Source organism: Caballeronia sp. TF1N1 (assembly GCF_022878925.1).
In the GTDB taxonomy this organism is placed as follows: Bacteria; Pseudomonadota; Gammaproteobacteria; order Burkholderiales; family Burkholderiaceae; genus Caballeronia.
The window spans coordinates 171,673-287,015 of the sequence record NZ_CP084628.1; the positions used below are offsets into that span (position 1 = coordinate 171,673).

The following is a 115,343-nucleotide window of genomic DNA, read 5'->3' on the forward strand; positions in this document are numbered from 1 at the left end:
GGTGACTGAGGCCGAGGATCTCTTCGAGCGTGTCGCCGGTCAGCACCACCGCCACACCGTCCGCCGTCAGTTCGCGGATCAGCTGATAAACCTCTTCCTTCGCGCCGACATCGAGACCGCGTGTCGGATGATCGAGCACGAGGATTCGGCTGCCTGCGAAGCGCCATTTCGCGAGCACCACTTTCTGCTGATTGCCGCCAGAGAGATTGCGGCACGACGCATCGGCGCCGGGCGTCTTGATGTGCAGACGTTCGATCCATTCGTTGGCAAACGCACGCTCGCGCGCCTTCTTCACGATGCCGCCACGGCTCACCGCATTGAGACGCGGCAAGGTCAGGTTCTGCGCGACGCTCATTTGCGTGACGAGACCTTCGACCTTGCGCTCGCGCGGCACGTAGCCAATGCCCAATGCAACGGCATGATTCGCATGCGGCTTCAGATGCGTGCTGCCCACCAGCACTTCGCCGCGATCGAGCTTTTCGAGTCCCGCGATGACGCGGCACAGTTCCTCGCGCCCCGAGCCGACCACGCCCGCGACTCCGAAGACTTCGCCGCAGCGGACATCGAAGGACACGTCATCGAGCACATGTCCGAGCGACGCGTGACGCACCGAAAGCGCTACATCGTCGCGGCAAGGCTTCTGCAGATTCTCGCGGTAATACTCGCCATGCAGCGTACGGCCCACCATCAGTTCATGCAGCTTCGTCACCGACGCCGTTCCCGACGCCATCTCGGACACGACCTTGCCGTCTTTCATGACATACACGCGATCGGAAAGTGACAACAGCTCGTCGAGCCTATGCGAGACGAACACGAACGAGGCGCGCGACTTCAGTTCGCGCACGAGGCCGAAGAGAATCTCGATCTCGCCTGCTTCGAGCACGGAGGTCGGCTCATCGAGCAAGATGATCGGCGTGCCGCCCGTGCGACTCGCCAGCGACAAGGCGCGCGCGAGTTCCACCATCTGCCGCTGACCGAAGGACATGTCTTCGCAGAGCGTCAATGGATCGATATTCAGACGCACGGTCGCCAGTTCCTTCTGCGCCGCGCGCTTGAGCTTCGACCAGTTGATGCGGCCGAAGGTCACGAACTGTTCTTCGCGCCCGAGAAACAGGTTCTCCGCGACCGTCAGGTTCGGCAGGATCGACTGCTCCTGATACACCATGGCGATGCCCTTGGAGGTCGCATCGCGCGGATTGCGAATCACGAGCGGCTTGCCGTTCAGCGTGATCTCGCCCGCATCCTGACGATACGCGCCGGTCAGGAGCTTCATCAACGTGGACTTGCCCGCGCCGTTCTCGCCGATAAGACCGACGATCTCGTTGGGCCGCACGTCGATGGACACATCGTCGAGCGCAAGTACGCCCGGAAAGCGCTTGGTGACATTCTTGAGTGACAGCATGTTCATCTCCTCACGCTCATTTGACGATGCGCCGGCGCGAACGATTCAGCGCGAGCGTTACCGCCGCGATGATCAGCACGCCTTGAATGCCCTGCTGCACGTAAGGCGGAACGCCGAGCAGCACCATGCCATTGCCGAGCACGATGACGATGAGCGTGCCGACGAGCGTGTTCATCGGGCTGCCGTTGCCGCCCGCGAGCGACGTGCCGCCGACCACGATTGCGGTGATCGCCACGAACAACTGACCATCGGCGATACGCGCGTGGCCCTGACCGTATTGCGCGACGGCCAGAATGCCCGCGACGCCATAGAACGCACCGGCCAGCGCGAAGACCGCAATGCGCACGCGCGATACCCGCACGCCGCTCAGACGCGCGAGGTCCTCGCCTCCGCCGATGGCAAGCGTATGCCGGCCGAGCAGCGTGTGCTTGTAGACGAACCACGCGATTCCCAGCACCAGCACCGCGATCCACACCGACAAAGGCAAGCCGAAATAACGCGTGATGGAGATGGCGCGCAACATCGGGTCGCTCACGCGGATGGTGTTTCCCGACAGCCACGCAGTGCCGATCCCGTCGCCACGAAGCCGACGGCAAGCGTCGTAATGAACGAAGGGATGCGCAGGAACACGTGCAGCACGCCATTGACGAGGCCGAGCAGCGCGCCCGCCGCGATCGCCACGGCGAGCACCCACAGCCCGTAGTGGTTATCGTTGTACGAGTTCTCGACCAGCATCGACACGGCAATCGCCGCGACCGCGACGATGCCTTCCGCCGACAGGTCGATGCTGCCGAGCTGAATCACGAACGCGGCGCCCAAGGCGATGGTCAACGGAATCGCCGCGCCCACCGCGATTCGCGACAGGTTCATCGGATCGAAGAAATCGTGGTTCAGCGCGCCGATGCAAAGACCGAGCGCCACCAGCACCAGAACGGGTGCGAATCTTCGCAGCAAAGCCTGCTTCGATACCAATGGAGTCCCGGTTGTTGTTATGCGGACGGCCTGCCGGGTGGGCGCCACGGTCAACTTGTTCATCGATAAATCACCGGACCCGACACGCGGGCATAGAGGTTGTTCCAGTCACCGCCAGGCGCGGCCGCCCGCTTGATGACGTCCTGGACGTTCGCCTTCGTCACGAACGTGGCCTTGCAATACGATTCTCGCCGGTCCTTCGGCAAGGCGGCCACATCGATCTTCTTGTCCTTCGCCTGCAAGCCCATCGACAAGCCGATGCCGCCAAGCCAATACGGGTCCCAGTCCACCGACGCGATCAGTTCGCCCGCCTTGATCGCGGCGAGTCCGGGCGGCGTGCCGTCCATGCCCGTCACCGGCATCTGGCCCGCGAGCCCTTCGGCGCGCAACGCTTCGATGGCGCCGAGCGCCATGTCGTCGTTCGCGGCCCATACGCCCTTGATCTTCGAGTTGAAGCGCGTCATCCACGCCTGCATGATCGGAAACGCCTTTTGCGAATTCCAGTCGGCCACCTGGAAGTCGAGCAACTGGATGTCGGGGAACTTCTTTAGCGCGGCTTCGAGACCGGCCTTGCGCTCGATCGCCGGGACATTGCTGAAGATGCCGCCGAGCGCGACGACGCCGCCCTTGCCGCCCATCGCCTTGAAAAGTTGCGTCGCCGCTTCCTCGCCGTACGCGACGCCATCGTAAGAAAGATGCGCCACGTAGTTCGGGTTGTTGTCCCACGGATGCAAGTCCTTCGGCTTGTTCCAGATCGTCGTCACGAACGCGCCCGCCTTCGAGCAGGCTTCGACGATCACGCGGGCATCGGCGGAGTCGTTGGGATCGACGTTGAGGACGAGGTTGCCGTTGGTACGTTGCAGGAGCGCGCGAATGTCGGCAATGCCTTTCTCGGAGCTGCCTTCGGTCGTCAGCGGTACATAAGGCAGGCCGGCGCTCGCGGCAAAGCCCTGCGCGCCCTTGTTGAATGCCGCGTGATAGGGATTGGTGAGCGAGCGGAACGAACAGGCGAGCGTCGTCTTGTCCGCGCCGAGCGACAGGCTCGACAAGCCGCCGCCCGCCACCGCGAATGCGGCTCCGGCGCCCAGCCTCATGAAGTCCCGGCGCGAGAAAGCCGTGCGTTGATGTTGTTCAGACATGATGTCTCCCACGAATGGAATAAATATACGGATAGTTATTTATGGCTCGAAGAATCCGATGCTGCCGAACCCTTCAGGCGCCTACGCCACGCTCACGGTGACGTCGTGCAGCGAGCGGCCCGCGTGCGCCGCCAGTTGGCCCGTCGCGGGCGCCTTCGCCGCAACGAGTCCGCGAATCAGGTCCGAGGCTTTCTCCGCGATCATCAGCGTCGGCGCGTTCGTGTTCGAACTGACGATACGCGGCATCACCGATGAATCCGCCACGCGCAGCCCTTCGATGCCATGCACGCGCAACTGCGGATCGACCACGGACATTTCGTCGATACCCATCTTGCAGGTGCCGACCGGGTGATAGCCCGTGCGTCCGTATTGCTTCGCGTATGCCTCGTATTGGGCCTGCGTGCGTACCGAGCCGCCCGGAAAGTGCTCGCTCTTGATGTACTTGGCGAGCGCGTTCTGACTCATGATTTCGCGGCTCTGACGAATGCCCTCCACGGCCACCTTGAGATCGTGGGGATCGCGAATGTAGGCAGGATCGATGACCGGTGCATCGGCGGGATCGGCGCTGTGAAGCGTGACGTTTCCACGGCTTCTCGGACGCAGGAAATACGAGTTCAGCGTGCAGCCCGAACCGGACGGCACCGGCGGCACGCCCGCTTCCACGCCCGCGCCCGGCAGAAAATGGAACTGCAGGTCGGGCGTCGGCACGTCGCTGGCCGAATACCAGAAGGCGCCGCCTTCCGCGATATTCGATGTCACCGGTCCCTTGTTGAAGATTTTGTATTCGAGACCGGCGAGCAGCATCATGTGCTTCTTCGCATACTTGTCGAGACTGTACGGACCGTTCAGCTCATAGACGATGTCGATGTCGAAGTGATCCTGCAGATTGGCGCCGACGCCGTCGAGTGCATGCAGCGGCTCGATGCCGACGCGTTCGAGATCCGCCGCGCGGCCGATGCCCGAGAGCATCAGTATCTTGGGCGAACCGATTGCACCCGCCGTCACGATCACCTCGCGCTCGGCGCGCGCCACGATCACATTCGAGCGCGCGTTCTGATCGGCATATTCGACGCCCACCGCGCGACCGTTTTCGATCACGATGCGCGACACGAGACAGTTCGTCTTCACGGTGAGGTTGCCGCGCGAGCGCGCCTGTTGCAGATAGCCGACCGCCGCGCTGCAACGCCTGCCGCCGCGCTGCGTGACCTGATACACGCCGACGCCTTCCTGCTGCGCGCCGTTGAAGTCGCTGTTATACGGCAGGCCCGCTTCCTGACCCGCCAGCACGAAGGCCTTGGTCAGTTCGTTGACGCTGATGAGATCGGACACGCCGAGCGGCCCGCCCACGCCGTGATACTCGTTGCACAAGCGCTCGTTGTCTTCCATGCGCCGAAGGTAAGGCAGGACGCCATCGCGAAAACCCCAGCCCGTGCAGCCTTCGCGTTCCCATGCGTCGTAGTCGGCGGGTTGGCCGCGCGTGTAGACCATCGCGTTGATGGAACCGCCGCCGCCGAGCACGCGGCCTTGCGCGAACGGAATTTGCCGCCGTTGCGTTTCCGCCGCCGCGACCGTGCGATAGCCCCAGGTCAGCGGGCCGCTCGTCATCTTGAAGAAGCCGACCGGCATATGGATGTACGGGTCGGTATCGGCGGGACCGGCTTCGAGCAGCAGCACACGGCTGCTTGCGTCTTCGCTCAGACGCGCCGCGAGCGCGCAACCCGCCGCGCCTCCGCCAACGATCACAAAGTCATACATTGCTGTCTCCGATTCTTTGTTCGCCACGAGTCGCGCGTGGCCGTCCGCGCGGCTCTCGAAGGCCGCTCTCGTGAACCACTCGCGCTATGCGATCCAGCGCGGCCGATTGCCAAGCTGCACATGCACGGACTTGATCTCCGTGTATTCCTCGACGCCGTAGCGTCCCGTCTCGCGGCCGATACCCGACTGCTTGAATCCGCCGATGGGCATTTCCGGTCCGCCGGTGATCGTGCAATTGACCCAGATGCGTCCGGCTTGCACATCGCGCAGACTCTTGAACGCGCCTTGCAGGTCGCGCGTCCAGATGCTCGCCGCGAGACCGTACGGCACGCCGTTCGCGAGTTGGATAGCCTCCTCGAAACCGTCGAACGGCGTCACTGAAAGAACCGGCCCGAAGATTTCGTCCTGCGCGAGCGAACTGCCCGGCTGTACGTTGCGAAACACCGTCGGCTGGATGAAGAAACGCTCGCCATCGCTGCTGGCGTTACCGCCGCAAACGAGTTGCGCGCCGTCGTGCGTGCCTGCATCGATAAAACCGCGAATCTTGTCGAACTGACGCGCCTCGACGATTGCACCGACATGATTCGACGCATCGAGCGGATCGCCCATGCGCACCTTGGCAAGCACCGCGCCGATACGGTCGACGAGCTCCGCTTCGACCGAGCGATGCACCACGAGCCGGCTGCCCGACACGCAGCACTGTCCTGCGTTGAACGCGATGCCGAAGGCGATGGCGTCGGCGGCGTCGTCGAGATCGGCATCGGCGAACACGATCTGCGGATTCTTGCCGCCGAGCTCAAGCCCTACCTTCTTCATGTTGCCGCCCGCCGCCGCGAGCACCGAACGGCCCACTTGCGTCGAACCGGTGAACGAGATCATGTCGACGTCCATGTGTTCGGCAAGCGCCTGCCCGACCACCGGACCGAGACCGGTCACGACGTTGACCACGCCGTCGGGCAGACCCGCTTCGGTGAGCAACGCGGCGAGCTTGAGCGTCGTGGTCGATGTCAGTTCGGACGGCTTGACGACCACCGTGCATCCCGCAGCCAGCGCGAAGGGCAGACGCTCCGAAAGAATGAAGAACGGAAAATTCCACGGCGTGACGATGCCGACGACTCCCACCGGCTGACGCATGACCAGCCCGAACATGTCGGCCCCGAGCGTGTCGTGCGAGTCGCCATGGACCACGCGTGCAAGGCCCGCCGCATATTCCCAGATGCCCGCGGCCGCCGTGATTTCGCCGCGCGACTGGCCGACAGGCTTGCCGCTTTCGAGCGTTTCGAGATACGCCAGCGTCTCGACGTTGTCGCGAATCAGGCGCGCGGCTTTCAAGAGGACCGTTGCGCGTTGCTCGCCGGATAAGCGCGACCAGCGGCCATCGTCGAAAGCGCGTCGAGCAGCGGCGACGGCTGTATCGAGATCGCTGGATGACGCACGCAGCGTCGCGGTGACGCCCACGCCGTGCCCCGGACTCTTGCGCGTCACCCATTCGGCGGATGAGCCCGCATGACTTTTTCCGTCGATGAACATCGGCGTGCGCAGCGGCTCGTCGGGAAGATGCAGCGAGGCTGCGAGTTCGCTCAAATCACTCATATCCGTCTCCATTCAACATTTCCGCGGTGCGCCCGGCATTCGCTGCAAGCGTGAGAACAAGGTCACTGCCTCACGTCAACGGAACCCATTCTGCACCATCCGGTTACTTCCGTACAAGCCGATTTTTGGTTTATAGTCGCTGACATACCGAGTGCCTTCAGGCATCCCGACCGCTCATTCTTCGACCACGCACATGACCCTCACCCCCGCTACGCCGAGAAGCGCATCCAAGTCCGCCGAAGCCGTCGTCACCCGTCAACCCAGACAGCGGGACCCCGAAGTAACGAAGGCCCGGATTCTCGATGCCGCGAAGAAAGAGTTCGCCAAGCTCGGCATGGCGGGCGCACGAGTGGAAGCCATCGCCACGCGCGCCAAGGCCAACAAGCGGATGATCTATCACTACTTCGGCAGCAAGGAGGAGTTGTTCGTCGCGGTGCTCGAAGACGTGTATGCCGACATCCGCTCCGCCGAACTCAAGCTCGACCTCGACCATCTCTCGCCCGAGGAAGCCATCGTCGCGCTCACCACGCATACCTGGAACTACTACCTGAAGAACCCCGAGTTCATGACGCTCGTGAACAGCGAGAACCTGCATCGCGCGCGGCACGTCAAGAAGTCGCAGCGCTTCAAGGAATTGCACCAGGGCTTCATTTCGATGCTGCAACGTATCCTCGATCGCGGCGTCGAAGCGGGCGTGTTTCGTAGTGGCGTCGATGCGCGGCAACTGCATATCACCATGGCTGCCATCGGCTATTACTACCTCACGAATCGCTTCACGAGCGGCGTGATCTTCGACATCGACTTCATGGACAAGGCGGCACTCAAGAGCCGTCTCGACTTCAATATCGACACCATCCTTAGGCTCGTGCGGCCCTGAAAACGGCACGGCGAGCATCTTGGGCAGCGGCGTTGCCATGTCACGCCACCTTCTCTTGCGCCGCCGACATACGCGCGAGCAACGCTGCATCGAGGAGCGGACGAAACGCCATGCGCGCCAGCACGTCGCGCTCTATATCCACGCCGTCCGCAACCTCGATCAGCCGCACGCCTTCGGCTTCCAGCCGGAACACCGCCCGCTCGGTCACGTAAAGCACTTCCTGCGCGCTACGCAATGCCTGCTCGCCGCTGAACGTGATGTGCTGCACGCGTTCGACGAGCTTCGGCACGCTGCCCGGCGACACGATCTTCAAGCGCGTTCCCGCCTGCTCGACATCCAGCCCTTTCGCCTCGAAACTCCCGCAAAACACGATCTTGCGTGCGCCTTGCGTGATGTCGATGAAGCCACCCGGTCCGACGACCGTCGACCCGAGCTTCGACACGTTGATGTTGCCTGCGCCATCCATTTCGCCCATGCCGAGAAAGGAGACATCGACGCCGCCGCCGCTGTAGAAATCGAATTGATCGACACTCGACAGAATGGCGTGCGCATTGCGCGCGGTGCCGAACATGGGGCCGTCGAGCATCGCGCCGTTGTGAATGCCCTGCTCGACCGATCCCCAGAACGTGCCGAGACGCCCTTGCTCCGCGAGCAGCGCGGGAATGCCGCCCGGAATGCCGAAGCCGAAGTTGGCCGATTGTCCTTCGTGCAGTTCGAGCGCCGCGCGTGCCGCGATGATGCGGCGAATGCCCGTCGGCACTTCGTAGAAGCCTTCGCCGATGGTACACAGCGCTTCACCGCTCAAGGCCGCGTCGTAGTCCGACACCACGCATTGCACTTGCTCCGGTGTCTCCACGAGCGTGTCGACGAGAATGCCCGGAATGCGCACGAGCCGCGCCGGCACGTAGCCTTCCGGGGCGCGCTCCTTCACCTGCACGATCACGCGGCCGTCGCTGTTATGCGCGGCGAGCGCGGCGGCGTAGACATCGAGGTCGGCCGGTTCGCGGCGCAGCGTGACATTGCCGCTCTCATCCGCCGATGAACCGCGCACGATGGCGAAATCCACCTTGAACGGCTTGTAGCGCAGGTATTCGCGGCCATCGAGTTCGATCAGCTCGACGAGGTCTTCGCTTGCGCGCTCGTTGATCTTCCCGCCATCGATACGCGGATCGACGAAGGTGCGCAGTCCCACATGCGTGACGAGTCCGGGCCGCCCCGCGCCAATCTCGCGCAGCAACGTGCTGATGGCGCCGGCGGGAAAGCTGTAGGCCTCGAAGGCGTTGTCGCGAGCGAGCTTCTGCATGGCGGGCGCCCAGCTCCAATGTCCGCCGATCACGCGTTTGACCATGCCCTCATGCGCAAATCGGCCGAGGCCGCTGCCCTTTGCGTCACCGATGCCGAGCGCGTGGACGATGGTCAGATCGCGCGGATGTCCCGTCTCGAGAAAGCGCTTTTCGAGTTGGGCAAGCACGGCGTCGGCTTCGAGCAGCCCGCCGCCGGAACCCGCGAGTGCGATGGTCGCGCCATCGAAAATCTGCCCGACCGCAGCGGCAGCATCCGTCCACTTGTTCACTGAAAGCTCCTTTGGGAAGCAGCCGCAAAAGCCATTGACAGCGGCCATTCGTTGGTCTTAAATAACCCACCAGATGGTTACTTGCTGCGAATGTTGGCACACGAAACCTCTGAATTCAAGCGGTATTTCGACTGGCTGCGGGTAAACCTTCAACGCAAGTCCTGCCGCAAATATCTGATCTGACGATAGGCATGGAGACAACATGAGACTCTCGGAAACGCACGAGCAAATTCGCGACACGACGCGGCGGTTTGCGCAGGAAGTCATCCGGCCGCTGGCCGAGGAACTGGATCGCGAAGAGCGTTTTCCAGCGGAGATCTACAAGCAGATGGGCGAACTGGGACTCTTCGGCATCACCGTGCCGGAGCAGTTCGGCGGCGCGGGAATGGATGTCACGGCTTACGCGCTCGTGATGGAAGAGTTGTCGCGCGGCTATGCGTCGGTGGCGGATCAATGCGGCCTGCTCGAACTCGTCGGCACGTTGTTGAGCGCGCATGGCAGCGACGCGCAACGTGCGAAGTACCTGGAGTCTTTGCTGCGCGCCGAGTTGCGTCCGGCCTACTGCATTACCGAATCCGACGCGGGAACGGACGTTTCCGGCATCCGCACCACGGCCACGCGCACCGCCGACGGCTGGGAACTCAGCGGCGCGAAACTGTGGATTCATAACGCGCCCGTCGCCGACCTCGCCTTCGTGCTCGCGCGTACCGACCCGGCTGCGGGCAAGCGCGGCATGAGCATCTTTATCGTCGATTGCCACTTGGCGGGCGTATCGAAGGGGCCGAAGGAACACAAGATGGGACAGCGCGCATCGCAGGTGGGCGAGCTGCATTTCGACCGCGTGAAGCTTGCCGAAGACGCGCTCCTCGGACAAGAAGGACGCGGCTTTCACATGATGATGAGCGCACTCGACAAGGGCCGCGTGGGCATCGCCGCGCTCGCGGTCGGCATTGCGCAGGCGGGTCTCGAAGCGGCGCTCGAATACGCGCAGACGCGCAAGCAGTTCGGCACGCATATCGCCGAATTCCAGGGCATTCAGTGGATGCTCGCCGACATGGCGAAGGACATTCAGGCCGCGCGCCTGCTCGTGCACGATGCCGCCGCGCGTCTCGAATCCGGCGAGCGCGCGAGCATCGCCTGCTCGATGGCCAAGTGCTTCGCGGGCGACACGGCCGTCAAGCACAGCGCCAACGCCGTGCAGATATTCGGCGGCAGCGGCTACATTCGCGGCTACGAAGTGGAGCGGCTTTATCGCGACGCGAAGATCACGCAGATCTACGAAGGCACGAACCAGATTCAGCGCACGATCATTGCGCGCGATCTGATTGCGAACGGAGCATCGTTATGAGCGCGCGTCCTGTTGCGCTCGTCACGGGCAGCCGGCGCGGCATCGGCCATGCGATTGCCGTCGAACTGGGCCGCGCGGGCTTCGATATCGCGCTGACCGACGCCGTGGCTTCCGACGAACTCGATCGAGCCGTCGCCGATGTCGAAGAGACCGGCGCGCGTGCCATTGCCGTCGTATCCGATCTAGCGGATATCGCCTCGCATCACGCCACGCTGAACGATATCGAAACGCGGCTCGACGCTCCTATAGATTGCCTCGTGAACAACGCGGGCGTGTCGGTCATGTCGCGCGGCGATCTGCTCGATGTAACGCCCGAGAGCTTCGACCGGTGCATGGCCATCAACACACGCGGCACGTTCTTTCTCACGCAGGCTTTTGCGCGGCACTTTCTGTCTCGCATACGCAAGAGCATGGCGGCGCATCCGAGCGTCATCACGATCACCTCGTCGAATGCGGTCGCGGCGTCGCCCTTGCGCGGCGAATATTGCGTGTCGAAGGCGGGATCGTCTATGGCCACGACGTTGTTTTCGCTGCGCCTGGCCGAACACGGAATCGCCGTCTACGAAGTGCAGCCCGGCCTGATCGAGACCGAGATGACAGCGCCTTCCCGCGCGCGCTACGACGCGCAAATGGAGCAAGGGCTCACCGCCATCAAACGCTGGGGCACGCCGCGGGAAGTGGCGACGGCCGTGCGCTCGCTCGCGACCGGCGGCTTGCCATACAGCGTCGGACAGGCCATCCGTGTCGATGGCGGCTTACTCGTCAACAAATACTGAACCGCATATGAACTCAACGCTCAAGCTGCCGACCTCGCTCGGCACGATAGAAAGCTACCGTCTGCAAGGCACACCGCTCGATGTGCGTACGCCCGCGCGGCCGTTCAATCGCATCGCGTATTCGGCGGCGCATGTCGTGGCCGATCCGCTGCGCGCGGGCGAACTGAACGCGCCACCCGCCATCGACTGGAAACGCACGCTCGACTATCGGCGCTATCTCATCAAGCAAGGTCTAGGCATTGCCGAAGCAATGGACACCGCGCAACGCGGCATGGGTCTGACGTGGAACAGCGCCCTCGAACTCATCACGCGTACCGTGGAAAGCACGCGCGATATTCCCGGCGCGTCGATCGCATCGGGCTGCGGCACCGATCACGTCTCGCCCGGTTCGATCACCAACTGCGATCAGGTCATTCGCGCCTACGCCGAGCAACTCGAAGCCGTGCAGCGCGTCGGCGGACGCGTCATCCTCATGGCAAGCCGCGCGCTCGCGCGAGTCGCGCGCTCGACCGACGACTATCGGCGCGTCTATCGCGAAGTGCTCGCCATGTGTAACGAGCCGGTGATTCTGCACTGGCTCGGCGAGATGTTCGATCCGGAACTCGCCGGCTACTGGGGCGAATCGTCGTATGAGCGCGCGGCGCAAGTGTGCCTCGATGTGATCGGCGACAGCGTCGATCATGTCGATGGCATCAAAATTTCCCTGCTCGACGACGCCAAGGAAATTTCCTTCCGGCGTCAGTTGCCGCCCAAGGTGAAGATGTACACCGGCGACGACTTCAATTATCCAAGTCTGATTGCGGGCGATGAACGAGGCTTCTCGCATGCGCTGCTCGGCATCTTCGATGCGATTGCCCCAGCCGCTTCGCAGGCGCTCGCCGCGCTCGCCAACGACGACCTCCATACATTCCACACGCTGCTCGAGCCGACCGTGCCGCTGTCACGCCATATCTTTCGTGCGCCGACGCAGTATTACAAGACGGGCGTCGTATTCCTCGCGTATCTGAACGGCTTTCAGGACCACTTCTTCATGCTTGGCGGCCACCACGGCATGCGTCCGCCCGCCTATCTCGCCGAGGTCTTTCGTCTCGCCGATCAGGCCGGCCTGCTGCGCAATCCCGACGACGCCATCGGCCGAGTGCGGAAAGTCATGGCAGCGCTCGGTTGCGCCGAGTAATCGCGGCGGATCGCCTTCGACATCACACGGGGATCAACATGAGAAACCTGCAGGGAAGACTCGATCTGTGCTCGATCAACACGGCGACGCTTGGCCATCGCGAGGCGTTGAGCGTCACGATCGACCGCATCGCCGCAGCCGGATTTGGCGGCATCGCGCCGTGGCGTCACGAGGTGGAGAACGCGAACGTCGCCGACATCGCGCGGCAGATCAGGGCGCTCGGGTTGAGCGTCACGGGCTATTGCCGTTCGACATATCTGCCGGCGGCGAGTCGCGCGCAATTCAAGGCGAATATCGAAGCGAACAAGGCAGCCCTGCGCGATGCCGCGACACTCGGCGCACGCTGCTTCGTGATGGTCGTCGGTGGTTTGCCCGAGGGCAGTCGCGATCTGAATGGCGCACGCGCACAGGTGATCGAAGGCATCGCCGAATTGCTGCATACGGCGCGCGAGTGCGGCGTGCCGCTCGCGCTCGAACCGCTTCATCCGATGTACGCGGCGGATCGCGCCGTGCTCAACACGCTCGCGCAGGCGCTCGATATCTGCGCGCAGGTCGATCCCGGACATGGCGGCTTTCTCGGCGTTGCCGTCGATGTCTATCATTGTTGGTGGGACCCGGCGCTTCAGGCATCGATCGGGCGGGCGGGACAAGACGATCGCCTGCTCGCGTTTCATGTATGCGACTGGTTGCGCGAGACACGCGATCTGTTGCTCGATCGCGGCATGATGGGCGAAGGCAGCATCGACCTGGCGGCCGTGCGCAGCAACGTCGAGCAAGCCGGATATGACGGACTCGTCGAAGTCGAGATTTTCTCGAAAGAAAACTGGTGGCGGCGCGATCCGGACGAAGTGCTGCGCATCTGCGCGGATCGCTTGCAAACAGTGTGCTGACTGCAAGGGACAATCATCATGCAAGAGACAGTTCGTTGGGGCGTGCTCGGCGCCGCGAAAATCGCCGACAAGTTCGTGGTGCCCGCCATTCAGCGGTCGTCCAATGGCCGCGTGGTGTGCGTGGCGGCACGCGATCGCGAGCGCGCGGCCGCTTTCGCTGCACGACACGACATCGCACACGCATATGCAAGTTACGACGAAGTTCTCGCCAGCGATCAGGTCGATGCCATCTACATTCCGCTGCCAACGGCGAGTCACTTCGAGTGGTGCAAAAAAGCGCTTCTCGCCGGCAAGCATGTGCTGTGCGAAAAGCCCATCGCCATGACGGCTTCGCAAGTTCGGGAGTTGATCGCGCTGCGCGATTCGACGGGTCTCGTCTGTGGCGAGGCGTTCATGGTGGCGCACCATCCGCAATGGGCGTTCGTGCAGGAGTGCATCGCGCGCGGGACACTTGGCGAACTGCGGCTCGTGGAAGGCTCCTTCACGTATTTCAACGACGATCCCGATGCACTCAAAAACGATCTCGCATTGGGCGGCGGCGGTGTGCGTGATATCGGCGTCTATCCGGTCGTCACCACGCGCATGGCGACTGGTCTCGAGCCGCTTGCAATCGGCGCGGACATCACCATCGATCCGCGTTACGGCACTGACAAACTCGCGGTCTGCGACCTCACGTTTGCTGGCTTCGATCTACACTTTTACTGCGGCACTCAACTCGCGCGCCGCCAACATATGATCTTTCATGGATCGAAAGGCTGGCTCTCGCTCGATGCGCCGTTCAACCCTGGCGTGTACGGCGACGCGAAGGTTCATATCCGTCTGGATGGAACGGGCAAAGCGGAGACTATCGAGTTCGGCGATGTCGATCAGTATCAGTCGATGGTCGAAAACTTCGGCGCGGCGGTGCTTCGGCCGGGCGAACCGCTTGCATTCACGCTCGAAAATTCTCTCGGCAACCAGCTTGTGATCGACGAGGTGCTGTCTCATGCCAACCGGTAGCACGACCATGACCAAGAAAGCGACGTCGATGATCGACGTTCAGCAACTTCGCGAGACGCGCGCGCTGGCCGCCGCCTGCGCCAATGCGGACGACGCTTCCCTGTGGCGCTGGTTTTCGGCGCTGATGGACAGCGGAAAGATTCGCTGGTGCCTTGCCTCGGAGGGCTGGCTCGTGAGTGTGAACCATCGGCACGTGGCGACGGCTGCATCGTTCGATGAAGCCATCCGCATTGCCAAGGATGGCTCCAGCTTTTCTCTCATGTGATGATGTCGCCGACATCTACTTTCGACCGGAGCCGCGACATGACGACAAACAGGGCCTTTCATTGCGACAAACTCGTGCGGTTTCAGCACTGCGATCCTGCCGGCATCGTGTTCTATCCGCAATACTTCGTCCTGTTCCATGAGGTGCTCGAGGACTGGTTCAATGACGGACTGGGCGTGGATTACGCACATTTCATCGGCACACAAAGACTCGGCATTCCCACGGTGCATATTCAGGCGGATTTCGTCGCGCCGAGCAAGCATGGACAGACGCTTCGTTGCTCCCTGAAGGTCCGCGATCTGGGCAGAAGTTCGATCAAACTCAGTCTTGAAGCTGCTCTCGAAGATGAGTTGCGCGCGAAAATCGAGCAGACCGTCGTGCTGTTTTCGTTCGACGATCAGACTTCGGTCGCGCTGCCGGAAGACTTGAGGCAGCGCATGATGCAGTTCGCGGCGCAGGATTGACCTTGAAAATCCACGCCGCGCGCATTGCCAAAGGCTTGATGGGCCAGAGCGTTACCTGAAGACAGCGACCGCATCTCACCAGCAAAGATAACCGCCGTCCGCCACGACGATGGACCCAGTCATCAAACTCGCGGCGTCGCTGGCAAGGAACAGAATGACGGACGCGATTTCGTCCACGCGTCCGAGGCGGCCCATCGGTGTGCCGCCTACCCAATACTGTCGCAAGTTCGGGTCCATCGATACCTTCCTGACGAGATCGGTATCGATATACGTCGGCGCAACCGCGTTGACCCGCACACCGCGCGATGCCCATTCCACCGCGAGCGAGCGCGTCAGATGATGCACCGCCGCCTTTGACGCGTTGTAGTTCGCCTGCTCCTGCGGTCGCGTCGCGATGAACCCCGCCATCGAACCGACGTTCACGATTGCCCCGCTGCCGCGTTCGAGCATCGATCTACCGAACGCGCGGCAACAGCGAAACAAGCCATTCAGATTCACGTCGAGGACCTTGTTCCACACCTCATCCGACATCGTCTCCGCCGGCTCGTTTGAGATGGCGATGCCCGCGTTGTTGACGAGAATGTCGATCGCGCCGATACGCGCGGCAATGTCATCGTGAATGCGCTGCGGCGCGGCCGGATCGGTCACGTCGAAGGGCACGCCGTGAGCCGCGAAGCCCTTCGTGTTCAAAGCATCGACGGCGGCAGCGAGCGCGGCGGGATCGAGATCGGTGAGCACGACTTCGGCGCCTGCTTCGGCCAGCGCTTCGGCTGTCGCCTGGCCGATGCCGCGCGCCGCGCCCGTTACGACCGCGCGCTTGCCATCGAGTCTGAATTTGTCGAGATACATGGAATCTGCCTTGAGAAACGAGTCAACTCAGCACGATCCCGCCGCACACGTTGAGCGATTGTCCGGTCACGAAAGCGGAGGCATCGGAGGCGAAGAAGCACACCGGCCCGGCCACGTCTTCGGGTTGTCCGAGCCGCGCGAGCGCGGTCTTGTCGACCCACTGCTTCGCGATTGCAGGGTCCTCGAGATTCGTGCGCCCCATGTCCGTCACGATAATGCCCGGACACACCGCGTTGGCCGTGATGCCGAACGGGCCGATCTCCTGCGCGAGCACGCGCGTGAAGCCCATGACCGCCGCCTTCGATGCCGAGTAATGCGCTTGCAGCGGCGCGCCATGCTTGCCGCCAATCGACGCGATATTCACGATGCGTCCGTACCCGCGCGCCTTCATGTGCGGCAACAAGGCTTGCGTCACGAGGAACGTGCCTTTCGCGTTGACATCGAGCACCGCATCCCATTCGTGCTCGGCGAGTTCATCCACCGACCGTGCGATCAGAATGCCCGCGTTATTGACGACGGCGTCGACCTGACCCGCCTGAGCGATGGCCGCCGCGATCATGTCCGTTACCTGCTGCTTGTCGCTGACATCGGCATAGAGCGCGAACGCGCGCCGCGACTTGCCGCGAATCTCTTTTGCCACGCCTTCGAGCGCATCGCGCTGCCGTTCGATATCGTTGACGACGACATCGAAGCCATCGTCGGCTAGTCCCAACGCGAGCGCCCGGCCAATGCCCCTGCTCGCGCCCGTCACCAGCGCCACCCGTCCATTCGATGCTTTGCTCATGATGATGTCCGACTCCTTGTTTCGTGATGTATTCGTGCACGTGAGGCGATTAGCGGAAGAAGCGAATCTCGCCGCGTAAGACCGCCAGCCCGACAGCCGCGATCATCACGATGCCGCGCACGATGTTCTGCAAATAGAACGGCGCGCCGATCAGATTCAGGCCGTTATCCAGCATGCCGATGATGACGACGCCGACCAGCGTGCCCTGAATGGTCGCGCGTCCCGGCTTGAATGCGGTCATGCCGAGGAACACGGCGGTGAGGCTGTCCATGAGGTAAGCATCGCCCGCACCGGATTGACCCGTGCCGAGTCGCGCGGTCAGCATCACGCCGCCGAGCGCCGCGCCCGCCGCCGACAGCACGAGCGCCGTGACACGCGCGCGGTTCACCTTGATGCCCGACAGACGCGCCGCCTGAATGTTCGCGCCCGTCGCGATGACGCTGCGCCCGAGCCGCGTTCGATTGAGCAGCACGTAAAAGACGAACACGGTAACGAGCGCAATGACGATAGGCATCGGGATCACGCCGAACACCGTGCCCTTGGCAATGGCGTAGAAGCTGTCGGGCATCTGCGCGTAGATTGAATCGCCGCCCGTGTACGCGTAATTGACACCGAGCGCGATGGGTCCCATCGCGAGCGTCGCGATCAGCGAGGGAATGCGCAGCATGGTCACGAGCAGGCCGTTGACGAGCCCGATCACGACGCCCGAAACGATTGCCACTGCAATGGCAAGCGGCACTGGCAAGTGCGCCAGCACGAGCATGCCGGCGACGAGTACGCCCGCGAGACTCGCTGCCTGACCGATAGACAAGTCGAATTCGCCGCTCGCCACTGCCACGGTCAGCCCCGACGAGATGACCATCAGCACGGAGATCTGCACGAGCACATTGCTGATGTTGTCGATCGACACGAAGCGGTCGGTGCCGAGCGCGAACGCGATGAAAATGATCACCGCCGCCGCGACCGTGCCCCAGCGGCTCGCGAGATGACTGAAGTCGAAGCTGCGTGGCGCGTGAGCGGCGGGGTCTTCGGATCTTTTGGCGGCCAAGGTCTGTCCTTTCATTTCAGTTCACCTCGAGCAAGAGTCTTGCTTCGGAAAATTCGGTGCGGTCGAGACATTCGCCCACCACGCCATCGGCGATGCAGTAAATGCGGTCGCATAGCTTGAGCATTTCCTCGAACTCGGCGCTCGCAATCAGCACGCTCGCGCCCGCCTTGACCAGTTCGTGAATCAGCGCATAGATTTCCGCCTTGCTGCCGACATCCACGCCTTCGGTCGGATTGTCGAGCAGCAGCAGCGGATGCTTCGCCGCGTGACTTCGGCCCATGCGAATCAGCCAGCGGCCGAACGCGACCTTCTGCTGATTGCCGCCGGATAGCTGAAGCACGTCCTGCCCGATGCCGCTGCACTTGATACCCAGTTGCTTCACGGTGTCGTGCGCGAGCCCGCGCATGAGCGTGTGCTGCATGAAGCCGCCGCGGCTCGTTTGTTCGAGCGTGCCGGTCATCAGATTCTCTTCGACGGTCAATCCCGGAAAGAGCGCCTTGCGCAAGCGCTCATCGGCGACCAGGTACACGCCACGGCCGATCGCATCGGCGACATCGCGCGGCAATCCGCGTTTGCCATTGACGATGCATTCGCCCGTGACCTTCGCGCTCATCGATCCCGCGAGCGCTTCCAGCACGCCGGTCTGCCCGCCGCCCATCACGCCAGCAATGCCGACGATCTCGCCCGCATGCACGACGAGATCGGGCACGTCGAGATTGCCGATGCGCGCGTCTTGAATGCGCGTCGTGACAGTGTCGCGAGACGCGGAAGACGACCAGTTCTGATCCTCGATCCTGCGTCCGACCATCAGATGCACCACTTCCTGCAGCGTCGTTTCGGCGACGAGGCCATCGTGCACTTTTGCGCCGTCCTTGAGCACGGCCACGCGATCGCACTGCTCGAAAATCTCGTTCAGGTGATGCGAGATGAAAAGAATCGACAAGCCGTGCGACTTGAGATCGCGCAGAAAGCTGAAGAGCTTTCGGCTTTCGTTGAGCGTGAGCGAGGCGGTCGGTTCATCGAGAATCAGAATGGCGGGCTCGCTCACCAGCGCCTTCAGGATGTCGAGAATCTTGTTCTCGCCGAGCGTGAGATCGCCGCATTCCCGGTCGAGATCGATATCGATGCCAAAGCGCTGCGCGAAGCGGCTCGCTTCGACTCGCAAGGCGCGCGAGCGGATCAGGCCGCCGCTCAACGGTTCGCGTCCGAGCATGATGTTCTCGGCGGCGGTCAGCGTCGAGATGACCGCGATCTGCTGATGCGCCACCGCGATGCCCGAGGCGAGCGCGTCGCCGACGCTCTTCATCGAGACCGGCTTGCCGTCGATACACAGCGTGCCTGCATCGGCTTGCTGCGCGCCGCAAATGATCTTGACCAGCGTGGATTTGCCCGCGCCGTTCGCGCCAACGAGCGCGAGCATTTCGCCGCCCCACAAGTCGAGATCGACGCCGCGCAGCGCCGGATTGCCGTGGAAGCTCTTTTCCACACCACGAGCGCTCAGGCGAGGGGTTCCCTTCGCCAGATTGTCATTCATGTGTCTGTCTCCTGACACGGCGGGCCGGCGTGGATACGCGCGGCCGGCCCGCCGCCCATCACATGCCGGCCACGGCGCGATCGCGATAGATGTAGTACAGATCTTTCGCGTTATAGGTCGGCTCGTTCGGCCCGGGGATATTCACGCCGCGCACCAAGAGAGGCGCGGGGAATTCAACGGTTGGAACCGGCACGAGCTTCTTCGCGTCGCCACCCTTCGCCACGATCTCGTTGATGAGCCAGCCGGTGTAGGCGCCCCAGACTTCGAAGGCCTGCGCCGTCGTGCAGATCAACGGATAGTTCGGCTTGCGCATGCGGTCGAGTGCCGTCGGATGCCCGTCGTGGCCGATCACCATGATCTTGTCCTGCATGCCGCGCGACATGACGACTTCTGCCGCCGCCATGGCCGGTTCGTCCCACGGGCACCAGATCACATCGAGATCCTTGCCGTAGGTCGTGAGCCAGTCGTTGACGGTGTTCTGCGTCGCCTCGTAGAAACCGGAATACTGGATCACGCGTTCGTTCTTGAGCGAAATCCATTCGTTTTCCGTGAGGGCCGTCTTCATCACCTTGCCGCGCTTGCGCGTGCCGTGGTGAAAGTTCGCGATGATCGCGCACATGTTGGCCTTGGTCTTGCCCTGGGCCAATAACGTATCGATCATGAACTGCGAGGTCTGCGCGCTCATTGCGTAGTTGTTGCTGGTGATGTCCGCAATAGCGGGCGCCTGCCATCCCGAGTCCAGACTGAAGAACGGAATCTTCGATGCCGTGAGGTGATCGAGCGCGCTCTTCGCCGCGGTCAACGTGCCGTACAGCACGAGAATGGCATCGGACTTCGCGGTGATCGCATCCTCGATCTGGCTCACGAGCTGACCCGGATCGCCCTTTGCATCGGTCTGCTTGATCTGCCAGGTCTTGTCGAGACCCGACTTCTTGAGCCACTGCTGCAGGCCGTTCCACGAGCGCTGGTCGGATTGCGCGGACATCTGCTGCGCCACCACCGCGATCTTCAGCGGCTTGCCGCCTTGCGGCGACGATGCCGGCGTTTGCGCGTGGGCGCTTGTCGCCCCGAACAGCATCTGGGCGAACTGCGTACCGCCGACGGCGGCCGCCATGCCGAGCAGACGGCGGCGCGAGAACTCCGGTTCCTGGCTGTTGCTGTCTTCCATGTTTGTCTCCTGTTCTATTCGACTGCGTGTTATATGAAGAGCGCCGCCACCTTCTGCGGTTGATCCCAATGCGGCATGTGACCCGCCTGGGGGATGAAGTGCACGGGAATGTCCGGCCCTGCGCGGCTCGCGTGCTGCCATGGGATGATCTGATCGTCGAGCCCCCAGATCACGCGGGAAGGCGCGTCGAGCGCGGACAGTTCGGAGCGGATATCGATCTGCTGACGCCCGCTGCTGACGAGATTGCCCGCGAGCGCCGCCAGCGCGCCGCGCTTGCTGATGGCGCCCGCCATCTGATCGAGTTGTTGCGCGGACAGAAGCGGCGGATTGAGCGCCGAGCGGCGCAGCAGATGCATTAGCCCGCCACCTTTTTGCACGTGCGCCATGCCGTCGATGAAGTCGTCGTCGATCTCCGTGCCGAATCCGGCGGGCGCGATCAAGGTCAGGCGCCGCACTTTCGACTTGAGCGCCGTTGCGACTTTCGTGGCGACCGCCGCACCCAGCGAATGCCCGGCGAGTTCGATGCCGCCGAGCCCTAGATCCTCGATCAGCGCGACGATCGCGGCAGCCATGCCATCCACGTCGGCGCTGTCGAAATCGGTGGCGCCGTGAGAAGGCAAGTCCGGTGCGATGACGTGCTTGCCACGCCGCTGCAACTGGCTTGCGAGCGCGGACCATACTTGCGCGTCGCCGGAGAAACCGTGCAGCAGCACGAGCGGGGCGCCGCTCGCGTTCGGCGCGCGCCATTCGCGATACGCCACGCGACCGCGCGGCAGATTGCGATAGAGCACGCCTTCTGCCGAGACTTCGCGCGCCTGATTTGCATCGCCGACGTTACCCGTGCCGTTCACGCGCGCTTCGACATCGTGGCGTTCTATGCGCCCGCGTCGTCCCGTTCCGGCGATGTCGTCGAGCGCAATACCGCCTTGCCGCGCCACGCGTCGTGCGGCAGGCGTGGCGCGCAAGCCGGTCGTGACGTCCTGGCGGGTGCTCGCTGCCTGCGAACGCATTTCAGGCGCAGGGGCAGCGGCAACGGCAGGCGCGGCGGCGGCGGCCTCCTCGGGCACGGCGCTGCTCTCTTCGCCGATCACGTCGTATTCGCCGAGCATGCCGCCGACATCGACGTCCTCGCCCACTTCGGCGACGATCTTGCGCAACACGCCATCGGCGAGCGCGGGCATCTCCACGACCGTCTTGTCCGTTTCGATTTCGACGAGCGTCTCGCCGCGCGTGAAAGACTCGCCCGGCTTCTTGAACCACTCGACCACGCGCCCCTGCTCCATCGTTTCGCCCAGGCGCGGCAGCAACAGGGACTTGCTCATGCCGGCACCATGTTCGAGATCATGTCGACGATGAGTTGCGCCGTCGGAATACTCGCGCTTTCGAGCGCGGGCGACACCGAGATCGGCACGTCTTCGCCCGCGAGCCTGAGCACCGGATCCTCGAGGAAGTCGAAGCACTCCTCCGAGATGCGCGCCGCGATCTCGGAGGCGACGCCGCACGTCGAAGCCGACTCGGTGACGACGACCGCGCGCCCCGTGCGATTCACCGACGCCACCACGGTTTCCATATCGAGCGGATTGAGCGTGCGCAAGTCGATCACTTCGACATCGACGCCATTGCGCGCCAGCGCCTCGGCGGCTTCGAGCGCGACATACACCATGCGCGAATAGGTGACGAGCGTGACGTCCTTGCCGCTGCGCCGCACCGCTGCCTTGCCCCACGGCGCGATGGGCGTGGTCAAGTCCGCGTCTTCCTTGCGTGCATAGAGCGCCTTGTGCTCGATGAACACTACTGGGTCCGGCAAAGTCAGGCTGTGACGCAGCAGATGGTAGGCATCGGAAGCCGTGGCGGGCATGGCAAGGCGCAAGCCGGGCGTGTGCATGGCGAGCGCTTCGAGACTCTGCGAATGCTGCGCGCCCGCCGACCGGCCCGTGCCGCCTTGCGTGCGCAAGACCATCGGCACGCCGATCTGTCCGCCGAACATATAGCGGATTTTCGCGGCCTGATTGCCGACCTGATCCATCGTCATGCCGAGAAAGTCCACGTACATCAATTCCGCGACCGGTCGCAGGCCGGTCATCGCCGCGCCGACCGCCGCGCCGACGATGGCGGGCTCGCTGATCGGCGTATCGATCAAACGCGCGGCGCCGAATTCCTTGATGAGGTCTTTCGTGACGCCATACGCGCCGCCGTACACGCCGACTTCCTCGCCGATCACGACGACGGTGTCATCGGCCTGCATGGCGTCGCGCAACGCCTGGCGCAGCGCGTCGCGGTAAGTGATTCTGGTCAGACTGGACATATCAGCTCCTTGCCAGCACGCGTTCCAGACGCGAGCGAACGGATTCCGGTTGCGGCTCGCCGACGCCGTAGACATCCTCGAACATGGTGTCGAGCGCAGGCGCGGCGGAGTTCGCGGTGAAGTCGATCGCGTCGCTCATCTCGCGGCTGATCTCGGCATCGAGTGCGTCGATCTCGGCGGCGGTCACCGCGTGGCGCTCGATCAGCGTGCCGCGCGCACGGACGATCGGATCGCGCTTGCGTCCCACTTCTTCTTCATCGGGCGTGCGGTACGGACTCTTGTCCATGCGGCCATGACCGAAGAAGCGGAAGCACGAGATCGCCATGAAGCCGGGCTTGCCAGCGCGCGCGCCCGAGACCAGGTCTTCCGCCACGTCGAGCACGGCTTCGACATCCTCGCCATCCACCATGCCCGTGCGCAGGCCGAACGCCTCGGCGCGCTTGTCGAAGGCGGTGGAGCGTGTCGCCTTGTCGATCCGCGTGCCCATGCCATATTGATTGTTGATGCACACGAAAAGCACCGGCAGGTCCCACAGCGCCGCCATGTTCATGCTTTCGTAGAGGATGCCTTGCTGCATGGCGCCATCGCCGAAGAACGCCACCGATATCGCATCTTTCTTCAGGAGCTTGTAGCTCAGGCCCGCGCCGACCACATGCGAGATGCCGCCGCCGACGATCGCATTCGCGCCGAGGTGACCCAACGCCATGTCGGCGATATGCATCGAGCCGCCCTTTCCACGGCAGTACCCGGAAGCCTTGCCGCCGATTTCCGCCATCATCCGGTTGGGCTCGGCGCCGCGCGCGAGAAAGATGCCGTGGCCGCGATGGTGCGTCGTGAAGCTGTCCTGCGGCTGCAACGCGCCGACGACACCCGCCGCCGCGCCCTCTTCGCCGATGGACAGATGCAGCATCGACCCCGCCGACAGCTCGCGCGCATACAGCTCGGCGACATGTTCCTCGAAGGTTCTGATGCGGCGCATCGTGCGATAAAGGTCTAGCAATGGAGGCTTGGATTGCGAAAGCATGGTTTCGACTCTGATGGAGGGTTCTCGATGAATGCGCGGACCGGTATCTCGGCGTGCGGGCTTCGACCGGCCTCGCTTACGCGGAAGGTCGCTCGCTAAAGCCGCGCAGGGCCGGATAAAGCTTCTGATACCGTTCGTAAATCTCGTCGTAGCGGGCGGCTTCGGCTGCTCTCGGTTCTATGCGGCGGCCCGGTTTCACCATGGCCGAAATACCTTCGTCGATGGAGCCGAAATGGCCGACGCCCGTCGCGGCAAGAATGGCCGCGCCGAGCGACGGCGCTTCGCTCGCCTTGGGCACGCTCACCGGCAAGCCCGCGATATCGGCATGGAGTTGCAGCCACAGGTCGGACGCGACCACGCCACCGCCGATGGTGATTTCACTCGCGGGAAAGCCCGCCTGCGCCATGCGCTCGAAGATCAGGCGCGAGCCGAAGCAGATGCCTTCGATGGTCGCGCGAAACAGATGCGGCATGCCGTGCGCGAGCGTCAGTCCGACGAAGGCGCCGCGCGAGAGCGCATCGACATGAGGTGTGCGGTTGCCCTGAAAATGATCTAGCGCGAGCAGACCGTCGCAGCCCGGCGCGATCTCGCGGGCTTCGTCGTTGAGCGCCTTGAGATCGAGATTGCCGCCCGCGAGCCGCCGCAACCAGTTGACGATGGAGCCCGTCGATGTCTGTCCGCCTTCGATGATGTGCCGGCCAGGATAGACGGCATCGGCATACGTGCCCCACAGGCCCTTGGCGGCGGCCGAGCGGTCGGAGACGCCGAACATCAGATGCGACGACCCGGTGATGAGCGCCACTTGTCCCGGCTTCGCAACACCGATTCCGATCATGCCGATGAGCGCATCCGCGCCGCCTTGCACGACCTTGACGCTCTGCGGCAACTGCAAATGTTCGGCGGCACGCGCGCTCAACGTGCCGACCACTTCGCCTGGCGCGATAACGGCGTCGGGCCACTTGTCGAGCAGCGAATCGAGCTTCAGCGCCGCGAGCAGACTCTTCGCGTAACCTCCGCGCTCGGTCGAGTAATGCCAGCGAATCGACGCGTTATCGAGGCTCGCGCAACGCCGGCCCGTGAGCCGCAAGTTCATGAAGTCCTGATACTCGCAGATGGTCGCCGCACGCTCGTAGATCTCGGGCTCGTGACGCGCGATCCACAATGCTTTCGGGATCATCCATTCCGCCGATACCGGACCTTCGCCCGCGCCGTTGACGACGAGCGCCGGATCGCCGGTGGCGAGCACGTCGGCGGCTTCGGCTTCGGCGCGTACATCCATCCAGATGATGGCCGGACGTAGCGCCGCGCCTTGCGCGTCGAGCGCGACGACGCTGCAACTCGTGGTGGCAAGCGCCACGGCATCGATGTCGGCGGGCGCGATACCCGCTTCCTTCACGGCCTGCCGAACCGCCGTGCCCATGGCATTCCACCAGTCTTCCGGATTCTGCTCGGCGCGCGCGCCCGCCGAAAACTGCGTGGCGTACGGCTGCGCGGCCGATCCAAGACAGGAGCCGGTCAAATCGAACACGCGTGCACGAATGCTTTCCGTTCCACCATCGACGCCGATTACGTGGCTCATGCTGTCTCCGTGTCTCCAGCCATCGTCTTGCACATTTGTCGTCATGCGCGACATTTGTGATGAGTTTGATTTTCGGGGTGGGCTTTGTCAAGATGGTGTGCATAAACAGAGGGGAAACACCTAAATGCTGGAGCTGAACCTTGCGCACGAGTCCGACGACGCGCTGATCGTCCGCGCTGCGTGGCTGTATTACGTCGGTGGTTTGAATCAGGAGCAGACGGCCTCGCGGCTCGGTCTGCATCGCAGCCGCGTCAATCGCCTGCTGTCCGAGGCGCGCGATCGCGGGCTCATCAACGTGACGATCAACCACGAATCCGCGCGCGATATCGAAGTCGAACAGGCCATTGCGCGTTGCTTCGGCCTCGACTTCTGCATCGCCACGCCAACCTTGGGATTCGCCGACGGGCCCGCCGATCCCAAAGCGGATCGCATTCGCGCGGCCATCAGCCGGCGCGCGGTCGGCGCGGCGGGCGCGAGCTTTCTGAAGGGCAAGCTGCTGGACGGGCCCATTACCGTGGGCGTGAGCTGGGGACGCACGATAGAACAAGTGGCGACGCAGCTTGCGGGCGTGCGCAATCCGCAGGCGCGATTCGTCTCGCTGCTCGGGTCGCTCAAGCGGAACTCGACATCGAACCCGTTCGAAGTCGTGCAGTTCTTCGCGGCGCGGACCGGCGGCGAGGTGCACTTTTTGCCCGTTCCGTTCATCGCCAATTCGGTGGCGGACCGGAAGGTCTTTTTCGAGCAGCGCATCGTGCAGGACGCAATGCATCTCGCGCAGAACGCCGATCTTTATCTCATCAGCGTGGGCGAACTCGAGGAAACGTCGGTGCTGCGGACACAGGACATCATGACGGCGGACGAGCTGCGCAATATCCAGGAAAGCGGCGCCGTCTGCGATTCGCTCGGCAAGCTGTTCGATATCGACGGCCGCGAGATCAAGCATCCGCTCAGCGAACGGACGGTCGCCATCGCCACGGACGAATTACGCGGTCGCAATGTCGTGCTTCTGACGGGCGGTCTGGAAAAAGTACGCGCGACGATTGCGTTGCTGCGCAGTGGCATCGTCAAGGGGCTCGTTATCGACGGCGACACGGCGCTCGCGCTGGCGAAGTCGATGCAGTTGACTGACGGATTGGCATGACGCGTGAATTGGGCGCTCGGGGAAGGCAGAACAATCCGTCCAAGCCGGGCGCCCAGCAAACAAAGCGGTTGCGCTCCTATAATCGCGACTTCCCAATCCGCGAATTCCTACCATGAGATTGCTTGGACGCGCATCGCTTGCTGCTGTCGTGTTTGCCATGTTTGCCGTGTTGCCGGCGTTTGCGCAGCAGGTTCCACCTCACGATGAATTCTTCTGGCTCGGCGAGATCAACAAGGCGACCGTCGTCATCAACACGAGCGAAGGCTTGCTCGACAAATCGATGGCGCCGCGCCTGGCCGCTGGCGTCGCCAAGGTGATCGCCGACGCCGACCAGCCTGGCGCGAAGCGACCGCGAACCGTCATTACCTTCGAGCCGCTTCTGATCAAGGCAGCGGGCGAAGACATCACGCTACTGCACGCCGGACGCTCCAGTCAGGACATGCACGCGACTTACCGTTCCGCGATCCTGCGCGACGACCTGCTCAATCTCGCCGATCAGCTCAACACCACGACCGCCACCATCGTGCGCCTCGCCGACAAATACAAGAGCGTGGTCGTGCCGAACTACACGAACGGCGTGGCCGCGCAGCCCAACAGCTATGGCCATTACTTGCTAGGCTTTGCCGCCGGCCTCGACCGCGACGCGCAGCGAATTCGCGAGACATACAAGCGCGTGGACCGTTCGTCGATGGGAACGACAGTGCTGAACGGTACGAGTTGGCCGCTGGATCGCGAGCGCATGGCGCAGTATCTCGGCTTCAATGCGCTCGTCGACAACGCGTACGACGCGTCGCAGATTTCTTCCGTCGATGAACCCGTGGAGGCTGGTGCGGTCGTCACGAGCGTGGCGCTGCATACCGGCGCCTTCATTCAGGACGTGATGACGCAATACGCCGAATCGCGCCCTTGGATTCTCTTGCAGGAAGGCGGCGCCAATACGTACGTATCGAGCGCCATGCCGCAAAAGCGTAACCCGGGGCTTTTGATTCGCACGCGCTCGGACGCATCGACGGCGATCTCGCAGGCGGAAGGCGTCGTGATGCAAGCGCATAACCTGCCGCCGGGCATGAGCGATCCGAAGGACGTGAAGGCCAACAACGAGATGGTCGAAAGCGGCATTGCAGCGCTCAAGGGCTTCGACGAGGTGCTGAACTCGCTCGTCATCGACCCGAACCGCGCACTTGAAGAGCTCAATAGCGACTGGACGGCATCGCAGGAAGTGGCCGATGTCCTCATGCGCAAGTACAAACTGCCGTTCCGGGTCGGCCATCATTTTGCGTCGAACGTGGTGGAATATGCGCGGCAGAAGGACATCAAGCCGCTCGACTTTCCGTACGCCGATGCGCAGCGCATCTACAGGCAAACGGTCGAAGGCACGCCCTACGCCGGCGATTTTCCGATGAGCGAAGCCGAGTTTCGCTCGACGCTGGACCCGGTGGCGATCGTGAACGATCGCGCGACCGTGGGCGGCCCGCAGCCTTCGGAAATGACGCGCATGCTGAAAGATGCGAATGCGCGTATCGCCGAGCAGGACAAGTGGATCAAGAGCAATCGCGCGCATATCGCGAGTTCGCTGGCGCGGCTCGACAATGACTTCGGCAAGATGATTGGGCATTGAAGCTGCGCACATGCTCGAGCGTATCGCGCTGATGAGGCTTGTCGATTTGCCGGTGACAATCCTTCTTTTCGGGGCGCTCTGCTACGGCTTCGCCAATCCGAACATCTGATGAATGCGGTAAATGCGCTTGAACCCGCGTTTGCCCAATACGCGCGAAAACGATAGTCCGCCAATATTTCGTCATTACGACAGCGCGCTCGACCGCGAGCCGAATCGGCGATATCGCAACATCTTCATCATGTGTTCAAGCGGCTATTTTGCATTTGACGATTCGGTCGCTAACCTCTCGACAGAGTCCCCGTCAACTCGTCCGGAGTTCAGGCATGAAAAAATCGCGAATCGCATGGATGCTGCCATTGCTGTTGATCAGCGCTGGCGCGCGGGCACAGAGCTCAGTCACGCTGTACGGCTTGATCGATGCAGGCCTGATGTACACGAATAACGTCGCCAAAGGGGGCTCGCAAGGCTCGCTTTGGCAGGCCACGAGCGGCAATATCAACGGCAGCCGCTGGGGACTGCGTGGCTCGGAAGATCTCGGCGGCGGATTGAAGGCCATCTTCGTGCTCGAGAACGGCTTCAACCTGCAGACCGGCCGCCTGGGCCAGAACGGACGCGAGTTCGGCCGTCAGGCATATGTGGGCCTTGCATCGAGCGACTATGGCGCGCTGACGCTGGGACGCCAGTACGATTCGCTCGTCGATTTCGTCGCGCCGCTGTCCGCAACCGCAGGCTCGTTCGGCGACACGGGCTTCGCGCATCCGTTCGATAACGACAACCTCAATCACTCGGTCCGCATGAGCAACGCGGTCAAGTACATGAGCAGTTCGTACGCCGGACTCAAATTCGGCGCACTGTACGCGTTCTCCAACAGCACCGACTTTTCGATGAACCGCGCCTACAGCGCGGGCGGCAGTTACAGCTACGGACCGTTCAACGTCGCGGTCGGCTATCTGCAGATCAATGGCTCGAACGGCGCGAACACGGCCGGAGCCATCGATGTCGCCGAATCGACCGCCAATGGCACCGGCGGCTTCGTGGTCGGTGCATCGCGCGAATGGGTGCTCGGCGCCGGCGCGAACTATGCGTACGGTCCGGCGCTCATAGGCTTCGTGTTCACGCGCAGCGTCTATCAAGGCACGACATCGTTCAACTCGGTGAACGGCGCGATGAGCTTCTATAATTACGAAGTGAACGCGAAGTATGCGCTGACGCCCGCGATCAGTCTTGGTATAGCCGATACTTATACCGACGGCCACGCCGCCAACAGCCGCACTTTCGGCGACGATCCGAAATACAACCAGGTCAATCTGCAAGCCATCTATTCGTTCTCCAAGCGCACGGACGTGTACGCCGAAGCGATGTATCAGCACGCAATCGGCGCGCAATACGTGGCCTTCATCAATACCTCGGGCGGCGCTTCGTCCACGGCCAACCAGGTGGTCGGAACGGTTGGGCTGCGGCATCGGTTCTGATTGGTTCGAGCGCTCGTCGGGATGCAGCCACGATAGCTGGCTGCATCTTTACCGAGCGTCGCTTTGCTTGGCCGTCACGGTCCGCGCGCATAACGGCACGAGACACAGCAAAACGACGACGACCCAGAAGGCGCCGGGAAGGCCCACTTGTCCCGCTATGAAGCCGATTCCCGCAGGCCCTGACAGAATCCCGGCGTAACCCACTATCGTCACCGCGGCTACCGCAAGCGCGGGTGGCATGAGCCGCTGCGTTCCGCTTCGACGATAAAGAATCGGGACCGTGTTCGATGCTCCAAGCCCCACCAGCACGAAGCCGCCCAGCGCAACGAAGGCGATGGGAACCGTGAGCAGAAGCACGAACCCGACGATGGTCAGCACGCCGCCCCAGAACATGACCGCGCGCTCGCCGAGCCGCTTGATGACGGCATCGCCGCATAAACGCCCGCCTGTCATTGCAATCGAAAAGAGGACGTATCCGAGCCCCGCTTCGTTCTTGCCGACGAGACCCGTGTCCGAGACGAGCAGCGCGCTCCAGTCGAGCACCGCGCCCTCGGCGAGGAACGTGATGGCAGCGAGAATGGCGAGCAACAGCACGATGCCGCGCGGCACGGCAAAGATAGGCCCGCCTTCGCTCTTTGCATAAGGCAGAAGTCTGGGCGTTGCGAGGACCAACGTTCCGAGCACGAGTGCCGAGCAAAGGAGGGTGCCCGCCAGCGTGCCGACATGCATCGACAGCAGGAACGTCATGAGACTCGATCCGGCGAACCCACCTACGCTGAACAGGGCATGGAACCCCGACATGAGCGGCCGTCCCGCGTCACGTTCGACTTCGACGGCATGAACGTTCATTGCCACTTCGAGCGAGCCTAGCGATGCACCGAACAAAAACAGCGCTATGCCTAATTCAGCCGGCGTATTGACGACCGTGAGAAACGGCAAGGTCAGGACGAGACCCACGCCTCCCGCCACGATCACCGGCTTGCTGCCGTAGCGCGCGGTGAGCATGCCCGCGAGAAGCATCGCCAGGACCGAGCCTAAGCCGATGCACAAAAGCAGCAGGCCGAGTGTGGTGTCGTCGACACCGAGCCTGCTCTTCGTGAACGGCACGAGAGGCGCCCACGACGCAATGCTGAAGCCGGCCACGAGAAACGCAAGACGTGTGGCAAGACGCGTTCCAGAGCGATTGGACGATACTCCCAGATTGGCCTCGCTCATGATTTTTCCACCGCAGTCATCACCGTTGGGCCGGACTTCGACAGCGCCGCGAGCACATCACCCGGTGCATCTTCCTCAATGATAAGGAAGTCGATTTCCTTCATGTTCGCCACGCTATAAGGCGCGCGCGCATGAAGTTTCGCGGTCGTGGCGAGCACGACCTTCTGCGCGCTTGCAGCGACGACCGCGCGTTTGAACGCAGCGTCGCTCAAGCCGAATGCGCCGATGCCGCGTGACGTCGATACCGCGCACGCGCCGATGAAGCACAGATCGAAGCTCATGCGCCTGACGAACTCCACCGAAGTGGGATCGACGCTGCCGCCTACGTGTTGATCGACCAAGCCGCCGGTCATGACGAGTTGCAGGTCCGTTCGTCGCAACATCGCAGCAGCGATATCGACGGAGTTCGTGACCACCGTGAGCTCGAAATCCGCAGGCAGGATGTTCGCGAGCGCGAGGTTGGTGCTGCCGCTGTCGAGGAACAGGAACTGGCCCCGCTGAATGAGGGACGCGGCCGTTTGCGCGAGGATGCGCTTGCGGTCGGCGTCCATGTCGATGCGCGCCGCCATGGGAAACGCAGCCGGCAAAACCGGCAGCGCGCCGCCGTATACGCGACGGCATTTGCCTTCGGACGCCAGCGCCCGAAGATCGCGGCGGATGGCGTCTTCCGATACGGCGAATTCGACGGCGAGATTAGCGGCGACGAGCGACTGGCCAGAAGACAGACGGCTGGCCAGTTCGTCGCGACGGGCGAGTGGGAGATCGGGGTTCATGCGTGCAGCATACCGTGCACGAACAAGAATGTAAACGTGCATGAACGTGCATTCCCCAACTCTTTATCTCGTAGCAAGCACCTCCGCGGCGACCTCTCGATGCGGCCGCGCGCAAAGTATCAGCACGCCGCCGAGCGCCCCGAAACACGCCAGGACCGAGAACGGATACTGAAAGTCACTGCCCTTCCCCGCGAGCATTCCGACGAGCGTGGGCCCGACGAAACCCCCGACGAGATTGCCGAACGCACCGATGACGGCAGTCGCGACGATCGCATCGGCGGCCGACAAAAGCTCGGTCACGTACGTGAAGATGAGCGGAAGGAACATTTCGAGGAAGAAGCCCATGGCGGTGAACAACGACATTCGCAACACGAGCGATGTCGCCGGCACGTTGGCCGCCGCGAGCAACAACACACTCGCAAGGATGATCGGCACGCCCGCATGCAGCCGCCGCTCCTGACGTGCATCCGAACTGCGCGTCGCCACTAGAATGCCGACGATGCACGCCGCCCATGGGCACGCCGAAAGCAAGCCGACTTCCACCGACCCCAGGTTCGGCGCCGCCGCGGCAATCGAACTCGGCAGCCACAGCATGAAGCCATAGACCACGAGGTTGATCATCGCGAAGCCGAATCCGAGGAACCACGTCGCCTTCAGCCCCAGGACACGACGGATGCCCGATTGCGATGAGACATCCACGAATTCGGCCTGCTCGTCGGCGAGCACGCGCGAGAGTCCGGCCTTCTGCTCGTTCGTGAGCCACTTGGCGGCCGTGATGTTCTTCGGAATGCTCGACCACCAGACCACTGCCCAAATCCACGCGGGCAAGCCTTCGATGATCATCATCGCGCGCCAGTCGTGATGCGCGAGCAGAAAGCCCGAGATCGGTCCGGCAAGCAGCGCGCCGAGCGGCGAACTGACAGTCCAGAAGCCGAAAGCCTTGCCCCGTTCGCGGCGCGTGAACCACGACGCCGTGAGACTCGAAGCGGATGCCCACACCGGCCCTTCCGCCACACCGAGCACGAGCCGCACCGCCATCAACTCGTTCATCGTGCGCACGAGCCCGGTGGCCATCGCCGCCGCGCCCCAGCAGATGAGACACACGAGCACGACCTTGCGTGCGCCGAAGCGCGACACGAGCCATCCGCCCGCCAGAAAAGTGATGACGTAGCCCCAGAAAAAGATGCCGCCGACAAGGCCGGCGTGGGTCGCATCCATGCCGAGATCGCGCCGGATCAACGGCAGCGCGAGGCCGATGTTGGTCCGGTCGAAATACGAAATGGTGTACATGAGAAAGATCACGAGCGTGATCCTGATCCAGCGAGCTGAACCCGATGACTCGGCTCTCTCGAGGGCTGCATCCTTCATCGCTTGTCTCCTTCGTCTCGTGTCTTCGAGACTTCTTCGGCTGCTTGTGATTGGGGCGGGCTTGTCTGCTGTCCTCGATGCGTTCGGGCATGACGCACTTCATCGCTTTCCTTTGTTCAAACTTTTGCTTATACCGGCGTTGCTTCCTCTCTTTCGAGCCGTGTCCACATGTCGGCGACCAGGCCCTTGAGCAACTGCGCTTCTTCCCAACGATCCGATAACTCGTAGCCATTTCTATCGGTCATCGCGTATTCCTTCGGGCCGAGTTCGCAGAGAAACGTGAGCACGGCATCGCTTTCCGCACGCTTTCGCCAGCTGCGAAAACCGTATTCCCACCAGCCGAGGAATAGATCGAGCCATTCCTTGTGATGCGCAAAGCTAATCTGCACCTGTATCTGCTCGCGGCTTGCCACGCGTCCATGGAAGCCCCAGCAGTTGTCCAGAATGCGATGCATGAGCCGATGGTTGTCATCCGATACCGGCCACGCGAACTCGCGTCCCACGAGGTAATGCGAGATGTCGCCGGTCAGACGCAGGTCAGGAAAGCAATCGAGCAGACGCAGCGTGAATAGCAAATCCGTCGTCATGCGGTCGCGATGCGTTTCGATATGAACCGCGATGCCCGCATCGTGCGCAAGCCGGCGCCATCCTTCGATAAGCGGAATGCACTCCTCGATCGAGTACGGCCGCACGTCCGGCTGAAGATTGATGTGATCGGCACCGAGCGCCTGCACGTGCTCGATGATCGGCTTCAGGTCATCCACGGTTTGCGGATAACACTGCGCCTGCCACGTCATGCCGTATTCCTTCAGCGTGTGCGTGACGCGGCTCGCATACGCGTAGTCGAAGAAGCGCACGCCCACGCCGTCGAAGCCGGCATCGCGGATCATGCGCAACTGCTCGTCGAGCGGCCACTCATGTCCGTCCGGGCGGCGTCGTTCCATGGCCCATAGCGACTGATACACCTTGAGTTGCTGCATGCGGTTTCCTTTCCGACGCCGCGCTACATCGCCTCTGCTGTCGTGGCGAAGAAGCGATTCTTGAGCGATGTCTGGTTCTCGTAGATCGAGCCTTGCTTCGGCGCGGGCGGCAGCGGCAGGATGACCGGAACGTTCTCCATGCGCGGCACGATAGTCGGCTCGCCCGCGATGATCCGCTCGTTGAACTCCGCGAGACTCTTGTCCTGCGTGGGACCGCCGATAAGCGGCCAGGCATCGACGGCGGCAATCTCATACAGCAACAAGCGGCGCGGCCGGTTCGACGTGTTTTCCGCGGAACCGTGAATTGCGCGCGCATGATGAATCGAGAACGATCCCGCCTTGCCCGTGCACGGCACTGCCTTGCTGAAGTCGACGTTGGACGTCGTCGGGTCCATCGCGCCGCAAAAATAGCCGTCCGTGTGATGACTATGAATCTCGCTCTTGTGGCTATCCGGAATGATCAGCAGCGGGCCGTTTTCCAGTTCGCAATCGTCGAGCATCACGCCGACAGCGAGCACGTCCTGATTCGTGTGCGGGTAAAACGCCCAGTCCTGATGCCATTCAACCGGGTCGCCGACATGCGCTTCCTTCAGGTTCAGCTTGGTGTTGCGCACGCGCAGATTTGGCCCCAGAAGACTCGTCAGCGCGGCAATCAGCTTGGGATGCTTGAGCGCTTCCATGAACACCGGATCGACCTTGATCGGGTCCTTGATGCGCCGCACGCGCGGCTTTTGCGCGGTATGCGAGGGCGCGAGATCGAATACATCGTTCGATGCCGTGAGCACGCGAGACTGCTCGACGAGTTCATCCGTGACGCGCCGCATGCGCGCCACGAGGTCATCGCTGAAAACGTCGGTGACGACTACGTATCCTTCCTTGGCGTATTGCTCTACTTGCTCGTTCGTAAGCACTTTCATCTCCTGAAAGAACGGACCTGCCTTTTGGGAGCGCTCCCATTTGCTAGCGGCGACGCGGCGCCTTGGCAAAGTCATTGCACTGCATCATGCTCGGTTCGCAACCTGCTATGTGCGCGCTCCCATTCAAGGTAAAGTGGAATTGTCGGAGTGTCAAGCAGCGGTCTTCCCTGATCGACCCTTCGCGCACGAAACACAGATCACCAACGAAACGAAACGAAGCACCATGAAAACAAGCGCCACCGCGTCCGAACCCACCTTGCCCCGGCCCACCATGGAAGACGTCGCTCGCGAGGCGAAGGTCGGGCGCATGACCGTTTCGCGCGCGTTGAATCAGCCCGAGCTCGTATCGCCCGAATCGTTGGCGGCGGTGCAGGCCGCCATCGAAAGACTCGGTTACGTGCAGAACCTGAATGCAGGAAGCCTGGCGTCGAACCGGTCGAAGATCATCGGCGCGGTCATTCCGACTATCGAGAACGCGTTCTTTTCGGACACCATCAGCGGGCTGTCGCAAGCGCTGGCCGACAAGGGCTATCAGTTGCTGCTCGGTCAATGCCGTTACGACGCAGCCGAGGAAGTGCGGCTCATCGATGCCTTCGTCGGGCGACGCGTCGACGGCATCATGCTTATACGCACATCGACGCCGGCGGAAGTGGACAAGCGCATTCGCCGTTGCGGCGTTCCGGTGATCGAGGCATGGGACACGTCCAACGATCAGATCGACATGCGTATCGGTTTCTCGCATCGCGATGCCGGTGCTGCGGTGGCGCGCTATCTCGCAAGCAAGGGACGACGCAATCTCGGTTTTCTCGGCAGCATGGATGTCCGTTCGACCGGCCGCTTGCAGGGCTTTCGGGCGGGCGCGAAGCAGTCGGGGCTTCACAAGATCGAGGCCATCACGCTCGACCGGCCAATGGGCATCAACGACGCGCCCGAGATCTTCGACAGGCTGCTCGAACGCCGCCCGGACCTAGACGCCGTGTTCTGTTCCAGCGACATGCTCGCCGCGGGCGTGCTGTTCGAGTGTCAGCGGCGCGGCATACGCGTGCCGGAAGACGTCGCCATCATGGGCTTCGTGGACTTGCCCATCGCGGCGGCGACGCATCCGGGCATCACGACGATCCGCGTTCCATCGCTTGAAATCGGCAAGCTGGCGGGCGACATGCTGCTCGATTATCTCGAAGGCAAGCGCCCCGCGAATCCGCGTATCGACCTGGGCTTTACCATTGTCGAGCGAGGCAGCGCATGAAGCGGGACATGACGGGCATGCAGCACTATCGCACTGTCTGATCGACGTCGGCTTCGAGCTTGCCGATGCGCGCCATATCCGCATCCGACTTCATCGACGGCGGACCCGCAAAGGTCTTGCGCACCCCGAAGCCGTACCAGATGACGAGCAACGCGATCACGAATCCAACAAGCACGTACAGCACTTTTTCGTTCGGCGGCTGAATGCCGACATACGCGAGCACGCACGCGCCGACCGTCGCCAGCAACGCGAGCGGCTTGGACCAGAGGCCGAGCTGGAACGGTCCCTTCTCGGTCCAGCCATGGCCTTCGGCGAACATGCCGAGCGCAATCGGCATCGCGTAGGAAATGTACAGGAAGACCGCGCTGCCGGCGCTGAGCACGGAGAAGGCATCGCCATACAGCGTGATGAGAATGGCGAGTATGGCGCAAGTCCAGATCGCCGCGCCCGGCGTGCGATGCTTCGGGCTCACGTGACGCAAAAACTTCGAGCCGGGCAGCCCGCCATCGCGCGCGAACGCGTACATCATGCGCGAGGTGGACATGATGGCCGCAAGCCCGCAGACATAGTTGATGAAGAACATCGCGAGTTCGAGACACACGCGCAACGTCGTCGGAATCGGCGCGAGAATGGCTTCGAAGAAACCGGTGCCCTGTTTCATGCCCGCCGTGAGATCCGGCATGACGAGCACGAAGGTGCAGACCATGACGTAGCCAAAGACCGCCGACCAGAACACCGAGCCGATGATCCCTTTCGGCACGTTGCGCGCGGCATCGTGCGTTTCCTCGGACGTGTGCGCGGAAGCGTCGAAGCCGGTGATGGTGTACGTCACGAGCAGCAAGCCCGCGAGAAACGCGAGCGGCGTCGATTGCTTCGGCCACGCGCCGCCATCGACGCCCGTGAAGTTGGTGAACGTGACGAGCCGATGCAGATCGAGCGGCACGGACGAGTAATAGAGCAGCGCCACGACCAGAACGATGGTGACGACGAAGATGAGATAGCCCGAGAGATCGGTGATCTTGCTGGCGATCTTGATCCCGCGTGCATTGAGCAGCGCCTGCGACAACGTGATGATCGCGAGGAACGCGGTCTGGTGCCACCACGTCAGGCTTTCGGGCGCAACGCCGAACATCGGCGCGATCAGCGTCTTGAAGAACGGATCGTAGGTGCCGAAGTTGATCGCGCTGATGACGAAGATCAGACCAATCAGGTTGAGCCATGCCGTGAGCCATCCCAACTGCTTGCCGCCGAGGATCGAGCCCCAGTGATACAGCCCGCCCGCTGTGGGAAACGCGGACGCGATCTGCGCCATCGACACCGCGACGATCAACGCGAACAACGCGCCAAGCGGCCACCCGAGCCCGACGGACGCGCCGCCCGTCGCCGAAAGCGCCAGCTGGAAAGCGGTGATGCCGCCCGACAGGATGCAGATGATCGAGAACGAGACCGCGAAGTTCGAGAAGCCGTTCATGCGCCGGGACAACTCCTGCGCATAACCCATCTTGTGCAACAGGCTCACGTCGCTGTCGCTGCTTGCTTCAGACTGGTGCTTTGCGTTCATATTCACTCCGTCACGAATGCCTGCCGGGAAGGAACCAGAATTCGACGTCCGTATTGCCTGTCACGCTGACGCGCGACGCGCAACAGGCACGGTAAGTAGCCAAATTTCGAAGCGCTACCGGATTCTTTACACGGCGGAGAAGCCGTTATCCACGAAGAGATGCGTTCCGTTGACGAAGCTCGCTTCGTCGGATGCCAGAAACAGCGCCGCAGCAGCGACTTCGGACGGCTCGCAAAGCCTGCCCTGCTGAAGCGCGATGGCGGCCTCAGTGGCATCGACACCCATTGCCTGCAGGTCGCGAAGCTCGCGCATGCCGTGCGGCGTGCGAATGAATCCAGGCGCCACGGCGTTGCAGCGAATGCCCCGATCGCGGTATTCGACGGCTATCGCGCGGGCGAACATGTGGCATGCGCCCTTGGTCGCGTCGTAGAGCACTTCGCCGGGCGTGGCGTAGACCGCCGAGATCGACGAGGTGCACACAATGCTGCCCTTGCCCTTTTCGAGCATCTGCGGCAGGACAGCCTGCGTCATGAGGAACATGCTTTTGACGTTCACGCCCATCAGCCAGTCCCATTCCGATTCCTCTATTTCGAGGAACGGTTTGACGATCAGCGTGCCGGCGTGATTGAAGAGGATGTCCGCGTTGCCATATTGCTCTTTCGCGGCTGCGACGGCTTTCTGGACATCGGCTTGACAGGAGACGTCCGCACCCAGACCTAGCGCTTCGAATCCCGCTTCGTTGAGCCGGGAAGCGAGCGCAATGGCGGCATCCACGTCCCGGTCGATGATGGCGACCTTCGCGCCCTGTTGCGCGAACAGTTCCGATGCCGCCGCGCCGCATCCACCCGCGCCGCCGCTGATGATCGCCACCTTGCCGGCGAGGCGGCCGTCGTTTCTGGAAACCATATCGTTGTCCTCGGTAACGTTGAGCTGCGTCCGACAGAGGGGTCGCTCCGTGCATCGACGTTACTGCGCCAAAATGCGATCTACTACTAGATTTTCGGCGCAGCGGACTTCGGGCGAGGCCGCGCAACGGGGAACGACAACGCCGGAACCGGCCTGCGCCCGGCGTTTCATCGATGTCCCTAGGTAAGCATCGGCGTCAGGTCGGGATCGCCCTTCTTCATCGCTCGCCGATACGCCGGGCGTTCGCCGATTCGTTGCAGATATGTCCGTATGTTGGGATACGGTGAAAGGTCCAGCGGCTGAAAAATACGCATGGTGGTCAACGAAAATACGCTCATGATGTCGGCGGCCGTGAAGTCGCTACCCGCGAGATAGTCCGCCTGTCCCAGCCGATCTTCGATGAGCGCCAGCACTTTATCGAGCCGTCCCTGCACGGCGGTTTGCACCGGATGATCCGGCGGCAAACCGGCGCGGCCGATCATCATCGAGCGTCCCATGACCGGCTGCAGGTTGCCGTTCGCGAAGTGAAACCAGTAGAGATAGGACGCGAAGTCGGGATGATCCGGCGCGTGCTGCAATCTGCCGTCGTCATGGCGCGCGAGAATGAACTCGACGATAGCCGCGGACTCGGCGAGCAACATGCCATCGACTTCGATGAGCGGCGCCGCGCCCAGCGGATGCAACGCGACGAGTTCGGGCGGTGACAGCATGGTGCGTGCATCGCGCGTGTACTTGACGAGCTCGTATGGAACATCGAGCTCCTCGCACAGCCAGACGATACGCTCGGATTGCGAGTGCCCGAGGTGATGGATTTTCAGCATGAGTGAGTTTCCTTGAGTACGAGTGAAGTCGAAGCGCGATGAACCTGGCGTGCAGCGCAAGCAGCGAGCCTGGCGCCCGCCGTCCGAAAGGCATCAAGCCTACCGAATTTCGAACGACTTTCTTGAACCTTCATATTTCTGCCAAAAATTACCTTTACATTTCCGTCAGAAATTAGGCGCCTGCTTACGAACATGGAATGTCCGGCCGGAAAATTCCATCCAGTTTCTCACTCGTTCTTTTTCTGATGACGACAACCATGCCCCACCTGACTGCGCTCGGCAGACCGTCGCTGGCAAGCGCGCTGATTTGCATCGCGCTTACGCTCGCCGCTTGCGGAGGAGACGACAAGTCGGCAACGCCCGCCTCGACCAACGCGTCGTCCTGCAAGATCAGCCACTGCGCGCCGGCTCCCTGAGTCGCATTCCCACATCAAAAACTCATCAATGGCATGACATTCAGTCCATCTAAACGAAGTTTCATCAAGACGTCGCTTGGCACCGCCGCTTCCGCCGCCGTGCTTTCGACGTTCCCGCCTGCTATTCGGCGCGCGCTCGCCATCGACGCGAACAATGTCACCGGCACGATCAGGGACGTTCAGCACGTCGTGTTGCTGATGCTGGAAAACCGCTCGTTCGACAGCTATTTCGGCACTTTCAAGGGCGTGCGCGGTTATGGCGACCGCTTTGCCATTCCCTCGCCGAACGGCGCAAACGTCTTCTATCAGAACTACACGAGTTCCGGCTCGACGAGCACGCTGATTCCCTATCATCTCGACGAGTCGAAAGGCAACGCACTGCGCGCGGGCAGCACACCGCATACGTGGTCCGACTCGCAGGCCGCATGGGACAACGGCCGCATGGCCGCATGGCCGACCGCGAAGAAGCCCTTGTCGATGGGCTATTACGAAACGGTCGAAGTGCCCTTTCATCGCGCGCTCGCGGACGCCTTCACGCTGTGCGATTCGTATCACTGCGGCATGCACACCGGCACGATTGCAAACCGTCTCTTCTACTGGACCGGCACGAACGGTCCCAACGGTTTGAGTCCGTCGACCAACGCGCCGGTCAAGGTGGCCGCATTGAACAACGAGTTCAATGGCGGCAATGACATTGGCTCGTCGTCAACCGGCTGGACCTGGACGACCTATGCGGACCGTCTGCAAAACGCGGGCGTGAGCTGGAAGGTGTATCAAAGCCTCATCGACAATTTCGGCTGCAACGAGATGATGAGCTTTCGCCACTGGCGCACCGCAATCGAGCAGATGCCCGCCGCACGGCGACCGGTGTACGTGGCGAACACGGACATCACGCAACCCGTGACGGCGGCGGGCGCGTTCTACGATTCATCGATCGACGACGCCCTGAGTCCGCTCGCGAAAGGCTTCGGAAACACCATGCCACAGGGCTTTCTCGAAACGTTTCGCGACGACATCCAGAAGGGCACGCTGCCTGCCGTATCGTGGATCATCCCGCCGTCCGTATATAGCGAGCATCCCGGTCCGTCGAGTCCCACGCAAGGCGGCTGGTACGTGCAGGAAGTGCTCGATGCGCTGACCGCGAACCCGGATGTGTGGAGCAAGACCGTGCTGCTCGTCAATTACGACGAGAACGATGGCTTCTTCGATCACCTTCCGCCGCCGAGCGCGCCGTCGCACGCAAGCGATGGCACGCTTGCGGGTGCGAGCACCTTGTCCGACACCGACATGGCGGTGGAATATCACAACTTCGCGCCGGCAACGAGCAATCAGCCGAAGACCGACGGACGACCTTACGGCCCCGGCCCGCGCGTGCCGATGTGGGTGATTTCGCCGTGGAGCCGTGGCGGCTTTGTGAACTCGCAGGTCTTCGATCACACCTCGACGCTCATGTTCCTCGAAAAGCGCTTCGGCGTGACCGAACCGCAGATCAGCAGCTATCGGCGTGCGATTTGCGGCGACCTAACCTCGTGCTTCAACTTCGTCAATCCGAACGATGCCGCGCTGCCGACGCTCTCCGGGCGCACGACGAAGGACTCGGCCGATGCGCTCGCCAAGTCGCAGGCGGCGGCATCCGCGATCCAGGCGCAGTCCGTGACGGCGAGTTCGCCGTTGCCCGCGCAGGCTACCGGTACACGTCCGTCGCGCGCCTTGCCTTACGAGCTGCACACGACCGCGCATGTGAACGCCAACGCAAGCACGGTCGCGCTCGAATTCGCGAATGGCAGCACGAACAACGCGGGCGCGGTGTTTCATGTGTACGACAGAAACCATCTCGAACTCGTGCCGCGCCGCTTCGTCGTGGAGGCCGGCAAGTCGCTGACGGGAACGTGGACCGTGCCTGCCAGCGATGCGGGGCGATACGATCTGTGGGTGCTTGGACCCAATGGTTACCACCGCGAGTTTGCGGGCAATCTGAAGGAAGTGAGCGCATCCGCGAATGCCGAGATTCAGGTTTGCTATCAGCCGTGCGATACGTCGCTCGTCAGCGTGAAGCTCTACAACCGCGGCAATCAGTCGTGCACGTTCACGACGGCAGCGCTGGCCTATCTCACGAATGGTCCGTGGGTCACGACGGTGGCTGCGAATTCGGTGGTCGAAGTGACCTGGCCAATTGCCGATAGCGGCAACTGGTACGACTTCATGGTCACGTGCAGCGGTCTGAACGCGTTCAAGCGACGCTTCGCGGGACGTGTGGAGAATGGCAAGGACCTCGTTTCCGATCCGGCCATGGGGATGGCTTCTTAACGTGCATGAGCGGGTCCGTGTCGTCTCGACGATGACGCGGACCGCTTACGCTCTTTATGCCGATACCGGAAAAGCCGGCCCGCGCCGCAAGCGAATGGGCCCTTGACCCATTGCATCGGGGTCCAGCGTAACGCCCCCTTGTGTGATCAGCACTTTGCCTTCACGCGCCATTTGCGCGGCTACGTCCCTGACCGAAGGCATCAGCGCGCGCCATCCATCTTCGTCGCTCACTAGATTGCGTGCCACATCCGATGGACAAATGGAAGAAGTCGCCGCACGTCCGCCAAGCAAATCCAGCGCGCAATTTTCGATGTCCCGCGTAGATACGCTCATCACGCAACCGGGCGCGCAGGCGCCGGCTTGCCCGCTTCCGCCGCGATCCGGCATAGCTCATCGAACGCAGGTCCACGCGACGGAATCTCGACATGGAACACTTCGGCCATCACGCGTGTCCAGCCGTAGATGAAGTAAGTCCACCCGTCTTCTATCTGCAATTGCTTTTGAAGCGCCTGCGCACGCGCCTGTTCGAGAAAGACCAGATCGCCGCGGTAATTCAGCTCCCAAACCACGGCGCGTTCCGGGAACACGGCTGCGTCGCTGAGCGGCGAACCTGGCGCGTCCTTGCCAAGTCCCGTCGCATTGATCACCAACGCGCCCGGCGACATTCGCGCGAGCACCGCGTCATTGTCCTTTGCGTCCTGCACGAGCACGTACTCGCATGCAACGCCAGCGCCGACCTCTCGATGAATCCGCTCGATCTCCTCGAGCCGCGCCGCGGAACGGTCCGATACGATCACCTTCGACGGCCGATTCGCGCCACGGCCTGGTTGCATCAGATGCCATGTCATCGCAATGGTCGAGCCGCCCGCGCCCATCGAGAACGCTTCCGCGCCCGTCGTTGCGAAATGCTGTTGGGGCAGGAAGCCATCGAGCGCGAAGCCGGAAGTGATCGGGTCCTTGGCGTGACAGACGAACTTGCCATTGCGCTTGGAGAGGCAACTCGTTTCGCTCATCATGAGCGCGTGAGGATCGATCTCATCGAAGAGATCGCGGCATGCAGCGTACAAGTCGATCTTGTGCGTGGTGACGAGCGCGCCAACCGACAAGGGATCGTCACGCAAGAACTCGACGGCTTCGCGATACGCATTCGCCGACGAATGCGGCTCGAAATCGATACCCTTCATCTCGACATTGCCGAGCCCGAGATGTCTTGCCCATGCGGGAAACACGCGCATGATCGAACTTTGCGCGGTCGTCACGCCGATGAAGTAAAACGTCGGCCGTTGCGCGGCTTGGTAACTCATCGCGCCGCTCCTTCGGCACGCGTGCCGCGCGCGATCAGCGCTTCCACGTCGGCTTGCGAACGCTCGCGATACGCAGGATTCGCTTCGCTGCGCCAGCCGCCCTGACCGTCATCGACGATACGCAAGCGCATGCCGCCCGCTTGTTCGATGATCGCGTAGTCCTGCCCCGAATCCGCCGGATAGCAGAACAGCATCACGAAGTCTTCCGCGCCCGTGTTGACGGAACGATGAATCCAGCGCGGCGGCACGTAGCACACGGTATGCGCGTGTATTTCGACGATGCGTGTCTCTCCGTCCGGCGACTCCATCGACATGAGCCCGTCGCCCTTCAGACCAAAATACAACTCCGGCCGGTCGATGTTCGCGTGAATATGCCCGCGCGTCATGAAGTATTCGCGGCCGACCTTCCCTGGCGACATGCGCGTGACGCCGGTGATGAGGTCGCCCGGCTGATCGCTTGGGCGATGATCGGTCACGTCGTACACGACATCCTTGCCGCGAGCGGAAGCCAGCGCGTCGAAGGCGGCTGCATCGGCGTACAAGCCGGCGAGATCGTCGAGGCGCTTCTGGTAGCGCGTGCCCGTGCCTTCCATCAGCCCGGTATTCAGGTTCACATCGAATGAGCGCGGTTCAGGCCATTGCATGAGCCATCTCCAAGGAAGGTTGGAAAAGCGGAAGGGTCAATGCTAACTTAAGTGGCGTCATGCGTGACCGTGACGCATGACGCCGTCACGCAATCGACTTCGGCAAGCGCGGATTGCGCTGCAACGAAGGCGAGCGCTCGGTGATACGCGGCCCGGCGTGCGCCTCGGCAACATCACCGGCTGCGAATTGTCTTCGATAAGCGACGGGCGTGAGGTCCTTCATCGCCTTGAATTGCCGGTTGAAGTTGGCGACATTCGGAAACCCGGAGCGCGCCGCGACGACGGACACCGGCGCGGACGTATGCGCGAGCATGCGGCAGGCATGTCCGATTCTGACCCGCGCGATGTATCGTCCGACGCTCTCGCCCATGTGCTGCTCGAAGTAGCGCGCAAGCGAACGTTCCGACACGTTGGCCGCCTCGCAAAGCTCGGAAAGACGCAGCGGTTCGGCAAAGCGCGAGTCGATCATCGAGAGTACGCGGTTGATGCGTTCCGGTTCGTGACCCGAAGGACCGTCCGTACGCTCACTGAACGCAGCAGGCGATGCAAGCGGTCGACCAGGCGCTTCCGCCAGCGAACAAAGCACGTTCAGCGCGGCGGCCAGGCGTTCGCGAGGCGCGTTGCAAAGCAGCTTGTCGAGTTGCGTGCGCATCGCGGCGCCGACTTCCTCACCGAACGCCAGTCCGCACGCTGCTCGGCGCAAGAGGTCGCGCAAGGGTGTGTATTCGGGGCAGACATCCGCGAGCCGCCGCGCCCATTCGCCACTGAACCAGATCACGATGGCGACCTGAGGCACGCTCGAATCGATCGAACGGTTCGACGCCCACGTATGCGGGAGATTCGGTGGCACGAGCACCAGATCCGCGTCGGAATAACCCTCGATCGAATCGCCGATATAACGCTTGCCGTGGCTGTTGAGCGTGAGCGTCAACTCGTATTCGGGATGATGGTGCCATTCGAAAGGAATGCGCGGCAGACGCCGGTGGTAAACCCTCACCGAACATTCATCACCGAATTCGACGTGTTCGTATGCGGGTTTCATGGCAGAAGACGCGAAGAAGTTGTCCGGATGGTATCACTTCTGCAGGCGTGATCGGCCTATTCTGCCGGTATGGCAAAACCCATACGGAGACAACCATGGCACTTGAAATCGACGATTTGCCGGCAACCATCCGGCAAGCCAAACGAGCGCTTCGCAAGCGGCTGCCGAACTATCGCGAAGTCTTCGCCGAAGTGGAAGAAGCAATCCGCGCCGAGGCCAGCGAGATTGCCGAGCGACGTAATCGCGGCGAGAACGTCATTCCTGAAGTCCAGTTCTCCGAGATCGCGCAGCAGCGCGTGAGCGCGGAGCAGATCGCACTCATCAAGTCGCGTGGTGCGTGCGTGATCCGCAATGTGTTCGAAGCATCGATCGTCGAACAATGGGACCGCGATATCGCGGAGTATGTCGAGCGCAACGACCTCGATACGCGACTGCAGAACCGCGCCGAGGACAAATACTTCGGCCAGCTCGCCTCGAGCAAGCCGCAGATTTACGGCGTGTACTGGTCGAAGCCGCAGGTGCTGGCACGGCAGGCGCCTTCCTTGACTGCGGCGCGCTTGTTCCTCAACCGCTTGTGGCGCGTCGAGAGCGAAGGCCGCGTTCATTTCGATCCCGAGCGCGTGCCGGTGTATGCCGACCGCATGCGCCGACGTCCGCCCGGCTCCGAGTCGTTGGGTCTGTCCGCGCATTGCGACGGCGGCTCGGTCGAACGATGGATCGAAGCAAATTTCCGCAAGGTGTACCGGCATGTGTTCGACGGCAACTGGCGTCAATATGACCCATTCGACGCCGCGTTCCGGCCGGATGTCGAGGAGATCGCGTCGCCCGCGGTGTGCTCCATGTTCCGCACGTTTCAAGGATGGACCGCGCTCACGCCGCAAGGTCCGGGCGACGGCACGTTGCAGCTCGTGCCGATTGCGAACTCGATGGCGTATATCCTGTTGCGCGCCCTTCAGGACGATGTCGCCGACGACGACCTGTGCGGCGCCATGCCCGGCCGCGCGCTTTCCATCAAGCCCGAATTTCATGCACCGCTTTTCGAAGCGTTGTCTTCGATCCCGCACATGCAGGCGGGCGACACCGTCTTCTGGCACAGCGACGTGATCCACGCCGTGGAAGACGCGCATCGCGGCGCGGGCTACAGCAACGTGATGTATATCGCTTCGGCGCCTGCGTGCGCCAAGAACGACGAATATCTCAAGCGCCAATTGCCCGCTTTCCTCGAAGGCAGAAGCCCGCCCGACTTTCCCGCCGATCACTTCGAGGTCGACTTCGTCGGACGCGCCACGATGCAAGACCTGACGCCGCTCGGCAAAGCGCAACTCGGGTTCGATCTTTAAAGCTCATGAGTCGTCGATAACACGGGCGCACGCCATCGCAACCAGGACCGAATAAAAGCCTTCAAATCCGCTTCCACTGCCCGTACTTCGCCACCTGCGATTCATCGAAGGAGAAACCGAGACCCGGCGCGTCGTGCAGCTTGACGCGCCCGTTCTCATGCGACAACTGGCGGTCCACCAGACGGCGGAAGTTGAGCACCTGATCGTCCCAGAAATATTCGACGTAGCGCGCGTTCGGCGTGGCAGCAACGAGCGGCGCGTGCAGGTCGTGGAACCAGTGCGGACACATCACGACGCCATGACTTGCCGCCGTCGCCGCGATCTTGCGCCATTCAGTAATGCCGCCGCACACGGCCGCATCCGATTGCAGAATCGCGGCCGCGCCCTGGTCGAGCAATTCCTTGTGATACCAGCGGCCATAGCCGATCTCGCCCGTCGCCACTGGAATGCGCGTGGCTTTCGCAAGCCTCGCGTGATTGTCGACATCGTCTGGCGAAAAGGGCTCTTCGATGAAGTACGGATCGTATTGCTCGATGCGGCGCACATGCTGCAAGGCCTGCGTGAGATCGGTCCAGCCGTTGTTCATGTCGATCATCAGTTCGACGTCGGGCCCGACGGCTTCGCGTGCCGCTTTTACGCGCCGCTCCTCTTCCTGCGGCGACAAACGCCCGCCTTTCATCTTCACCGCCCGAAAACCCATCTCCACATAGCCGGCCATTTCCTCGCCGAGCTTTTCTGGTGTCTTGCCGTCGAGATAGTAGCCACCGCTCGCGTACGCCGGCACGCTTTCGAGCTCGTTCGCGCCGAGATATTTGTGCAAGGCCACGCCATGCGTGCGCGCGTTGAGATCCCACAGCGCGACATCGAGAATGGACAGCGCACGCATCACGGTGCCCGCGCGTCCTTGCAACAGCGCTTCGTTATACATCGTCTGCCAGAGTCCTTCCACAGCGTACGAGTCGCGGCCGATCAGCACCGGCGCGAGCAACTGCTCCACCGCCACGGTCAGCAATTCGCCCGCTGCGCTGCCGATATAGCAAAAGCCGATGCCTTCGACGCCATCGGTGGAGCGCACCTTGACGAGGCCGTAATGACGCGTGGACACCGTGCGCGTCGAAAAGGACGTGACGCGATCGAGCGGCACCGCGGCCGCGCATACGGCGATGGATTCGATGATAGGCATGGCTGTCTCCCTGTATTGTCGTCAAGAACCGCAAGAACGAGTCTGATGACATGCGCGCCGCAGAAGAAGTATCCTTTGGCTTCTTCAAACCCAAAATTTTTTATCGATGGACTCGCGCTATCTACAGAGCTTCGTGTTCGTCGTCGAACTGGGTTCGATCGCGGAAGCCGCGCGCAGGCTCGATCTGACGCCCGCCGCCGTCGCGCAACGCGTCAAGATGCTGGAAGCCGAACTCGGCGCCACGCTCGTGCGTCGCTCGGGCCGCACGGTGGGCGCGACGGAAGCCGGCGAGCGCATTCTCGCGCGGGCGCGAGCGGTGCTGCACGACATTCGCGACTTGCGTTCGGACATCGAGGACACGGATCAATTAGGCGGTCAACTGCGTCTTGGCGGCATGGCGACGATGATGGGCAGCCTCATTCCCGACGCGCTCGCGGTACTGCTCGGTCATCATCCGCAGATGGACTTCTACCTGGAGCCGGGCACGTCGCTCGATCTTTATCGCAAGGTGACGGCAGGCGATCTCGATGCCGCCGTGATCGCGCAACCGCTTTTCAATCTCCCGAAAAGCTGCGACTGGCATACGTTTCGCACGGAGCCGCTCGTGCTTCTGACGCCCGCCGCGATGAACGTCAACGACGTCCACGCCACCTTGCTTTCAGAACCCTTCATTCGCTACGACCGTAACGTGGTCGGCGGCCAACTCGCGGATGCGTATTTACGGCAGCAAGGCATCAAGCCGAATCAGCGCTGCGAACTCGATGGCCTCGCGGCCATCGCCACGCTGGTCGATCGCGGGCTGGGCGTCTCGCTCGTGCCGGACTGGGCGCCGCACGAGTATCCGGGCATTTCCGTGCGCAAGTGGGCGCTGCCCAATGCCGCGCCCAAGCGTCTCGTCGGCTTGTTATGGGGACGTTCATGCGCGCGCATCCGGCTCGTGCAGGCGTTTCTCGGTGCGGCGGACTCTATCGAACGGACGCGGCACGGGTCGGGCAAACCGAAGCAATAGTCACGTCCGGAAGCAAGAAGTTCTATGGTTTGAAGCAAGCGCGAACGTGTCGCGGCAACGCAAGCCAGCCGCGATAATGCGGACACACCTACAGGAGACGCCAGCAACATGAGCGACACATTCAAGAAAAAGTCCGGCGCTGAACAAGACCCGCAACCCGGCGGCCTGCGCAAATCGCTGACGAGCTACGGCGACAGCGGCTTCTCGCTCTTTCTACGCAAGGCTTTCATCAAGGGCGCGGGCTATACGGACAGCGCGCTCGACCGGCCGGTGATCGGCATTGTCAACACAGGCAGCGCGTATAACCCGTGTCATGGCAACGCGCCGCAGCTGATCGAGGCCGTCAAGCGCGGCGTCATGCTCGCGGGCGGCCTGCCAATGGACTTCCCGACCATCTCCATTGCCGAATCGTTCTCGCAGCCCACCAGCATGTATCTGCGCAACCTCATGTCGATCGACACCGAGGAGATGATTCGCGCGCAGCCCATGGACGCCGTCGTGCTGATCGGTGGATGCGACAAGACCGTGCCCGCGCAACTGATGGGCGCGGCATCGGCGAATATCCCGGCGATACAGCTCATCACCGGTTCCATGCTGACGGGCGCGCATCGCGGCGAGCGCGTGGGCGCATGCACCGATTGCCGCCGCTATTGGGGACGTTTTCGCGCGGAGGAGATCGACGAGACGGAAGTCGCGGCGGTCAACAACCAGCTCGTCGCGAGCGTGGGCACGTGTTCGGTGATGGGCACGGCAAGCACCATGGCGTGTATTGCCGAAGCGCTCGGCATGACCGTTCCGGGCGGCGCCGCGCCGCCCGCGGTGACATCGGACCGCATGCGCGTCGCCGAAATGACCGGCACGCAAGCCGTGCGGATGGCGAAGGACGACCTCACCATCGACAAGATCCTCACCGCCGATGCCTTCGAGAACGCCATGCGCGTGCTGCTGGCTATCGGCGGTTCGACCAATGGCATCGTGCATCTGACCGCCATTGCCGGACGCATGGGCTACGACGTCGATCTGAAAGCGCTCGACCGCATGGGCCGCGAGACGCCCGTGCTGCTCGATCTGAAGCCGTCCGGCTCGCATTACATGGAGGATTTTCATAAGGCGGGCGGCATGGCCACGCTGCTGCGCGAACTCAAGCCGCTTCTCAATCTGAACGCGCTGACCGTCACGGGCCGCACGCTCGGCGAGGAGATCGAAGCGGCGGGTCCGGCCTTCGTGCAGGATGTCGTGCGCTCGTTCGACAAGCCGATCTATCCGCAAGGCGGTATTGCCGTCCTCGAAGGCAATCTCGCGCCGGGCGGCGCGATCATCAAGCAGTCGGCGGCGAACGCCGAACTCATGGAGCACGAGGGCCGCGCGGTGGTGTTCGAGAACGGCGCGGACTTGGCCACGCGCATCGATTCCGCCGATCTCGACGTCAACGCCGATGACATTCTGGTGCTCAAGAACATCGGTCCGAAGGGCGCGCCCGGCATGCCGGAAGCCGGGTACATTCCGATCCCGCGCAAGCTCGCGACGGCGGGCGTCAAGGACATGGTGCGCATCTCCGATGGCCGCATGAGCGGCACCGCATTCGGCACGATCGTGCTGCACGTGACGCCCGAATCGGCGATCGGCGGGCCGCTTGCGCACGTGCAGACGGGCGACCGCATTCGCCTGTCCGTGTCGAAGCGCGAGATCAGCCTGCTCATCAGCGACGAGGAACTCGCTGCGCGTGCGGCCCGACATCCCGTGACGATACCGACAGCGGAGCGTGGATACCGCAAGCTGTTTCTCGATACGGTGACGCAAGCGGATAAAGGCGTCGACTTCGATTTCTTGCGCGCGACGGAGAAGCGCGGCACGACGCCAAGAAGCTAGACGCGTCATGCTGAAGCACGCCAGGGCCGCTTTCGAGCGGCCTTTTTGCGTTCACGGGAAACGTCCGCATAAGACACAAGAATTTTTTGTCTTTGAAGCAAGCGCACCCTTGTTCTTCCATATCCAACCCACGGCGATACTGGCGCGAACCTCGAACGACACCGGAGACGCTTGCCATGACTACATCAAAGACCTTTCAGGGCGCGCTGTCGCCCGTTCTCACGCCATTCGACGATAACGGCGCGCCATCGGCCGAGCGTCTGATTCGCCACTGCCGCGCGTTGCTCGACGACGATGTCGGGCTGGCCGTGTTCGGCACGAATTCCGAGGCCAACTCCATGTCCGTCGCGGAGAAGCGCGGACTGCTCGATGCGCTCATCGGCGCAGGCCTGCCCGCTGCACGCATGATGCCTGGCACCGGCGCGTGTGCGTTGCCGGACACCATCGAACTCACACGCCATGCGGTAGCGAACGGCTGTGGCGGCGTGCTGATGCTGCCGCCGTTCTACTACAAGGGCGTGAGCGACGAAGGCCTGTTCCGCGCATACGCCACCGTGATAGACGCTGTCGCCGATGCGCGTCTGAAGATTTATCTCTATCACATTCCGCCGGTCGCGCAGGTGCCGTTGAGCCTTGCGCTCATCGAACGCTTGCTGAAGGCGTATCCGGGCACCATTGCGGGCATCAAGGACAGCTCGGGCGACTGGAACAACACGTCGGCCGTCATCGATGCTTTCGCGTCCACGGGCTTCGAAGTCTTCGCGGGCAGCGAGACGTTCCCGTTGCGCACGTTGCAAGCGGGCGGCGCGGGTTGCATCACCGCGACGGGCAACGTGAATGCAGCGGCCATCGGCAAGCTCGCGCGCGAATGGCGCGCCGTCGATGCGCCCGCACAGCAACGCCGCCTAGACGAAACGCGCGCGGTGTTCCAGCGCTTCCCAATGATCGCCGCGATGAAAGCGGCCATTGCATGGCAATCCGGCGATGAAGGCTGGGCGAATTTGCGCCCGCCGCTCGTCGAACTCGATGGCACGCAACGCGTGCAGCTTGAAAACGCGCTGGACGCCATCGGCTTTTCCATTCCGCATGCCGATCAGCTCGGCGTTCGCGAACCCGCGCACTGAACCGCCGTACAACCATACGAATAAAAACGGAGACAAATCTTGTACGACAGCCCTTCACTTCCCGCATCGATAGCAACCGACGACGCCGACTCCATCTTTCGCCGCGTTGCGCTGCGCTTCATGCCGCTCTTGTTCGTCAGCTACGTGGTCGCTTATCTGGATCGCGTCAACGTCGGCTTCGCCAAGCTGCAGATGCTGAACTCGTTGCATCTGAGCGAAGCCGTGTACGGCCTCGGTGCGGGGTTGTTCTTCGTTGGCTACTTTTTTTTCGAGGTACCGAGCAACCTTCTGCTGCATCGCATCGGCGCGCGGCGCTGGATCGCGCGGATCATGATTACCTGGGCCGCGTTATCGATGGCCACTGCTTGGGTCTCCACGCCCATGCAGTTCTACGCCGTGCGGTTTCTGCTCGGTGTTGCGGAAGCGGGCTTCTTTCCGGGCATGGTGCTGTATCTGACGTACTGGTTCCCGTCGCATCGGCGCGGCAAGATGATTGCGCTCCTGATGGCGGGCAATCCGGTGTCGGGGCTTATCGGCGGACCGGCGTCCGGCTGGATCATGCATTCGATGAGCGGCGTGGGTGGCTTCGAGGGTTGGCAGTGGCTCTTCATCATCGAAGCGGTGCCGTCCATCGTGCTCGGCTTCGTGATCCTGAAGCATCTCGATGACCGCGTCGCCGACGCCACCTGGCTCTCCGAACCCGAAAAGCGCGTGATCCTCGATGAAATCGCCGCCGATACCGCCACGCAAACGCACGGCTCGGTGCGCGCGGTGTTCACGTCGGCGCGCGTGTATTTAATGTGTCTGATCCTCTTCGGCATTGTCATGGGTTCGTACGCAATCGGCTTCTGGCAGCCGACCATCCTGCGTTCGACGGGTATAGAAGACGCGTTCATCATCGGCGTTCTGACGATGATTCCGTACTCCGTTGCCCTCGTCGCGATGATCCTCACCGGCAAGCACGCCGACCGCACACGCGAGCGGCGCTGGCACGTCGCGCTGCCCGCGCTCATTGCCGGAGCGGGCTTCGTGCTGTGCGCGCTCTTCGGCGCGTCATCGGCGATCTCGGTGGCCGGCCTCACACTCGCGACTGCGGGCGTCATCACCGCGCTGCCGATGTTCTGGGCGCTGCCGACGGCGTTTCTCGGCGGCACGGGCGCGGCGGCGGGCATCGCGCTCATCAACTGCACGGGCAATCTTGCCGGATTCGTAAGCCCGGCCGTGATCGGCTGGCTCAAATCGATCACGCATTCGCTTTCGTCGGGACTGTTCGTGGTTGCGGCTTCGCTTGCGTTGTCCGCGTTGCTGATCTTCGTCTTCGTGCCGGCGAAGCTCGTCAACAAGTAAGGATTCGACGATGACCGCCAACGACACGAATGTGCCACCCGTTTTGCGGATAGGCGAGTTTCCTGCCATTGCCGAAGCCTTGCTGAAAGAGCGCCTCGCTCTGCATACGCTCGCCGAGATCGGCGCTGATGACGCGCTCCGCGCGCGCATCGGCGCTATCGTCACACGGTCCAACTACGACATCGACATCGCGCTCATCGAACGATTACCCGCGCTGCGCATCATTGCGACGAGCGGCGTCGGCTTCGACCGCATTCCGGTCGAGTTTGCGCGCGAACGCGGCATCGTCGTGACCAACACGCCCGATCTGCTTAACGCGGCCGTCGCCGAACTGACGATAGGACTCGTGCTCGCGATGCTAAGGCAACTGCCGCGCGCCGACCGCTTCGTACGCGAAGGCGCGTGGTCGAACGGCGTACTGCCGCTCGGCTCGAACCTGGCGGGCAAGCGCGTCGGGATCGTCGGCATGGGGCGCGTCGGCAAAGAGATCGCGCGAAGACTCGCGCCATTCCATGTCGAGATCGCGTACTTCGGGCGCACGCGTCAGGCGCTGCCGTTCGAATGGTTCGAGATGCCCATTCAGCTTGCGCGCTGGTCGGACATTCTGATCGCGAGTTGTCCAGGCGGCAGCGCGACGCGTCATCTGATCGATGCTACCGTGCTCGACGCGCTTGGGTCCAAGGGCATACTCGTGAACATTGCGCGCGGTTCTGTCGTGGATGAAGCGGCGCTGATTGCAGCGCTGGAACGCCAGGCGCTCGCGGGCGCCGCGCTCGATGTCTTCGATCACGAACCGCTCAACGATTCGCCTTTGCGACAGTTGGACAATGTCGTGCTGAGCCCGCATATCGGCAGCGCGACGCATGAGACGCGGCTTGCAATGGCCAAACTCACCGCCGACAACGTCGTCTCGTTCTTCACGACAGGACGGGCATTGACGCCTGTCCATATCGAATGATTAGAACTGATACAGCGTGGCGGGCGTATCGACGAGAATGCGCTTGCGCGTCGCTTCATCCGGCACGACGTTGGCAAAAAGGTCCGCGAGCAAGGCATCATCGGGAATGCGGTTCAACGGCTGCTCCGTCGGATGCGGCCAGTCGCTTCCCCACAGCACGCGCTCCGGCGCGACCTGAGCAAAGCCCGCCGCGAGCGCGACGCTATCCGCATACGAAGGCGGCCCGACCTGCGTCTCGTTGTAGAAGCCGATCAGCTTCACGTACGCCTTCCCGCTCGTCAGCAACTCGGAGACCATCTGAAAAGAAGCCTGATGCACCGCATCGGGTTCCGGCACGTGCGCTAGATGATCGAATACGACCGGACACGGCAAGTCGTACCACGTGCTTCGCGCCTGCATCAAAAACGCAGCGGGTGCGTTCACCTGCACATGCCACCCCATTGGCGCAATACGAGCCGCAAGCGGCTTCACCATATCGAGCGTGGTCGTTCCCGGTGGCGCAAGATTGAAGCGGATACCGCGTACGCCAGCGCGATTCAAGGCTTCGAGTTCCGTCTGCGTCACGCTCGTATTGACGACCGCGATGCCGCGTGCGCGTCCGTTGAAGCGCGCGATGGATTCGACGAGCAGACGGTTATCGACGCCATAACTCGACGGCTGGACGATGACATTGCGCGTCGTGCCGATGCGCTTTTGCAGTTGCCGATAATCGTCGACGGTTGCATCGCCGGGCTTGAGCGTCGCTTCGGGCGCCCACGGATAGCGATGATCGTAGATGTGATGATGGCAGTCGGTCGCATCGGGCGGCATCGCGAGCTTCGTGCGCTCGGTGCCGATGGACCATTTCACTTGCTGCGCGTCACTCTGTACTCGCGTTTCTGCGCATCCGCTCAATGCCAAACCACCCGCTGATGCAACGAGCGCACTCAGCGCCTTCAGCGTCTCGCGACGCTTTCCATTCCACTTCGACAAGGCTGTCTCCTGTTTTATTCGAATGTGCCTGCACGTATCAATCGATGCGCCGCGTGTCTCCCTCGAACTCGCGAAGACAACCGAAGCCGCCATGAAACAGCGCCTCGGTCGCGTCTTCCGCTTCGCGCGACGAGGAGATTTCCAGCGCATGCGTCTGCGCATCGTCCTGCGGTCGATAGCCGAGCGCACGCGCATTCGCATTACTCCAGCGATTGCGCGCATTGTCGGACACGCCATAAACGATGACGAAGTGATAGTCCGGCGCATCGATAGCACAACGCGTCAGTTGCACCATGTCGCGATGGCTGATCCACGAATAAAGGTGGCGCGGCTCGGTCGGCTTGTCGTCGGGACGAAACGAACCGATGCGCAAACACGCCACCGACATGCCGTACTTGTCGGCATACAAACGCCCGAGCGCTTCGCCGAACGCCTTCGACACACCATAGCGGCTGTCGGGACGAACCATGACCGTCTCGTCGATCATCCTGTCGCGCCGATGGAAGCCCACCGCATGATTCGAACTCGCGAACACCACGCGTTTCACGCCCGCCTCGCGCGCCGCCTCGAAGACGTTGTAGCAGCCGTCGATGTTCATGTCGCGAATCTTCTGCCACGTGTCCTCGTCGGGAATGCCCGCGAGATGCACGACCACATCGACGCCCTCCATGATCTCGCGCAAGCGCTCGAGACGCGTGATGTCGGCAGTGACGATTTCCTCATGCTCGCCCGCGCTCGCTTGCGGCGCGATGTCCGCAAGGCGTAGCGCGTAATGGCCCGCGAATCCGGCGCGTAGCACGCGGCCGATGAGTCCGGCCGCGCCCGTGATCAAAACCCGTTTCATGCGTTGTCTCTCCGTGTTTATCGCAAGGATTGGCTTGCGATGCCGAGTTCGGATGCGCGGCGGTTATGCACGAAAAGCACCATGGCGATGACGCCGGTGAAGTCGATCAGCGCGCCGAACAAGAACGCGCTGTGATAGCCGCCGAAGTATTGGATGAGAACCCCTGTCAGCGCCGGTCCGATGATGCCCGACAGGTTGCTCAAGAAGTGGATGAAGCCGCCCACGCCGCCCTGCCGATGCAGCGGCAGAATCTCGTGCTGGATCGCCCAGATGGCCTGGCACGAACCGGTGAGGAACAGGAGCGCTGCCGCGATGAGCGCGACCGCCGCCACGAGCGAAGTGGCCGACGTGATGCACAGCACGGCGACACCGGACAGCGCGAGCGGAATCGTCGCGACGAGCTTGCGCGCCTTCACGGGATCGTCCATGCGACGATAAATCCAGTCGCCTACCAGCCCGCCGCCGAAGTAACCAATCGCGCCGCAAATCCACGGAATGGACGTGATGATGCTCATCTGCTTGAGGTCGAGATGCATCACGTTGGTCAGATAACTCGGCAACCACGAGATAAACACGTACTGTGTGTAGTTCACGGCAAAGAGACCCGCGCCGAGCGCAAGCGTGCTCGGGCGGCGCAGATACGCGCCGAGCGTCATGCCGTCGTCCTCCACGTTCGCGGCTTCGGCAATGGAACGGCTCTCGTCGATCATGCGACGTTCGTCATCGCGCACGCGCGCGTTTTGCGCGGGTTTGTCGGTCACGAAGATGCGCCACACCACGAGCCACAGGAAGCCGAGCACGGCGATCACGATGAACGACGTGCGCCAGTCGAACGCATACGCGATCAGACCGACCACCGGTCCCGCAATGGCATTGCCGAGTGTCTGTCCGGAGAACGTGAAGCCGATCATTGTCGAGGTCTCGTGACGCGGAAACCAGTTCGAGATCGTGCGATTCGTGTTGGAGCTCATCGGCCCTTCGCCAATGCCGAAGAACACGCGGCATACGAGCAGCGAGACGAATCCGGTCGCGGCCGCTGTGAGTCCGCAGAACAGCGACCAGATGCCCATGGCGTAAGTGAACACGCGCACGGTGCCCCACTTGTCGGAGAAATAGCCGCCGAGAAAGGAGAAGATGGAATAGCCGATGAAGAAGCTGCTGAAGATGATGCCGAGTTGCGAGGGCGAAAGATCGAGCGTCTTGCCAACGATGGGCGCGACGATGCCGAGCGCCGCGCGATCCATGTAGTTGATCGCGCCTGCCGTGAATAGCAGGCCCGCGACCACATAGCGGTATTTGCCGGTCTTCATATGTCTCCTTGACTGCTTTAGTTATGGAGCGGCCATGAAGCCCTCGGCCGCGAAGGTCCTGCCTTGCCGATGCTGTCGCGTCTAAATCCTCACTCTCAACTCATGATGCCGATCTGCCACGGCACGAATTCGTGATCGCCGAGGCCGAGCAGTTCGCTCTTGCTGCGCTCGCCCGAAGCGGTGGCGAGCAGCGCTTCGAAGATGACCTGCCCCATGCTTTCGATGCTCGCTTCGCCATCGAGAATGGCGCCGCAATTCAGGTCCATGTCCTCGGTGAGACGGCGATACATCGGCGTGTTGGTGGCGAGCTTGATCGATGGCACGGGCTTCGCGCCGAACATGGAACCTCGCCCTGTCGTGAACGCGATGAGGTTCGCGCCACCCGCGATCTGTCCGGTCGCGGAGACGGGATCGAAGCCCGGCGTATCCATGAAAACGAGGCCGTTTTGCGTCACGGGCTCGGCGTATCGATACACCTCCATGAGCGGCGTGGTGCCGCCTTTCATCGACGACCCGATCGATTTCTCGAAGATGTTGGCGAGGCCGCCGACCTGATTGCCCGGACTCACCTTGCCGTTGATCTGCACATCGCGACCGACCGAATATTCTTCTTTCCACCAGCGGATGCGATCCACAAGTTTCTCGCCCACCGCGCGGCTCACGGCGCGGCGCGTCAGCGTATGTTCGACGCCATAGACCTCGGGCGTTTCCGACAGGATGGCGGTGCCGCCGTGGCGCACGAGAATGTCCATTGCGGCGCCGAGCGCGGGATTCGCGCTGATCGAGGAAAAGCCGTCCGAACCGCCGCATTGCAGGCCGATCTTCAGATGGCTCGCATCGACCGTGCTGCGCGTGACGTCGTTGGCGCGGGGCAGCAACGCCTTCACAGCTTCAATGCCCGCCTCGATGGTTTTGCGCGTGCCGCCGGTTTCCTGCATCGTGAAGGTATGCAGTCGCGAACTTGCGCTCAAATGCTCCTGATCGAGCAGGCCTTGCAACTGATTGCGTTCGCAACCCAGTCCGACGATAAGTGCCGCCGCGAGATTCGCGTGGCGCGCGTAGCCGGCCATCGTGCGGCGCAGCAGTTGCATGGGCTCGCCGCTCATTTCCATGCCGCAGCCGATCGAATGGCTGAACGCCACCACGCCATCCACGTTCGGGTAATCCGCAAGTCGCTCGGGCGTGAACCATTCCGCGATCTTGTGCACGACCGTGGCCGAGCAATTCACGGTGGAGAGAATGCCGATGTAATTGCGCGTCGCCACGCTGCCATCCGCGCGCACGATGCCCTGAAACGTCGCGCGCTTCCCGACGGGCAACTGCTCGACCGCGCGATAGTCCTCGCCATAGGCGTAGTCGCGATCGAAGTCGCGGAACTCGACGTTGTGTCCGTGAACCAGCGTGCCCGGTGCGATATCGGCGGCGGCGAAACCGATCACCACGTTGTATTTGCGGATCGGCTCGCCTTGCCGGATGGCGCGGGCGGCGATCTTGTAGCCTGCCGTGACCTGGCTTCGGCTCACGAAGTCTTCGGCATCCACGCGCGTGCCCATCGCTACATCCGTGCGGGCAATCACGACGTTGTCATTGGAATGAAGACGGATCACCGGGCCGGCGACGCGTTTTTCGGACTGCTCGATCATGGGTTTCGTATAAGTTATGCGCCGCGAGTACGCGCCTGATGGACCGCTTCATGAAGTACTGGATGGACCACTCGCTGCGCCAATCATACGGATCGGGGATTTGCTATGGTTTGCTTGAGAAGCAAGAAATTTTTTAGTCCGGCGCGCTAACCTGCGGGCTGAGACACCGGGAGCGCCGGGACAGCCGCCGCGCCGACGCTGATAACAAGGAGACATCTCATGTGGCAACAGACGGAACGCTATCCCGACCCGCGCGTGATTTCGCTCGATCCATCCTTCGATCGCTATCGCGTTGCGTTCTCCGCGGTCGAGCGGCTTGCAACGGGCTTTCGGTTCACGGAAGGTCCGGTCTGGTTCGGCGATGGCCGCTTCCTCTTGTTCAGCGATATCCCGAGTAACCGCATGCTGCGCTGGGAAGAGGAAACGGGGGCGGTGAGCATGTATCGCGCTGCATCGAACCATGCGAATGGCAACACGCGTGACCGGCAAGGACGGCTCATCACGTGTGAACATGGGCGCCGCATCACGCGCACGGAATACGACGGCCGCATAACCGTGCTGATGGATTCGTTCGATGGCAAGCCGCTCAATTCGCCTAACGATGTCGTCGTCAAGTCCGACGGTTCGATCTGGTTCACCGATCCGCCCATGGGCATCTGGGGCCACTATGAAGGCAACAAGGCCGAGCCGGAACTGCCGCATTCGATCTATCGCATCGACGCAAAGACGCTCGAAGCGAGCCTTGTCACGGCGGATCTGAAAGGACCGAACGGTCTGTGTTTTTCGGCCGACGAGCAACTGCTTTACGTGACTGAATCGCGCGGCGTGCCGAACAAGCTCATCCACGTGTACGACGTGTCGGAGGACGGGCGCGGTATCGGCCGGGGACGCGTGTTTTACGACGCGGGCGTGGGAACGGTGGACGGCATACGCGTCGATGTCGACGGCAACTTGTGGTGCGGCTGGGGCATGGGCAGCGACGAACTCGACGGCGTGATGATTCTTTCGCCTGCCGGCAAGCCGATCGGACGCATCGCCCTGCCCGAGCGATGCGCCAATCTTTGCTTCGGTGGACCGAAGCGCAACCGTCTCTTCATGGCGGCGTCGCAGTCGATCTATTCGGTGTACGTGAACACGCAGGGCGTCGCGAACGTTTAGCGCGAGCGCCCTGTTTCATCGCTTAGAACGTGGCCCAGTCGCCGTCGCCGGCTGCGACCGCGGGTTCTGCGCGCTTCTTCGGCGCGGCAGGCTTGACGGCCTTCACGATCGACGCGGGCGCAGGACGGCGCACCGGCGCTGCGTTCGCACGGCTCGCGGCAACGACAGTCTGGCCCGTGCGAAACACGGCGACGGTCGTGCGCAATTGCTCGGCCTGATCTTCCAGCGACCCAGCCGCTGCCGCCGCTTCTTCGACGAGTGCCGCGTTCTGCTGCGTGACCTCGTCCATCTGCGAGATGGCCTGGTTCACTTGCTCGATACCGCGCGTCTGTTCTTGCGATGCCGACGCGATCTCGCCCATGATGTCCGTCACGCGTTGTATCGCCGTGCCGACCTTTTGCATGGTTCCACCCGCGCGGGCAACGAGTTCCGTGCCCGCCTGCACGCGGCCGCCCGACGTCTCGATCAACTCCTTGATCTCCTTCGCGGCACTCGACGAACGCTGCGCGAGGCTGCGCACTTCGCTTGCGACGACGGCGAAGCCGCGACCCTGCTCGCCAGCCCGAGCGGCTTCGACCGCGGCGTTCAACGCAAGGATGTTGGTCTGGAACGCAATGCCTTCGATCATGCCGATGATCTCCGCGATCTTGGCCGAACTCTGCTCGATGCCCGCCATGGTCTCGACGACCTGACCGACAATAGCGCTGCCTTCGTTGGCGACGGCGTTCGCGTTGTCGGCGAGGCCGCTTGCCTGCATCGCGTTCTCGGAGTTCTGCTTGACCGTCGCGGTGAGTTCTTCCATGCTCGCGGCCGTTTCCTGCAGCGAAGCGGCCTGCTGTTCGGTACGCGATGAAAGATCGGTATTGCCCGCTGCAATCTGCTTGCTGGCGCTCGCAATGGCCTCGCTGCTCGTGCGGACGGAGCCGACGGTCGCCGCGAGCTTCTCCTTCATGGCGGCGACGCCGGAGAGCAACTGGCCCATCTCATCGTGGGTCTTGATCGTAACCGTGCGTGTCAGATCGCCTGTCGCGATGTGCTCGAAATGCTCGAGTGCATCGGCGAGCGGCGACATGATCGCGCGACGCAGGAAGTACCAACCGAAAGCCGCGCCCGCAATACCCACGACGAGCGAGATGAAGCCAACGGTACGCACGGTTGCGTAGCTGCTGTCGTTTTCCTCGTCCTGGCGGGCCGCGTCGATGAGTTGAAATTCCTTCAGCTTCTTGAAGGCATCGCTCGTGCGATTGTAGGCATCGGGCACGTCTTTCTGTGCATAGCGAATGATCTCGGCCTGATCGCGTTTCTCGATGGCAGCGCCAAAACCTTCGACTGCCTTGCGCATTTGAGCGCGGCCTTCGACCACGTCCTTCGCGAGGACGTCTTCATCCGCGCCACGCGGGATGACATCGTACTTCTTGTACCACTCGTCCGAATCGGCCAACGCTTTCTCGGCGCGAGCACGCAGGTCTTCCCCTCCGGTGCCTTCGCGGTCGAGCGCAAAGCGGTCGAGCAGCACGCGTGCGCGGTTCAGGTACACATCCGAGACACCCAGCGCGTTGACGGAGGGTAACGTGCTCAGACTCACGTCTCTTGCGGACGCCTTGATGGTCGCCATGCCGTATAGACCGATTCCCACGGACAGGCTGAGCAGCACGCCAAGGAAGATCATGGTGAGCGCGAGCCGCGCCCGGATTGTCAGGCTCTTCATTCGTTTTGCTTCCAGAGTGGTCGTAGGTGGAGACGAGGCGCGATGCTTATCGACGCCTGTTGCAAGCTTGTCCACCTTCTTATCGGCGTAAAGCAGGGAAACTGTAATGAGGATGTAGGTATGACGGCCGCCGTTACGTCACGGCGCCCGCTGCAACGACACAGCTCGGCTCGGGCGCGAGCGTCGAAAGTCCCACGACGAGTTCCGGCGCGACCGGCCGGCTCAGCAAGTAACCTTGCACGAAGTCGCACTGCGCTTGCCGCAGCATGTCCAGTTGCGTTGCGCGCTCGACACCTTCCGCCGTGACGCTCACGCCAAGCGCATGCGACATCTGGATGATGCCGCACACGATGCCGTGCGTCGCGGCATCGCTTTCCAGGCGAGCGACAAACGAACGGTCGATCTTGAGCGTATCCGGCGCGAAATCCGCGAGGTAACGCAGACTCGAATAGCCCGTGCCGAAGTCATCGATGGCAATGCGCACGCCGAGTTCCTTCAACGCACAGAGCGTGCGTTGCGCGAGCTCTGCATTCTCCATCAACGCACTCTCGGTCAGTTCCACTTGCAGGCTCGACGGCGGCAGTCCGTGCCGGCGCAAAGCGTTATCGACGACATCGACGATAGCCGTATCGCGCAACTGCCGCGCCGACACGTTCACGGAGACGCTGAGCGCGCTCGCACCGTTTCTGCGCCAGTGCGCAAGCTGCCGAAGCGCGTCTTCCATGACCCATGCGCCGACCTCGATGATGAAGCCGCTCTCTTCCAGAATCGGAATGAACACGCCCGGCGAGACGACACCGCGCGTTGGATGACTCCAGCGGATGAGCGCCTCGACACTGCGGACCGCGAGCGAATGCGGCTCGTGAATCGCCTGATAGTGCAGCACGAACTGGTCGTTGGCGAGCGCGGCGGGCAGGTCGCGCTCCAGGTTGAAGTCGACGATACGCTTGCTTGCGTCCTTGTCGGCGAAGCGAAAGCCGTTGCGCCCGGCCTTCTTCGCGGCATACATCGCAATGTCCGCACTCGTGAGCAAGGTCTCGTGATCGGCGCCGTTCTCGGGGAACACGGAAATGCCGATCGACGCGGTGACGAACGCGCCGGCGCGAGGCGCATCGCCTGTTTGTGCGAGCACGCCGAGAATGATTCGCGCGATGCTCGCAAGCCGTTCCTTGTCGCGTGCCTCGTCGATCAGCACGGCAAACTCGTCGCCGCCGAGTCGCGCAAGAAAGGCATCGGCCGGGAGCGCCGCCTGAATCACTTCGCTCAGCGACTTGAGCAGACGGTCGGCGGCCGTATGGCCGAGCGTGTCGTTGAGCACCTTGAAGCGGTCCAGATCGATGAACATCAGCGCGAACACGTTGTCCTCGCGGCAGCGTTCCTCGATGGCGCGCAAGAGCGCAACGCGATTCGCGAGCCCTGTCAGCGAATCCGAGAAAGCCAGCCGGTCCAGTTCCGCGACACGCTCCTGCTCCGCGGTAATGTCCTCGCTGATGCCGATGATGCGCGCCACGCCGCCCGCCGCATCGCGCACGGGATAGCCCGTGCTTTGCACCCAACGCACGCCGCCGCCGGGCCGCTCGATGCGGTATTGCACGCGCCCGCCAATCGCGGTGTCGACGATGCGGCGCATCGCGGCTTCGACTTGCGGACGGTCTTCGGGCAGCACGACATCCATCCACGCTTGCGGACGTTCCAGCAGCGTCGGCGCGTCCACGCCGAACAGGGACGCGCAGCCTTCGCTCAACCGATGGAAGTGGCTGAAATCCGCGCTATACGAGTAGAAGCAGAGACCGGCGTGCGCTTCCATCTCGGTCATCAGCGCGTCTTTCGCGCGCAGATCGGCGGCGAGGTCGGCTTCCTGAGTGACATCGAGCGACGCGCACAAAATGCCGTAGACGCCACCCCTACCGTTTTCGATAGGGATCAATCGCGACTGCCATACCTTCGGCTCACCTGTCGTCGTCGGGCACGCGCCAGTGAAAGACGTGCGCGCGCCTTGCAGCGCGGCGGCGAATGCGCTGCGAGCGGCGATGGCGTCATGGTTCGACCAGAAGCTCAGCCAGTCGGCGCCGGCAAGCTGTTCCGGGCCGCTCGCCTGCATCAACTGCGCGCCATGCTCGGAGATGCGCAACATGCGCCCTTCTCCGTCCAGCAGCTTCAGGCATTCGCGATTCGCGTCCAACAGCGCCCGTGCGAGCGCGCGGGTGGCATTCTCGCGCCCGGCGGCGCGGCATGCACGACCAAGACCGATCGTCAGCACGACGCCGCCGGCAAAGACGCCGACGCACGACGCCGCAACGTTCGACACGGACGCGAGTGGCCAATAAACGAGCGCGAACGCGCCCACCGCACCGAGCATGTGCTGCGCGACGCAGGCAGAGGAAAAAGTTGCGCTACGTGCCTGAGTTTTCAGGAAGAACGACAGGAAGCCCTGGTTCTGCGCGGATCGAGTCTCCGACCGTGCGCGGTCGACTGAACCCTGGGTGGAATGATGGGACATGGGCATTGCAAAACCAGGCTTTCGGTGGACGTGGTGGACGAGTCGACCAAGCCTCGTGCTTGATGGAGCCGATCAGGCGATTCCTGGTTTACGACGCACGAGTGCAAATGCTTTAGCCCTGTGCGGACGAAGAAATACAAGGTGCGGGCGATGGAGCCTTCAGGGAAGGTGCGAGAACAAGGCTCCAAGCGTGCCTTACCGATACGTGAAGCGCCGGTGCGTCCTCTTCGTCCGAGGGACGCCCGTGCATGCGCTTCGAAACGAGCGTGCGGCCATTCGTCGAGCCGCTTCTGCGCGCTCGAATCGTTCACCCATGACACGCTCCAGCAAACATGCTTGTATATTAACGGGACGCATCGGCGTCGCGTCGGCGAACCGGGACCAATGATCGACCATCCGGGCTAACCATGAAATACAAAGACTACTACGCGGTCATGGGCGTTCCGCGCACGGCGAGCGAAGCGGAAATCAAGACCGCTCACAGAAAACTCGCGCGCAAGTTTCATCCCGACCTCAACAAGGACGCGGACGCCGAAGCGCGCTTCAAGGAAGTGGGCGAGGCATATCAGGTACTCAAGGACCCGGAGAAGCGCGCCGCGTTCGATGCCCTCGGCACCGGGCTCAAAGATGGCGACGAGATCCGTCCGCGTCCCGACGTCGGCGATGGCTTCGAGTATCGCGGTGGCGAAAGTCAGCAAGACGCCGACGACTTCTTCAGCGACCTGTTCGGCGCACGCAGCGGCATGCACGGCGGCGCACGCGCGCGGCATGGGACACGGTCGCGCATGCCCGAGTGGCCTGGCGAGGATCATCATGCAAGCGTCGCGGTCAGCCTGGAAGATACCTACACCGGCGCGCAGCGCACCTTCAGGCTACAAATGCCCGTCATCGACGATGAAGGACGCGTGACGTATCAAACGCGCACGCTCGATGTGACGATACCGAAGGGCATTCTCGACGGCCAGCGCCTGCGCCTCGCGGGTCAGGGAGGCGCCGGTTCGGGCAATGCGCCGCCAGGCGACCTCTATCTGGAAGTGACGGTCGACAAGCACAAGCGTTATACCGTCGACGGCCGCGACGTCACCGTCGAATTGCCGCTTGCGCCATGGGAAGCCGCGCTTGGCGCAGAGGTGGTCGTGCCGACGCCATCCGGCGATGTGACCGTGACCGTTCCGGCCGGGTCTGCCGCCGGACGACGTTTGAGGTTGCGCGGTCGAGGCATTCCCGGCAATCCGCCCGGCGATGTCTACGTCATGCTCGGCATCGTGCTGCCTCCCGCCGATACCGACGCCAAAAAGGCTGCCTATCACGCCATGCGCGATGCGTTCGACTTCGATCCGCGCACGCACTTTTATGGGTGAACCATCATGAATGAAAACGAGCCGGTTTATCTGCAGGGCGATATCGTCGAGGAGCACGTCGAGTTCACGATGATCGAACTATGCCGCATCACGGGCGCTTCGGAAGATCAGCTCGCGCTTTGGGTGCAAGAAGGCGCATTCGAGCCGCGCGGTGCGCGTATCGAGGAATGGCGCTTCAGCGGCACGTCGTTGCGCCGCGCCATGACCGCGCAACGACTGACCAGCGATCTCGAACTGAACGCGCAAGGCGTGGCGCTTGCACTCGATCTGCTCGATCAGATCGATGCCTTGCGCTCGCGTCTCGCACGCTACGGCGACCGCGATTGATACGCATGAGCCTTCGTGCGGCCTTTCCCCGAAACGTCGCACGAGCGCTTCGATGGTGCGCCGATCATCCGGATTTGGTGCACACGCATGGCTGAATCATGAAACATGCGCTCATTTGCGATGGCACGCTTATCGCTTATAGCTACAGCAAGGAGCCGGCGCTTCATCCGGTTTAGCACCAACAATTTTCAATAGATAACTAGGGTTCCGATCCGCGTAGCGTCCATGAGGGACGATCCATACGCGCGATGCTGGTCCGAGAGTTGTCGACCTCAAGGTTCTGCGCGAGGTTACACGGCGGGATAAAAGCCCGGGAGAGAACGCGATCGAGAGTCGCGCCGCTCCCCGCCGTCGATAACCCCTTCGAGGTCAACCTCATGCGCAAGCTATCCCGTTTCATCGGCATCGCCGCCCTCTCTCTCGCCGCGTTTGCTTCCACCGCTTCTTCCTCGTTCGCCGCCGGTCGTCAGGACTTCAAGGTCTGCTGGACCATCTATGCGGGCTGGATGCCGTGGGGCGAAGCAAAAACTCAAGGCATCGTTTCCAAGTGGGCCAAGAAGTACGGCATCAATGTCGATGTCGTGCAGCTCAACGACTACGTCGAGTCGATCAATCAGTACACGGCCGGCAAGTTCGACGGCTGCGCCATGACCAACATGGACGCACTGACGATTCCCGCCGCGGGCGGCGTGGACTCGACCGCGCTTATCGTCAGCGACTATTCCAACGGCAACGACGGCGTGCTCGTAAAGGGCACTGGCAAGAAGATCGCCGACATCAAGGGTCAGCAGATCAACCTCGTGCAGTTTTCCGTATCGCACTATCTGCTTGCCCGCGCGCTCGAATCCGCCGGCATGAGCGAGCGCGATCTCAAGGTGGTGAACACATCGGATGCCGATATCTCGGCCGCGTTTGCGACACCCGCCGTAAAGCAGGCCGTCACCTGGAATCCCATGCTCGCCGACCTGAAGGCCAAGCCCGATGTGACCGAAGTCTTCGATTCGAGCAAGATTCCCGGCGAGATCATGGACATGATGGTCGTCAACACGAAGACGCTGCAAGAGAACCCCGCACTCGGCAAGGCACTGACGGGCGCATGGTTCGAGATGATGTCGCTGATGCGCGCCAACAGCGCCGACAGCACCGCCGCCCTCAACGCGATGGCGAAGGCATCCGGCACCGATCTGCCGGGCTTCAAGGGCCAGCTCTCGACCACCGCGCTCTTCTACACGCCTAAGTCCGCGCTCGACTTCGCGACGAGTCCCGAACTGCCGCGCACCATGACGCGCGTCGCGAAGTTCTCGTTCGATCACGGTCTGCTCGGTCAAGGCGCTCCGAGCGCGGACGCAATCGGCATGGCGTTCGACAAGGGCGTCGTGGTCGGCAGCAAGAGCAACGTCAAGCTGCGCTTCGATCCGACCTACGTGCGCATGGCCGCCGACGGCAAGCTTTAACGCCTGCGAACCGGAGGCTGCGCGATGCGACTCATCAACCGACACCCGAGCAAGAGCGGCGCCATGCTGCTGCTCTTGATGCCGTTCATCGTGCTGTTGGCGGTGTACTTCACCAGTTCGTCGCTGCGGCTCAAGGACAATCCCGGCGACAAGGTGCTGCCAAGCGCGAGCCAGATGAGCGAGGCGATCACTCAGTTCGCCTTCACCGAAGACAAGCGCACGGGCCAATATCTGCTTTGGACCGATACGCTCGCAAGCCTTAAGCGCCTTGGCATCGGTCTTGTGGTGAGCGCGGTGATCGCGCTCGTCGCGGGCATCGTGACGGGCAGCATTCCGCTCGTCACCGCAACCCTCTCGCCCTTCATCACTGTCGTCTCGATGATCCCGCCGCTCGCGGTGCTGCCCATTCTCTTCATCGTGTTCGGCCTCGACGAGTTGTCGAAGGTCGTGCTGATCGTGATCGGCATTACGCCCATGATGATCCGCGATCTTCAGCAGCGCGCACGCGAGATTCCCGACGAGTTGTGGGTCAAGGCGCAGACGCTCGGCGCCACGAGCTGGACGCTGATGCTGCGCATGATCCTGCCGCAACTCATGCCGCGCCTGCTTGTCGCACTGCGTCTCGCGCTCTGTTCGGCGTGGCTCTTTCTCATCGCGGCGGAAGCGATCGCATCCGTCGACGGCCTCGGCTACCGCATCTTTCTCGTGCGCCGCTATCTCGCGATGGACGTGATCCTGCCTTACGTCGCGTGGATCACGCTGCTCGCGTGGCTTATCGACGAGAGCCTGCGCCGTATCACGCTGTGGGCGTTTCCCTGGTACGGCGGAGGCGCAAGATGATCGAAGTCCGCAACGTGTGGAAAGAGTACGGCAACCAGGTCGTGCTCGAACGCCTGAATCTCAAGATTGGAAAAGGCGAATTCTGTTCGATGGTCGGTGCGTCGGGCTGCGGCAAGTCCACGTTTCTGCGCCTTCTGCTCGGTCAGGAACGCGCGACACGCGGCGAGATCCTGCTCGATGGCGAACCGCTGCCGGGTGAACCGGACGCGCATCGCGGTGTCGTGTTTCAGCGCTATTCGGTGTTCGAGCATTTGAGCGTGGCGCGCAACGTAATGCTCGGTCACGAGTTGCGCGAGTCGAGGCTCATGGGCCGTCTTTTCGGCGCGCGTCGACAGGCTGCACGCGACGAAGCCGTGGCGATGCTCGAACGCGTCGGTCTTGCCGCCGCGCTCGACAAGTATCCGCATCAGCTTTCAGGCGGCATGCAGCAGCGTCTTGCCATTGCGCAGGCGCTCATGATGAAGCCGCGCATCTTGCTGCTCGACGAACCCTTCGGCGCGCTCGATCCGGGCATCCGCCGCGATATGCACGAACTGTTGCTCAAGCTCTGGCGCGAGTCGGGCCTCACCATCTTCATGGTTACGCACGACCTGAAAGAAGGCTTCACGCTCGGCAGCCGCGTGCTCGTGTTCGACAAGGTACGTGTCGATCCGCAAGCGCCCGGCGCGTATGGCGCGCGTATCACCTACAACATTCCGCTCGACCATAGCCGCGACTCGGCTTCGTCGATCCACGTTGCACGGGCGGCCGTCGAAGGCGCCGCGCGTGCGGAAGCGATACCTGCTTAAAGGAACCCAGGAAGATGGACTTGCTACTCGAAGAAACCGTTCCCGGCGGCGGACATGCGTCGCTGATCGTTAAGCGGGGACAGTCGTTGCGCGTGACCGATATCGATGGCGGCGCGAACGTCAGCATCATGATGTTCAACGCCGCCGAAAAAAGCGAACGCTTGAATCTGCCCGATACGCTCAAGTGCCAGCACACGGCCAAACTAAGCGCGGGCCATTGCCTCTACTCCGACATGGGCCGCGTGCTTGCCGCCATCGTCGCGGATACATGCGGGTGGCACGACAGCATCGGCGGGGTATCGAATGCCGGGGAAGTGCATGAGAAGTATGGCGCGGGACGCTATCAGGAACTGCGTAACGGCTTTTATCGCAATGGCATGGACAACCTGCTCGTCGAGATGGGCAAATGGAATCTCGGCCTCTCCGATCTCTTGATGACGCTGAATCTCTTCAGCCGCGTCGACGTGACGGACCAGGGGGCGCTTACCTTCGTCAGCGGCAATTCGAAGCCAGGCGATTACGTCGAGCTCTATGCGCCGATGAACACGCTCGTCGTGCTCACCGCCATTCAGCATCCGCTCGATCCGAACGCGAACTATGCGCCGCAACCCGTGAAGCTCTCGTTGGCAAATGCGGATCGAGAAGTGGCTGAACTCTGCCGCACTTCGTGCGAGGAAAACGTGCGTGGCTTCATCAACACCGAGCGCTTTTATCTTTGAGCGGAGACCGACAAACATGACGACCTACCTCACCGCCAGCGACCGCCGTGCAGAAGATGCGATCCACCGCGAAACGCTCGGCGCCGGCGAGCCGTGGCTCAAGGAACTGAAGGCCGGACAGACGCTGCGCATTCGCGATATGGAAGGCAATCAGGCTGTCGATACGCTCTTCTACAGCCTCGACAACCCGCGCGAACGTTTCGATCCGCAACGCACCCTGCGCCGCCAGAAGAGCCTCTATCTGACGACGGGAACCGTGCTGTATTCGAACCTCGGCAACCCGATGCTGACCATCGTTGCCGATACATGCGGCCGTCACGACACGCTTGGCGGCGCATGCGCTCAGGAGAGCAATACCGTTCGTTATGCGCTCGAAAAGCGCTACATGCATAGCTGCCGCGACAACTTCCTACGCGCCTGCGCGCACGACGGACGGCTTTCCAAACGCGACCTGAGTCCGAACATCAACTTCTTCATGAACGTGCCGGTGACAGCCGATGGCGGACTCACGTTCGAAGACGGCATCTCCGCGCCCGGCAAATACGTCGAACTGCGCGCGGAGATGAACGTCATCGTGCTCATCTCCAATTGCCCGCAGTTGAACAACCCCTGCAACGCCTACAACCCGACACCCGCGGAGTTACTGATATGGGAATGATGCGAATGAACCGCCTGCGTGAATGGTTCTATCTCGTGATGATGATTCGCGCGGGACGACTCGGCGCCTGTTCGTGCGACTCGCTAAAGTCTCATCGAACGAAAGTCTGAGGACGCTGCCGGGGACGACCCCGGCGTGCATCTTTCAATCGACGGGACGACCCGCCGACGCATCCGCCCCTGTCATGTTCGACAAAGTCCTGATTGCCAATCGCGGTGCCATTGCGTGCCGCATCCTTCGTACCTTGCGTTCGCTCGATATAGCAGGCGTCGCGGTCTATAGCGAAGCCGATCTCGCGAGCCGCCACGTCAGCGAAGCGCCCATCGCGCATTCGCTCGGTCAGGGCGCGGCTTCATCCACGTATCTGGATGTCGCGAAGATCCTCGAGATCGCGCGCCGCGAAAACGTGCAGGCCATCCATCCCGGCTACGGCTTTCTCTCGGAAAACGCGCTATTCGGGGAGGCGTGCGAAGCAGCCGGCATCGCGTTCATAGGACCGACGCCCGCGCAATTGCGCGCCTTCGGGCTCAAGCATACGGCTCGCGCCATTGCGGCCGAGCAAGGCGTGCCGATGCTCGAAGGCACCGGCCTTCTCGAAGACGCCGAAGCCGCGTTGCAGGCGGCTGGGCGCATTGGCTATCCGGTGATGTTGAAAAGCACGGCGGGCGGCGGCGGTATCGGCATGCGTGTGTGCTGGACTGCCGATGAACTCGCCGCGCAGTTCGACGTGGTGAAGCGCCTCGGGCAAAACAACTTCAGCGATGCGGGCGTGTTCATCGAGAAGTACATCGAACGCGCGCGGCATCTCGAAGTGCAGATTTTCGGCGATGGCCGCGGCAACGCGCTTGCACTCGGTGTACGCGATTGCTCGGTGCAGCGGCGTAACCAGAAAGTGCTGGAAGAAACGCCCGCGCCTTCGTTGCCCGATGGCATGGCAGAGGCATTGTGCGAAGCGGCGTTGCGGCTTGCCAGAGCGGTGGCTTATCGTTCGGCGGGGACGGTCGAGTTCGTATACGACAGCGGTGCCGCGCAGTTTTATTTTCTCGAAGTGAACACGCGGCTGCAGGTCGAACACGGCGTGACCGAGCAAGTCTGGGGCGTCGATCTCGTTCAGTGGATGATCGAACTCGCGGCAGGCACGCTTGCGTCGCTCGACGAACTCGGCGCCGCGTTGAAGCCGGTTGGTCACGCTATTCAGGCGCGGCTCTACGCCGAAGATCCCGGCCGCGATTTCAAGCCGAGTCCTGGCTTGCTGACCGAGGTCGCGTTTCCCGAAGCGGATGGCAGCGCGCTGCGCATCGACACATGGATCGAAGCCGGCTGCGAAGTGCCGCCCTATTTCGATCCGATGCTCGCGAAGCTGATCGCGTGGAAACCGACACGCGAAGCCGCGCGCCACGCGCTCGCCGAAGCACTCGACGCCACGCGCATCTACGGCGTGGAGACCAATCGCGTGTATCTGCGGCAGATCATCGACGACACGCCGTTCGCTTCGGGCGAGCCGTGGACGCGTTGTCTCGAAGGGCTCAAGTATCGCGCGAGCACCGTCGAGATCGTGAGCGGCGGCACGCAGACCACGGTTCAGGACTTTCCCGGCAGACTCGGGTTTTGGGCGGTTGGCATTCCGCCCTCGGGCCCAATGGATGATCGAGCGTTACGCCTTGGGAACCGGCTTCTCGACAATTCGCCGGATGCGTCCGCGCTCGAGATCACGATGAGCGGTCCCACGTTGCGCTTCAATACGGACGCGGTGATCGCTATCACGGGCGCGGCGTTGAGCGTGACCGTCGATGGCATCGAGCAGCCGATGCACACGACGCTCTTCATTCCGTCAGGCGCGACACTCGCACTTGGTGCCATTCGTGGAGCGGGCGCACGCGCCTATTTGTGCGTGCGTGGCGGCTTCGATGTCGCGCAGTACCTCGGCAGCCGCAGCACGTTCACACTGGGTCAGTTCGGCGGCCACGGCGGACGTGCGTTGCGCGCGGGCGATGTACTGCATCTGCATCCCTCGATGGATCGCGCACATGGCGTGCGCCTTTCGTTCACGCCCGCGCTCGACCCGGTTCGCACACTGCGCGTGATCTATGGTCCGCATGGCGCGCCGGAGTACTTCAGTCCGCAATACATCGAGACCTTTCTCGACACCGAATGGGAAATTCACTTCAATTCGAGCCGTACCGGCGTGCGCCTGATCGGACCGAAACCCGAATGGACGCGCGAGGACGGGGGCGAAGCGGGACTGCATCCGTCGAACATTCACGACAATCCGTATGCGGTCGGCGCGATCGACTTCACTGGCGACATGCCTGTGATTCTTGGTCCCGATGGCCCGAGCCTCGGCGGCTTCGTGTGTCCCGTGACGATCATCGAAGCGGACCTGTGGCAGATCGGGCAGTTGAAGGCGGGCGACAAGGTGCGTTTCGTGCCTGTGCGGATCGATGAGGCGCGCGCGGCGGCACGGGCGCGTCTCGTCGAATTGAAGACGCTTGAGCCGCTTGAAACACTGCCTGCGAGCGCTGATGAAAGACGCGCGTTGACATCGCCCATCGTGCTGCACATCGGCGCGAATCACGACCGGCTGGTTGCGCGTGTGTCGGGCGATACGCACCTGCTGCTCGAACTCGGCCCCGCGGAACTGGACCTCGTCCTGCGCTTTCGTGGCCATGCGCTAATGCAATCGCTCGAAGCGCTCGAGTTGCCCGGCGTGATCGATCTAACGCCCGGCATCCGCTCGCTGCAGGTTCACTATCAGCCTGAGCGCCTGCCGCTTGCAACGTTGCTCGATACGGTCGCGCAGACGTGGCAACGCGTGTTGTTGCAAAAGGACTTGCGCGCGCCTTCGCGCATCGTGCATTTGCCTTTGTCATGGGACGATCCCGCTTGCCGCCTGGCCATCGACAAGTACATGACCACCGTGCGGCCGGATGCGCCGTGGTGCCCGAGCAATCTCGAGTTCATCCGGCGTATCAACGACCTCGAATCGATCGATGACGTCAAGCGCATCGTCTTCGACGCAAGCTATCTCGTGATGGGCTTGGGCGATGTCTATCTCGGCGCGCCAGTTGCAACGCCGCTCGATCCGCGCCATCGGCTGGTGACGACCAAGTACAACCCGGCGCGTACATGGACTGCGGAGAACTCCGTTGGCATCGGCGGCGCGTATCTTTGCGTCTATGGCATGGAAGGTCCGGGCGGCTATCAGTTCGTCGGGCGCACGTTGCAGATGTGGAACCGTTATCGCGCGATTGCCGATTTCGCGGGCCGTCCGTATCTCTTGCGCTTCTTCGATCAGATCCGCTTCTACGAAGTCCCGGCCGATGAACTGCTGCATATTCGCGAGCATTTTCCGCTTGGACGTTATCCGCTCAAGATCGAGGAGACAGAGCTGTCTCTCTCCGACTACGAGGCGTTTCTGAAACGCGAGGCGGCTGGTATCGATGCATTCCGCGCCCGTCAGCAAGCCGCGTTTCAAGCGGAACGCGAGCGTTGGCGTGAAGCGGGACAAGCACAGGAGAGCTTCGAGCCTCCGGTTGTAACCGAAGGCGAGACCGTGCCGCTCGAAGACGGTCAGACCGCGGTGGACAGCGAGATCGCGGGCAATCTCTGGCAGGTGCGCGTGAAGGCGGGCGAGCGCATTGCGGCAGGCGACGTGATGTTCGTGATCGAATCGATGAAGATGGAGATCGCCGTGTGCGCGCCCTGCGCGGGCATCGTCGCCGATATCCATGTGGCGCCTGGCACGCCCGTGAAGGCGGGACAGCGCGTGGCGATCATCGGGAACGTCTGAATGTCGTAGCCAAGGGAGCCGCAAGTCCCCGTTGAATTTCATTCAACATGTCATTTTTTTTTTGAACTGGCAGCCCTCCCCCTGCGAATCTAATCTGAACGCGGATTGAGAACACGCGGCTACCCACGCCGCGACCGCATTCACTTCGCAGAGGGTTCAAATGAACGGACTGAAAAGACTAGGTGCTTTCTTCGCGCTGAGCGCCGCATTCACATTGCAAACCCCTGCGTTTGCCGTCGATTGGGACTTCGCCACCGCGAATGCGCCGGGCAATTACCAGACGAAACTGGACGAGAAGTTCGCGGCTGAAGTGGCCGCCGCCACCAACAACGAAGTGAAGATCAACATTCACGCGGGCGGGCAACTCGGTTTCAAGGGCCCGGAAATGTTGAGCGTGATTCGCGATGGACTCGTGCCCATCGGGTCGTTTCAGTTCGCGCAGCAAGTCGGCATCTCGCCGATTCTCGGGGCATCGTCGGTACCGTATCTCGTATCCGGTTTTGATGAGATGAAGACCTTCCGTTCCGTCTCGAAGCCCTACTACGACGCCGAATTCAAGAAGTTCAATCAGAAGCTGCTGCTCACCATTCCCTGGCCCGGCCAGAACGTCTTTTCCAAAGTCGAACTGTCGAACTCGGACACCTTCAGGACCATGAAGATCCGCACGACCGACCGCAACGGCAGCGACTTCTTCCGCAGCCTTGGCGCATCGCCGGCGCAGATTCCCTGGGGTGAAGTCGTGCCCGCGCTGTCGACGGGCGTCATCAATAGCGTGTCGACATCGACATCGTCTGCCGTGGATGGCCAGTTCTGGGACTTCCAGAAGGCGTGCAACGTCGTCAACTGGCAATCGAACTTCGAAGGCGTGTCGGTCAATCTCGACGCCTGGAACAAGCTCAGTGCGAAAAACCAGAAGGCTATCGAAGACGTCGTCGCACGACTCGAACCCGTGTTCTGGGACGCGGCAAAAGCGGAAGACAGCAAGAACTTCGAGACCCTCAAGGCGAAGGGCATGGAAATCTACACGCCGCCCGCGGCCGTGCGCGACGCCATGGCCGCCAAGGGCAAGCCGAGTTGGACCGCCTTCGAGGACGCGGTGCCCGCCGCCAAGCCACTCCTCAAAAGCTATCTGACCGCGGTCGGCAAGCAGTGAGCCGCATCCGCTCTTCGAAAACCACGGTCACAGCGGAGTCAATGCCCATGGAAAACATCGACACAAGCGCGCATGTCGAGATTTCGAAGGGACGTGCGTTCGTGCAGAAGGCGTTGTTCTCCATCGATATGCTCGCCCGTCTGGATGGCTGGCTCGGCGCCCTCTGCCTCTGCCTGCTATGTCTCTTGATGATTGCCGGCATCGTCGTGCGGACGCTGTCGACCGTGGTGAGCTGGTTGCCCAAGGACATACCCATCGCATGGGAATACAGCTCGTATCTGATGGCCGTGACCTTCACGTTCGGCGCCGCGCTCACGCTTCGCGCAGGCGGCCATATCCGCGTCAGGGTGCTGTTGTCGAACGCATCGCCTCGCGTCGTCAAGGGCCTCGAATGCGTATCGGCGGCCGCGGGCTTCGCGTTCGCGGCGTTCTTCTCGGTCGCCATGACGCACTTCTCGTATCAGGCGTTTCTCACCGACGAACGCTCGCTTGCCAGCAGCACGCCCTTGTGGATACCCAAGGCATTCGTCGCGTTCGGCGCGATGCTGCTTGCGCTGCAGTTACTCGCCCGTCTCGGCCAGTTGTTTCTGGACGAGCCTGTCGAAGACAAGAACCTGATTCATTGAAGGCTGAGACACATGGGAACGATACTCACGACAATGGCCGTGCTGCTGTTCGGCGGCCTGTCCATCGGCATATGGGTTGGATTGACGCTTGCCATTACCGGGTCGCTCGTGCTCTTCATTTTCAGGTCCATTCCGGTCGACCGGCTGATCGCTCAGTACGCATGGAACGTGATGACGACGCAGGAGCTGCTGGCCTTGCCGCTTTTCATCGTCATGGGCGAGATCTTGTTTCGAACGCGCATCTCGACGTCGCTCTTCAAGGGACTCGCACCGTGGGCGAGCTTGCTGCCTGGAAAGCTCCTGCATTCGAATGTCATCGGATGCTCGATCTTCGCCGCCATCTCTGGCTCGTCGGCGGCGACGACGCAGATCGTGGGCCGCGTCACGCTTGCGGAGCTCAATCGCCGCAACTACGACAAGCGGATATCCATGGGCAGTCTGGCAGGCGCTGGTACGTTGGGCTTTCTCGTGCCGCCATCGAACATCATGATCGTGTATGGCGTGCTGGCGCAGGTTTCCGTGCTCAAGCTCTTCGCCGCAGGACTGATACCGGCCATTCTTCTCGCGTCGTGCTTCATGGCGTGGATCATGATTCACACCACCTGGAACAAGAGCCTGATTCCCGAGGAAGAAAGTTTCGCGACCATGCCTTGGCGCGAGCGCTTTGCATCGCTTAAACATCTTGCGCCGGTCGCGCTATTGATCGGCGCGGTTCTCGGCAGCATGTACGGCGGGCTCGTCACGCCATCGGAAGCGGCTGCGGCCGGTGTGGTCGGCGCGCTTGCCATCGCGGGCTTTCAAAAGGACCTGAGCGTTGCAAAGCTGAAGGAAGTCGGACTTGGCGCGGTAAAGACCTGTTCCATGATCGCGCTGATCATTCTCGGCGCATCCATTCTCGGCAGTGCGTCCGCGTTTCTCGGCGTGGGACAGGCGGCCGCCACGTTCGTGCAGGAACTGCACCTGTCGCCGGTTGCGCTGCTGTTCGTGCTGTTCATCGGCTATATCCTGCTCGGCTCGTTTCTCGAAGGCTTTTCGATCATCGTCATTACGTTGCCTATTGTTCTGCCGATGGTTCTCGCAGCCGGATTCAACGCCATCTGGTTCGGCATCTTTCTGGTGATCGCGGTGGAGATCGTTCAGGTTCACCCGCCTATAGGCTTCAATCTCTTCGTGATTCAAGGCATCACGGGAGAGAAGCTCTCCGTCATCACCAAGGCCACGCTGCCCTATCTCGTGCTGCTCATTCTGTTCGGCATTGCATTGATCGTGTTTCCGCAGATCGCGCTTTGGTTGCCGGAACAACTCGGCTTGAAGTGAGCATGCGCTGTTGTATCTCGCTGATAAATGGAAAATATGATGACGTCTAGGTTTGCCATCTCAGTCGATATCGGTGGCACGTTCACCGACTTCGTATTGCTGGACAGCAAGAAGAAAAGTGTCACGACCGCGAAGGTCCTGAGCACGCCCGAACGCTCGGAAGAAGCGATATTTTCCGGCTTCGAGCACTTACGCCGCGATGCGGAACTGGACCTCGCGGATTGCGATGTCTTCCTGCATGCGACGACGGTCATCACCAACGCCGTCATCGAACGCAAGGGGCACGACTTCATTTTGTTGCATACCGAAGGCTTCGGCACGACGCTTGAAACCGGCCGTGAGCATCGTTACAACGTATCGAACTTGAGGCTGGCTTTTCCGAAACCGCTGACCAAACACCGGTTGAAGGTATCGGTACGTGAACGCATTGCCTACACGGGTGATCTCGTGCGGCAACCCGACCAAGCTGAACTCATCGCGGACGTGCGCCGTCTCGTCGATGAAACGGGCGTGACGAACTTCGCCATCTGTTTTCTGCATGCCTTTCAAAACCCCGCAAACGAGCAGTTGGTGGAAAGCTGGCTTGCAGAAGCCTTCCCCGATGCCGTCATTTCCACATCTAGCGCCGTGGCCCCGCGTTCGGGCGAGTACGAGCGCTGGATGACATGCGCCGTGAATGCGTTCACCAAGCCGTTGCTGAGTCAGTACGTGAAGCGCCTGGAGACGAGAGCCGCCGACGCGGGCTTCAATGGCCGCCTTTTGATGATGACGTCGTCCGGGCTGCCGTTGCCCATCGGTCACTGCGTCAGAGCGCCCGTCCGTTTGATCGAGTCGGGTCCCGCGGCAGGCGTTCTCGCCGCGAGAGAGATCGCCGCGCGTAATGCACCAGCGCCGCAAGACAGCGGTGCCGTGGACGATACCGTGCTCGCCTACGACATGGGCGGCACGACCGCCAAGGGCGCGTTCCTCATCGCCGGCAAGGTCGATGTGCAAGCGGGCCTCGAAGTGGCGCGCGAGGGCGCATTCGAAGCCGGCAGCGGCTTTCCGCTCATCATTCCCGCGCTCGACTTGATCGAGATTGGCGCGGGCGGCGGCAGCATCGCCGAGATCGACGAACGCGGCGCCATCTCCGTCGGACCGAAGAGTGCGGGCGCCGTTCCCGGCCCGGCATGCTATGCGCGCGGCGGACAAGCCGCGACCGTCACCGATGCGAATCTCTTCCTCGGCTTTCTCGGCGAGGCGAACTTCCGCAATAGCGGCATCGACGCCACCCGGGTTGAAGCCAAGCGTGCGATTCAGCAGAACATCGCGGAGCCGCTGGATATCTCGGTGGAGCGCGCGGCTATCGGCATTCATCGCATCATCAACGAAAACGTGGCACGCGCGTTTCGCGTGCATGCAGCGGAACTCGGTGTCGACTACCGGCGCGCCACGCTGGTCTGCACCGGCGGTTCGTCGCCCGTGCATGCGTTGCCTATTGCGCAGCTGCTGTCCATCCGGCGCGTGATCTTTCCGTTCGCCGCGGGCGTGGCTTCCGCCATGGGTCAGTTCGCGAGCAGCGAAGGGATTATCCTGCAGCAAACGAGAAAAATGAGTCTCGCCGATGTCACCGATGACGTCATCGCGCAAGAAGTCGCTCGACTCGTGCAGGCCGAACCATACGCAAGCCAGCTCGTCGATGGCGGCGCGCGGACCATCGTGAAACTCGGCATGCGCTACGAAGGACAAGACTCGGAAGTCACCGTCGAGATATCCGATGAAGGGCGTTATCTGAATGCGGCAAACATTCGCGCCAGATTCCTCGATGCCTACAAGGACATCTTCGGCCTGAACTTTCCGGACTACGGTATCGAGATCAGCACGTGGGTGGTCGAAGTCTCCTTGCCCGAGCATCTCAAGTCCGTGCGCGACTTCAGCTACGACGCGCTCACGCCATCAGCAAGGATGGAGAAGGAACCCAGGTCCTGCTACATCAGCGACGGCGCAACGGAAGTCTGGACCGAAGTCCCCGTCTTCAACCGATACGCCTTGCCGGTTGGCTGGAAACGCTCCGGCCCCGCGCTGATCGAAGAGAACGACACCACCATCTACGTTCCAGCGTTTGCCGAAGCACGGATTGCATCGACGCTGGATCTCATCGCGGAGCTCAAGTCGTGAATGCTACAGTCAAGATGGACCCGGTCGATGCCGGCATCATCTGGTCCCGTTTCGTCTCGGTTGCGGACGAAATGGTTTCGGCCATGGAACGCACCGCTTTCTCGACGATGGTGCGCGCAAGCGGCGACTTCTCGTGCATGATTTTCGACGCACGCGGCAAGCTGATTGCGCAAGGCGCGACGAGTGTGCCGTCGTTTACGGGAACCGGCCCCAGCACGCTTGCTCATATCCTCGACGTGTTCGACGCGGCCGCTCTGCGCGACGGCGATATCATCGTGACCAACGATCCCTGGATCGGCACGGGTCATACGTTCGATATCAACGTCGTGAAACCGGTGTTCTTCGAAGGACGCATTGCCGGATACTGCCTGACCGTTTCGCATCTTGCCGATGTCGGCGGCGTGGGAATGGGTTCGGTCGCGAAGGACGTCTACGAGGAAGGCTTTTCGCTTCCGCCCGTGAAACTCTTCGAAGCGGGCGTGGAGAATCGCTTCGTGTTCGACTTCATCAGAAACAATGTTCGCACCGTCGATTACGTGTTGGGCGACATCTATTGCAATGTCGCGGCATGCAACGTCGGCGCGCAAGGGCTCGTCAAGATTCTCGTGGAGCATAAGCTGTCCACCACCATCGACGCCGCCGATGCGATCTTCGCGCTCACGCGCAAGTCGATCAACGCGAAGCTCGAACGCATGCCCAAGGGAAGTTATGCGGCGACCATACCCGTCGAAGGCGGAAAGGACTTCCCCGACATCTCGCTCTCCGTCACCGTCACGTTGAGCGACTCCGGCTTCGCGTACGACTTCGCCGGAACGGACCCGGTGGTGAATCGCGGCGTCAACGTGCCGATCTGCTATACACGCGCGTTCTGCTACTTCTGCACGAAAGTGCTCGTCGCGCCCAGCATTCCCAACAATCAGGCCATACTCGATTTCGTCACCATAGCGGCGCCCGACAACTGCATTCTCAATGCGCTCAGGCCGAACCCGACCGGTGCGCGGCATGTCTTCGGCCATTTCGTCGGACCGCTCATTTTCAATGCGCTGGCCGAGGCCTTCCCCGACGACGTGCAAGCCGACTCGGGGATGGTGTTCCAGATGAATCTTCGCGGCCAGACGCGCGCGGGAAAGCACTATTCGTCGATCTATTTTTCGGCGGGCGGATACGGCGCGCTAGCAGGTTACGATGGCCGCCCTGCCTTGCCCGCACCGGCCAACATCATCGGCGGCTCGGTTGAATTCTGGGAGCAGCAGATTTGCTGCACGTTCCTCAAGAAGGAGATACTCAGAGACTCGGGCGGGCCCGGCGAGTTTCAAGGCGGCAACGGTCAGATCTTCGCCATCAGGAACGACACGGGTCATCCCATCGAGGCATCGTTCATGGCGTCGCGGACCAAGATAGCCGCGAAAGGATTTGCAGGCGCGGGCGCCGGCGCGCATCGGCTCATCTTCGTGGACGATGTCGAGACCGATCCCAAGGCGCGCGTGCTCATTCCAGACGGCGGTATCGTGGAGATTCGCGACGCGGGCGGCGGCGGATACGGCAACCCGGATCGCAGATCGCTCGATGACATCGCAGCCGACCTCGAAGCCGGGCTGATCAGCGCGCAGTTCGTCGACGACAACTATCCCCGGCAGGCGCGTCAGCTCGCGCGCTCCGTGGGTGCATCGTGAAGCCGGCTTTTTGGCCCGATACAATGCACAACACGCACCTTCACTTCGAAAGAGAACCGACATGTCAGGCGTGATAGACCTTGGCGGCAAGTCCTTCACCAGGCGCTTCGTGCGAAGCGGAGACATCCGCTTTCATATGGTGGATGGTGGCGTCGGCCCGACGGTCGTGCTCGTGGCGGGCTTCCCGCAGACCGCTTATGCGTGGCGTCGCGTGCAACCGCTTCTGGCCGATTCCTACCGTACCATCGCCATCGATTTGCCCGGTCAAGGTTACTCGGACAAGCCCACCACCGGCTACGACACCGAGACCGCCGCCGCGCGCATCAATGGTCTCTTGCGGTCGCTGGGTGTCGAGCGTCACTTCTATGTGGGCCATGACATCGGATCGTGGATTGCTTATCCGTACGCGCATCGCTATGAGGCCGAGCTCGACGGCATCGTGTTCATCGATGGCAACATCCCCGGCATCACGCTCAAGCCCGAAGTATCGGTCACCGCGCCTTCGAACTGGAAGAGCTGGCACTTCCTGTTCAACGCGGTGGACGACCTGCCTGAAGCGCTCATTGCAGGCAAGGAGCGCGTGCTGATCGAATGGTTCTTCAACAAAAAGACCGCCAACGCAATGGCCACGTTCGAGCCTGCCGACATCGACGAATACGTCAAGGCGTATGCGTCGCTCGGCGGCCTGCGCGGCATGCTCGGCTATTATCGGGCCGTCGAAGAGGACATGAAGCAGAACCAGAAGCTCTTTGCCAGCAAGATCAAAAAGCCCGTGCTCGCGCTTGGAGGCGATGTGGGCAGCGCGCCCACCATCCATGAACTGATGAAGCCGCTCTGCGAAGACCTGAGCGGCGGTGTGATCCAAGACTGCGGGCATTACATTCCCGAAGAGCAGCCGCAAGCGCTGGCAGCGGAACTCAAACGCTTCTTCGAGACATGTCTCGGTTGATCGATGTCGATGCTGCGAATGTCTTCCGCCCTGCAATGCTTTATCCTTGCCGTCATTGGGGCACGGGGGCATAGATGACGGCCGGTTCGAGAAAGAAGGAAAGCGATGAAGCCGAAGCCGTGCCGGACACGCGCCGTGCGCGCTTTCCGCCGCTCAAGTCGCTGATCGCGTTCGAAGCGGCCGCTCGGCACGGCAGCTTCACGCAAGGCGCGGAAGAGATCGGCATTACCACGTCGGCGGTGAGTCATCACATTCAGCAACTCGAAGACTTTCTCGGCGTTCCGCTCTTTCAGCGACATGCCGGGCGCGCGGTGCTGACCGTCGCGGGCCGAACCTATGCGCGCGAACTGGAAAAAGCATTCGGCATGATCGCCACTGCGACGAGTCTTATCGCGCCGCAATCGTGGGGCGGTCATCTGTCGATTGCCGTGCCCAATAGCTTCTCGGTGAAGTGGCTGCAACCGCGTTTGCAGAACTTCCTGAAAGCGAACCCGCTGTTTCGCGTTCGACTTGCGACGCTTCACACACATGAACTCGATGCCAACCGCTACGACATAGCAATTGCGCATGGGCCTCAAACGCCGGGATTGAAGCTTGCCGAGCCATTGCTCATCGAACGGCTCAGGCCGCTTTGCAGTCCGCAACTCGCGGAGGAACTCGGCCTGAAAAACCCGAAGGATCTGGCTAAGGCCACGCTCATCCACTCCAATAATCCGCTGAACTGGGTCGATTATTTTCGGCGCATAGGCAACCTTGTCGTCAAGCCCGCGCACGACTTGTGGCTCGACCGCTCCGCCATGGCAATCGAAGCCGCGGTAAAGGGCTTGGGCGTGGTGCTGGAAAGCGAGATTCTCGCGGAAGAAGAGTTACGCGATGGCCGGTTGATCGAGCCATTCTCCGACCCGAAGTTCCACGTCGAAAATATCTCTTACTATCTGCTGCGCTCGTCGAGTCTGCGCAATTCGGCCGAAGCGGCCGTGTTTGAAAAATGGCTTCGAGCTGAATTCGAGTTGGCCAATCTAAGAACGATGTTCTGAGTGCTTGCTCAAGCCTGCGGCTTGCGTAAAGGCTTGACGCCAATCGAGTCCGGCGGCAGTCGTTCCACGCGGACGGTACTCGCATCCTATCCAGCCTGAATAGCCGCTATCGGCTATCGCTCGTGCAATCGTGGGCCATGACATGTCGCCCGTGCCCGGTTCGTTTCGTCCTGGTACGTCGGCGACCTGAATGTGCGCCACGTCACGACGATGCATGGCGAACGCATCCAGTACGTCCATGCCGCTCATTGCCGCGTGATAAAAATCGAAGAGGAGTTTGACGTTGCCTTGCGGGATGTCGCGGACGTAGGCGCTCGCCTGAGCGAGACTCTTGAGGAAGTAACCCGGCACGTCTTGCTGGTTCAGACATTCGAGCACAAAGGTTACGTTCTGCCCTTCCGCGCGCTTTGCGGCCCACGCGAGATTCGAACGAAAGACGGCTTCGGCCTCGGCTGGCGAGCAGCCGTCTGGCACTCGGCCCGCCATCAAGTGAATCAGGCTGCACTCCAGCGCGTTAGCGTAGTTCAACGCGAGATCGACACCTTCGCGAAAAACATCGACATAGCCTGGAATACAGCCAAAGCCGTTGGAGCCTACGGCCCCTCTTTCGCCCGCCGGCGTGTTGATCAACACTTGTTTCAAGTTCCACTGGCTCAACACGTTGCGAAGCTCGGTGGCATCGTAGCCATATGGCGATGCGTATTCGACTGCCGCGAAGCCATGCAACGCAGCGGCTTCGAATCGCTCAAGAAATGGCAACTCGGTAAAGAGCCATTTGAGATTAGCCGCGAAGCGTACGCGCGAAGACCGTGCAGTCATTTCAACCCCACGATCATTTCGACTTCCACTGCCGCGCCATGCGGAAGCTGCTGCACGCCGATCGCGCTTCGTGCATGCTTGCCGCGTTCTCCGAGCGTTTCGATCAATAGGCGGGACGCGCCATCGATCACCGCGCCCTGTCCGGTGAAATCCGCCGCCGATGCGACGAATCCCGTGATCTTCACGATCTGCGCAATGCGCTCATGGCCGCGGAGCGCGTGCGCGAGTGCATCGAGACATGCTTTTGCACATAACGCTGCCGCTTCTCGTGCGTCTTCAGCCGATAAGTCCGCGCCGACCTTGCCGCTGTATTTGATCGCTCCGTGCTCGCGCGGAAGCTGGCCGCTCACGAATGCGAGATTGCCGAACACCGTAACGGGCGTGATGAGTTGACTGGGCATTTGCTTGTCGTCTGCGCGCTGCATGAATATCGTCTCCTCAAAGAATCGTTAGGCCAAGCCGCTCATACGCGTGGCGCGCTGTATCGGAAAAAAGGGATTGCAGCAAGGCACATGCATCTTCCGATTGTGCGCAACCCGAAAACATCCCGACATAAAAGTCGGTATGGAACTGAATCTCTTCCGGAAGCGGGCCGATGATCTCGATGCCCGCCACCATGGCCAGTTCGCTCATCTGTTGAATGGCGACGTCCGCCTCGCCACGCACGATGCATTCGCCCGTAAAGCCCTTCTCGATGATGTTCGCGCGCTGATTGACCTGCTCCGCGATGCCCATCTCTTCGATCAAGGTGGCGAAATAAACGCCGCTTGCGCCGGTCTTCGAATATGCCACCGATCGCGCGGTCAAGAGAACCTCGCGCAAGTCTTCAACGCTTCTTATCGACCGAGGCACGTCCCGCACAGATGCCGCCACACCCACGCCGGTTCTGACCAACCCGCGCACCGTCGGTACATCCAGTACGTTTTCATCGGCGAGACGCTTCACATAGGAGCGAGTCGCAATCAGCACGTCCGCTCTTTCACCGGCAGACACGCGCTCTTGCAGCACGTTGGTTGGATCGAACATAGCTTGCACGCGGATGCCGCTACTTCGTTCGAACGCTGGAATGACGACATCGACGAGCGCGCTCTTGACCGCGAGCGTGCTCATCATCGAAACGGCTGGCGCGAGCGATGGAGTAGGCATCGTTGAATCCATGACGGTAAAAGACTTCAGCGCGACAAATGCAGGCGCTTCTTGAGATCGGCAACCGCGCTGCGCGGTGCGGAAAATACCGGACAACTCGCGACTGAAGTCACGGCATCGAGTGCCTGAGCGGTTGAGAAATGGGCCAGCATGATCGCGTCGTAGCCATGCAGGCTCGCGGCCTTTTCTGCGACGAGACGGTTGTGTGTGTCGCGGTCGCCCGCACGCAGCATGTCGATTGCATCGTCGACCACGAAGGTGGCCAGCGTAGCGTGCGGGTTCATGTTCGATGCTTCCTCGAAGAACTCCGCCACCATGGTCGGCAGGGCCGGCGCGAACGTTGCGATCATCGCGATGTTTCTGCCTTCTGCAAGCGCATCGGCGAACATGGCGGTGTTCGGCTTGCAGACGGGTATGGGAAGCGCCGCGTCCGCGGCATCGATGGCGGGACCGAAGGCCGAACACGTGGCGAGGACCGCATCCGCGCCGCTTTCGTACCCGTATCGCGCGAGATTCACAAAGCGTGTCTGCAACACGTCGGGCAGCTCTTTGCTGTCGCCTCTGGCGGACGTCAGACCGTCGTCGAGAAGATTGGTGAGCCTGGCTTCTGGCCAGTCGCGCAGAAACGCGTCGTGTATCGGCGCGATGGCAACGGGCGTGGCGTGCAACAGCACGATGGAAAGGTCATGTCTCATGGATGTCGATTCGCCGCTGGTCGGCTGCCGGGTCATGCGCCCGGCATCGATTCAAGCGTAGCGAATGACGCGTTGGCATTCCAACGCAAAGAAATCAACACCCGTTGAGTCAGAGTCACGACAGCAGGCTTCATGCGTTAATACAAGCGCGCGACTCACGCCGCCTTGCCGCCCATCACCTGTTCCTGTTCGATCCAGATCTGGCTGTCGGGAAACCAGAACGCGTCAGGCTTTGGCGGTACGGCCAAGGTAGTCGGCAAATCGGGATTGAATATCTTCGACCATGCCGACAAGTAAGAAGGCATCTTCACGAGGTATCCGCACTTCGAAAGCAGCAGGCTCGATACCAACGCTTCGCGCCCGATCTCCAAACCAGGATAACCGCTGAAGTGCACCGGCATGTCGCCTGTGGACAGCAGCTTGGCCGGTGCGACACTGACCGGCCGATTGAACGGCCACGCGCGGAAGAAGTCGATGAACGCCTGCTCATCGCTCGAAACGAAGATATTCGTCAGAAGCGGATTGAGCGCGAGGGTCTGCTCGACCAGCCGGCAGAAGTCGGCCCAGGGCAAGGTCATCGCTTCGAACTTCTTATCCGTGCCTCGGTAGTGAACACCGAGTGTCGATTGGCCGATATCGAGTTTGGCGCAGGTTGCATCGACTTCATCGCGAATGGCTGCAACCGGCCGGTAATGCGAGCGAAACAAGTCGCTCGAACTTTGCAACCGCAGACCCGCTTCATGACGTTGCCGCAAGCCGAGTTGCACGAGATCGCGCACGGTAGAGGTTCGCACTCTGCGCGGCAACTTCACATCGCCGGATGCCCGCACGCTTTCAAAGAGCGCCGAGAACCAGTCTATTTTGCCTTCCGGGTCGCCATAGAGACCGCCGCGTGCCGAGATTTGCGGTGTCAGCCGTTTCTCTTCGCAATGCTTGAGGATGAAGAGCACCATCTGCATCACGGAAAAAAAGCCGGAGTTTTCCCTGATCTCGATAGCGAACACATTGCGATTCAGCCGCTGTCGCGCATGCAGCGACAAACGCACTGGCGCGGCGAGGGAATGCTTGAAGCCTTCACTGCGCCGAAAGCGCCTGACACGATCGACCACCGTTCGCAACATGTGCGGTCCCCGACTCGGATTTGTCTTTTGGAATGACCGTATGGTCCAGCGCTACGGTAACTATGACGGGAGAGTAGCACCGTGCAACATGTAACGGATCCACCCTCGTCGGCGTTCTGTTGGCTAGCTAACGTGAGGGGCGGCAAAAGTTACTGGCGAAGGTTCAACGGCGTCCTATGGATGCGACATCGGCGACGGAAGCGATAAACGCATCGGCCGTCATTGGCTTGCCGAGCAAAAACCCTTGGAGAATGTCGCATCCCAGTTGCGTGAGAAAAGCCTGCTGTGCAGTGGTTTCGACGCCTTCCGCCACGATCCTGAGATTGAGCGTTTGTCCGAGCGCCACGATGGCCGAAACAATGGCCGCGTCTTCCGTACCGTGAGCAAGTTCACGCACGAAGCCGCGATCGATCTTGAGTTCGTTGGCGGGCAAGCGCTTGAGATAAAGCAGACTGGAGTAGCCGGTGCCGAAATCGTCGATAGAGATCTGCACGCCTTCTTCCCGCAGTCGTTGCAAGACCTTGAGGCTCACTTCGACATCGCGCATGGCCGTCGATTCAGTGATCTCCAGAATCAGCGATTCCGCTGGCAGGCCATTGCGCCGCAGCGCGCCGCGAACCGCTCGTACGAGACCCGAGTGAACGAACTGCAATGGCGAAAGATTGATCGCGATGGTCCACTCTGTGTGACCGCGATCGTGCCACGCCTTCAATTGCCGGCATCCTTCGCTCAGCACCCATTCGCCAATAGGCACGATCAACCCTGTCTTCTCCGCCATCGGAATGAAGCGGTTGGGCGCCATCAGTCCGTGCACGGGATGGTTCCAGCGCAATAGCGCTTCCGCGCCCACCGCCGGACCATTTGGCGCCTTGAATTTGGGTTGATAGTGCAAGGCGAGCTCACCGCGCGTCAACGCCACGCGAAGCTCGTGCGCAAGTTGCATCTGCTCGTAAGAGTCCGCATGCATCGACGGTTCGAAGAAACAAAAACCGCTGCGGCCAAGGGCTTTCGCGTGATACATGGCGGTATCGGCATTGCTCAGAAGCTCTTCTTGAGTCGCACCGTCGTCGGGAAAGATCGCAATGCCCACGCTCACGGAAATCTGCACTTCCTCGCCTTCCATGCGAAACGGCTTCTCAATGGTCTCGGTCAAGCTCGCGGCGATTTGCGCGGCCACGGTTGCGTCGTCGACGTTCGAGAGCAGCACGAACTCGTCGCCGCCGACCCGCGCAATGGTGTCGTGTGACCTGACGTTGGCGCGGATGCGCTTCGACACTTCGATCAGCAACAGGTCGCCGACATGATGTCCGAACGCGTCGTTGACCGCCTTGAAGCCATCGAGGTCCATGAACATCAACGTGAAGCGACGCTTTGCATCGCGCGCGCCATGCACCAGTTGTTCGAGTCTGTCTTCGAGCAAGACGCGGTTCGGCAACTCGGTAAGGCTGTCGTGAAGCGCCAGATAAGCGAGTTCCTTGTTCGCCTCCGCGAGCGACGCCGCGAGCACGGCGGTGCGCGATTCGAGCCGCAAGTCCAGAACGGAGATGATCAGCGCGATGGCCAGCACCGAGAGTGTCACGACGATCACCACGACCGCCAGCCATCCGGTATCCGCGCCTTCTTTAGCGGCACCGCATATCGCGCCCGTGGGAAAGCGCGCGGCCGCCATTCCGGTGTAGTGCATGCCGACGATGGCAAAGCCCATGAGGAGCGACGCGCTGCCGCGAAAAAACAAGAGCCGCGACGCCTGCTGACGTAAGCGAAAGGCAATCCAGAGCGCAGCGCCCGAGGCGACGATGGCAATGGCCACCGACACAATGGTGAGCCATGGGTCGTATTCGATCGGCGGCCGCATACGCATGGCGGCCATGCCCGTGTAGTGCATGCCGGCGATAGCCGGTCCCATCAATAGCGCCCCGATCACGATCCTGAACGCGGGCAGCGTCTTCTGACAGACGAGCCAGAGCGCGAACATCGATGCCGCGACGGCAATCAGAAGCGATGCAAATGTAATCAGCGGGTCGTAGCCCAGTTTGATGGGCAAGCTGAACGCCAGCATGCCGACGAAGTGCATTGCCCAGATTCCGAGGCCCATTGCACAGGAACCGCCGATGAGCCACCAGCGCGCCGCGGGCCCCCTGGCTTGCGCGATACGCCCTGCCATGTCGAAAGCCGTGTACGCGGCTAGGATCGCCACGAGAAGCGAGCAGACGACAAGCAAAGGGTTATATGAGTAAGCGAGCATTTAGCGCTATTTTCGCAGGCTTTCGTTGTCGCTCCCGGGTAGAGAACAGCATCGCGGTGACGAATGGAGACCTGTCATCGACAGGAGCCCATATCTTAACCAAGGCATGGACAAATCCGGGCTCGATTCATCCCATTCGTCGAAGAAAGCCTTGCCCACCCTGCGACACATCCTGGACAGGGCGATGTAAAACGTTTGCTAACATCGTCATACTTTCGTTCATCTTCATATTTTCCCGACGCTGCCGTAAGCGATGCAAGAAAGAACCCGTGCTCGCCGCGCAAAGGACGGCGAGCGTCAACGACAGCGCTGCCATCAAAAAGGAAAAGAACGAGATGAACCTGCAACCCATGCGCATGAAAACGAAGCTTTCCATTGGCTTCGGCCTGCTCACGGCGGCAGTGCTGATCGTCGCCGCGCTCTCAATCGAGACGCTCGGCGAAGCGAACCAGCGCTTTACGTCCTTTGTCAACGGCATCAACGCGCGCGCGCATCTGGCCGAAAGCATTCGCACCGCAGTGGACCGGCGCGCGATCGCCGCACGCAATCTCGTGCTCGTGACGAAGCCCGCCGATCTCGAACTCGAGAAAGCAGCCGTCCTTCAGGCGCATGAAGACGTGCAGCGCGATTTGCGCCGCTTCAAGGAAATGGTCGCGAGCGCGCCGGATGTCTCAGCCGAAGTGAAGACGCGCGTTGCGGAGATCGACCGCGTCGAATCGCTTTACGGACCGGTGGCGCTCGCCATCGTCGATCTGGCGCTGAAGGGCCAGCATCAGGAAGCGATTACGAAGATGAACGACGAGTGCCGTCCGCTGCTCGCCGCGCTCATCAAGGCCACGCAAGATTACCTGGACCTGACGAGCCAGCGCGAAGCGAAGCTCGTGCAAGAGTCGGCAGAGGATTACGCGTTCTCGCGCATGCTGCTGATCGCCGCGTGCATCGCGGCGGCCTCGTTGGCCGTGGGCGCGGGATTCATCATCACGCGCAGCATCTTGCGAGCCTTGGGCGCGGAACCCGATGCACTGAGCCAAGTCGCGCAGCGCGTCGCTTCCGGCGATCTGAGCCCGGTCGCGCACGCGGATAACGCCCCGCAACACAGCGTGCTCGCCTCCATGCGCACGATGCAAGGCAATCTCGTCAGTCTGATCGGCAATGTCCGCTCTTGCGCCGATGGCATCGCCACGGGATCGAGTCAGATCGCCACGGGCAACGTCGATCTGTCGACGCGTACCGAACAACAAGCGGCATCGCTGGAAGAGACGGCGGCGAGCGTCGAAGAGTTGACCTCGACCGTGCGGCAGAACGCCGAGCACGCGCAACAGGCGAATGCGTTGTCGGCGGATGCATCGGCGGTGGCGCAGCAGGGCAATGCCGCCGTGGGGCGCATGGTCGCGACCATGACGGAGATCAGCACGCGCTCGGAGAAGATTGCGGATATCACCGGGATCATCGAAGGCATCGCGTTTCAGACCAACATCCTCGCGTTGAATGCGGCGGTTGAAGCGGCGCGCGCGGGCGAGGAAGGACGCGGCTTTGCCGTGGTCGCTTCGGAAGTGCGCAACCTGGCGCAACGTTCGTCGTCCGCCGCGAAGGAGATCAAGGAGTTGATTGGCGCGTCGGGCGTGCGTATCGCGGAGGGTTCTTCGCTCGCGGGCGAAGCCGGGACGACGATGGCCGAAGTGCTGCAGGCCGTCTCGCGCGTGAGCAGCATCATGGGCGAGATCGCGGCGGCATCGAGCGAACAAAGCCGGGGCATCGAACAATTGAGCCAGGCGATTGCGCAGATGGACCAGGTGACACAACAGAACGCGGCGCTCGTGGAAGAATCGGCGGCGGCTTCGCAATCGCTCGATCAGCAGGGGCGCAAGCTCGTGGATGCGGTGTCGTTCTTCCAGGTCGCAGGTTGATGGTCGGGGCGCGGCGCGTCGGAGAGTTTTCTCGTCGCGCTGCGCTCACCAAAAATACGCTGGTATAACGCAAAAATTGGGAATAGTACGTTCGTACATGTGTAGAGGTAATTTGTTCACTCTCGCGCAAAACAACGAAAAATGGGCAAATACTCCTATAAAGCACTGCAGCAGAGTCGCACTATTTTCCTCTTCCATACGGCAACGCCATGCGTTCGTTACTTTTTGCCCGAAAACGTTCGAATTCTCACACGCTTTTTGTAACATTGCGTAAAATCCAACCTATCGTATGAACTTTGAAGAAGGTGGTTGTGAGACACAGGCGCGGCGGCTTCGCATCGCGTGTCGAACGAAGTTAGGGCAACACGGCAGGCCGGTGGTTACTGCACGAAGTTCGCTCTTTCCCTGCTACAACGGCCAACTTTGAAGCATCCCAGGTAGGCAAGGCAAACACTGCTGCATCCTTGGCTCATTCGTTAGTCGTCCTTACTTAATAGGACATTGATATCGATCTCTGACCTTAAGGAGTGTTCCGCCAGACCAGCGGAACTGCGAAATGATGATTAATCGACGTAAATTTCTGGCTAGCATGAGCGCGTTGTCCGGGACCTATATGCTTTCCGCATGTGGCGGCGGCGGTAGCGATCTACCGCAAGCGGCAACCAAGGCTTCCGACGATTCCACGCAACTGGATTCCACCGCAAAGGCCGCGGTAATCACGCCTTCCGCCGATGGCACGACCATCCCGAGCGGTACGTCGATCGTGGACAAGACGGGTGCGGTTTGGACGGTGACTGGCGCCATCGTGTACAAGAACAAGACGGCTGTTTCAATCGCCAATGTCTCGATGCTCCTCTGGTCGGGCGGCAAGATTTACCAGAAGAACACGAGCGGCCAGTTCTACGTGTGGTCGAACAAATGGCTCATCTGCCGTGACCCGCGCATTGCGATGGCAGCGACGCCGGGCATGTTCTTCGGGATGAACGGCCATTACGACTACACCTACACCCCTCCGCAACTCATCGCGATCCTGAAGGGCATGGGCTGCAACATGTATCGGGTGGGCTGCAATTCGACGTCGAAGCAGATCAGCGCCGTCGCCAAGCTGGCATCGGCCTTCAACGGAACGGGTATCAGCATGCTTTGCCTGATTCAGCAAGGTTTGACCGATGCTTCAGGCGCGCTGTATGGCAGCGAAGCCGCCGCTTACGCCGACGCCTACAACACCGGCCTGACGGTTGCCAGCGCGCTCAAGCCTTACGGCGTGACCATGTACGAATGCGGCAATGAGTTGACGCGCCGCTCGCAAACCGTGCTGTATTCGAACCGCGCGGGAACGGACGTAGCCGACTTCAACAACGCAAACTGGCCCGTCATGCGCGGCGTCATGCGCGGTCTCATCGCCGGCGTGAAAGCAGTACAGCCGGACGCGAAGTGCGGCATCAACTTTTGCGTGGCGGACATCGGCGCATCGGATGCATTGTGGGACGGCTTCCAGCCGGATGGCACGAGTGGCTATCCGAAGGTCCGCTGGGACATCACGACGTGGCACAACTACGAAGTGTATGGCGACCTGTTCGACATCGGCTCTGACGGCGCGGGCCCGCATTTCGATCTACCGCAGTACTGCAAGGCGCGCTACGGCGTACCTTTCATGATCACCGAGTGGAACGCGAACCCCGAGCAGACGGATGCTTATCGCGCGACCTTCGTGCAGTCTCGCCTGCAATCGTTCTACGACGCACGCAAGACGCACAACATTCACTCGGCCATGTACTACGTGCTCGACAGCGGCAATCACACGTTTGGCATCATGATCAACGGTGCGCCGATCACGCCGACGTACAACAGCTATGTGAACTTCACGAGCACGCATGCCGATGTCTGAGCGTCTCTGAACAAAAGCCCACGGTTTGCGCATCGCGCAAAGCCGTGGGCCTTATCGTTTCAGCTCATCTTTCACGCGTGCCGCATGAACGCGCGCGCTAGCGCATGTCGTCGGCAGGCTTGCCATCGAGGCCACGACCGCCACTAAGCGGGCCTTCATAGCCAAGCCCCCAGAAGGTCCCGTTATCGTCGATGCGCATCACGCGGTCTCGTTCGATGTGGTGCGGGCGATCTCAGTCGCCCCGACATGGCGTCATCCATCTTCCTATGAACAGTCGCGGCGTCATCGTGACTCTTCTGCCTTGTTCGGGCTTGCGGGCATCTCGTCCTTCGTGCGTTCGCCGACGGCCCAATGCGCGGCGGGCACCGCGGTGGCATACACGCGGATGGTGTCGAGCGGTGCGCCCAGCGTTTCATGGACCGTGCGCGCGACCGCCTTCACGCAGGCCTTGACGGCGGCTTCATCGCGTCCTTCGACGAGGGAAATATGTACGATAGGCATGTCGGTTCCTCAATGTCCGGTGCGTTCGAGCACGGTTTGCTCGGGTCGCGGACCGGTTGTCTTGCCAGTGATAGGCGGCTTCGGTAGCCTGGCTTCGCCGGGTTCGATAACGAAGTGATGATCGAGCGAATACCACGGCCCTTGAACGTCCGCGCCGGGTGCGGTCTCGCCGTCATGCAGCACATATTGCCCGACGAGCGCGCGCGTCACGCCGAACTGCACATCGGTCTCGAGATTGGGATCATCGCTCGAATAGACCTGCGAAAACTGTGTCTTGAAGCCCGGCTTGTAGATCATGAAATGGATATGCGCAGGCCGCATGTTGTGCCGGCCTTGCGCGCGTAGCAGCGCGCCGACCGGGCCCGACAGCGGAATGGGATAGCCCGCCGGCTTCACGCTGCGAAACGCGATGTGGCCGTTGGCATCGGTAGTGAACTTGCCGCGTAGATTCATATCCGCCTGCGCGGGGTCCTGATTCTCGTAGTAACCATCCGCCGATGTATGCCACACGTCCACCTCGGCGCCTTCCACCGCACGCCCGCTCGAATCGCGCACCCATGCGTTGACGAAGATAGGCGCGCCCGGCGTCGGCGAGCGCACGATGCTGCCGCCGCTTTCAGTGCGCGGCGAGTCCATGCGCCAGAACGGGCCCATGAGGTTCGCGGTCGTATCGGTCTGACCGCGATCGCCGTTGTTGAGCAGGCACACGAGCGCGGACAGCCCAAGCGATCCGGCGATCAACACGACTTCGTTATGCGATTCGGTGGTCAACTGCCCGAGCTTCGCGATAACCGCGCATGCCTGATGAAACTCCGGCTCGGACAGCCGCGCCTCGCGCGCGAAGCCGTGCAGATGACGCACCGCCGCCGACATGATCTCGCGAAAGCGCGCATCCGGCGCGCGGCTTAGTTCGGCAAGCACGGCTTCGGTCACTTCCTGCTGACTGCTGACTATCATTGCTGTCTCCATGGCGGCTCATGCTTCGTTAGCAAGCCGGTGCGGCTGTAGTAACGCATCTGCCCGAGTTCCATTGTCTGCCTCGCAATGGTATCGCGGACGGCGGGAATGCATCGTTCGCTACAACGGGGCAACTGCATTCCAGTCATCGACGAACACGACGTCACAACATCCCCACCCAGACCCTGAAAAGCAAAGCAGAAAAAACCGTTTGTCATTGCAATGCCGCGCGGCTTTTAATAACAGGCTCGCTTGGCGCCAAATGCGTCACCGCTCAAGCACCTCTTTCACGGCATTTCATGGAACCGACATGGCGGACCTGACATCCACTCGCAACAGCTATGTCGCATCGAAACGGCAACGCTTCGGCGTGTCGAAAGGCACGTTCTACAAGCTGCTTTCGTGGCTGGTCCCCGCATGTGTCGTGGTGATCTGGGAAGCGGCAACACGCGCAGGACTCATCACGCCGCAAGTGCTTCCGGCGCCCAGCAGCGTTCTTGAAACCGCGCTCGGTCTGATGCGCTCCGGCGATCTCTTCGTTCACCTCGGTGTGTCGCTTCTGCGCGCCGTCACGGGCTTCGTTATTGGCGGGACGGTTGGTCTCGTGCTCGGAATCGCAGTCGGGTTTTCGCCGCTCGCGCAAGCGCTTCTCGATCGCTCCATTCAGATGGTGCGCGCCATTCCCTTCCTCGCCATGCTGCCGCTCGTGATCGTGTGGTTCGGTGTCGGCGAAGTCGCGAAGATCTTTCTGGTCGCGCTCGCCGTGTTGTTTCCCATCTATATCAACACCATGCTCGGCATCCGTCAGATCGATCCCAAGCTGATGGAACTCGCCAAGGTGGTCGGCCTCGACTGGACCGCGATCGTGCGACGGATCATTCTTCCCGGCGCCATGCCGTCGATCCTCACGGGCGTGCGCTATGCGCTCGCTCACGCGTGGCTCGCGCTCGTCATTGCCGAGACGCTCGCGACGACCAAGGGAATCGGCTTCCTCGCCATGGACGCCCGCGAATTCCTGCAAACCAATGTCATCGTGCTGACCATCGTCATCTACGCGGTCATCGGCGTGGTGGCGGACGCGTTGGTGCGTCTGCTCGAAGCGCATTTCTTATCGTGGCACGCGAACTACGCCAAAGGAGCAACCCAGTGACCGAGAGCATCGCCCTGTCGCGCGACTCCGACATCCGCGCGCGCGCCGCCGAACGCGTGAGCCACGCCTCCCTTGCCGTATCGGTGCGAGGTCTGCAGCGGCGCTATGGCAAGCGCGTCGTCATCGATGCACTCGACCTCGATATACGCAAAGGCGAATTCGTCGCGTTGTTAGGCGAAAGCGGCTGCGGAAAGACGACGCTCTTGCGCGCGCTCGCCGGGCTCGACCGGCCGGATGCCGGCGAGATTCGCGCGCCCGAGCGGCCGTCCGTCGTGTTTCAGGAGCATCGGCTGCTGCCTTGGGCGACGTTGTGGGAGAACGTCGCGCTCGGCCATGAAAGCACGGTAGGACGCACGGGCGCCGCGCGCGCGCTGGGCGAAGTCGGACTTTCGGGCCGTGAAGATGACTGGCCTCGCAATCTTTCCGGCGGTCAGGCGCAACGCGTGGCGCTCGCGCGCGCTTTGGTTCGCGACCCCGCGCTCCTGTTGCTCGATGAACCATTCGCGGCGCTCGACGCGCTCACGCGCATCAAGATGCACGGGCTCGTCAAGGAACTCGTCGCGCGTCATCTGCCGGGCGTGCTGATCGTGACGCATGACGTCGATGAAGCGCTCACGCTCGCCGACCGGATTCTCGTGATGCGCGCGGGTCGCATCGCTGCATCGTTTCGGCCCGGCGATCACGCGCCGCTGCAATTGCGGCCGATTCTGCTCGATGAACTGGGCGTCCAGTCTCACTGATCCACCAATCGTTTCCTGCAAAACTCGAAAGGTACCAACAAGAATGATCGATTCCTCGCTGAACCGCCGCCAGTGGTTGCGTGCGGCAGGCGGCCTCGTGGCCGGCGTCGCCGCAAGCAGCCTGATTCCCGCGCGCGCTGCCGAACCGCGCAAGCTGACGCGCAACACGGACACGGTGCGCATAGGTTGGGGTTACGGCAGTCTCCCCGATATTGCGCGGCAACGTGGCGTGTTCGAAAAGACGCTCGCGGCCAAGAACATCAAGGTCGAATGGATCGGTCCGTTTCCGAATCACGCGCCCTCGCTACAGGCCGTGGTCGGCGGCAGCGCGGACTTCGGCTTCTGGGGCTCGACGACGCCCGCGCTTGCGTCGATGCTCGCAGGCTCGCCACTCGTCTTCAATGCGTTCGATGTCTATTCGCCGCGCTCGACCGCGATCATCGTCAAGAAGACGAGCGGCATCCATTCGGTGGCGGATCTGGCCGGGCGCAAGGTCGCGGTCAACCGTTCCGGGCTCGGCGAGTTTCTGTTGATCGCAGCGCTGGAAAAGAATCACATCGACCGCGGCAAGGTTGAATTCGTTTATCTGAATCCGCCCGACGCAGCGCCCGCCTTCGCGCAAGGCAAGGTCGATGCATGGTCGATGTGGTCGCCCGCCGTGGACATTGCGCGCAACGCCAACGACGCGAAGGACATCTTCAACGAAGGACGCGATCTGGATTTTCTGATCGACTACAGCTCGCTCGTGACGCGCCGCAAGTTCACCGAGGAAAACTCCGAGCTGATTCGCGCGGTCATCGACGCGTATTACGTCGAAGGCGCATGGCAGTCGAGTCATTCCAGCGAATCCGAAAAACTCGTGCAAGGTGAAGCGAAATATCCCGATCAGGTGCGCGATTATCTGGCGAGTCTCAAGCGCGTGAATCAATTCCATGAACCCGATGACGCTGCCTTCATGGCGCAGCTTCAACGCGCCGCCGACTGGCTCGCGGAACGCAAGATCATCAATTCGCGCATCAAGGTGGCCGACTACAGCATCAAGGTCTGACGAGGCGAGCCATGAACATGCGATACACACTGGCCTGCGATCACGGCCGCAATCTGTCGAACGCGTGGTCGCGCAACTTCGCACGAGAGCGATCCCATGTCTGATACGAAGAACATCGACCCTATCGCGCCGAAACTGGTCTCGCCGCTGTCAGCAAGGCTCGGTTTCGCGGAGATCATCGCGGACATTGCATCGACTGCGGCTGCACGCGAGCTTGCGCATCGCCTGCCGCACGAGGAGATCGCAAGGCTCAAGGCGGCGGGCTTCGGCCGCTCGCGTCTGCCCGTCGATGCGGGTGGCCTCGGCTTGTCCTTGAGCGAACTGCTCGTCGTCGCGCGAGATGTCGCGGCGGCGGATTCGAACATCGCGCACGCGTTTCGTAACCATCTCTGGCAAATCGAGGCAGCGCTCAGGCGGCGCGACCTTCCGTTTCATGCGCACGTTCTCGACCTCGCAAGGCAGAACAAGACCGTCGGATTGAGCTTCACGCAGACCGATGTGACTGCCGTTGGCGCGCGACCGACGCAGGTTCTGAGCCGTTTGGAATGGGACACAAGCCGCGATGTCTATGTCGGCTCCGGCGACAAGGTTTATGCCACGGGCAACCTCTACAACGATGCGTTCATCGGCCTTGCCGTGGAAAGTCGCGCGGGCCGCAACGTGCAATACGTGCTCGATCGCGGCGAAGGCGTGGACGACGCCGACGACTGGCAAGGCTTCGGCCAGCGCTTGACAGGTTCGGGCACGGCCAGGTTTCGCGCCGTGACGGTGCCGGCCGCGCATGTCTATCCGACTGACCCGCCAAGGTCGGATGAAGCCGCGGCTTGGGGATACACCTTCCATCAGGTTTATCTGACCAACTGCATTGCCGGCATCGTGCGGCGCGTGGCGCTGGATGCCGTCGAGGTGCTTCGTTCGCGCGGCCGCAACTTCTATCATGGCGAGGCCGCGCATCCGGCAGACGAACCGGTGTTGCAGACCCTGCTCGGGCGCATCCGTGCTTATGCGGCGAGTGTCGAGGCGACGGCGGACCGCGCGGTCGCGGCGCTGCAGCGTGCATCGGAAAGCTACGGCACGCGCGATGAATACGACACCACGCTCGCAGCCACGTTCGCGGCGGCCGAAGCGAAGGTCGTCATCGACGATCTCGCGCCGCAAATCGCGTCGTGGCTGATCGATCTGGGATCAGGCTCGGTCGTCTCGCGCACGGGCGCTCTCGACCGGCACTGGCGCAACATCAAGGTGATCGCGTCGCATAATCCGCGGCTCTACAAGGAGCGCTTGCTTGGCCAGAACTTGCTGAACGGACAACTGCCGCCGACGGGCGCGTTTTTCTGATCTCGGGCTGCGGCGTTCTCGCTCACCAAGCGGGAACGCGCTGCGCGGCCCCAGCGGCGCACGTCCGCCAAAGCGCGCCGCAGCGCTCCTCACGCATAAACAGAAGCGCTACCCCTTCGTTTTACGCAGCAAGCAATCGACGCACGCGCGGCACGACCTCTTCCGCAAAGCCGCGCATGTCGGTTTCGAACGGCTGGAACTGCAGCATGAAGAGTTCGATTCCCGCCCGGTGAAAGTCCGCCACGCGCCGCGCGACCGTATCGTAATCGCCGACGAGACCCGCCGCCGTGCCGCCGTTCGAACCCACGCGCGCCGTCTTCGCGAAGGTCTTGTGCATGACCGTGTTTGGATCGGTATTGGCCTTCTGCTGTTCGCGCAGCGGCTTGTCGAGTTCCGCCAACGCAAAGAGATGGTCGAGATGCGCCTCGGCCTGCGCCTGCGTCTCACGCGCGATCACGAAGGCCGACAAGCCGAAACGCAAGGCATCGGCGCCAGCGGGACGCACGCGCGCACCGACATCGGCGATCAGGCGAGCAACATCTTCAGGCGGCTGGCCGTTGATGAACCACACGTCGCCATGCGCGGCCACGAGCGAGCGCGCCGGTTCCGATTCGCCGCCGACATAGAAGCGCGGCCGCGCGCGAAAAGGATCGGCGGGACGCAAGCGGTATTCGTCGATACGAAAGTTCTCGCCATGATGATTCACGACCTCGCCGCGCAAGAGCTTGTCGAGCACGGCTATCCACTCGCGGCCATAGGCATAGCGTTCGTCATGCTCCGGAAAACCGATACCGGCGCGCTCCAGCTCCGGACGATTCCACGCATTCACCAGATTGATGGCAAAGCGCCCGCCGCTGATGTGCTCGATCTGCTGCGCCATCTTCGCGAGCACCACCGGATGATAGAGATAAGGCTTGATCGCCGTGATGATCTCGATGCGCGAGGTCAGCGCCGCGAGCGCAGCCGATGCCGTCCACGCTTCGATCTGATCGAGCGAGGGATCGTGCGGATTGATCGTGTGCTGGGCGACGAGCACCGAGTCGTATCCGAGACGCTCGGCTTCGAGCACGAGTGCCTTGTTGCGCGCCCATGATGCGTCATAAGGTTCTGCGGGGTCCTGCAGCGCCGCGCGGCTGCCGTGCACGAGCGCCCAGACGCCGAAGCGTGGAAAGTTGGAAGGCATCGATTCGATACGCGAGAAGACGCAATGAAGGAATCACATGCTAACGCCGCACGCGTGCGCGCCTTCGAATTTCTGAAGATAAGCAACTGCGCGAAACGCATTAAGCGAGCATGACTTTCGTTCATGCCCGGCGCAGAAAACCTCACGAGCGCAGGGCTCATATGCATATTCGATTTGCTCGCTTCGCAATAGGCCGGGCGCGCGTCATCATTGCTTACTCACCTGCACGTTCCCTACCTAGCTCCCATCCATGCGCACGTTTTCGTCGGTCCTTCGCGGACTGGTCTTCGCCGCCGCTTTGTCCGGCGCGTTCATCGAACCTTCACTGGCGGCGAGCACGGCTCCCGCCGTCGATCGCGATACGGTCGTGATCGGCGTCGAGAAGGAGTTCTACAACCTCGACGGACTCGTGGCTGTCAGCGGCGATTCGCTGCGCTACGGATGGCAGATTTACGACACGCTCTATGGCTTCGACCTGAAGGGCGATCTCGTGCCGCGTCTCGCCACGAGCGTGAAAGTATCCGACGATGCGCGCGTCTTCACCTACAAGCTGCGTCCCAACGTCAAGTTCCACAACGGCGCAACGCTCACGTCGCGCGACGTGAAGGCATCGCTGGAACATGTGCTCGATCCACGCAGCAAGAGCACGCGTCGTCCGTTCTTCGCGCCGGTAATCGATTCGGTGGAAACGCCCGATGACCTCACCGTCGTCTTCAAGCTCAAGGCGCCGGACGGCGCCTTCGCGAACAAGATCGCGGGGTATTTGTATATCGTGCCCGCCGACTATCTCGCGAGTCTGCCGAATCCGGATGCCTTCGCGCAGAAGCCGGTGTCGCTCGGGCCGTACAAGTTCAAGTCGCTCGCGCCCGGCGGCAGCGAACTCGTTTTGGAGCGCTTCGACGACTACTGGGGCGAAAAGCCCCGCGTGAAGACGCTGATCTTTCGCGCGATCACCGAGCCCGCGAGCCGTGTCAATGCGGTGCTGCGCGGTGAAGTGGATATCTCCGTCGCGCTGCCCTTCTCCGACTATGCGCGGCTCAAGAAGGAAAGCGGGCTGGACGTGATCGAAAGCCGCGTCGCGTCGCCGGTGTACGTGCGCGTCTACACGACCGACAAGAACTCGCCGTTCTCTAACGTCAAGGTGCGCCAGGCGCTGAGCTATGCGCTCGATACGCAAGCCATCATCAAGAGCGTGCTCTATGGCGTGGGCGAGCCGCTTGGCACGATGATCTCCAACTACTATCCGTACGGCGCGGATCGTTCGATCAGGCCGTATGCCTACGACCCGACAAAGGCGAAAGCGCTGCTTGCCGAAGCGGGCTATCCGAAGGGCTTCGAGACCACGCTCAACATCCAGGGCGACATGCCGCAAGGCGTGGCCGAAGCGATCGCCGCGTACTGGGGGCAAGTGGGCGTGAAGGTCAAGCTCAACCGCCTCACCTATGCGACCTTCCAGCGCCTGAACAATACGCACACGTCCGGGCCGCTCGCACTGAGTCAGTTCACCAATGCGTTGTATGACCCGGTGCATCCGGTGGGCGGCGCGTTTGCATCGAATGGAAGCTGGTCCGACTATTCGAACCCGAAGGTCGATGCGCTGCTCGCCGATGCCTCACGCGTCAGCGATACCAAGAAGCGCGGCGAGATCTTCCAGCAAGTCGGACGCGAACTGCACGACGACGCCGCTGCGTTCTTCATCTCCGAATTCACCTACGTGTATGCGAAGAAGAAGACGTTGCAATGGCAACCGCAGCAAGGCGGCGGCTTCCTGAACTTCCGCTCGGTGCAATGGGCCGCGCCGACCGTGGCGGGGAACTGAGATGATCGCCTACGGTCTGCGGCGGGTGGGCTCGGCCTTGATCACGGTCTGGCTGATGTCGGTCCTGATCTTCGTGCTGGTGCGCATGGTGGGCGACCCCGCTTACTTGCTGATGCCGCCCGAAGCCACCGAAGCGGACCGGCAGCTCTTTCGCGAGCAACTCGGTCTTGCCGATCCCGTGCCCGTGCAGTACGCGCGTTTCTTGAGCGGCATCCTCCACGGCGACATGGGCAACTCGTTTCACTTCGGGGCGCCGGCCCTCACCATGGCGCTCAGCCGGCTTGCATCCAGTCTGCTGCTCGTGGGTGTGTCGCTGGCGGTGGCGCTCGCGCTCGGGTTGACGCTCGGCGTCGTCTCGGCGGTGCGGCGCGGATCTCTCTTCGATCGGGCGGCGTCGTTTTTTGCGGTACTCGGTCAGGCCGCGCCGCCGTTCTTCGTCGCGCTGCTGCTCATCCGTCTTTTCTCCGTGCAATGGGGCTGGCTACCGACCGGCGGCCACGGCTCGTGGCGTCATCTGATCCTGCCCGTCGCCGCGCTCTCGTGGTATTCGGCCGCGGGCATCGCGCGGCTCACGCGCGCCAACATGCTGAGCGTGCTCGAAGCCGATTACATCCGCATGGCACGCATCAAGGGCTTGCCGGAGCGCGTCGTGATCGTGACGCACGCGCTGCGCAACGCGGCGCTGCCGATTGTCGCGTTCACGGCTTCGCAGTTCGGCGTGTTGATAGGCGGCGCAGTGGCGATCGAGACCGTGTTTTCGTGGCCGGGCTTCGGCAGCCTCATGGTAGAGGCCATCAGCACGCTCGATTTTACCGTGGTGCAAGCGGCCGTGATCGTTTCCGTGCTGCTGTTCGTCTCGATCAATCTCGCGGTCGATGTGCTCTATGCGCTCATCGACCCACGCATCCGGTATCGACAATGAGCGCGCGTTTTCCCTCCAATAGCGGCCAGCACGCATGGGGCCGCCTGGCATGGCTGGATAGCGGCGTCGCGATCAACGCCGGCGTGCTGGTGCTGATCGTCGCGGGCTCCGTGCTCGCGCCGTGGCTCACGCGCGTCGATCCCAATGCCATCGACCTCGCGGCGACGCTTCAGGCGCCTGGTATGCATCACTGGTTCGGCACGGATCAGATGGGTCGCGACGTCTTCACGCGCACGCTCCATGGCGGACGCATCTCGCTTTCCATCGCCTTCTGCGCGGTGCTGCTGGCGGGCTTTTTCGGCGCGCTGGCGGGGCTCTTGTCGGCATATGTCGGCGGACGTTTCGATGCCGCGCTCATGCGTGTCGTCGATGCCCAGTACGCGCTGCCACCCGTGTTCCTCGCCATGCTGATCGTCGGCATATGCGGGCCGAGCATGACCAACATCGTCATCGTGGTGACGCTCGCGAACTGGGGGCGCTTCGCGCGCATCATCCGCGCCGAGGCATTGAGTCTGCGCGAACGCGATTTCATCCTGATCGCGAAACTGGCCGGCGCCACGCCACTTCATGTGGTCCTGCGTCATCTGCTGCCGAACGTGCGCAATACGTTCATCGTCTTGCTGACGCTCGACATCGGGCTCGTCATCTTCATGGAAGCAGCGTTGAGCTTCGTCGGACTCGGCGTGCAGCCGCCCGATCCTTCGTGGGGCGGCATGATCGCCGAGGGCCGCAACTATCTCGATACCGCGTGGTGGCTCTCCGCGCTGCCGGGCCTCGTGCTGATTGCGACGGTTCTATGCAGCAACCGCATCGGCGAGAGTCTGCAACGCGGCGAACGCGCCGGGGAGGACTGGCGATGAGCAACGAGCCCGTGCTTGCGATCGACGATCTCGTGGTCGAAGCGCCCGGCGCGAACGGACGCGTGCGACTCGTCGACGGCGTGAGCTTTTCCGTGCACGCGGGCCGCACGCTGGGTCTCGTCGGCGAATCGGGTTCGGGCAAGAGCGTGACGTGTTTGTCCGTGCTTGGTTTGCCGCCGCGCGGCGTGCGCTTGAAGTCGGGCCGCATTTTGCTCGATGGCGTCGACTTGCGCGACAAGACACCCGCCGAACTGAACGCGCTGCGTGGCCGAGATATCGGCATGATTCTGCAAGACCCGATGACCTCGCTCAATCCGCTTCTGACCATCGGCCGGCAGATCACGGAGATGTTTCGTTATCGGGAGGGCGTGACGAGCCGCGCCGAACGCGAGGCGCGCGCCATCGAGTTATTGCGGCGCGTACGCATTCCCGCGCCCGAGAGCCGGCTCAAGAGCTATCCGCATCAGTTCAGCGGCGGCATGCGCCAGCGCGTGGCAATCGCCATGAATCTCGCGTGTAATCCGCGCCTCCTGATCGCCGATGAACCGACCACCGCCCTCGACATCACCGTGCGTCTGCAGATACTCGACCTGTTGCGCGAGGTGCAAGCCGAACGCGGGACGGCGATCGTGCTCGTCACACACGATCTGCATCTCGTGCGCGGCTATTGCGACGACGTCGCGGTGATGTATGCGGGGCGCATCATCGAGCAGGGTCCGGTGGAAGAAGTGTTCGCGCGGCCGCGCCATCCTTATACGAAAGGGCTGCTCGGCGCGGTGCCGCGACTGTTCAGCTTGCAGCATCGGCTGACGGTGATTCCCGGACATCCGCCCTTGCCTGGCAGCATTGCAGAAGGTTGCCGCTTCGCGCCGCGTTGCCCTCGCGCGCAAGCCGATTGCCTGAGCACTTATCCCGCGACGCGCTCGCTCGATGCCGGCCGCGAAGTCGCGTGCTGGCATCCGCAAGAGTACGACGTCACCGCGCATCCTCCTCTTGCGACGGCCACGACATGAGTGCTTCCGACACGCAAATCTCAGCGATAGAAGTGGCGCGCGTCGCCAAAACGTTCCCGGTGCGCGGCGGACTTTTCGCGCGTCCGAAGATGCTGCGCGCCGTGGAAGACGCATCGTTCGTGCTGCCGCTTGGCGGCACTTTCGGACTCGTCGGCGAATCGGGATCGGGCAAGTCCACGCTGGCGAAGATCATCCTCGGCGCGGACGATGCAAGCCAGGGCAACGTCTTCTTCGGCGAACGCGTCTTCGGCAAGCACACGCAGGCGAAGGACGTCCGCTGGCGGCAACGCGCCGTGCAAGCCGTCTTGCAAGACCCGTTCGGCTCGCTCGATCCGCACATGACGATCAGCGACATCGTGCTGGAACCGCTGCGTATTCAGCGCAGCGGGCTTGCTCGCGCGGTACTCGACAAGCGTCTCGAAGAACTCCTCGCGCAAGTCGGCCTGCCTGCGGAATTCAAACGGCGGCGCCCCGGCGAGTTGAGCGGCGGCCAGCGTCAGCGCGTGGCCATTGCGCGCGCGCTCGTGCTGGAACCGGAGATTCTCGTGCTGGACGAGCCGGTTTCCGCGCTCGATGTGTCCATTCAGGCGCAAGTGCTCAACCTGCTGAAAGACCTGCAGGATGCGCTCGGCCTGTCCTATCTGCTGATTTCGCACGACCTCGCCGTGGTCGCGTTCATGAGCAGCCATATCGGCGTGCTCTATCTCGGACGCTTCATGGAACGAGGCACGCGCGAGGATATCGTCGAGCGCGCGGCGCATCCGTACACGCATGCGCTGATCGCCGCGTCCGAGCCGGATTCGTTCGCTGTCGAGCCTATTGGTGGCGAGATTCCATCGCCGTTAGCGCCGCCTTCCGGCTGTGTCTTTCATACGCGCTGCCCCGCCGTGCGCGACGTCTGCCGCACGGAAGCGCCGCCCGAATTTCAGTTGTCCGCGACGCATCGCGTGATGTGTCATTTTCCCATCGCATCGAAGCAGACATAGGACGCACGCCATGTCGAAGGAAATCCGCATCAACGCGTTTCTGGCCTTCGCGCCGACGCACCTTTCGCCCGGGCTATGGGCGCATCCGCGTGACCGCGCGCTCGACTACAACTCGCTCTCGCTCTGGACCGATCTCGCGAAGACGGCGGAACGCGGCGGCTACGACGCGCTCTTCTTCGCCGATGGCATCAGCCAGTACGACGTCTATGGCGGCTCGAACGCCGCGGGCGTGCGCTGGGGCCTGCAGTTCCCGCGCCTCGATCCGCTCTTGCTGGTTTCCGCGATGGCGCAGGTCACCGAGCATCTCGGCTTCGCGGTGACGAGCAGCGTGAGCTACGAAGCCCCGTTCCTCTTCGCGCGGCGCATGTCCACGCTCGATCATCTGACGCGCGGGCGCATTGGCTGGAACATCGTGACGAGTTTCGGGCAGAGCGGCGCGCGGGCGATAGGACAGGACGGCGCGCGGCCGCACGACGAGCGTTACGATCTCGCCGACGAATACATGGAGATCGTGTACCGCCTGTGGGAAGAAAGCTGGGAAGACGGCGCGGCGGTACGCGATACCGAGACCCGCGTTTTCGCCGATCCGGCGCGCGTTCACGAGATTCGCCATGAAGGAAGATTCTTCTCGATGCAGGGCACGCATTACTCGGAGCCTTCCCCGCAACGCACACCGCTTTTGTATCAGGCAGGCACGTCCGGTCGCGGCAAGGACTTCGCCGCGCGTCATGCCGAATGCGTGTTCCTGAGCTCGCCGACCGCGCATCTGGTCGCGCGCGATGTCGCCGATGTGCGCGCACGGGCCGCCGCGCTCGGCCGCGATCCCGCTTCGGTGTTGTTCTTCGCGCTTGCCACCGTGATCGTCGCGCCGACCGCCGAAGAGGCGCAGGCGAAGTGGCAGGACATTCAGCGCCACGTGAGTCTGGAAGGCGCGCTTGCATTGTTCTCGCGCTGGAGCGGTATCGACCTGTCGAAGTACAGCCCCGACGATCCGTTGCGCTACGTGAAGAGCGAAGGCATGCAGTCGGCGATAGAAGCATTCACCGTGGCCGATCCCGAGCGCGTGTGGACCATAGGCGAACTCGCGATCTTCAATGCCATTGGCGGCAAGGGACCGGTGTTCATCGGTTCGCCCACCGAAGTCGCCGATGCACTCGAAAGCTGGATGGCGCAAACGGGCATCGACGGCTTCAATCTCAGTCACGCGCTGTTGCCCGGCACACACGAAGATTTCGTCGATCTCGTCGTGCCCGAACTGCGACGTCGCGGCGTCTATAAACCGGCCTATCGCGCAGGCACCTTGCGCGAAAAACTCTATGGCGAGGGCGCGGCGCACCTTGCCGCGCCGCATCCCGCCGCATCTTTCCGAAGCGCTCACAGCGTTTCGCCCATCGAGGACGAAAGCCATGCTTGATACCGCATACGAGACCATCACCGTCGAGCCGCTCACGCGTCATATTGGCGCGCAGATTGGCGGCATCGACCTGACGCAGCCGCTTTCCACGCAGCAGGTGGCCGACGTGCGCCGCGCGCTGCTCGCGCATCAGGTGATCTTCTTTCGCGATCAGCCGATCACTCTGGACCAGCATCTCGCGCTCGGCCGGCATTTCGGCACGTTGCACGTGCATCCGAATAGTCCCGGTCCCGAAGGCTACCCGGAGATCCTGACGATCCACGCAGATGCCGGTAGCAAACGCGTCGCGGGTGACCACTGGCACTCGGACGTGTCTTGCGACGAAGCGCCGCCGATGGGTAGCATCCTGCATCTGCACACGCTGCCATCGCATGGCGGCGACACGCTCTTTTCCAGTTCCTACGCGGTGTATGAATCGCTGTCGCCCGGCTTTCGATCCTATCTCGAAGGACTGACCGCCACGCACGATGGCGAGCCGACTTATCGGCAGCGCAATCGCCTGCGCGGTATCGACGATACGGGCAAGCGCTTTCCGAAGGCATCGCATCCGGTGGTACGCACGCATCCGGAAACGGGACGTCGTGGCGTATTCGTCAATTCGAACTTCACGACGCACATCGATGGCGTGTCCGAGGCGGAGAGCGAAGGCATTCTGCGCCTGCTTTACGCACGCTTCGCCGCGCCCGAGTTCCAGGTGCGCTTTCGCTGGCAGCCGCATTCCATCGCCTTCTGGGACAACCGCGCGGTTCAGCATCTCGCCGTGTGGGATTACTACCCGGAAGTGCGCTCGGGTTTTCGCGTAACGATCAACGGTGACAAGCCTTTCCTATGAGCCACGACGCACAGCGCATCAAGAAGGAAATCCGCGTCAATGCATTCGCCTTGCACAGCCCCGTGCATCATTCGCCAGGCATGTGGCGGCATCCGCGCGACCGCTCGCTCGAATACAACACGCTCGATTACTGGGTCGATCTGGCGAAGACGCTGGAGCGCGGGCTGATCGATTCGCTCTTCATGGCCGACAGCATCGGCGTGAACGACGTGCACGGCGGCAATATCGATACGGCCTTGCGTCACGGAGCGCAGGTGCCGAAGCAGGACCCGATCATGTCGCTCTCCGCGATGGCCTACGCCACGCGCGATCTCGGCCTCTGCGTCACGAGCAACGCCAATCACGAGCCGCCGTATGTGTTCGCGCGCCGCATGTCCACGCTCGATCACCTGACGCGCGGACGCATCGGCTGGAACATCGTCACGGGTTTCGCACAGAGTAGCGTGAGAGTGCTCGGCAAGGACGGTGTCGCCTCGCGCGACGAGCGCTACGATATCGCCGACGAGTATATGGATGTCGTCTACAAGCTATGGGAAAGCAGCTGGGAAGACGGCGCGAGCGTGCGCGACCGCGACACCGGCATCTTCGCCGATCCGTCGAAGGTGCATCGCGTCGATCATCACGGCAAGTACTTCAAGGTGCAGGGCATCCACATGACCGAGCCTTCGCCGCAGCGCACGCCGGTGCTGTTCCAGGCGGGATCGTCGGCGCGCGGGCAGCGCTTCGCGGGACGTCACGCCGAAGGCATCTATCTGAGCGGGCCGAGCAAGAAGGTGCTGACGCCCGTGGTGTCGGGCACGCGCGCGGAAGCGGTCAAGGCGGGACGCGACGGCCGCGACATTCAGTTCTTCACGATGGCGACCATCGTCACCGGCCGCACCTCGCGCGAGGCGCGCGACAAGTACGAGGATTATCGCCGCTACGTGACGCCCGAAGCCGCGCTGGCGATGTTTTCCGGCTGGACGGGCATCGACTTCTCGACTTACGACCCCGACGAGCCGATCCGCTACATGCAGCTCGATGCGGGCACGTCCTCGGCGCTTGAAGGCTTCACACGGCTCGATCCGGAACGCGTTTGGACCGTGCGCGAACTCGCGTTGCATAACGCCATCGGCGGACGCGGTCCGGTGTTCATCGGCGCACCGGACGAAGTGGCGGATGCACTCGAAGACTGGGTCGATGAAACCGATATCGACGGCTTCAATCTGAGCTATGCCGTGACCCCCGAAGCCTACGAGGACTTCGCGGAATTGATCGTCCCCGAGTTGCAGGCGCGCGGCCGCTACAAGACGCGCTATGCGCCGGGCAGCCTGCGCGAGAAGCTCGGCGGGCAAAGCAGCTTCCTGAACGCGCGTCATCCCGGCGCCGCATTTCGCCGCTAACACCTTCCACGACTCCACCATGAGCACTTCCAGACGACTCTCCGACGCACTCGCCGCCCTGCCCGCACTCGCCGACGAAATCGGCGCCGATGCCGCCCAGCGCGAGCTGCGCCGGGAACTGCCGTTCGCGGCGTTCGACGCGTTCCGCCGTTCGGGCCTCGGCGCGTTGCGCATACCCGCCGAACGCGGCGGACTGGGCGGCTCGCTCGAAGACGCTATTCACGTCGTCACGACGCTCGCGGCGGCCGAGTCGAACGTCGCGCATGCGTTGCGCGTGCATTTCGATGTCGCCGAATCCATGCGTCTTGCACCGGACACGCCGTTTCACGACCGGCAAGTGCGCCGTATCGTCGAAGGCGGGTTGTTCGGCGGCGCATCGGGCGAACAGGGCACGGCGCGCGCGGGCGAAATCGAAACGGCATTGCGGCGCGAGGGCGACCACTTCCGCGTCACGGGCAAGAAGTACTACACGACCGGCACGGCGTACGCCGACTTCGTGCGCACCAATCTGGTCGATGAAAACGGCAAGGGCGTGACGGCCATCATTCCGGTACGCACGGAAGGACTCGAAGTGCTCGACGACTGGGACGGCATGGGTCAGCGCATGACGGCAAGCGGCAGCGTGGTGTTCGACAACGTGAAGGTGGACGCAAGCGAAGTGATCGAGAAAGGCTATCCGTCGCTCGTCGGCCGGCACGGCGGCGCGTATCGGCAGTTGCACCTCGTCGCGGTGGCGGCGGGGATCGTGCGCAATATCGTGTCCGATGCGCGCGGCTATGTCACGGGACATGGGCGGCCGGTCATGCACTCCACCGCGGCCACGGCCCGCGAGGACGTGTTCATTCAGCAGGTGGTGGGCGAACTTTCGGCGTTGAGTCACACGATCGATGTGCTGGTGCGGGACAACGCGCGCACGCTCGATGTGTCGTCGAACGCCATCCGCAATGCCGATCCGGCCGCGGATGAACTCGTGCTGCAAAGCGCGCTCGCCACGGCGCGCACACAGATCGTCGTCGGCAAGCTGGCCTTGCAGGCGGGCGAGCGTCTCTTCGATGCGGGCGGCGCGTCCGCGACTTCGCGCAAGCATAACTTCGATCGGCACTGGCGCAATCTGCGCACGATCTTCAGCCATAACCCCCTGCATCATAAGGCGAAGGTCGTGGGCGACTACGTGCTCAATGGCGTGAAGACGCATTTGGTGGAGGGCCGGACGTTTTAGGCGCGCGTCGCTTGTTGCAAGGAAACGGGTCGACCGGTAGTTGCATTTCGCCCCGATGCCACCGGAAGTAGCGGCACTTTTAGTCATGCGCGACGCCGCTTTGGTCGCAAGAGGTTGAAGCCAGCGCAAACGACACCTGACTCTCCCACGTGATAAGGTCACAGGAAACCTTGGGAGCGAACATCATGCAAAAACTGACTCCGGCTGGCGAGCAAATCATCGGAGAAATTGCCCGGCGACACGGCTTTAGCACCAATGCCGTGATGAGCATGCTCGAATCCGTGATTCGGGGAAACGGCGGCATGGCGCAATTCAGCCACCCTGAGTTCGGAGGTTCCGGCCAGTGGATGCTGGGTGGCATGACCATGGTCTCGGACCTGTTCAACAACCACCTGAAGGGTCAGGTGAACGGCTTGTGCTCCGAGCTTTCTGGCCTGATCGCCAGTCAGCCCGACCTGATTCGCAGCGGCAGTTTTCAGTCGCAGAGCCAGGGTGCTCAGTATCAGCATCACGATGGGGATGGTCATCGACAGCAGACTGCAGCCGGCCCCGTCGGCTCGGTGAGTCTCTTCGTTCCCGCCGATACGAGCAACTTCGACAACTGGTGGCCCGCCGATCTAGGCTGGCCGAACAGCACCGGCGCACAGAACGGCATGCGCTACGCGTTCTTCTCTCAAGCCAAACGCCTGGCGATAGAAGTGAACGGAAAGACGACGCTTTACGACACGATCGATCACGAGATCGGCGGCTTCTCGCAGCAGCAGTCGCACGGTGCGTCTCTTACGTTTGGAAGCCAGCACGGTTTGGTCGATGTCGGGAGCCTTCCTGTTGTCTCCTCAAGCGGGGGCTTGCCTGTGCAGGAGGCGCCGGTGAGTGCTCGGTCATCGGCGGCAGAGTCGGATGTATTTGCCACCATCGAGAAGCTCGCTCAATTGCACGCTAAAGGAATTCTTAGCGATGAAGAGTACGCTTCGAAGAAGGCGGAGTTGTTGGGACGGTTGTGAGCGTCGGGCGGTGTTTGCTAATTGGAAGAGTACGTGGTGGGGACGGAGCCACGGGGCTGGTCGTTGAGACGTGAGTGCGGTCCCGCTTCCTGCCTTGATGCAATTCGTTGAGCGCAACGCGTGGTTGGTCAGGCGCGTAATCGTCGACTATGCGCTTCAGTTGGTTCAACGGTTTCGCATCGATACGTCGGTTTCAACTGAGAATTGGCGACGCTGGTTGGGCTACCCGATCGATGGAATCGATCCGGGTTTCGTTTGTTGCCCTAGTCGCCGGCTTCCAGCCCGGTGCGTTCGGGTTCGTCGCCTGCACCTTTACCTTCGATTGCTTCGCGCCGTCCCACCACTCGTAGCTATAAGTCGAGGTCGTGCGCGTGTCGTTCGAGTCGTCCGGCGTCGAGTCGATCTGCGTGAGCGTGCCATCGGCCATGCGCGTGTAGCTCGTGCTCATGCCGTTCAAAGCATCGCGCTCCGATATCTGCAGGCTGTCGGCATCCCACACGCGCGTGACGTTCGACACCACCTTGCCCGTTTTTACATCGCGCTCGATCTGCGAGGTCACCCGACCCATCAGGTCATTGGTGCGCTCCTGCGCCACGATACCGTTGATCGTCTGCGTCTGCAGATAACCATTCGCGTCGTACGCATAGCGCTCGGTGCGGCCGTCCTTCGCGTACACCGCGAGCACGCGCTCGCCCGCTGCGTTGTAGCCGAGCTGCACGCCATCGCTTCCCATCGGTCCGGCGACGATGCGATCGCCCGCGAGCGTGCCCATCGTCACCGTGAAGCGATTCAGTGCGTCGTATTCGTACCAGTAATCTTGCGTCTTCTGGTGGTAGCCCACCATGTCCATATAGGTCGCCGTCATGCGACGCCGGTTGCCCACCGCGTCGTATTCGTACTTCACCTGATAAGCGTTGTCCGTGATCGATACCACGCGATTGAGCGCGTCGTACTCCACCCGCGATTGCGCGAACACATACGAGTCGCCGAAGTTGGTGAAGTATTCCGCCGTGCGATTGCCGTCGCCATCGTATTCGTACAGCGACTGCGTCTTGGTCGCGTGGTCCACGATCGAGCGCACCAGGCCATGCGAGTAGTACGTGTAGTCCACATCCTGTCCCGTGCTGCCGGTTTGCTTCGTAACCAGACCGGCCCAGTTGTATGTGTACTGAAACACGTGGCCGCCCAGGTCCGTGTGTTTCGTCACGCGGCCGAACGTGTCTTGCTCGTCGATCGTGGTGCGGCCGTTGGCGTCGGTCATGGTCTTGATCCAGCCACCCGTCACCGATGTGCCCACCGAGGCGATGCTGTTCGCCCACTTGTAGTCGTACTGAACCGTGCGGCCCGCGGCGCTCACGGTCTTGACGATACGGCCATCGGCATCGTAGTACGTCTTCTCGCGCGCGCCCAGCGCATCGGTATGCGCGATACGTTGGTCCAGATCGTCGTACTCGTAGCGCTCGACGCTGCTGGCCACCGTCCCAGGACAAGCTGACCCGCTCGAAATCGGGCAAATCGAGCTCGTGATGCCAGGCGACACGCGCGCCCTTCAGTCCGAAGGCAACGGCGTCTATCGCGCACCGGATGACGGTGTCGCGCTGTCGCGCGTTCGTTCGGGCGAGGATAACGCGGGCACGCTGGTGCAGGGATACAGCGAGGCATCGAACGTCTCGCTCTCCGATGAACTCGTCAACCTCATGATGTATCAACGCGCCTATGCCGCCAACGCGCGGCTCGTTCAGGTGGGCGACGAACTGATGTCGATTGCCAACGGCCTGAAGCGCTAGGACGCCGCAAGATGATTCCATACAGCCTACGCATCATCTTCGTGCTCTGTTGCGCGTTCACATCGCTCGATGTGCATGCCGCGAACCTGTTCAGTGCCGAGGCATATCACTCGCTGACGGCCGACCGGCGCGCGTCGAACGCCGGCGACATCGTGACCATTCTCGTCTATGAAAATTCGTCGGCCAGCAATAGCGCGGATACCTCCACCAATACAGGCTTTGCCATAAACGGCAAGGTTTCGACGCTCTACGCCGGAAACAATATGGCGCAGGTGGGCGCGGGCGATAACTACGGCGGCAAAGGCAAGATCGAGCGCGCCGGGCGCCTGCTGGCGCAGATCAGCGCGAGCGTGACGGATGTCATGTCGAATGGCGACTTGATCGTGGCGGGCGATCAGAACATCGATGTCAATGGCGAGAAGACGCGCATCCATCTGAAAGGGCGTGTGCGTCCAGTCGACATCGCGCAGAACAACACCGTCCTGTCGAACCGGCTTGCCGATGCACAGATCGACTACACCGGCGAAGGGTTCATTACCGACCGCTCGCGCCCCGGTCTGATTCCCCGCTTCTTCGCATGGCTCGGGCTCTGGTAATGCGCAGACCTCCACTTCTTTTTTCAGCGGCAGGCCTCGCGCTGCTCGTTCTAATCGCCTTCTCGTCACAAGCCAGCGCGGTGACCTCTGAAGTGCGTCTCAAGGATCTCGGCCGTTTTCTCGGCTGGCGCGACAACATGCTCGTTGGATACGGCCTCGTTTCGGGGCTTGCAGGATCGGGCGATACACCGCGTTCTCAGGCTACCCGTCAGGCGCTCGCCAACATGATGTCGCAGTTCGACATGGCGATTACGCAGGACCAGATTCAAAGCCGCAACGTCGCGCTCGTCACGGTGACAGCGACGCTGCCTCCCACTGCCGACACCGGAGATCGAATCGACGTTAACGTGACCTCGATGGGTGACGCACGCAGCCTGGCCGGAGGAACCCTCATCATGACCTCTCTCCGCGGCCCGGATCGCAAGATGTATGCACTCGCGCAGGGCCCGCTTTCGGTCGGTGGTTATCGATACGACGCCAATGGCAATACGAAGCTCAAGAATCACCCTACCTCTGGCGTCGTGCCACTTGGCGCTACCGTCGAAGTTCCGGTGCGCGCCGATCTGGTCACCGACGATGGCTATCTGCGCTTCGTACTGAAGGACGCGGACGCCAGCACTGCCCGACGCATCGAACAACGCATCAATCAAGGTCTTGGCTTAGGCGCCGCGCGCGCGCTCGATGCGAAGACCGTACAGATTCGTGCACCTGGAAGCTCGCTCGCCTTGAACGACTATGTCGCTCGCATCGAGACGCTTGCCGTCGAACCAGATCAGGTTTCGCGCGTCGTCATCAACGAACGTACCGGCACGGTCGTGTCGGGCGGCGACACGCGCATCTCGCCGATCACTATCTCCCATGGCGACATAAGGGTATCCATCTCCACCGAATACACCGCTTCGCAGCCGGGGCTCGTCAGCTTCACGGGACCGGGCGTGCGCAGCATGGTCGTTGGCAATACGGATCTGACGGTCGAGGAATCAGGTCCGGCGGTTTCCGCATCGTTCCCGCGTGGCACGGTGGGCGATCTCGTCCGCGCGCTCTCCGCATCACATATCAGTACCAGAGATGTCATCTCCATTCTTCAGGCGATTAAGACTGCCGGAGCGCTTCATGCAGAACTCGTCATCCAGTAATCATCAAGGCAAAAGAGGAGGCGCAACATCATGAGCATCGACCTCGTGTCTGCCATCGCGAGCAAGGCGCTTGACGGACTTTTCGTCAGGCAGATTGCGACGGCGAATAACATTGCGAACGCCAGTTCCGAAGGCTTCATGCCGACGAGCGTGTCGTTCGAGGACGCGCTGCGTAACGCAGCCGAAGTCCACGCAGGCGACGACACCGCACGTATCGCGACGCGTGTGGCGAACGTCACGCCTCTATTGACCATCGAAACCACCGGCCTAACCCAGGGCTCACGACTCGATCGGGAGATCGCGACGGCATCCGAGACCTCGGCGCGATACGCCATGGTGACCGGCATGCTCGACCGCACCCTGCAAATGCAGATGCTGGCGATCAAGGGAGCCTGACGCGATATGTCGACAGGAATCTTCGCTATCGCCCGTTCCGGCATGGATGTCGAGCATCAGCGCATGGAAGTCATCGCGCAGAACCTGGCCAACGCAAGCGCCACGCGTGCGGCCGGCAGCCAGCCGTATCAGCCCATGCGCCTCGTGTCGGGACCACGCGCATCTGACGCATC

At 62.1% G+C, this 115,343-nt stretch carries 102 protein-coding genes and 1 riboswitch (2 of these 103 only partly in view); of the genes, 57 read left to right on the forward strand and 45 right to left on the reverse strand.

Annotated features, from left to right (window positions below):
- The 6 genes from LDZ28_RS21620 to LDZ28_RS21640 form a co-directional block, all read right to left on the reverse strand.
- On the reverse strand, window positions 1-1,402 hold the 5' portion of the coding sequence (locus LDZ28_RS21620; protein WP_244830541.1) for a sugar ABC transporter ATP-binding protein. It extends 98 nt beyond the left edge of the window; only the first 1,402 of its 1,500 coding nucleotides appear in the window; its start codon is at window positions 1,400-1,402; the stop codon falls past the left edge of the window.
- 16 nt (window positions 1,403-1,418) lie between these two features.
- Window positions 1,419-1,937 (reverse strand): ABC transporter permease, encoded by a 519-nt coding sequence (locus LDZ28_RS32705; protein WP_255784792.1) that lies wholly within the window; start codon window positions 1,935-1,937, stop codon window positions 1,419-1,421.
- Entirely contained in the window at window positions 1,934-2,356 is a 423-nt protein-coding gene (locus LDZ28_RS32710; protein ID WP_255784793.1) for an ABC transporter permease, read from the reverse strand. Before LDZ28_RS32710 ends, LDZ28_RS32705 begins: the two co-directional genes overlap by 4 nt.
- A gap of 77 nt (window positions 2,357-2,433) precedes the next feature.
- Window positions 2,434-3,513 (reverse strand): sugar ABC transporter substrate-binding protein, encoded by a 1,080-nt coding sequence (locus LDZ28_RS21630; RefSeq protein WP_244830542.1) that lies wholly within the window; start codon window positions 3,511-3,513, stop codon window positions 2,434-2,436.
- Window positions 3,514-3,594: 81 nt separating this feature from the next.
- Window positions 3,595-5,268 (reverse strand): GMC family oxidoreductase, encoded by a 1,674-nt coding sequence (locus LDZ28_RS21635; protein ID WP_244830543.1) that lies wholly within the window; start codon window positions 5,266-5,268, stop codon window positions 3,595-3,597.
- 84 nt (window positions 5,269-5,352) lie between these two features.
- A complete protein-coding gene (locus LDZ28_RS21640; RefSeq protein ID WP_244830544.1) occupies window positions 5,353-6,861 on the reverse strand; it encodes an aldehyde dehydrogenase family protein in 1,509 nt (502 codons plus the stop codon).
- A gap of 193 nt (window positions 6,862-7,054) precedes the next feature.
- Here LDZ28_RS21640 and LDZ28_RS21645 point away from each other — a divergent pair, with 193 nt between their 5' ends.
- A complete protein-coding gene (locus LDZ28_RS21645) occupies window positions 7,055-7,738 on the forward strand; it encodes a TetR/AcrR family transcriptional regulator (protein ID WP_244830546.1) in 684 nt (227 codons plus the stop codon).
- Between the two features lie 40 nt (window positions 7,739-7,778).
- Here the strand turns inward: LDZ28_RS21645 and LDZ28_RS21650 are convergent, their stop codons facing one another.
- On the reverse strand, window positions 7,779-9,311 hold the full coding sequence (locus tag LDZ28_RS21650) for an acyl CoA:acetate/3-ketoacid CoA transferase (RefSeq protein ID WP_370652247.1): 1,533 nt from the start codon (window positions 9,309-9,311) through the stop codon (window positions 7,779-7,781).
- Between the two features lie 202 nt (window positions 9,312-9,513).
- Here LDZ28_RS21650 and LDZ28_RS21655 point away from each other — a divergent pair, with 202 nt between their 5' ends.
- Genes LDZ28_RS21655 through LDZ28_RS21685 form a run of 7 tightly spaced genes read left to right on the forward strand, consistent with a single transcriptional unit; the run spans window position 9,514 to window position 15,230 of the window.
- Window positions 9,514-10,659: an acyl-CoA dehydrogenase family protein gene (locus tag LDZ28_RS21655; RefSeq protein ID WP_244830549.1), complete on the forward strand. Its 1,146-nt coding sequence runs from the start codon at window positions 9,514-9,516 to the stop codon at window positions 10,657-10,659.
- Window positions 10,656-11,435 (forward strand): 3-ketoacyl-ACP reductase, encoded by a 780-nt coding sequence (locus LDZ28_RS21660; RefSeq protein WP_244830551.1) that lies wholly within the window; start codon window positions 10,656-10,658, stop codon window positions 11,433-11,435. Before LDZ28_RS21655 ends, LDZ28_RS21660 begins: the two co-directional genes overlap by 4 nt.
- A 7-nt stretch (window positions 11,436-11,442) precedes the next feature.
- Window positions 11,443-12,612 carry a dihydrodipicolinate synthase family protein gene (locus LDZ28_RS21665; protein WP_244830552.1) on the forward strand — a complete coding sequence of 390 codons (1,170 nt, stop codon included), beginning with the start codon at window positions 11,443-11,445 and terminating at the stop codon, window positions 12,610-12,612.
- 38 nt (window positions 12,613-12,650) lie between these two features.
- The gene (locus tag LDZ28_RS21670; RefSeq protein WP_244830553.1) at window positions 12,651-13,502 is read left to right on the forward strand and encodes a sugar phosphate isomerase/epimerase; all 852 of its coding nucleotides are present in this window, start codon (window positions 12,651-12,653) and stop codon (window positions 13,500-13,502) included.
- A gap of 18 nt (window positions 13,503-13,520) precedes the next feature.
- Window positions 13,521-14,501 carry a Gfo/Idh/MocA family protein gene (locus LDZ28_RS21675; RefSeq protein WP_244830554.1) on the forward strand — a complete coding sequence of 327 codons (981 nt, stop codon included), beginning with the start codon at window positions 13,521-13,523 and terminating at the stop codon, window positions 14,499-14,501.
- Complete coding sequence (locus LDZ28_RS21680) at window positions 14,488-14,766, forward strand: hypothetical protein (protein WP_244830555.1); 279 nt, start codon at window positions 14,488-14,490, stop codon at window positions 14,764-14,766. Before LDZ28_RS21675 ends, LDZ28_RS21680 begins: the two co-directional genes overlap by 14 nt.
- Before the next feature lie 38 nt (window positions 14,767-14,804).
- On the forward strand, window positions 14,805-15,230 hold the full coding sequence (locus LDZ28_RS21685) for a thioesterase family protein (RefSeq protein ID WP_244830559.1): 426 nt from the start codon (window positions 14,805-14,807) through the stop codon (window positions 15,228-15,230).
- Window positions 15,231-15,305: 75 nt separating this feature from the next.
- Here the strand turns inward: LDZ28_RS21685 and LDZ28_RS21690 are convergent, their stop codons facing one another.
- The 9 genes from LDZ28_RS21690 to LDZ28_RS21730 all read right to left on the reverse strand — a co-directional run bounded on the left by LDZ28_RS21690 (window position 15,306) and on the right by LDZ28_RS21730 (window position 25,521).
- Window positions 15,306-16,079 (reverse strand): SDR family NAD(P)-dependent oxidoreductase, encoded by a 774-nt coding sequence (locus tag LDZ28_RS21690; RefSeq protein WP_244830560.1) that lies wholly within the window; start codon window positions 16,077-16,079, stop codon window positions 15,306-15,308.
- Between the two features lie 22 nt (window positions 16,080-16,101).
- Window positions 16,102-16,863, reverse strand: a complete 762-nt coding sequence (locus LDZ28_RS21695; protein ID WP_244830562.1) for an SDR family NAD(P)-dependent oxidoreductase — start codon at window positions 16,861-16,863, stop codon at window positions 16,102-16,104.
- A gap of 49 nt (window positions 16,864-16,912) precedes the next feature.
- Entirely contained in the window at window positions 16,913-17,911 is a 999-nt protein-coding gene (locus LDZ28_RS21700; RefSeq protein WP_244830564.1) for an ABC transporter permease, read from the reverse strand.
- A 16-nt stretch (window positions 17,912-17,927) separates the two neighbouring features.
- Window positions 17,928-19,445, reverse strand: a complete 1,518-nt coding sequence (locus LDZ28_RS21705) for a sugar ABC transporter ATP-binding protein (protein ID WP_244830566.1) — start codon at window positions 19,443-19,445, stop codon at window positions 17,928-17,930.
- Window positions 19,446-19,503: 58 nt separating this feature from the next.
- On the reverse strand, window positions 19,504-20,613 hold the full coding sequence (locus LDZ28_RS21710) for a sugar ABC transporter substrate-binding protein (protein ID WP_244830568.1): 1,110 nt from the start codon (window positions 20,611-20,613) through the stop codon (window positions 19,504-19,506).
- Window positions 20,614-20,642: 29 nt separating this feature from the next.
- A complete protein-coding gene (locus LDZ28_RS21715) occupies window positions 20,643-21,935 on the reverse strand; it encodes an acetoin dehydrogenase dihydrolipoyllysine-residue acetyltransferase subunit (RefSeq protein ID WP_244830570.1) in 1,293 nt (430 codons plus the stop codon).
- Window positions 21,932-22,918: an alpha-ketoacid dehydrogenase subunit beta gene (locus LDZ28_RS21720; RefSeq protein ID WP_244830571.1), complete on the reverse strand. Its 987-nt coding sequence runs from the start codon at window positions 22,916-22,918 to the stop codon at window positions 21,932-21,934. The genes LDZ28_RS21715 and LDZ28_RS21720 overlap by 4 nt, the downstream gene beginning before the upstream one ends.
- A 1-nt stretch (window position 22,919) precedes the next feature.
- A complete protein-coding gene (locus tag LDZ28_RS21725; protein WP_244830572.1) occupies window positions 22,920-23,942 on the reverse strand; it encodes a thiamine pyrophosphate-dependent dehydrogenase E1 component subunit alpha in 1,023 nt (340 codons plus the stop codon).
- Window positions 23,943-24,018: 76 nt separating this feature from the next.
- Entirely contained in the window at window positions 24,019-25,521 is a 1,503-nt protein-coding gene (locus LDZ28_RS21730) for a ribulokinase (RefSeq protein WP_244830573.1), read from the reverse strand.
- Between the two features lie 124 nt (window positions 25,522-25,645).
- Between LDZ28_RS21730 and LDZ28_RS21735 the strand changes: the two genes are divergently transcribed.
- The 3 genes from LDZ28_RS21735 to LDZ28_RS21745 all read left to right on the forward strand — a co-directional run bounded on the left by LDZ28_RS21735 (window position 25,646) and on the right by LDZ28_RS21745 (window position 29,752).
- Entirely contained in the window at window positions 25,646-26,662 is a 1,017-nt protein-coding gene (locus LDZ28_RS21735; RefSeq protein WP_244830574.1) for a sugar-binding transcriptional regulator, read from the forward strand.
- Window positions 26,663-26,774: 112 nt separating this feature from the next.
- Entirely contained in the window at window positions 26,775-28,280 is a 1,506-nt protein-coding gene (locus tag LDZ28_RS21740; RefSeq protein ID WP_244830576.1) for an argininosuccinate lyase, read from the forward strand.
- 323 nt (window positions 28,281-28,603) lie between these two features.
- Complete coding sequence (locus tag LDZ28_RS21745; protein ID WP_244830578.1) at window positions 28,604-29,752, forward strand: porin; 1,149 nt, start codon at window positions 28,604-28,606, stop codon at window positions 29,750-29,752.
- Window positions 29,753-29,800: 48 nt separating this feature from the next.
- On the opposite strand, the gene LDZ28_RS21750 is transcribed toward LDZ28_RS21745, so the two are convergent.
- The 5 genes from LDZ28_RS21750 to LDZ28_RS21770 all read right to left on the reverse strand — a co-directional run bounded on the left by LDZ28_RS21750 (window position 29,801) and on the right by LDZ28_RS21770 (window position 34,999).
- A complete protein-coding gene (locus LDZ28_RS21750) occupies window positions 29,801-30,967 on the reverse strand; it encodes an MFS transporter (protein WP_244830580.1) in 1,167 nt (388 codons plus the stop codon).
- Complete coding sequence (locus LDZ28_RS21755) at window positions 30,964-31,782, reverse strand: DeoR/GlpR family DNA-binding transcription regulator (protein WP_244830582.1); 819 nt, start codon at window positions 31,780-31,782, stop codon at window positions 30,964-30,966. Before LDZ28_RS21755 ends, LDZ28_RS21750 begins: the two co-directional genes overlap by 4 nt.
- A 21-nt stretch (window positions 31,783-31,803) precedes the next feature.
- A complete protein-coding gene (locus LDZ28_RS21760; RefSeq protein ID WP_255784903.1) occupies window positions 31,804-33,159 on the reverse strand; it encodes an MFS transporter in 1,356 nt (451 codons plus the stop codon).
- Window positions 33,160-33,236: 77 nt separating this feature from the next.
- Window positions 33,237-34,088 carry a sugar phosphate isomerase/epimerase gene (locus LDZ28_RS21765; RefSeq protein WP_244830586.1) on the reverse strand — a complete coding sequence of 284 codons (852 nt, stop codon included), beginning with the start codon at window positions 34,086-34,088 and terminating at the stop codon, window positions 33,237-33,239.
- A 23-nt stretch (window positions 34,089-34,111) separates the two neighbouring features.
- On the reverse strand, window positions 34,112-34,999 hold the full coding sequence (locus tag LDZ28_RS21770) for a phytanoyl-CoA dioxygenase family protein (RefSeq protein WP_244830587.1): 888 nt from the start codon (window positions 34,997-34,999) through the stop codon (window positions 34,112-34,114).
- Between the two features lie 229 nt (window positions 35,000-35,228).
- On the opposite strand from LDZ28_RS21770, the gene LDZ28_RS21775 reads away from it, so the two are divergent.
- Entirely contained in the window at window positions 35,229-36,251 is a 1,023-nt protein-coding gene (locus tag LDZ28_RS21775; RefSeq protein WP_244830588.1) for a LacI family DNA-binding transcriptional regulator, read from the forward strand.
- A gap of 25 nt (window positions 36,252-36,276) precedes the next feature.
- Here LDZ28_RS21775 and LDZ28_RS21780 read toward each other — a convergent pair whose 3' ends face one another.
- The 3 genes from LDZ28_RS21780 to LDZ28_RS21790 all read right to left on the reverse strand — a co-directional run bounded on the left by LDZ28_RS21780 (window position 36,277) and on the right by LDZ28_RS21790 (window position 39,539).
- Window positions 36,277-37,812, reverse strand: a complete 1,536-nt coding sequence (locus LDZ28_RS21780) for an amino acid permease (protein WP_244830590.1) — start codon at window positions 37,810-37,812, stop codon at window positions 36,277-36,279.
- A 126-nt stretch (window positions 37,813-37,938) separates the two neighbouring features.
- Window positions 37,939-38,718, reverse strand: a complete 780-nt coding sequence (locus tag LDZ28_RS21785; RefSeq protein ID WP_244830592.1) for an SDR family NAD(P)-dependent oxidoreductase — start codon at window positions 38,716-38,718, stop codon at window positions 37,939-37,941.
- 179 nt (window positions 38,719-38,897) lie between these two features.
- Complete coding sequence (locus LDZ28_RS21790) at window positions 38,898-39,539, reverse strand: glutathione S-transferase family protein (protein ID WP_244830594.1); 642 nt, start codon at window positions 39,537-39,539, stop codon at window positions 38,898-38,900.
- A 257-nt stretch (window positions 39,540-39,796) separates the two neighbouring features.
- Here LDZ28_RS21790 and LDZ28_RS21795 point away from each other — a divergent pair, with 257 nt between their 5' ends.
- On the forward strand, window positions 39,797-39,955 hold the full coding sequence (locus LDZ28_RS21795) for a hypothetical protein (protein WP_244830596.1): 159 nt from the start codon (window positions 39,797-39,799) through the stop codon (window positions 39,953-39,955).
- 33 nt (window positions 39,956-39,988) lie between these two features.
- Window positions 39,989-42,262 carry a phosphocholine-specific phospholipase C gene (locus tag LDZ28_RS21800; RefSeq protein WP_244830598.1) on the forward strand — a complete coding sequence of 758 codons (2,274 nt, stop codon included), beginning with the start codon at window positions 39,989-39,991 and terminating at the stop codon, window positions 42,260-42,262.
- Between the two features lie 54 nt (window positions 42,263-42,316).
- On the opposite strand, the gene LDZ28_RS21805 is transcribed toward LDZ28_RS21800, so the two are convergent.
- The 4 genes from LDZ28_RS21805 to LDZ28_RS21820 form a co-directional block, all read right to left on the reverse strand.
- On the reverse strand, window positions 42,317-42,649 hold the full coding sequence (locus tag LDZ28_RS21805; protein WP_370652248.1) for a DUF3253 domain-containing protein: 333 nt from the start codon (window positions 42,647-42,649) through the stop codon (window positions 42,317-42,319).
- A complete protein-coding gene (locus tag LDZ28_RS21810; RefSeq protein ID WP_244830606.1) occupies window positions 42,595-43,566 on the reverse strand; it encodes a shikimate dehydrogenase in 972 nt (323 codons plus the stop codon). Before LDZ28_RS21810 ends, LDZ28_RS21805 begins: the two co-directional genes overlap by 55 nt.
- Window positions 43,563-44,210 carry a glucose-6-phosphate isomerase gene (locus tag LDZ28_RS21815; protein ID WP_244830608.1) on the reverse strand — a complete coding sequence of 216 codons (648 nt, stop codon included), beginning with the start codon at window positions 44,208-44,210 and terminating at the stop codon, window positions 43,563-43,565. Before LDZ28_RS21815 ends, LDZ28_RS21810 begins: the two co-directional genes overlap by 4 nt.
- An 85-nt stretch (window positions 44,211-44,295) precedes the next feature.
- The gene (locus LDZ28_RS21820; protein WP_244830610.1) at window positions 44,296-45,252 is read right to left on the reverse strand and encodes an AraC family transcriptional regulator; all 957 of its coding nucleotides are present in this window, start codon (window positions 45,250-45,252) and stop codon (window positions 44,296-44,298) included.
- 95 nt (window positions 45,253-45,347) lie between these two features.
- Between LDZ28_RS21820 and LDZ28_RS21825 the strand changes: the two genes are divergently transcribed.
- Entirely contained in the window at window positions 45,348-46,592 is a 1,245-nt protein-coding gene (locus LDZ28_RS21825) for a DUF1479 domain-containing protein (RefSeq protein ID WP_244830612.1), read from the forward strand.
- Between the two features lie 61 nt (window positions 46,593-46,653).
- Here the strand turns inward: LDZ28_RS21825 and LDZ28_RS21830 are convergent, their stop codons facing one another.
- Window positions 46,654-47,775, reverse strand: coding sequence for a mandelate racemase/muconate lactonizing enzyme family protein (locus tag LDZ28_RS21830; RefSeq protein ID WP_244830614.1), 1,122 nt, complete (start codon window positions 47,773-47,775; stop codon window positions 46,654-46,656).
- A gap of 106 nt (window positions 47,776-47,881) precedes the next feature.
- Here LDZ28_RS21830 and LDZ28_RS21835 point away from each other — a divergent pair, with 106 nt between their 5' ends.
- The 5 genes from LDZ28_RS21835 (at window position 47,882) to LDZ28_RS21855 (ending at window position 54,082) form a co-directional block, all read left to right on the forward strand.
- Window positions 47,882-48,784, forward strand: coding sequence for a LysR substrate-binding domain-containing protein (locus LDZ28_RS21835; protein WP_244830616.1), 903 nt, complete (start codon window positions 47,882-47,884; stop codon window positions 48,782-48,784).
- Window positions 48,785-48,892: 108 nt separating this feature from the next.
- Window positions 48,893-50,653 (forward strand): IlvD/Edd family dehydratase, encoded by a 1,761-nt coding sequence (locus tag LDZ28_RS21840; protein ID WP_244830618.1) that lies wholly within the window; start codon window positions 48,893-48,895, stop codon window positions 50,651-50,653.
- A gap of 176 nt (window positions 50,654-50,829) precedes the next feature.
- Window positions 50,830-51,777, forward strand: coding sequence for a dihydrodipicolinate synthase family protein (locus LDZ28_RS21845; protein WP_244830619.1), 948 nt, complete (start codon window positions 50,830-50,832; stop codon window positions 51,775-51,777).
- Between the two features lie 39 nt (window positions 51,778-51,816).
- Entirely contained in the window at window positions 51,817-53,124 is a 1,308-nt protein-coding gene (locus tag LDZ28_RS21850; RefSeq protein WP_244830621.1) for an MFS transporter, read from the forward strand.
- Between the two features lie 10 nt (window positions 53,125-53,134).
- Window positions 53,135-54,082, forward strand: a complete 948-nt coding sequence (locus tag LDZ28_RS21855) for a 2-hydroxyacid dehydrogenase (RefSeq protein ID WP_244830623.1) — start codon at window positions 53,135-53,137, stop codon at window positions 54,080-54,082.
- Here LDZ28_RS21855 and LDZ28_RS21860 read toward each other — a convergent pair whose 3' ends face one another.
- The 4 genes from LDZ28_RS21860 to LDZ28_RS21875 all read right to left on the reverse strand — a co-directional run bounded on the left by LDZ28_RS21860 (window position 54,083) and on the right by LDZ28_RS21875 (window position 58,851).
- Entirely contained in the window at window positions 54,083-55,054 is a 972-nt protein-coding gene (locus LDZ28_RS21860; protein WP_244830625.1) for an amidohydrolase, read from the reverse strand.
- 37 nt (window positions 55,055-55,091) lie between these two features.
- On the reverse strand, window positions 55,092-55,898 hold the full coding sequence (locus tag LDZ28_RS21865; RefSeq protein ID WP_244830627.1) for an NAD(P)-dependent oxidoreductase: 807 nt from the start codon (window positions 55,896-55,898) through the stop codon (window positions 55,092-55,094).
- Between the two features lie 17 nt (window positions 55,899-55,915).
- Window positions 55,916-57,208, reverse strand: a complete 1,293-nt coding sequence (locus LDZ28_RS21870) for an MFS transporter (protein WP_244830629.1) — start codon at window positions 57,206-57,208, stop codon at window positions 55,916-55,918.
- Window positions 57,209-57,303: 95 nt separating this feature from the next.
- Window positions 57,304-58,851: a UxaA family hydrolase gene (locus tag LDZ28_RS21875; protein WP_244830631.1), complete on the reverse strand. Its 1,548-nt coding sequence runs from the start codon at window positions 58,849-58,851 to the stop codon at window positions 57,304-57,306.
- A gap of 219 nt (window positions 58,852-59,070) precedes the next feature.
- Between LDZ28_RS21875 and LDZ28_RS21880 the strand changes: the two genes are divergently transcribed.
- Window positions 59,071-60,009: an SMP-30/gluconolactonase/LRE family protein gene (locus tag LDZ28_RS21880; protein WP_244830633.1), complete on the forward strand. Its 939-nt coding sequence runs from the start codon at window positions 59,071-59,073 to the stop codon at window positions 60,007-60,009.
- Window positions 60,010-60,031: 22 nt separating this feature from the next.
- Here LDZ28_RS21880 and LDZ28_RS21885 read toward each other — a convergent pair whose 3' ends face one another.
- Together LDZ28_RS21885 and LDZ28_RS21890 are read right to left on the reverse strand one after the other, a co-directional pair.
- Window positions 60,032-61,717: a methyl-accepting chemotaxis protein gene (locus tag LDZ28_RS21885; protein WP_244830635.1), complete on the reverse strand. Its 1,686-nt coding sequence runs from the start codon at window positions 61,715-61,717 to the stop codon at window positions 60,032-60,034.
- A gap of 133 nt (window positions 61,718-61,850) precedes the next feature.
- On the reverse strand, window positions 61,851-64,217 hold the full coding sequence (locus LDZ28_RS21890; RefSeq protein ID WP_244830636.1) for an EAL domain-containing protein: 2,367 nt from the start codon (window positions 64,215-64,217) through the stop codon (window positions 61,851-61,853).
- A gap of 407 nt (window positions 64,218-64,624) precedes the next feature.
- Here LDZ28_RS21890 and LDZ28_RS21895 point away from each other — a divergent pair, with 407 nt between their 5' ends.
- The 15 genes from LDZ28_RS21895 to LDZ28_RS21965 all read left to right on the forward strand — a co-directional run bounded on the left by LDZ28_RS21895 (window position 64,625) and on the right by LDZ28_RS21965 (window position 83,066).
- Entirely contained in the window at window positions 64,625-65,578 is a 954-nt protein-coding gene (locus tag LDZ28_RS21895; protein ID WP_244830637.1) for a DnaJ C-terminal domain-containing protein, read from the forward strand.
- Between the two features lie 6 nt (window positions 65,579-65,584).
- Window positions 65,585-65,905: a chaperone modulator CbpM gene (locus tag LDZ28_RS21900; protein ID WP_244830638.1), complete on the forward strand. Its 321-nt coding sequence runs from the start codon at window positions 65,585-65,587 to the stop codon at window positions 65,903-65,905.
- Window positions 65,906-66,093: 188 nt separating this feature from the next.
- Window positions 66,094-66,224, forward strand: a riboswitch (guanidine-I (ykkC/yxkD leader).
- A 58-nt stretch (window positions 66,225-66,282) separates the two neighbouring features.
- Entirely contained in the window at window positions 66,283-67,359 is a 1,077-nt protein-coding gene (locus LDZ28_RS21905; RefSeq protein ID WP_244830639.1) for a putative urea ABC transporter substrate-binding protein, read from the forward strand.
- A 24-nt stretch (window positions 67,360-67,383) separates the two neighbouring features.
- A complete protein-coding gene (locus tag LDZ28_RS21910) occupies window positions 67,384-68,199 on the forward strand; it encodes an ABC transporter permease (protein WP_244830640.1) in 816 nt (271 codons plus the stop codon).
- A complete protein-coding gene (locus LDZ28_RS21915; protein WP_244830641.1) occupies window positions 68,196-68,987 on the forward strand; it encodes an ABC transporter ATP-binding protein in 792 nt (263 codons plus the stop codon). The genes LDZ28_RS21910 and LDZ28_RS21915 overlap by 4 nt, the downstream gene beginning before the upstream one ends.
- 14 nt (window positions 68,988-69,001) lie before the next feature.
- Entirely contained in the window at window positions 69,002-69,706 is a 705-nt protein-coding gene (locus LDZ28_RS21920) for an urea amidolyase associated protein UAAP1 (RefSeq protein ID WP_244830643.1), read from the forward strand.
- A gap of 16 nt (window positions 69,707-69,722) precedes the next feature.
- The gene (locus LDZ28_RS21925; protein WP_244830645.1) at window positions 69,723-70,364 is read left to right on the forward strand and encodes an urea amidolyase associated protein UAAP2; all 642 of its coding nucleotides are present in this window, start codon (window positions 69,723-69,725) and stop codon (window positions 70,362-70,364) included.
- Window positions 70,365-70,548: 184 nt separating this feature from the next.
- Window positions 70,549-74,154: an urea carboxylase gene (gene uca / locus LDZ28_RS21930; protein ID WP_244830647.1), complete on the forward strand. Its 3,606-nt coding sequence runs from the start codon at window positions 70,549-70,551 to the stop codon at window positions 74,152-74,154.
- Window positions 74,155-74,314: 160 nt separating this feature from the next.
- On the forward strand, window positions 74,315-75,307 hold the full coding sequence (locus LDZ28_RS21935; RefSeq protein ID WP_244830653.1) for a TRAP transporter substrate-binding protein: 993 nt from the start codon (window positions 74,315-74,317) through the stop codon (window positions 75,305-75,307).
- A 47-nt stretch (window positions 75,308-75,354) separates the two neighbouring features.
- Window positions 75,355-75,933 carry a TRAP transporter small permease subunit gene (locus LDZ28_RS21940; protein WP_244830655.1) on the forward strand — a complete coding sequence of 193 codons (579 nt, stop codon included), beginning with the start codon at window positions 75,355-75,357 and terminating at the stop codon, window positions 75,931-75,933.
- A 12-nt stretch (window positions 75,934-75,945) separates the two neighbouring features.
- On the forward strand, window positions 75,946-77,250 hold the full coding sequence (locus LDZ28_RS21945; RefSeq protein ID WP_244830657.1) for a TRAP transporter large permease: 1,305 nt from the start codon (window positions 75,946-75,948) through the stop codon (window positions 77,248-77,250).
- A gap of 36 nt (window positions 77,251-77,286) precedes the next feature.
- Entirely contained in the window at window positions 77,287-79,407 is a 2,121-nt protein-coding gene (locus LDZ28_RS21950; protein WP_244830659.1) for a hydantoinase/oxoprolinase family protein, read from the forward strand.
- Window positions 79,404-81,080, forward strand: coding sequence for a hydantoinase B/oxoprolinase family protein (locus LDZ28_RS21955; protein WP_244830661.1), 1,677 nt, complete (start codon window positions 79,404-79,406; stop codon window positions 81,078-81,080). Before LDZ28_RS21950 ends, LDZ28_RS21955 begins: the two co-directional genes overlap by 4 nt.
- A 61-nt stretch (window positions 81,081-81,141) precedes the next feature.
- Window positions 81,142-82,029, forward strand: coding sequence for an alpha/beta fold hydrolase (locus tag LDZ28_RS21960; protein ID WP_244830663.1), 888 nt, complete (start codon window positions 81,142-81,144; stop codon window positions 82,027-82,029).
- A 74-nt stretch (window positions 82,030-82,103) separates the two neighbouring features.
- Window positions 82,104-83,066: a LysR substrate-binding domain-containing protein gene (locus LDZ28_RS21965; protein WP_244830665.1), complete on the forward strand. Its 963-nt coding sequence runs from the start codon at window positions 82,104-82,106 to the stop codon at window positions 83,064-83,066.
- On the opposite strand, the gene LDZ28_RS21970 is transcribed toward LDZ28_RS21965, so the two are convergent.
- The 6 genes from LDZ28_RS21970 to LDZ28_RS21995 form a co-directional block, all read right to left on the reverse strand.
- Window positions 83,049-83,885: a hydroxypyruvate isomerase family protein gene (locus LDZ28_RS21970; RefSeq protein WP_244830673.1), complete on the reverse strand. Its 837-nt coding sequence runs from the start codon at window positions 83,883-83,885 to the stop codon at window positions 83,049-83,051. The genes LDZ28_RS21965 and LDZ28_RS21970 overlap by 18 nt on opposite strands.
- The gene (locus LDZ28_RS21975) at window positions 83,882-84,310 is read right to left on the reverse strand and encodes a RidA family protein (protein ID WP_244830674.1); all 429 of its coding nucleotides are present in this window, start codon (window positions 84,308-84,310) and stop codon (window positions 83,882-83,884) included. The genes LDZ28_RS21970 and LDZ28_RS21975 overlap by 4 nt, the downstream gene beginning before the upstream one ends.
- 13 nt (window positions 84,311-84,323) lie before the next feature.
- On the reverse strand, window positions 84,324-85,031 hold the full coding sequence (locus tag LDZ28_RS21980) for a substrate-binding domain-containing protein (RefSeq protein WP_244830675.1): 708 nt from the start codon (window positions 85,029-85,031) through the stop codon (window positions 84,324-84,326).
- Window positions 85,032-85,057: 26 nt separating this feature from the next.
- Window positions 85,058-85,726: an aspartate/glutamate racemase family protein gene (locus tag LDZ28_RS21985; RefSeq protein ID WP_244830676.1), complete on the reverse strand. Its 669-nt coding sequence runs from the start codon at window positions 85,724-85,726 to the stop codon at window positions 85,058-85,060.
- A gap of 155 nt (window positions 85,727-85,881) precedes the next feature.
- Window positions 85,882-86,847 carry a hypothetical protein gene (locus LDZ28_RS21990; protein ID WP_244830677.1) on the reverse strand — a complete coding sequence of 322 codons (966 nt, stop codon included), beginning with the start codon at window positions 86,845-86,847 and terminating at the stop codon, window positions 85,882-85,884.
- 163 nt (window positions 86,848-87,010) lie between these two features.
- Window positions 87,011-89,092 carry a bifunctional diguanylate cyclase/phosphodiesterase gene (locus LDZ28_RS21995; RefSeq protein ID WP_244830678.1) on the reverse strand — a complete coding sequence of 694 codons (2,082 nt, stop codon included), beginning with the start codon at window positions 89,090-89,092 and terminating at the stop codon, window positions 87,011-87,013.
- A 335-nt stretch (window positions 89,093-89,427) separates the two neighbouring features.
- On the opposite strand from LDZ28_RS21995, the gene LDZ28_RS22000 reads away from it, so the two are divergent.
- Both LDZ28_RS22000 and LDZ28_RS22005 read left to right on the forward strand, forming a co-directional pair.
- Window positions 89,428-90,999, forward strand: a complete 1,572-nt coding sequence (locus tag LDZ28_RS22000; protein ID WP_244830679.1) for a methyl-accepting chemotaxis protein — start codon at window positions 89,428-89,430, stop codon at window positions 90,997-90,999.
- Window positions 91,000-91,558: 559 nt separating this feature from the next.
- A complete protein-coding gene (locus LDZ28_RS22005) occupies window positions 91,559-92,887 on the forward strand; it encodes a hypothetical protein (protein ID WP_244830996.1) in 1,329 nt (442 codons plus the stop codon).
- Window positions 92,888-93,169: 282 nt separating this feature from the next.
- On the opposite strand, the gene LDZ28_RS22010 is transcribed toward LDZ28_RS22005, so the two are convergent.
- A complete protein-coding gene (locus tag LDZ28_RS22010; RefSeq protein ID WP_244830680.1) occupies window positions 93,170-93,388 on the reverse strand; it encodes a tautomerase family protein in 219 nt (72 codons plus the stop codon).
- A 9-nt stretch (window positions 93,389-93,397) separates the two neighbouring features.
- Window positions 93,398-94,345, reverse strand: a complete 948-nt coding sequence (locus LDZ28_RS22015; RefSeq protein ID WP_244830681.1) for a dioxygenase — start codon at window positions 94,343-94,345, stop codon at window positions 93,398-93,400.
- A 310-nt stretch (window positions 94,346-94,655) separates the two neighbouring features.
- Here LDZ28_RS22015 and LDZ28_RS22020 point away from each other — a divergent pair, with 310 nt between their 5' ends.
- From LDZ28_RS22020 to LDZ28_RS22035, 4 genes are all read left to right on the forward strand, one after another.
- Window positions 94,656-95,495 (forward strand): ABC transporter permease subunit, encoded by an 840-nt coding sequence (locus LDZ28_RS22020; protein ID WP_244830682.1) that lies wholly within the window; start codon window positions 94,656-94,658, stop codon window positions 95,493-95,495.
- Window positions 95,492-96,235, forward strand: coding sequence for an ABC transporter ATP-binding protein (locus LDZ28_RS22025; protein ID WP_244830683.1), 744 nt, complete (start codon window positions 95,492-95,494; stop codon window positions 96,233-96,235). Before LDZ28_RS22020 ends, LDZ28_RS22025 begins: the two co-directional genes overlap by 4 nt.
- 43 nt (window positions 96,236-96,278) lie before the next feature.
- Window positions 96,279-97,283, forward strand: a complete 1,005-nt coding sequence (locus LDZ28_RS22030) for an NrtA/SsuA/CpmA family ABC transporter substrate-binding protein (RefSeq protein WP_244830685.1) — start codon at window positions 96,279-96,281, stop codon at window positions 97,281-97,283.
- 96 nt (window positions 97,284-97,379) lie between these two features.
- A complete protein-coding gene (locus LDZ28_RS22035) occupies window positions 97,380-98,621 on the forward strand; it encodes an acyl-CoA dehydrogenase family protein (RefSeq protein ID WP_244830686.1) in 1,242 nt (413 codons plus the stop codon).
- A gap of 121 nt (window positions 98,622-98,742) precedes the next feature.
- On the opposite strand, the gene LDZ28_RS22040 is transcribed toward LDZ28_RS22035, so the two are convergent.
- On the reverse strand, window positions 98,743-99,804 hold the full coding sequence (locus tag LDZ28_RS22040) for an LLM class flavin-dependent oxidoreductase (RefSeq protein WP_244830687.1): 1,062 nt from the start codon (window positions 99,802-99,804) through the stop codon (window positions 98,743-98,745).
- Between the two features lie 250 nt (window positions 99,805-100,054).
- Between LDZ28_RS22040 and LDZ28_RS22045 the strand changes: the two genes are divergently transcribed.
- From LDZ28_RS22045 to LDZ28_RS22090, 10 genes are all read left to right on the forward strand, one after another.
- The gene (locus LDZ28_RS22045) at window positions 100,055-101,623 is read left to right on the forward strand and encodes an ABC transporter substrate-binding protein (RefSeq protein ID WP_244830688.1); all 1,569 of its coding nucleotides are present in this window, start codon (window positions 100,055-100,057) and stop codon (window positions 101,621-101,623) included.
- Window position 101,624: 1 nt separating this feature from the next.
- Complete coding sequence (locus tag LDZ28_RS22050; RefSeq protein ID WP_244830690.1) at window positions 101,625-102,545, forward strand: ABC transporter permease; 921 nt, start codon at window positions 101,625-101,627, stop codon at window positions 102,543-102,545.
- On the forward strand, window positions 102,542-103,405 hold the full coding sequence (locus LDZ28_RS22055; RefSeq protein WP_244830692.1) for an ABC transporter permease: 864 nt from the start codon (window positions 102,542-102,544) through the stop codon (window positions 103,403-103,405). The genes LDZ28_RS22050 and LDZ28_RS22055 overlap by 4 nt, the downstream gene beginning before the upstream one ends.
- On the forward strand, window positions 103,402-104,418 hold the full coding sequence (locus LDZ28_RS22060) for an ABC transporter ATP-binding protein (RefSeq protein WP_244830693.1): 1,017 nt from the start codon (window positions 103,402-103,404) through the stop codon (window positions 104,416-104,418). The genes LDZ28_RS22055 and LDZ28_RS22060 overlap by 4 nt, the downstream gene beginning before the upstream one ends.
- On the forward strand, window positions 104,415-105,404 hold the full coding sequence (locus tag LDZ28_RS22065; protein WP_244830694.1) for an ABC transporter ATP-binding protein: 990 nt from the start codon (window positions 104,415-104,417) through the stop codon (window positions 105,402-105,404). The genes LDZ28_RS22060 and LDZ28_RS22065 overlap by 4 nt, the downstream gene beginning before the upstream one ends.
- Before the next feature lie 10 nt (window positions 105,405-105,414).
- Window positions 105,415-106,818, forward strand: coding sequence for an LLM class flavin-dependent oxidoreductase (locus LDZ28_RS22070; RefSeq protein WP_244830695.1), 1,404 nt, complete (start codon window positions 105,415-105,417; stop codon window positions 106,816-106,818).
- On the forward strand, window positions 106,811-107,650 hold the full coding sequence (locus LDZ28_RS22075; protein WP_244830696.1) for a TauD/TfdA family dioxygenase: 840 nt from the start codon (window positions 106,811-106,813) through the stop codon (window positions 107,648-107,650). The genes LDZ28_RS22070 and LDZ28_RS22075 overlap by 8 nt, the downstream gene beginning before the upstream one ends.
- A gap of 17 nt (window positions 107,651-107,667) precedes the next feature.
- A complete protein-coding gene (locus LDZ28_RS22080) occupies window positions 107,668-109,032 on the forward strand; it encodes an LLM class flavin-dependent oxidoreductase (RefSeq protein WP_370652258.1) in 1,365 nt (454 codons plus the stop codon).
- Window positions 109,033-109,051: 19 nt separating this feature from the next.
- Window positions 109,052-110,251: an acyl-CoA dehydrogenase family protein gene (locus tag LDZ28_RS22085; RefSeq protein WP_244830698.1), complete on the forward strand. Its 1,200-nt coding sequence runs from the start codon at window positions 109,052-109,054 to the stop codon at window positions 110,249-110,251.
- A gap of 185 nt (window positions 110,252-110,436) precedes the next feature.
- Window positions 110,437-111,255, forward strand: a complete 819-nt coding sequence (locus LDZ28_RS22090; protein WP_244830700.1) for an SHOCT domain-containing protein — start codon at window positions 110,437-110,439, stop codon at window positions 111,253-111,255.
- Window positions 111,256-111,448: 193 nt separating this feature from the next.
- Here LDZ28_RS22090 and LDZ28_RS22095 read toward each other — a convergent pair whose 3' ends face one another.
- Window positions 111,449-112,732 carry a hypothetical protein gene (locus LDZ28_RS22095; protein ID WP_244830701.1) on the reverse strand — a complete coding sequence of 428 codons (1,284 nt, stop codon included), beginning with the start codon at window positions 112,730-112,732 and terminating at the stop codon, window positions 111,449-111,451.
- Between the two features lie 49 nt (window positions 112,733-112,781).
- On the opposite strand from LDZ28_RS22095, the gene LDZ28_RS22100 reads away from it, so the two are divergent.
- The 5 genes in view from LDZ28_RS22100 to flgC are tightly spaced (at most 30 nt apart) and all read left to right on the forward strand, a layout consistent with a single transcriptional unit that may run on beyond the window.
- The gene (locus LDZ28_RS22100; RefSeq protein ID WP_244830702.1) at window positions 112,782-113,042 is read left to right on the forward strand and encodes a flagellar basal body rod C-terminal domain-containing protein; all 261 of its coding nucleotides are present in this window, start codon (window positions 112,782-112,784) and stop codon (window positions 113,040-113,042) included.
- An 11-nt stretch (window positions 113,043-113,053) separates the two neighbouring features.
- Entirely contained in the window at window positions 113,054-113,638 is a 585-nt protein-coding gene (locus tag LDZ28_RS22105) for a flagellar basal body L-ring protein FlgH (protein ID WP_244830703.1), read from the forward strand.
- On the forward strand, window positions 113,638-114,774 hold the full coding sequence (locus LDZ28_RS22110; protein WP_244830704.1) for a flagellar basal body P-ring protein FlgI: 1,137 nt from the start codon (window positions 113,638-113,640) through the stop codon (window positions 114,772-114,774). Before LDZ28_RS22105 ends, LDZ28_RS22110 begins: the two co-directional genes overlap by 1 nt.
- 30 nt (window positions 114,775-114,804) lie before the next feature.
- Window positions 114,805-115,170, forward strand: coding sequence for a hypothetical protein (locus tag LDZ28_RS22115; protein WP_244830705.1), 366 nt, complete (start codon window positions 114,805-114,807; stop codon window positions 115,168-115,170).
- 6 nt (window positions 115,171-115,176) lie between these two features.
- Window positions 115,177-115,343 carry the start of a flagellar basal body rod protein FlgC gene (gene flgC, locus LDZ28_RS22120; protein WP_244830711.1) on the forward strand. It continues 283 nt past the right edge of the window, so 167 of the gene's 450 nt are visible here — the first part of the coding sequence; the start codon lies at window positions 115,177-115,179; its stop codon lies off the right edge, out of view.

What these genes read in the sequence shown, in the direction of transcription:
- LDZ28_RS21630 (WP_244830542.1), bottom strand. Translation starts at nt 3,513, where the DNA reads ATGTCTGAACAACATCAACGCACGGCTTTCTCGCGCCGGGACTTCATG.
- LDZ28_RS21635 (WP_244830543.1), bottom strand. Translation starts at nt 5,268, where the DNA reads ATGTATGACTTTGTGATCGTTGGCGGAGGCGCGGCGGGTTGCGCGCTC.
- LDZ28_RS21640 (WP_244830544.1), bottom strand. Translation starts at nt 6,861, where the DNA reads ATGAGTGATTTGAGCGAACTCGCAGCCTCGCTGCATCTTCCCGACGAG.
- LDZ28_RS21645 (WP_244830546.1), top strand. Translation starts at nt 7,055, where the DNA reads ATGACCCTCACCCCCGCTACGCCGAGAAGCGCATCCAAGTCCGCCGAA.
- LDZ28_RS21655 (WP_244830549.1), top strand. Translation starts at nt 9,514, where the DNA reads ATGAGACTCTCGGAAACGCACGAGCAAATTCGCGACACGACGCGGCGG.
- LDZ28_RS21660 (WP_244830551.1), top strand. Translation starts at nt 10,656, where the DNA reads ATGAGCGCGCGTCCTGTTGCGCTCGTCACGGGCAGCCGGCGCGGCATC.
- LDZ28_RS21665 (WP_244830552.1), top strand. Translation starts at nt 11,443, where the DNA reads ATGAACTCAACGCTCAAGCTGCCGACCTCGCTCGGCACGATAGAAAGC.
- LDZ28_RS21670 (WP_244830553.1), top strand. Translation starts at nt 12,651, where the DNA reads ATGAGAAACCTGCAGGGAAGACTCGATCTGTGCTCGATCAACACGGCG.
- LDZ28_RS21675 (WP_244830554.1), top strand. Translation starts at nt 13,521, where the DNA reads ATGCAAGAGACAGTTCGTTGGGGCGTGCTCGGCGCCGCGAAAATCGCC.
- LDZ28_RS21680 (WP_244830555.1), top strand. Translation starts at nt 14,488, where the DNA reads ATGCCAACCGGTAGCACGACCATGACCAAGAAAGCGACGTCGATGATC.
- LDZ28_RS21685 (WP_244830559.1), top strand. Translation starts at nt 14,805, where the DNA reads ATGACGACAAACAGGGCCTTTCATTGCGACAAACTCGTGCGGTTTCAG.
- LDZ28_RS21690 (WP_244830560.1), bottom strand. Translation starts at nt 16,079, where the DNA reads ATGTATCTCGACAAATTCAGACTCGATGGCAAGCGCGCGGTCGTAACG.
- LDZ28_RS21695 (WP_244830562.1), bottom strand. Translation starts at nt 16,863, where the DNA reads ATGAGCAAAGCATCGAATGGACGGGTGGCGCTGGTGACGGGCGCGAGC.
- LDZ28_RS21705 (WP_244830566.1), bottom strand. Translation starts at nt 19,445, where the DNA reads ATGAATGACAATCTGGCGAAGGGAACCCCTCGCCTGAGCGCTCGTGGT.
- LDZ28_RS21710 (WP_244830568.1), bottom strand. Translation starts at nt 20,613, where the DNA reads ATGGAAGACAGCAACAGCCAGGAACCGGAGTTCTCGCGCCGCCGTCTG.
- LDZ28_RS21715 (WP_244830570.1), bottom strand. Translation starts at nt 21,935, where the DNA reads ATGAGCAAGTCCCTGTTGCTGCCGCGCCTGGGCGAAACGATGGAGCAG.
- LDZ28_RS21720 (WP_244830571.1), bottom strand. Translation starts at nt 22,918, where the DNA reads ATGTCCAGTCTGACCAGAATCACTTACCGCGACGCGCTGCGCCAGGCG.
- LDZ28_RS21725 (WP_244830572.1), bottom strand. Translation starts at nt 23,942, where the DNA reads ATGCTTTCGCAATCCAAGCCTCCATTGCTAGACCTTTATCGCACGATG.
- LDZ28_RS21730 (WP_244830573.1), bottom strand. Translation starts at nt 25,521, where the DNA reads ATGAGCCACGTAATCGGCGTCGATGGTGGAACGGAAAGCATTCGTGCA.
- LDZ28_RS21735 (WP_244830574.1), top strand. Translation starts at nt 25,646, where the DNA reads ATGCTGGAGCTGAACCTTGCGCACGAGTCCGACGACGCGCTGATCGTC.
- LDZ28_RS21740 (WP_244830576.1), top strand. Translation starts at nt 26,775, where the DNA reads ATGAGATTGCTTGGACGCGCATCGCTTGCTGCTGTCGTGTTTGCCATG.
- LDZ28_RS21745 (WP_244830578.1), top strand. Translation starts at nt 28,604, where the DNA reads ATGAAAAAATCGCGAATCGCATGGATGCTGCCATTGCTGTTGATCAGC.
- LDZ28_RS21750 (WP_244830580.1), bottom strand. Translation starts at nt 30,967, where the DNA reads ATGAGCGAGGCCAATCTGGGAGTATCGTCCAATCGCTCTGGAACGCGT.
- LDZ28_RS21755 (WP_244830582.1), bottom strand. Translation starts at nt 31,782, where the DNA reads ATGCACGTTTACATTCTTGTTCGTGCACGGTATGCTGCACGCATGAAC.
- LDZ28_RS21765 (WP_244830586.1), bottom strand. Translation starts at nt 34,088, where the DNA reads ATGCAGCAACTCAAGGTGTATCAGTCGCTATGGGCCATGGAACGACGC.
- LDZ28_RS21775 (WP_244830588.1), top strand. Translation starts at nt 35,229, where the DNA reads ATGAAAACAAGCGCCACCGCGTCCGAACCCACCTTGCCCCGGCCCACC.
- LDZ28_RS21780 (WP_244830590.1), bottom strand. Translation starts at nt 37,812, where the DNA reads ATGAACGCAAAGCACCAGTCTGAAGCAAGCAGCGACAGCGACGTGAGC.
- LDZ28_RS21785 (WP_244830592.1), bottom strand. Translation starts at nt 38,718, where the DNA reads ATGGTTTCCAGAAACGACGGCCGCCTCGCCGGCAAGGTGGCGATCATC.
- LDZ28_RS21790 (WP_244830594.1), bottom strand. Translation starts at nt 39,539, where the DNA reads ATGCTGAAAATCCATCACCTCGGGCACTCGCAATCCGAGCGTATCGTC.
- LDZ28_RS21795 (WP_244830596.1), top strand. Translation starts at nt 39,797, where the DNA reads ATGCCCCACCTGACTGCGCTCGGCAGACCGTCGCTGGCAAGCGCGCTG.
- LDZ28_RS21800 (WP_244830598.1), top strand. Translation starts at nt 39,989, where the DNA reads ATGACATTCAGTCCATCTAAACGAAGTTTCATCAAGACGTCGCTTGGC.
- LDZ28_RS21805 (WP_370652248.1), bottom strand. Translation starts at nt 42,649, where the DNA reads ATGCCGGATCGCGGCGGAAGCGGGCAAGCCGGCGCCTGCGCGCCCGGT.
- LDZ28_RS21810 (WP_244830606.1), bottom strand. Translation starts at nt 43,566, where the DNA reads ATGAGTTACCAAGCCGCGCAACGGCCGACGTTTTACTTCATCGGCGTG.
- LDZ28_RS21815 (WP_244830608.1), bottom strand. Translation starts at nt 44,210, where the DNA reads ATGCAATGGCCTGAACCGCGCTCATTCGATGTGAACCTGAATACCGGG.
- LDZ28_RS21820 (WP_244830610.1), bottom strand. Translation starts at nt 45,252, where the DNA reads ATGAAACCCGCATACGAACACGTCGAATTCGGTGATGAATGTTCGGTG.
- LDZ28_RS21825 (WP_244830612.1), top strand. Translation starts at nt 45,348, where the DNA reads ATGGCACTTGAAATCGACGATTTGCCGGCAACCATCCGGCAAGCCAAA.
- LDZ28_RS21830 (WP_244830614.1), bottom strand. Translation starts at nt 47,775, where the DNA reads ATGCCTATCATCGAATCCATCGCCGTATGCGCGGCCGCGGTGCCGCTC.
- LDZ28_RS21835 (WP_244830616.1), top strand. Translation starts at nt 47,882, where the DNA reads ATGGACTCGCGCTATCTACAGAGCTTCGTGTTCGTCGTCGAACTGGGT.
- LDZ28_RS21840 (WP_244830618.1), top strand. Translation starts at nt 48,893, where the DNA reads ATGAGCGACACATTCAAGAAAAAGTCCGGCGCTGAACAAGACCCGCAA.
- LDZ28_RS21845 (WP_244830619.1), top strand. Translation starts at nt 50,830, where the DNA reads ATGACTACATCAAAGACCTTTCAGGGCGCGCTGTCGCCCGTTCTCACG.
- LDZ28_RS21855 (WP_244830623.1), top strand. Translation starts at nt 53,135, where the DNA reads ATGACCGCCAACGACACGAATGTGCCACCCGTTTTGCGGATAGGCGAG.
- LDZ28_RS21865 (WP_244830627.1), bottom strand. Translation starts at nt 55,898, where the DNA reads ATGAAACGGGTTTTGATCACGGGCGCGGCCGGACTCATCGGCCGCGTG.
- LDZ28_RS21870 (WP_244830629.1), bottom strand. Translation starts at nt 57,208, where the DNA reads ATGAAGACCGGCAAATACCGCTATGTGGTCGCGGGCCTGCTATTCACG.
- LDZ28_RS21875 (WP_244830631.1), bottom strand. Translation starts at nt 58,851, where the DNA reads ATGATCGAGCAGTCCGAAAAACGCGTCGCCGGCCCGGTGATCCGTCTT.
- LDZ28_RS21880 (WP_244830633.1), top strand. Translation starts at nt 59,071, where the DNA reads ATGTGGCAACAGACGGAACGCTATCCCGACCCGCGCGTGATTTCGCTC.
- LDZ28_RS21885 (WP_244830635.1), bottom strand. Translation starts at nt 61,717, where the DNA reads ATGAAGAGCCTGACAATCCGGGCGCGGCTCGCGCTCACCATGATCTTC.
- LDZ28_RS21890 (WP_244830636.1), bottom strand. Translation starts at nt 64,217, where the DNA reads ATGTCCCATCATTCCACCCAGGGTTCAGTCGACCGCGCACGGTCGGAG.
- LDZ28_RS21895 (WP_244830637.1), top strand. Translation starts at nt 64,625, where the DNA reads ATGAAATACAAAGACTACTACGCGGTCATGGGCGTTCCGCGCACGGCG.
- LDZ28_RS21900 (WP_244830638.1), top strand. Translation starts at nt 65,585, where the DNA reads ATGAATGAAAACGAGCCGGTTTATCTGCAGGGCGATATCGTCGAGGAG.
- LDZ28_RS21905 (WP_244830639.1), top strand. Translation starts at nt 66,283, where the DNA reads ATGCGCAAGCTATCCCGTTTCATCGGCATCGCCGCCCTCTCTCTCGCC.
- LDZ28_RS21910 (WP_244830640.1), top strand. Translation starts at nt 67,384, where the DNA reads ATGCGACTCATCAACCGACACCCGAGCAAGAGCGGCGCCATGCTGCTG.
- LDZ28_RS21915 (WP_244830641.1), top strand. Translation starts at nt 68,196, where the DNA reads ATGATCGAAGTCCGCAACGTGTGGAAAGAGTACGGCAACCAGGTCGTG.
- LDZ28_RS21920 (WP_244830643.1), top strand. Translation starts at nt 69,002, where the DNA reads ATGGACTTGCTACTCGAAGAAACCGTTCCCGGCGGCGGACATGCGTCG.
- LDZ28_RS21925 (WP_244830645.1), top strand. Translation starts at nt 69,723, where the DNA reads ATGACGACCTACCTCACCGCCAGCGACCGCCGTGCAGAAGATGCGATC.
- uca (WP_244830647.1), top strand. Translation starts at nt 70,549, where the DNA reads ATGTTCGACAAAGTCCTGATTGCCAATCGCGGTGCCATTGCGTGCCGC.
- LDZ28_RS21935 (WP_244830653.1), top strand. Translation starts at nt 74,315, where the DNA reads ATGAACGGACTGAAAAGACTAGGTGCTTTCTTCGCGCTGAGCGCCGCA.
- LDZ28_RS21940 (WP_244830655.1), top strand. Translation starts at nt 75,355, where the DNA reads ATGGAAAACATCGACACAAGCGCGCATGTCGAGATTTCGAAGGGACGT.
- LDZ28_RS21945 (WP_244830657.1), top strand. Translation starts at nt 75,946, where the DNA reads ATGGGAACGATACTCACGACAATGGCCGTGCTGCTGTTCGGCGGCCTG.
- LDZ28_RS21950 (WP_244830659.1), top strand. Translation starts at nt 77,287, where the DNA reads ATGATGACGTCTAGGTTTGCCATCTCAGTCGATATCGGTGGCACGTTC.
- LDZ28_RS21960 (WP_244830663.1), top strand. Translation starts at nt 81,142, where the DNA reads ATGTCAGGCGTGATAGACCTTGGCGGCAAGTCCTTCACCAGGCGCTTC.
- LDZ28_RS21965 (WP_244830665.1), top strand. Translation starts at nt 82,104, where the DNA reads ATGACGGCCGGTTCGAGAAAGAAGGAAAGCGATGAAGCCGAAGCCGTG.
- LDZ28_RS21970 (WP_244830673.1), bottom strand. Translation starts at nt 83,885, where the DNA reads ATGACTGCACGGTCTTCGCGCGTACGCTTCGCGGCTAATCTCAAATGG.
- LDZ28_RS21975 (WP_244830674.1), bottom strand. Translation starts at nt 84,310, where the DNA reads ATGCAGCGCGCAGACGACAAGCAAATGCCCAGTCAACTCATCACGCCC.
- LDZ28_RS21980 (WP_244830675.1), bottom strand. Translation starts at nt 85,031, where the DNA reads ATGCCTACTCCATCGCTCGCGCCAGCCGTTTCGATGATGAGCACGCTC.
- LDZ28_RS21985 (WP_244830676.1), bottom strand. Translation starts at nt 85,726, where the DNA reads ATGAGACATGACCTTTCCATCGTGCTGTTGCACGCCACGCCCGTTGCC.
- LDZ28_RS21990 (WP_244830677.1), bottom strand. Translation starts at nt 86,847, where the DNA reads ATGTTGCGAACGGTGGTCGATCGTGTCAGGCGCTTTCGGCGCAGTGAA.
- LDZ28_RS21995 (WP_244830678.1), bottom strand. Translation starts at nt 89,092, where the DNA reads ATGCTCGCTTACTCATATAACCCTTTGCTTGTCGTCTGCTCGCTTCTC.
- LDZ28_RS22000 (WP_244830679.1), top strand. Translation starts at nt 89,428, where the DNA reads ATGAACCTGCAACCCATGCGCATGAAAACGAAGCTTTCCATTGGCTTC.
- LDZ28_RS22005 (WP_244830996.1), top strand. Translation starts at nt 91,559, where the DNA reads ATGATTAATCGACGTAAATTTCTGGCTAGCATGAGCGCGTTGTCCGGG.
- LDZ28_RS22010 (WP_244830680.1), bottom strand. Translation starts at nt 93,388, where the DNA reads ATGCCTATCGTACATATTTCCCTCGTCGAAGGACGCGATGAAGCCGCC.
- LDZ28_RS22015 (WP_244830681.1), bottom strand. Translation starts at nt 94,345, where the DNA reads ATGATAGTCAGCAGTCAGCAGGAAGTGACCGAAGCCGTGCTTGCCGAA.
- LDZ28_RS22020 (WP_244830682.1), top strand. Translation starts at nt 94,656, where the DNA reads ATGGCGGACCTGACATCCACTCGCAACAGCTATGTCGCATCGAAACGG.
- LDZ28_RS22030 (WP_244830685.1), top strand. Translation starts at nt 96,279, where the DNA reads ATGATCGATTCCTCGCTGAACCGCCGCCAGTGGTTGCGTGCGGCAGGC.
- LDZ28_RS22035 (WP_244830686.1), top strand. Translation starts at nt 97,380, where the DNA reads ATGTCTGATACGAAGAACATCGACCCTATCGCGCCGAAACTGGTCTCG.
- LDZ28_RS22040 (WP_244830687.1), bottom strand. Translation starts at nt 99,804, where the DNA reads ATGCCTTCCAACTTTCCACGCTTCGGCGTCTGGGCGCTCGTGCACGGC.
- LDZ28_RS22045 (WP_244830688.1), top strand. Translation starts at nt 100,055, where the DNA reads ATGCGCACGTTTTCGTCGGTCCTTCGCGGACTGGTCTTCGCCGCCGCT.
- LDZ28_RS22050 (WP_244830690.1), top strand. Translation starts at nt 101,625, where the DNA reads ATGATCGCCTACGGTCTGCGGCGGGTGGGCTCGGCCTTGATCACGGTC.
- LDZ28_RS22055 (WP_244830692.1), top strand. Translation starts at nt 102,542, where the DNA reads ATGAGCGCGCGTTTTCCCTCCAATAGCGGCCAGCACGCATGGGGCCGC.
- LDZ28_RS22060 (WP_244830693.1), top strand. Translation starts at nt 103,402, where the DNA reads ATGAGCAACGAGCCCGTGCTTGCGATCGACGATCTCGTGGTCGAAGCG.
- LDZ28_RS22065 (WP_244830694.1), top strand. Translation starts at nt 104,415, where the DNA reads ATGAGTGCTTCCGACACGCAAATCTCAGCGATAGAAGTGGCGCGCGTC.
- LDZ28_RS22070 (WP_244830695.1), top strand. Translation starts at nt 105,415, where the DNA reads ATGTCGAAGGAAATCCGCATCAACGCGTTTCTGGCCTTCGCGCCGACG.
- LDZ28_RS22075 (WP_244830696.1), top strand. Translation starts at nt 106,811, where the DNA reads ATGCTTGATACCGCATACGAGACCATCACCGTCGAGCCGCTCACGCGT.
- LDZ28_RS22085 (WP_244830698.1), top strand. Translation starts at nt 109,052, where the DNA reads ATGAGCACTTCCAGACGACTCTCCGACGCACTCGCCGCCCTGCCCGCA.
- LDZ28_RS22090 (WP_244830700.1), top strand. Translation starts at nt 110,437, where the DNA reads ATGCAAAAACTGACTCCGGCTGGCGAGCAAATCATCGGAGAAATTGCC.
- LDZ28_RS22100 (WP_244830702.1), top strand. Translation starts at nt 112,782, where the DNA reads ATGCCAGGCGACACGCGCGCCCTTCAGTCCGAAGGCAACGGCGTCTAT.
- LDZ28_RS22105 (WP_244830703.1), top strand. Translation starts at nt 113,054, where the DNA reads ATGATTCCATACAGCCTACGCATCATCTTCGTGCTCTGTTGCGCGTTC.
- LDZ28_RS22110 (WP_244830704.1), top strand. Translation starts at nt 113,638, where the DNA reads ATGCGCAGACCTCCACTTCTTTTTTCAGCGGCAGGCCTCGCGCTGCTC.
- LDZ28_RS22115 (WP_244830705.1), top strand. Translation starts at nt 114,805, where the DNA reads ATGAGCATCGACCTCGTGTCTGCCATCGCGAGCAAGGCGCTTGACGGA.